The following is a 115,343-nucleotide window of genomic DNA, read 5'->3' as shown; positions in this document are numbered from 1 at the left end:
CAGGCGTTGCTTCGGCGAGGAAAGATTCATCCCCTTCATAAGGCGTATAGTTGTGCTGAATAAAATCACGGACATTAATTTCTTCTTTCCAGTCCGTACCTTTAAAGCCATTCCAGGCTTCGGCATACAGCATATCGCTGGTATCGATATTTACCTTCATGAAAAATAATCTCTCTGCTGAAAATTAATTATGCAAATTCTACTGGTGTATTAATTTTGCCTAAGGTAATGGCATCACGCGCAATCATTTTCTCTTCATTTGTGGGAATTACCGCACAAATAACACGAGCATCTTTATTAGAGATAATTCTTTCGCCATGGGAATTTGGCAGGCTATTCATTTCGCTGTCAATATTCACCCCTAAAACAGCGAGATGTTCAATAACCAGACGACGAATTAATACCGAGTTCTCACCAATTCCGCCGGTGAAAATAATCCCATCAAGACGATGCAGCGATGCGGCATGTCCAGCGATATGGCGTGCAATACGATGTACAAACGTTTTAATCGCCAGCTGCGCACGCTCATGTCCCTCGTGCCAGGCTTTTTCCAACGTACGTAAGTCAGAGGACAAACCGGAAATACCCAGTAAACCGGACTCTTTATTCACTACGCGCTCAAGGTCGCTCAGCGTCTGGTTGGTTTCGCTGGCAATCCACGCCATGGCGCCGAAATCGACGTCGCCGCTGCGTGTGCCCATCATCAGCCCTTCCAGCGGCGTCATGCCCATTGAGGTATCAACGCTCTGTCCATTACGTACCGCACAGATTGACGCGCCGTTGCCCAGGTGCGCCACAACCAGACCGGAGTCATCACTCTGCAGTTCGAGAAGCTCATGTGCTCGCTGAGAAACATAGCGATGCGACGTGCCGTGGAAGCCATAACGACGAACGCCCAACTCCTCAAAATATTTCCACGGTAAACCGTACAGATAGGCCTCAGGAGCCATCGTCTGGTGGAAGCTGGTATCAAATACCGCAACCTGCTGCACACCCGGGAAAAGGTGCTGAGCGGATTCGATCCCACTCAGGTTCGCATAATTATGTAACGGGGCTAATGGCGATACCCGGCGAATATTATCGATAACTTCGTCAGTAATAATTGCTGATTCAGTAAAGATATTTCCGCCGTGGGCAATGCGGTGGCCAATTAAGGCCACGCTGTCCATTAAATTACGTTTCTCTAGTTCAACGGCAATTGCTTTTAATGCATCTTCGTAGCTGTGGTGAGCCAGCTTAGCTGGCTCTCCTCCATTAATTGCTATGAACGCATTTTCAGAGTTAATACCGTCTGCGATCCCCGCCATTAAAACTTCACAGTTTGCTGCATCCAGCACTGAGAATTTAATAGAAGACGAACCACAGTTAATAACCAGTACTACCGGAAACTCATTCATTTCACTACTCCGCTCATCCTGAGCTTAAGGATTAGAACAGTTTGTAGACGATGTTCAGGATGGTCAGCAGACCAATCGCGGTAACAAACACGTTATCCAGACGGCCACGGTATTTCGCCAGTGATGGCGTTTTACGGATGGCATACATCGGCAGCAGGCAGAGCAGAGAGGCAATAATCGGCGCGCCCATTGCTTCAATCAGGTCCAGGATGTTCGGGTTGGCGTAAGCCACAACCCAGGTGGAGCCCATGATGAAGATCATGCTGATGGTATTAAGTTTGCCGGCAGAAACTTTCGTTTTATCGCCTTTGTAACCAAACTTCAGCACCAGACCGTTCAGACCTTCCAGCGTGCCCAGATAGTGGCCGAAGAAAGATTTGAAGATAGCAACCAGTGCGATGATTGAAGCACCGTACTCCAGAACGGTCGCGAAGGTGGACTTCGTACCGGACAGTGAAGCGAAGTGGTTTGCCAGGTAAGACAGTACTGGAATGTTCTGTGCTTTCGCATCCGCCATGTTTGCCGGAGACAGCGTGAACAGGCAGCTAAAGGCGAAGAACATAACCACGGCAACCATCAGCATACTGGCGCGAGAGATGATTTTAGAACACTTCTGCTCGGTGAACTCGCGACCAAAATCTTTCTCATACTCTTCACGTTTGGAGACCACGAAGGAAGAAACAATCGGTGAGAAGTTGAAAGAGAACACCATGATGGAAATACCCAGCCACACGGTAACCAGGATGCCGTCATGACCGGTCAGTGCGATATTGCTGAGATCAACCTGATCGATAACTGCAGAGTTCCAGTATGGGATCAGGGACAGAGAAATAAGCACCAGGCTGGCAATGAACGGCCATACCAGGTAGCTCATCACTTTAACCATCAGATCTTTACCAAACCAGATGACGAATGCCATCAACAGCAGCAGGAAGAGCGCCACGAAACCACGGTTTAACGCTGGCATCTGCAGCTGGTTTTCCCAGAAGGTCATAAAGGTGTTGGTAATGGTGACGCCATAAATCCACAGCAGCGGACAAATCGCAAAGAAGTAGAGGAACGTGATAACCACGCCGCCCGTTTTACCAAAATGCTCTTCAACCGTTTCTGTGATGTTGCCGGAAGGGTTAGAACCGGAAAGACACAGGCGTGCCAGCGCACGGTGGCAATAGAAGGCGATGGGGTATGCTAGCACCAGCATGATCAGAATGGGGATCAGTCCGCCAAAACCTGCGCGGATAGGGAAGAACAGCACCCCAGCGCCGATGGCTGTACCAAATAAACCCAGTGTCCAGGTGGTGTCCGATTTGCGCCAGGACGACTGTTTTGTCTGGCTGGATACAATGCTATCAGTAGTACTCATATCCTATCCTCAACGAAGTATATTAAGCGTCAACTAAACCAGTAATTTGAGATACACGAGAAAGGTCGATATTACCGCCAGAAATAATGCTGACTGTTTTTCTGTTCTGGATATAGCTATCTAATTTCCCGCTTAATAATGCTGCGCATGCCAGCGCGCCGGCACCTTCAGTCACAACTTTATTTCGCTGAATTAATGCCACCATGCTGTTGCGAATTTCATCTTCGCTGACCAGGACAATGTCATCCACCAACTCACGAACAATTTCATACGTTAAAGTACCCGGGCGGGAAACGTCACAACCATCCGCCAGGGTGCCGGTCGTTCGGTGCGTGGTTATTTCTCCAGCGTGGAAAGAAGCCGCCATGCCGTGCACGTTTTCAGACTGCACGCCAATAATTTTAATGGTCGGGTTAATAGATTTAATTGCCACCGCAATACCAGCAATCAGTCCACCACCGCCAATTGGCACAATCACGTTATCGACATCGTACAGATCTTCCAGAATTTCCAGACCAATAGTGCCCTGACCAGCAATAACTTTCGGGTCATCATATGGTGGAATAAAGATACGGCCTTCAGTTTCCACAATCTCGCTAACCTTAGCGATGGTGTCGTTGAAGTTGTCGCCGTGCAGTACAACTTCTGCAGAATAATCGCAGGTTGCCGCTACTTTAGACTTTGGTGCGCCTTTCGGCATCACCACTTTGCCGTCGATTCCGAGCATAGCGCAGGAGAGAGAAACGCCTTGCGCATGGTTACCTGCAGAGCAAGCCACCACGCCCTTACATCTTTCAGCTTCAGTTAATGAACTGAGTTTGTTAAAAGCACCACGGATTTTAAATGAACCGGTACGCTGCATGTTTTCAAATTTGAGGAAAATTTCCCCTTTGCAACGTTCACTAAAATAGTTAGAGCGAGGCATTCCCGTTTTATAAATTTTCCCCGCAAGTCTTTTTTTCGCTTCGAGGATATCTTCAATTGCAACTGGGAGATCGTATGTAATGTGCATTAGAACCTCTTACCTGGGTATTAAAGTAAATAGATAGCCGTGACCATTGTCAGATATAGACAGATGGCGTTGATTTCGTGTTAAAACAAATTCAATCTTTAATCAATTTCAATTAATTGCCTTCGTCTCCGACAATTATATGATGAATACTCTTTGGCTAATTCCACCAAAATAGATGCTGCTTTTTTAATTCGATAATTTTTCGACCACACGGCGGCATAACGCGCGACGGGTAAGGTTTCTTCTACCGGGATAGTAATAAACTGGTTTGAGCCAAACGGTGTGGTCATATCGCAGGGAATTACTGTTAAGAAATCAGCATTGAGAACAAGATTATAAATCGTAACGACAGAGTCTGTTTTAACGATGTTTTCACTGCTGATGCCATTATTCTGTAACGTGGTAAGAAGTTCGCTGTAGTACCCCATATTCGTTTGTGGCAACACCCACTGTTCGTTTTTCAACGCGCTCAGCGAGGTGATGCCGGTGCATGTTCGGGACTTGCTGGCAACCAGGATAAAGTCTGACTCAAAGAGCGGCTCAACATGCAGATCGTGCAGTTTCATCTCATCACTCAGCGTACCGATGGCGAAGTCCAGACGTCCGTCACGAATCGCCGGTAAGAAGGAGGAGAGCTGAGCTTCATACATAGAAACCTGCGCTTTCGGGAACACTTCTTTGAATTTTTTAATCATGCCGGACATGATGGTGAAGGCAATCAGTGAAGGAAAGCCAAACGACACATCAACGACCGCATTGCTCGTCATGCTGTTCATCTCATCAACCATGTTTTTCATTTCACGGGTAATAGATTCAGACCATGAGAGCATCACCTGACCTGCCTGAGTCAATGTCACACCAGTATTTTTACGTACAACTAACTCAATACCAAAATAAGCCTCAACATCATTGATGATTTTACTGACAGCGGGTTGAGTTAAACCTAATTCTTTTGCAGCTGAGCCGATAGAACCGCTTCTAATGACTTCCTGAAAGACCACTAAGTGCTGTGTTTTAGGGAGCGTAATAGTATTCATATCGACCTGCGCTAATTACTTTATTGACGGCAGGAAGTGTACCAAATTAAGCGAACAAGGATATGTGCTACCACTCACAAATCCCCTTGACTTACATTTTGTAAGACTATTATTAAAATTGAAATCTCTTACTAATCAGATAGATACCAAATATCGATCTCACTTTACCCTGACTTTAATCAAAAAAAGATGGGGGGATAACGATTTTTTATGGCTATAACGACATCATTTTGTCTGCTATTTCTTAAAACCGCGAAAGGCTATATTTCAATCAATTACAGAGCGATTATCAGGCAAGATGGCGCTTAAATTTAATAAACAACTTATCAAATTTAATTATATTTTAATGATGGTGGCGATTAAATAACGTCATGCATCACATTTTTTCGCCATATTTGTTTGTAAAGAAACATTGCATTTATTAAAATTCAATCTAAAAAATACAAACGGTTATCATGTGTAACATTATATTAACACTGATTTTGCTCACTTTATTAGCAAGTAATTTTGTGATGGCGATCGATTGCGTTCGATTATTCTCGATAAAAACGTATCGCGCAGCGTTTTGTGTTGGTCATCACAAAATTAGAAATATCCCACAACGTATTCCCTCAAATAAAAGACGTTCAGCGCATAAATAAAGGTCAAATAAAGAGTAGATGAAGAGAAAATAAACGCCAGCATCGTGTTAAGCCAATCATAACGCGACAGGGAAAACGTCTGCCGGATGGAGGTGTAAACACCTTATCCGGCCTACAAAACCCGTTCCTGCCATCCCTGTAGGCCTGATAAGCGCAGCGCCATCAGGCATAACAACCGGCTCAGAAAGCAAAACCCCGCCGAAGCGGGTTTTATAAAGAGTGAAGCTGACCGATAAGCCGCGTTCTTTTGAGCATAGCGTCGTGGACGGTCATTCATCTGGCCACCCAGAAAGCAAAAACCCCGCCGAGGCGGGGTTTTATAAAGAGTGAAGCTGACCGATAAGCCGGGTTCTGTCGTGGACAGTCATTCATCTAGGCCAGCAATCGCTCACTGGCTCAAGCAGCCTACCCGGGTTCAGTACGGGCCGTACCTTGTGAACCCCTATTTGGCCTTGCTCCGGGTGGAGTTTACCGTGCCACGGACTGTTACCAGCCGCGCGGTGCGCTCTTACCGCACCCTTTCACCCTTACCTGATCCCACTTGCGCGGGCCATCGGCGGTTTGCTCTCTGTTGCACTGGTCGTGGGTTTCCCCCCCAGGCGTTACCTGGCACCCTGCCCTATGGAGCCCGGACTTTCCTCCCCTCCGCCCGTCTCCCCCGAAGAGGACGACGACGAAGCGGCGACTGTCTGGTCAGCTTCGGCGCGCAGTATAGAGGGTTTGCGGGGCAATGTCACCCCGCACTGCGCATTCCTATCGCTAACGTGGCAGCGATGTTTCTTGAGGCGCGATAAATATTATCAAATGCCCCACGGAAGGCCTCTTCCAGCGTGCTGATGCTGGTCAATACGCTAAACACCGCATCGATACCATATTGATGTACCACCTCTACATCGCGCGTCAGGCTACCGCCAATACCAATGACCGGCTTGTGGTACTTCTTCGCGACATTCGCCACGCCTACCGGCACTTTGCCGTGAATGCTCTGGCTGTCGATTCGCCCTTCGCCGGTCACCACCAGCGTACAGTCGTGAATATGCTCTTCCAGATTGAGCGCCTGGGTCACAATCTCGATACCGCTGCGCAGCTCGGCGCCTAAAAAAGCCATTAACGCTGCGCCCATTCCACCTGCTGCACCGGAACCAGGCACATCTTTCACATCGACCCGCAGCGATTTTTTAATGATGTCGGCATAGTGTGACAGATTACGGTCCAGTTCGAGAATGCGTTCTTCCGTTGCCCCTTTCTGTGGGCCAAAAATGCGCGAAGCGCCGGAATCACCAATGAGTGGATTGGTCACATCGCAGGCCACACGAATGGAACAGGTTTTTAAGCGCGGATCCAGGCCCGAGATATCGATAGTGTTCAGACTCATCAGGCTTCCACCACCGTAGCCAATCTCTGTCCCGTTGGCGTCGCAAAGTTTTGCCCCCAGCGCCTGCACCATACCCGCACCGCCGTCGTTGGTCGCACTGCCGCCAATGCCAATAATGATGCTCTGCGCACCGCTATCCAGTGCCTGCAAAATCAGCTCTCCGGTGCCACGCGACGTAGTGACTAAAGGGTTGCGCTTTTCAGGAGGCACTAACGCCAGACCGCTGGCTGCCGCCATTTCGATAAACGCGGTTTTACCATCTCCGGACATGCCCCAGCAGGCATTCACTTTTTCGCCCAGCGGCCCCGTTACTTGCGCTGAATGTTCACTCCCTTGCGTCGCGGCAATCATGGCTTCGACCGTTCCTTCGCCACCATCGGCAACCGGAACAGAAACATATTGCGCATCGGGGAAAATTTCCCGAAATCCTTTTTCTATTGCCTGAGCTACCTCGGTGGCAGAAAGGCTTTCTTTATAAGAGTCTGGGGCAATTACGATTTTCATAGTTATGTAGCCTGACTGTGCCGCGCAAGGCAAGAAATACAGGGCGCGCATCCGCGCCCTTCTTGTTAGCGAGTGACTTCCACTTTCGCCAGTTTTTCGTAGTAGCATGCGAGCGCGCTGTGATCGGCAGTACCCAATCCATCTGCGCGTAGCGCCTGCATCATCTCCATGACTGCAGCAGTCAGCGGCAACTGAGCGCCAACGCCATGAGAAGTGTCCAGCGCATTCGCCAGATCTTTGATATGCAGGTCAATACGGAAACCCGGCTTAAAGTTACGGTCCATCACCATCGGCGCTTTCGCGTCCAGAACGGTGCTTCCCGCCAGCCCGCCACGAATCGCCTGATACACCAGATCCGGATTCACACCCGCTTTGGTCGCCAGCGTCAGCGCTTCAGACATCGCGGCAATGTTCAGCGCCACAATCACCTGGTTCGCCAGCTTGGTGACGTTACCCGCGCCAATTTCACCGGTATGTACCACGGATCCGGCCATCGCTTTCAGCAAATCGTAATACTTGTCAAAAATCGCTTTATCACCGCCGACCATCACCGACAACGTGCCGTCAATCGCTTTTGGCTCGCCGCCGCTGACCGGCGCATCCAGCATATCCACGCCTTTCGCTTTCAGCGCTTCGCTGATTTCACGGCTGGCCAACGGTGCAATGGAGCTCATATCGATAAGCACTGTACCCGGTTTTGCCCCTTCAATAATGCCGCCTTCACCCAGTGCCACTTCCTTAACATGCGGAGAGTTCGGCAGCATGGTGATGATCACGTCGCACTGTTCAGCGATATCTTTCGCCGTGGCGGCGGTTTCAGCGCCTGCGGCAATCACTTCCGCAATGGATTCCGGGTTACGGTCAGCAACCACCAGCGAGTAACCTGCCTTGAGGAGGTTTTTACTCATTGGTTTACCCATAATACCGAGGCCAATAAAACCAACTTTCATTGTCATGTCTTTATCTCTCTCTACTGTCGATGGTGGTTATTTCTTAAAAGAATCAGCCAGTTTCTGCGTGGCTGAACGGAACACGCCAAGGTCGCTGCCCACGGCAACAAACGTTGCACCCCACTCCAGATAACGACGCGCATCCGCCTCTACCGGAGCCAGAATGCCGCTTGGTTTGCCGTGTGCTTTCGCGCGGGCAAAAATGTGCTGGATAGCTTTCTGCACATCAGGATGTGACGCATTGCCGAGGTGACCTAGCGCCGCAGCCAGATCGCTTGGGCCGACGAAGATACCGTCAACGCCTTCGGTCGCCGCGATTGCGTCAACGTTATCAACGCCCTGCTGACTTTCGATCTGCACGATGATGGTGATGTTCTTATTCGACTGCGCAAAATAGTCCGGTACGGTGCCAAACATATTGGCGCGATGGGATACGGACACGCCGCGAATACCTTCCGGCGGATAGCGGGTCGACGCCACGGCGTTAACCGCTTCTTCTTCTGTCTCAACGAATGGGATCAGGAAGTTGTAAAACCCGATATCCAGCAGGCGCTTGATAATCACCGGCTCGTTGGTTGGTACACGTACTACCGCCGCGCTGTCGCTGCCTTTCAGCGCCATCAATTGCGGGATAAACGTCGAGATATCATTCGGCGCATGTTCGCCGTCCAGTACCAGCCAGTCAAAGCCCGCCAGGCCTAAAACTTCGGTACTGATTGGGCTGGCTAATGCAGACCAGCAACCAATCTGAATCTGTTGCGCCGCGAGGGCCGCTTTAAACTTATTCGGAAAAATCGTGTTATTCATCGCCTATACCTTTGTTTATTTCTGCAATTCCATACGTTTAATGTCACCGACAATAAACAGGTAGCAAACCATTGCCATCAGCGCCGAGCACCCTACAAACATCAGCGCAGCATTAAATGAGTGCAGCTCACTCACCAGATACCCAATCACCAGCGGGGTGACGATGGAAGCCACGTTGCCAAATACGTTAAATACCCCACCGCACAGACCGACAATCTCTTTCGGCGCGGTATCGGAAATCACCGGCCAACCCAACGCCCCAAAGCCTTTGCCGAAGAACGCCAGCGCCATCAGCGCCACTACCAGGGCGGTGTTATCGGTGTAGTTACACAGAATGATGGTCGATGCGAGCAACATGCCGAGCACTATCGGCAGCTTGCGCGCCAGGGTAATGCTGAAACCACGTTTAATCAGATAATCAGAGAACACGCCGCCAAGAACGCCACCGAAAAATCCACACAGTGCCGGAATCGAAGCCACCAGGCCCACTTTCAGGATCGACATGCCTTTTTCCTGTACCAGGTAAATCGGGAACCAGGTAAGGAAGAACCAGGTAATTGTGTTGATAAAATACTGGCCGAAGAACACGCCAAGCATCATACGGTTAGTGAGCAACTGCTTGATATAATGCAGTTTAGGACCACCTGACTTCACATCGCCCGGCTTTTTATGGTCCATATCCACGACCGCGCCGTTTTCAGAGATAAACTTCAGCTCTTCTTGCGACATACGCGGGTGATCGGTTGGGTTATGAATAAACTTTACCCATAGTCCGGTAAGCACAAAACCAATCACGCCCATCACGGTAAAGACGTGTTCCCAGCCCCAGGCGAAGGTCAGCCAGCCCAGCAACGGCGAAAACAGCGCCAGAGAGAAATACTGCGCGGAGTTAAAAATCGCGGATGCCGTACCGCGCTCTTTCGTTGGGAACCAGGCCGCCACGATACGGGCGTTAGCCGGGAAGGATGGCGCTTCCGAGAAGCCCAGCATAAAGCGCATGATGAACATTGAAATACCCGCCCAGGCCAACGGGAACATGTCCACAAAGCCCTGCAGGAAGGTAAACAGTGACCAGAAGAACAAACTGTAGGTGTAGACTTTCTTCGAGCCAAATTTATCCAGCAGCCAGCCGCCGGGAATTTGCATCAACAGGTAAGCCCAGCCGAAGGCGGAGAAAATGTACCCCATTGAGATAGCACTGAGCTGTAACTCTTTCGCCACTTCCGTGCCGGCAATAGACAGCGTCGCACGGTCCGCATAGTTAACGGCAGTAACGATAAATATTATCAGCAATATTAAATAACGGGTATGCGTACCTTTCTTTTTCTCGACAACTGTATCCAGAATCATTCTAATTACCTCGGGTACATTAAAGTTTTTATTATTATTGGGTAGATATTCCTGGTGATAAATTACTGATAATTAGAACGCATAATAATTTATCAGACGTTATGAAACCGTGATTTAGTATAATCATCAGCACAACGTTAATCATTGTGCAAGCGCTCATTATATGCGCGTTATTAAATTAATGTTTTGGGCATATGCACACATGCATGGGCGCTAATGCACACATTTACGTATTGCTACCCCTGGTGATGCGGCCTTGCCGAGTTTAAGTGATCATCGTCACATTATTCGCGTTAAACTCCTGACATTCTTATTTCACGATACCGAATCTTTATTACTTACAATTAGATTCAAAATATAAATATCCACACTATTATCACCACCTTGTTGGAGAATACTGGACAATGGCCGACATCGAAATCAGACAAGAATCGCCAACGGCGTTTTATATTAAAGTTCACGAAACAGATAATGTGGCGATAATTGTCAATGACAATGGTCTGAAAGCCGGAACGCGTTTTCCGGACGGACTGGAACTCATTGAACATATTCCCCAGGGTCATAAAGTGGCGCTATTGGATATTCCTGTTCATGGCGAAATCGTGCGTTATGGCGAAGTAATTGGTTATGCCGTTCGCGATATCCCACGTGGCAGCTGGATTGATGAATCAATGGTTGAGCTGCCCAAAGCCCCGCCGCTGGAGACGCTGCCGCTGGCAACTAAAGTGCCTGAGCCGCTGCCACCTCTTGAGGGTTATACCTTTGAAGGTTACCGCAATGCTGACGGTAGCATTGGTACCAAAAATCTGCTCGGCATCTCCACCAGCGTACACTGCGTGGCGGGCGTGGTGGACTATGTGGTGAAAATCATTGAGCGCGATCTGCTGCCCAAATACCCGAACGTTGACGGCGTGGTGGGGCTCAATCATCTGTACGGCTGCGGCGTGGCGATCAATGCCCCAGCCGCCATTGTGCCGATTCGCACTATTCACAATATTGCGCTAAACCCGAACTTTGGCGGCGAAGTGATGGTCATCGGCCTCGGTTGTGAAAAACTGCAGCCAGAGCGCCTGCTAGAAGGCACGCACGATGTGAAAAGTATTCCGGTCGACAGCGCCAGTATCGTCAGCCTGCAGGATGAAAAGCACGTCGGCTTTCAATCGATGGTCACCGATATTCTGCAGGTGGCCGAACGTCATCTGGCAAAGCTCAATCAGCGCCAACGTGAAACCTGTCCGGCTTCAGAACTGGTGGTCGGCATGCAGTGCGGCGGTAGCGATGCGTTTTCTGGCGTGACGGCCAACCCGGCGGTAGGTTATGCCTCCGACCTGTTAGTACGCTGCGGCGCGACAGTGATGTTCTCCGAAGTAACCGAAGTGCGCGATGCCATCCATCTTCTGACCCCGCGAGCGATTAACGAAGAAGTCGGTAAACGCCTGCTCGAAGAGATGGCCTGGTACGATAACTACCTTGATATGGGCAAAACGGATCGCAGCGCCAACCCTTCTCCGGGCAACAAGAAAGGCGGTCTGGCAAACGTGGTGGAAAAGGCGCTGGGTTCGATTGCCAAGTCTGGCAAGAGCGCGATTGTCGAAGTATTGTCACCGGGTCAGCGTCCAACCAAACGAGGCCTGATTTACGCCGCGACCCCCGCCAGCGATTTTGTCTGCGGTACACAGCAGGTCGCTTCCGGAATCACCGTGCAGGTGTTCACCACCGGTCGCGGTACGCCGTATGGCCTGATGGCCGTACCGGTGATTAAAATGGCGACACGCACCGAGCTGGCCAACCGTTGGTTTGACCTGATGGACATTAACGCGGGCACCATCGCCACCGGAGAAGAAACCATTGAAGACGTGGGTCTGAAACTGTTCGAATTTATTCTCGACGTTGCCAGCGGGCGTAAGAAAACCTTCTCGGATCAGTGGGGACTGCATAACCAGCTGGCGGTGTTTAACCCGGCGCCAGTGACCTGATTATCAAAACGAAAGCCAACGAAAAAACGGGGATTTATCCCCGTTTTTGATGTCGATGCTTTAACAAATAAAGTGATAACGTTCGCATTTTAAGAGGTTTTTTTAAACATCTGCTTTTTTCGATTCAAACCGGCAAAATTAACCTAACAGCATGAAATCAAAAGAAATAATATCGCCATTGTTTTATGTTATATTTTCGTTTTGATAAAAGAGAAACCTACCGAAAGACGATCTTGTTTTAATGCGATAATCACCTATTTTTTACCGCTTTGACTTTCTCCGATGTAAAACAGATTATTCATAGGCTCCTGTAATTTACCTCATAAGCATTCTGACCTGAATAAAGAGGGAAGTTATGTATACCCTGAATAAAAATAATGTCGCATTGGCCTGTCTTATTTCCTGTTTACTGGCAACTCCTGTCGTCGCGAGTGCTGAAGGCCAGTCGGACACAAAGCCTGTTAAATTACGCTACACGTTATGGGACCGTAATCAACTCCCTGGCGAACAACAACTCGTTAATGAATTTGAAAAAAACAATCCTGGTATTAAAGTTGAAATTGAATTAACGCCTTATGACCAATATTTTATCAAGCTAAGTTCAGCAGTCGGTGGAAATGTAGCACCGGATGTATTCTGGATGAACATGCCTAATTTTCAACAATATGTTAAAAATGGCATGCTGGAACCACTGAGCAATTATCTGAAAGTGAAATCAGCGCCTAAACTGGATAATTTTGTTAAAAGCTCAGTCGATGCCTATCAATACCAGTCGCAGCAATATGCCATCCCAAGGGATATTGATGCAATTGCCGTCTGGTACAACAAAAAAATGTTCGATCAGGCTGGCGTGAGCTATCCCGATAAAAACTGGACATGGGACGATTTAAAACAAAAATCAGAGCAGTTGCGTAAAGGGCTGGATAAACAGTCTTATCCACTGGCAATGGAATTCAGCAGCGGACAGGACAGTTATTTTAACCTGCTATTACAGGCTGGCGATAAGATTGTCCTGCCTGAGGGCAAAACGGATGTTGCCAATGACAAAGCCATCGCCGTCTATCGCGATGTTCAAGGCATGCTGAACGCGGGACTAATCCAACCGCCAGGCGAGATGGAAGCCTCGGATGTCTTTCAGTCCAACCGGGTGGCCATGGTCTACGCGGGTTCATGGTGGGCATTACCCTTCTCTCAAAACGAGCTGATTAAAGATCACATCGGCGTGGTACCAATGCCTAAAATGGCAGAGCAGGCAGGTGTATCCCATAGCCTGGCATTTGCCATGTCAGCAAAAAGTCAGCATAAAGATGCGGCGTGGAAGTTCATTGAGTTCATGAGCTCTGAGCATGCGCAGCAGACGCTGGCTACGGGAAAAGTCGTGATCCCTGCAAACCAAAAAGTGGCCAAAGAGTGGGCTGAAGGCTTTAAGGATATTGATGTTTCAGCCTATATCGATTCATTGGCTTTCTCACATAAATATCCAACCGCAGGCTCCAATACCGCCAAGTGGAATAGCATCCTGAATGATGGCTTGAAAAAAGTCTGGACGGGTACTGACCCAGAGAAGGTCATGCCTGGTGTTGCTAAACGCGTTGAACGTGAAATGCAGAAATAATCCTGAGGGAGCCATGCTCCCTCTCGCTTTCGCCCACGCAATATATTTTGGTTGCACAGTGAGCATCCCGGAGTCTGTATGAGCTATTCAGATGAAGCTGCATCCCCACAATTACCAGCCAGGGAAGTGCAAAAAAAATCCCTGACCAAGCTGGAAAAAGAAGAACGCTTCTGGGGATGGATAATGATTATGCCGCTACTGGCGGGGTTAATTGTTTTTTACTTTACTCCGTTCTTCCAGAACGTTTTTTATAGTTTCACTGACCTGGGCGAGTTTCAGATCTGGACGACGATCAGCTTAAATAACTATATTAATTTATTCAGCGATGATGAGTTTCGTTCAGCAATATATAACACCCTGGCCTATGTTTTTATTTGCGTACCGATAATCACCGTTTTGTCATTACTGCTCGCAATTGGCCTGAATCAGGCGATTCGTGGTCAGTGGTTGTTTCGCACGCTGTTGTTTCTACCCGCTGTCACTATGCCTGCGGCCATTGCTATGGTCTGGCAGTGGCTGATGAACCGAAACTTTGGCTTAATTAATCAGATCCTGGCTTTTTTCGATCTTCCGGCCATCGGTTGGTTATCCGATCCCGATGTCGTCCGCCTCAGCGCCTCGTTGGTTATCATCTGGTCGGCTATTGCACTGAAGATGATCATTCTGCTCGCTGGATTGCAGGGGATCCCCAAACAAATTTATGAAGCAATGTCGCTGGATGGCATCAGCAAATTGCGTGGATTCTGGTCTATTACCTTACCGCTAATGATCCCAACGCTGTTTTTCGTACTGGTGATCTCTTTTATCGAAACACTGCAAATTTTCGATGTGGTTTATCTGCTGTTTGGCAGTTCATCCATGGTGGACGATCAGACGATGACCATCGCCTATCTCTTCTATAAATACGCCTTTATCTACCATGAAAAAGGGTATGCCTCAGCAATCGCCGTAGTGATTTTCGTTATCACGATGGTCCTGACGCTGCTGCAAATATGGATTGGTAAACGACTTAAAGCACAGTGAGGCACCACGATGTTCATGACTAAACGTGAAAAATGGCTAATTTACGGCCTGATGATCCTCGCGACGCTGGTAACGGTGGTTCCCTTCATCTGGATGATCATCACCTCTTTTAAAACCCAGGCAGAAAGCATCGCCTTTCCACCGATCCTGCTACCCGCCAACCCTGGGTTTCAGGCTTACGGTAAAATCTTGCATGAAATGCCTTTTGGCAGCTTTTACTTTAACTCTATCGTCTCCACGCTGGTCATTGTCATTTTGCAGACGCTGATTGCGGCAATGGCAGCGTACGGTTTCTCCCGACTGCGTTTTAAAGGGCGAGATATCCTGTTTATGCTGTGTATTTCAATTCTGATGGTGCCCGGTCAGATCTTTTTAATCCCACAGTTTTTAACCGTTGAAAAAATCGGTTTGCTGAACTCAATTCCTGGACTGGTGCTACCGGGCTTATTCAGCATATATAGCGCTTTTTTATTACGTCAGTTTTTTCTGTCAGTACCTAAAGAACTGGAAGAGGCAGCCATTATGGATGGGTATAACCATCTGACTATTTTCTTCAAAATTATGCTGCCATTAATTAAACCGGGACTGATTGCCTGCGTCATTATTAACGGACTGTGGAGCTGGAATAACTTAATGTGGCCGCTGATCGTCAACACCTCCATGGATAAAATGACATTACCAGTAGGATTAGCCTCACTTTCTGGCCGCTCAGGCGTGGAATATCCGATGTTAATGGCGGGCGCATTGCTGGCGATTATCCCGATGTTGTTACTTTATATTTTCTTCCAGCGCTATTTTATTCGCGGCATCGCTGGTGCCGGAATTAAAGGATAAGGGGCAGTGTTATGTCAGGTATTCAATTACAGGCAGTAAGCAAAGTCTATCCCAATGGCTTTCAGGCGATCCATGGCGTTGATCTTGAAATCCACGATGGCGAATTCATGGTGTTTGTCGGCCCATCAGGCTGCGCCAAATCAACGCTGCTGCGCATGATTGCAGGTCTGGAAGATATCACTCATGGTCACATCGCAATCGGAGAGAAGTGCGTCAACGACCTGCTACCAAAGGAGCGAGGCGTTGCCATGGTCTTCCAGAATTATGCCCTCTATCCCCACATGACGATTTATAAAAACATGGCATTCAGTCTGTTAGGGAAAATGAGCAAAGAAGAGATTGATATCCGCGTGCGGGAAGCTGCACACAAGCTGGAAATCGAAACATTGCTCGACAAAAAGCCCGGCCAGCTTTCGGGTGGTCAATGTCAACGCGTAGCCGTTGGCAGGGCCATCGTGCGTAAGCCAGACGTCTTTTTGTTTGATGAACCGCTGTCCAACCTGGATGCAAAATTGCGTGTTTCAATGCGCGTGCGGCTGACAGAACTGCATCGACAACTGCGTCACGAAGGCGTGAGCGCGACCATGGTGTACGTCACGCACGATCAGATTGAAGCAATGACCATGGGAGACAGGATTTGCGTTCTTAATGGCGGTCGTATTATGCAGGTTGATACCCCGGGAAATATTTACCATCACCCCAGGAATAAATTTGTTGCTGGTTTTATTGGTAATCCGGCAATGAATATTATGCTGCTTGATATTGAACCCGGCGCGCGTGGCCTGCGCCTGGCTGATAATTTAATCCTGCCATTAAATACACGCTTGAGTAACCTACTGGAGCAATATCCGCACTCCAGTGTCTGGTTTGGCATCCGCTCAGAGGCCATTCAATTAGCCTCGCAGCATGATGCCTCTGCGTTCGATGCGCACATTACCAACGTAGAAAGGATGGGCAACGAAGACCTTCTGCATTTTGATATTGGTGAGCAACATATGATCTTACGTATTAACTCCTCACCCGACTGGGCCCCTCTTCCCGGCGAATCTATCAAAGTGAAATTTAATCTGGAAGCCGCCTTTTTGTTTGATAAAAAACATGAAGAAAATTTGGCCTGACCGTTATTCCGGCTAAGTGAAAAATGAGAGGTTTATATGTGTGCGAATAAAGTGACCGTATTAGTGGTAGGGGCCGGTGCGCGCGGAGAAATATATTCTCGCTATGCGCTTGAACATCCAGACAGAATGCAGGTGGTAGGCGTTGCCGAGCCCAGAGAGGCATACCGCCAGCAGTTTGTCGCACAGCATAAGATTGACCCAAAGAACGTATTTTGCGACTGGCAAGAAGCTGCGGCCCAACCCAAAATGGCCGACGTAGTACTTATTTGCACGCAGGATAATATGCACAAAGATCCAGCCGTGGCGTTTGCCAATCTCGGCTATCACATCCTGCTGGAAAAACCGCTCGCCCCTACGCCAGAAGATTGCCGGATCATTATTGATGCGGTCAAACGCAACAACGTATTACTGGCCGTCGCGCACGTCCTGCGTTACACCCGCTATACGCAAAAGCTGAAATCACTGCTTGATGAGGGCGTAATTGGCGATATTGTCAGCATGCAGCATCTCGAACCCGTAGGTTACTGGCATCAGGCACACTCGTTTGTACGTGGTAACTGGCGTAATGAAGCAGAATCGTCATTTATGCTGTTACAGAAATCCTGTCATGATTTGGACTGGATCCGCTACATCATGAGCGACAACTGCCAGGACGTAGGATCATTTGGTAGCCTGAGCCACTTTGTGAGAGAGAACCAGCCTGCTGGCGCCGCCGACCGATGCCTTGATTGTCAGGTTGAAGCAACCTGTCCCTGGTCTGCCTGCAAAATTTATCTGGGTGAAAACCACAAATGTACTCCACACTTCCGCCGGGTGCTGACTGCAGATCCCAGCGAAGAAAATGTTCGTCAGGCGCTCCGCGATGGGCCTTATGGTCGCTGCGTTTATCGTTGTGATAATGATGTGGTGGATCATCAGGTTGTTAACTTACGTTTTGCCCACCAGCAGACAGTGACCTTTACCATGACTGCGTTTACCAAAATGGAAGATCGCAAAACGCGCCTGTTTGGCACCAGAGGTTATCTGGAAGGTGATGGCGAGCAGATACGGGTGTTTGATTTCCTGACAGACAAAGAAACAGTGCATCCGATCGAGGAGATCGCCGCTGGCACACAAACCCAGATGGGGGGGCATGGTGGTGGCGATTACTACCTGATGGATCGCTTTATCCACGCAGTGATGGCCAACGATCAAAATATGATCCTTTCTGGCCCGGATGAGTCACTGGAAAGTCACTTAATGGTCTTTGCCGCAGAGCGCGCTCGCAAGGAAAACTGTCTGGTTACGCTGTGAAGCCGGAGGAGATGAGGCATGTTTTACGGTGTTGATATTGGTGGAACCAAAACTGAAATTGTCGCTTTTGATAAGGAAATGCAGGTTTGCTGGCGTAAGCGCGTCGCCACGCCAGTGCAGGATTATGAACTCTTTCTTTCGACCTTTACTTCACTTATTGATACCGCCGACTGGGCGACTGGAACGCAAGGAAAAATTGGCATCGGCATGCCCGGTCTTATGGACAGACATACCGGAAAATTACTGTCATCTAACGTGCCTTGCCTCACCGGACGCCAGGTGATGAACGATCTGGCCCACCGTCTCAATCGTTCAGTTGAACTGGACAATGACTGCTGCTGCTTTGCACTCTCGGAAGCTCATACCCAGCAGGCTCGCCAGTTCTCCAGAATCTTTGGTGCTATCATTGGCACCGGCATGGGCGGAGGTTTAGTCATTGACGGTCAGCTGTATCGGGGTCGCAACCGAATGGCCAGTGAGTTTGGCCATTTACCGCTTCCGGCAACATTTATGCGTCGTTATCACTTGCCGGAACTGAAGTGCGGCTGTGGCTTACAAGGGTGTCTGGAACGCTATCAATCCGGTCCTGGTTTACTGTGGCTCCACAAACACTTCAGTGGAGAACAACTCAAAATGGAGACCCTGCTGGAGCATTATCGTCATGGCAATGCCAGCGCCGTTACTACCATAGAAGCATGGATTGATATGTTGGGTTGTACGCTGGCGCAATTGCAGTTGATTTTGGATGTCGATGCTTTTGTTCTCGGCGGTGGAGTATCCAACATTGAGGAAATTTATACGTTGCTGCCGCAGGCTATGTCCCGTTATTTGTTCCCGGGATTAGAGCCTGCCCGCGTATTCTCGGCCATCCATGGCGCATCCAGCGGGGTTCGCGGTGCCGCGTTGCTGTTGGTTGAACAGGGTACCCTGACCCACTAAAAAATGGCTGGCGAGGAAATCTCGCCAGCCATTTCAGTTATTCATCCGCAATCACCACATCCACCCCAAGCTGGATTAATGTCCGGTGATAATTTTCTGGGATCCCGCTGTCGGTAATTACCCGGTCAATCCCGCTGATTTCGCTAATCATACAGAAACTTTTGCGGCCAAACTTGCTGGAGTCAGCAACTACCGTGACCTCCTGCGCAACCTCACACATTACCTGATTCAGATGTGCTTCTCCCGGATGTGGTGTGGTAATCCCTGCTTCCAGGCAGAACCCGTCAACGCCTAAGAAAAGCTTATCAAACCTGTATTGTCTAAGCTGGTGTTCTGCTGAAGGGCCATACAATGAATAGACACTTTGCCTGACGTTCCCTCCCAGGATCATGACGTCTACGCGCTCAAAATTCGCCAGTTCCCACGCAATGTTGAGCGCATTGGTCATCACCACCAGATCGCGGCGATTCTTTAACATTGGAGGAATGAGCGTGGTGGTCGAACCGGAATCGAGGATTAACGTGTCACCATCCTTCACAAAGCTGGCCGCTTTTTCGGCAATACGCGTTTTCACATCGCGATTCAGCCGGTCCTTATCCTGCAAAGGCCGGTCAAGGGCAAAGTGCTGATTGAGAACCGCCCCTCCGTAGGAGCGCATGACGCATCCTTTCTGCTCCAGATAACGTAAGTCGTTGCGGATCGTGACCGATGACACACCAAAATGGACGCTCAGTGGCTCGACACGAACGCTACCCTGATCGCACAGCAGATCAATTATTTGCTCGCGACGTCTTAAGTTATCCAGCATTTCTATTGCTCCATCAAATATTCATGTTGTTTTGTTTTAGCGCTTTAGCACTTTCGTTTTCTTTTGAATATATTACATCAGAAGCAATAAGGTGAATTTGTGCGCACAGACTCAGCGTTTAATTTAACAAAAACTGACTTTTTTCTTTCGTTTTAGCAAATCGAAACGAAGAAAACCGAAAAAATGAAAAGACTCAAAACGGGAAAGATGCGAGAAAGGAACGGTAAGCATGCAAAAAAACGAAAGCGAGCTACTAAAAAAGCTCGCTTATGGTTTGTTTTTGTTTAATTGAATGGGATCACATTTTTGAATTTTAGAGCGGGACTACTCAACAATGATCACTTCAACACCGCTGCGGCGTAGTTCCTGCAAGCTCTCCTCTGGGATACCTTCATCAACAATGATGGTATGGATCCTGTGGGTATCAATGATCTTATGCAGGCTGGAGCGGTTAAACTTCGTCGAGTCGGTAACAACAATAATACGTTCAGCCACTTCACACATCCGGCGGTTGAGACGCGCCTCATCTTCGTTGTGCGTGCTAACACCACGCTCTAAATCGATAGCATCAACGCCAAGAAACAGCATGTCGAAGTGATAATTTTGTAGCGACTGCTCAGCCTGATCGCCATAAAACGATTGTGACTGACGACGCAAATGACCGCCGGTCATCAGCAGCTCAACCCCTTCAGCTTCCAGTAGCGCATTGGCGACATTCATACCGTTGGTCATAGCAATAACATTGGTGTGCTGGCGCATCAGGCGGGCAATTTCATAGGTCGTGGTGCCGGAGTCAAGGATCACGCGGTGTCCCGGTTGAATCAACTCTGCGGCGGCTCTGGCAATACTGCGTTTTACTGCCGTATTAAGTGAACTCTTATCTTCAACAGAAGGCTCCACAACAGGCGCATTACTTTCGCAAATCAGCGCACCGCCATAGGCACGTACCGCAATCCCCTGCTTTTCCAGAAAAGCGAGGTCGTTGCGAATAGTGACCGTGGAGACGCCAAAAAATAAGGAAAGATCGTTAACCTGAACGCTTCCCTGCTGGCGTAACCGCTGGATGATCTGCTCACGTCTTTCGCTGGTGCCAATAACGCGCTTGTCTGCAGAGGACTCGGTGTTACTCATAAGAAATCCTTTAGTTGAGTCTTTCGTTTTATTTCGTTTCGTCTATTAACGCCTTTCTTTTGCGCGAATGCAAGCCCCACAAGCAGGGAAGAGCCGGACGAACTTACGCTGAAACCTTTCATTGCGTTTCTTTTGTGAAACAGATCGGAAAACTATTATCTTTCGTTTTATTTTTATAACACCATGATGCAGTATTAAATGAAACAAAACGAAAGATTGATGTCGCAGTAATCTGACCTGGAGAGGAAAGTGAAACATCTAACTAAAATGGTCGAGCAGCATAAACGGGGGAAGGCAAACGGGATTTATGCCGTTTGTTCCGCGCATCCAATCGTACTGGAAGCCGCAATACGCTACGCCCATGCAAACCATACACCGCTGTTGATCGAAGCAACCTCTAATCAGGTTGACCAGTTTGGCGGCTATACGGGGATGACACCAGCCGATTTTCGCAGTTTTGTCTGCCGATTAGCCGACTCGCTTGATTTTTCTCAGGATATGCTGATTCTTGGCGGAGACCATCTCGGGCCAAACCGTTGGCAAAATCTGCCTGCGGAGCAGGCAATGGCCAATGCTGACGATCTGATCAAGAGCTATGTCGCCGCAGGCTTTAAAAAAATCCACCTCGATTGCAGCATGTCTTGTGCTAACGACCCGGTTCCACTGACGGATGAAATCGTCGCCGAGCGTGCTGCACGCCTGGCAAAAGTCGCCGAAGAAACCTGTATGGCACATTTTGGCGAGTCTGATCTGGTCTATGTGATTGGCACAGAAGTTCCGGTTCCTGGTGGCGCACACGAAACGTTAACCGAACTGGCGGTAACAACGCCGGATGCCGCACGTGCAACGCTGCAGGCCCACTATCACGCCTTTGAAAAGCGCGGGCTGGAAGGTATATGGGCACGTATTATCGCCCTGGTCGTGCAACCTGGCGTTGAATTCGACCACACGCACATCATTGATTATCAACCGCAGAAAGCCGTGGCACTCAGCAAAATGGTGGAAGACTACGACACGCTGGTTTTTGAAGCGCATTCTACCGATTACCAAACGCCACAGTCCTTACGCCAACTGGTGATAGACCACTTCGCTATTCTGAAAGTGGGACCAGCACTGACCTTTGCCCTGCGCGAAGCGCTGTTTTCACTGGCCGCTATTGAAGAAGAATTGCTGCCTGCAAAAGCCAGCTCGGGCCTGCGACATGTGCTGGAGAGCGTGATGCTAGATCGCCCAGAGTACTGGCAGAGCCACTATCACGGTGATGGCAACGCACGCCGTCTGGCCCGTGGATACAGCTACTCCGATCGGGTTCGTTACTACTGGCCGGACAGCCAGATTGATGAAGCATTTGAACGTCTGGTACGTAACCTGGCGGACGACCCTATTCCACTGCCGCTGATTAGCCAGTATTTACCCTTGCAGTACGTAAAAGTGCGCGAGGGAGATCTCAGCGCCACGCCGCGAGAACTCATCATTAACCATATTCAGGACATACTGCAGCAATATCACTGCGCCTGCCTGGGTGCTCCAGCTCGTAACGCATAACAAAAAAGAGAAAAATATCATGCCAAACATTGTATTAAGTCGCATTGATGAACGTTTGATTCACGGTCAGGTTGGTGTGCAATGGGTCGGGTTTGCGGGGGCAAACCTGGTGCTGGTCGCTAATGATGAGGTGGCTGAAGATCCAGTGCAGCAAAACCTGATGGAAATGGTACTGGCAGAAGGGATCGCCGTACGTTTCTGGTCACTACAAAAAGTGATCGACAATATTCACCGTGCCGCCGATCGCCAGAAAATTCTACTGGTCTGCAAATCGCCTGCGGATTTCTTCCGTCTGGTCGAAGGCGGTGTACCTGTTAACCGTATCAACGTTGGCAATATGCACTACGCCAACGGCAAGCAACAAATCGCCAAAACGGTTTCTGTAGACGCTGCCGATATTACGGCGTTCAACGGGCTCAAAGCCGCTGGAGTGGAATGCTTCGTTCAGGGCGTTCCAACAGAACCCGCCCAGGACCTCTATAAACTTCTCTGAGGGATTCACAATGGAAATCAGTCTGTTGCAGGCTTTTGCGTTGGGTATTCTCGCCTTTATTGCAGGCCTGGATATGTTCAACGGGTTAACGCACATGCACCGCCCGGTTGTTCTCGGGCCGCTGGTCGGCCTGATTCTGGGCGATCTGCATACCGGTATTTTAACAGGTGGTACGCTGGAACTGGTGTGGATGGGTCTGGCCCCACTGGCGGGAGCTCAGCCACCAAACGTGATTATCGGCACTATCGTGGGAACCACGTTTGCCATAACGACCGGAGTGAAACCTGAAGTTGCCGTAGGTGTGGCGGTACCGTTCGCCGTAGCAGTACAGATGGGGATTACCTTCCTGTTCTCTGTGATGTCCGGGGTGATGGCTCGCTGCGATCGCATGGCAGCGAATGCCGATACCGCCGGGATTGAGCGGGTCAACTATCTGGCGTTGCTCGCGCTGGGGACCTTCTACTTTTTATGCGCGTTCCTGCCGATTTACTTTGGCGCGGAACATGCCAAAACCGCGATAGATGTTCTGCCGACGCGTCTGATTGACGGCCTGGGTGTGGCAGGCGGCATCATGCCAGCTATCGGCTTCGCCGTACTGCTGAAAATCATGATGAAAAACGTCTATATCCCCTATTTCATCCTGGGTTTTGTCGCCGCAGCCTGGCTCAAACTCCCTGTGCTGGCGATCGCCGCCGCAGCACTGGCAATGGCGCTGATCGATTTTCTGCGTAAATCACCTGAACCTACAGCTCCCGCAGCACAAAAAGAGGAATTCGAAGATGGCATCTAATCAAACGGCTCTGCCGAACGTTTCCGAAACCGAAGAAACGCTGCTGTCAGGCACCAATGAAAACGTCTACGAAGACCAGAATATCGGTGCCGAACTGACGAAAAAAGATATCAACCGTGTTGCCTGGCGTTCAATGCTGTTGCAGGCCTCTTTTAACTACGAACGTATGCAGGCATCAGGATGGCTGTACGGCCTGTTACCTGCTCTGAAAAAGATCCATACCAATAAGCGCGATCTGGCGCGTTCGATGAAAGGCCATATGGGCTTCTTCAACACGCACCCGTTCCTGGTCACGTTTGTTATCGGGATTATCCTGGCGATGGAACGCTCCAAGCAGGATGTGAACAGTATTCAAAGTACCAAGATTGCCGTGGGTGCGCCGCTGGGCGGCATCGGTGATGCCATGTTCTGGTTAACGTTACTGCCTATTTGCGGCGGTATCGGTGCCAGCCTGGCGCTGCAAGGCTCTATTCTTGGCGCAGTTGTCTTTATTGTTATGTTCAACGTGGTTCATCTTGGTCTGCGCTTTGGGCTGGCACACTATGCTTATCGAATGGGTGTTGCTGCCATTCCGCTGATTAAAGCTAACACCAAAAAAGTTGGACATGCGGCATCCATCGTAGGGATGACGGTGATCGGTGCGCTGGTAGCGACCTATGTTCGCCTGAGCACTACGCTGGAAATCACAGCTGGCGATGCGGTAGTGAAACTGCAAACAGACGTGATAGACAAGCTGATGCCTGCATTTTTGCCGTTGGTCTACACATTGACCATGTTCTGGCTGGTCCGCCGTGGCTGGAGTCCTCTGCGCCTTATCGCCATTACCGTGGTGCTCGGCGTCGTAGGTAAGTTCTGTCATTTCCTGTAAATATAAGGGGTTGTAGATGTTAGGTATTATTTTGACGGGTCATGGCGGGTTTGCCAGCGGAATGGAAAAAGCGATGAAACAGATTCTGGGTGAACAGACTCAGTTCATTGCCATCGACTTTCCAGAAACCTCTACCACTGCCTTACTCACTTCGCAACTTGAACAGGCGGTGAGTGAACTGGATGCGCAGCAAGATATCGTGTTTCTGACAGACCTGTTGGGCGGGACGCCATTTCGCGTCGCTTCCACGCTGGCGATGCAAAGGCAAGGCACTGAAGTGATCACCGGTACCAATCTGCAACTGCTCCTGGAGATGGTGCTGGAGCGTGACGGCCTGAGCAGCGAAGCGTTTCGTTTGCAAGCGCTGGAGTGCGGGCACCGGGGTTTAACCAGCCTGGTGGACGAACTGGGGCGCTGCCGCGAAGAAAAGCCCGTTGAGGAAGGGATATGACACTGCTACTGCGCGCCAGACGTCTACTGACAGAACAGGGCTGGCTGGGCGATCATCAATTGCATGTTGAAGACGGTATCATTGCGGCAATAGAGCCAATTCCTTCCGGCGTTATGGTCCGCGATGCTGAACTGCTCTGTCCGGCATACATTGATACCCACGTGCACGGGGGCGCGGGTGCCGATGTGATGGATGAAGCACCGGATACGCTCGACAAACTGGCGATGCACAAAGCACGTGAAGGGGTAGCCAACTGGCTACCCACTACCGTCACAGCACCACTACCGGATATTCACAAGGCGCTTGAGCGTATTGCCCATCGCTACCATTCCGGAGGGCCCGGCGCACAGGTGCTGGGCAGTTATCTTGAAGGCCCGTACTTTACGCCGCAGAACAAAGGGGCGCACCCGCCTGAGCTTTTCAGGGAACTGGAACTCAGTGAACTGGATGAACTGATTGCGATTTCCCAGCAAACATTGCGTGTCGTTGCACTGGCACCAGAAAAACCCGGTGCATTGCAGGCCATCGAACATCTGAAGCAGCGCAACGTACGGGTGATGCTGGGCCACAGCGCAGCTACCTGGGAACAAACCCGCGCAGCCTTTGACGCCGGCGCTGACGGACTGGTTCACTGCTATAACGGTATGACCGGCTTACATCATCGGGAGCCAGGAATGGTTGGCGCAGGCTTAACCGACCCTCGCGCTTGGCTGGAACTTATCGCTGACGGACACCATGTCCACCCGGCGGCCATGAAGCTCTGCTGCTGTTGCGCCAAAGACAGACTGGTGCTGATCACCGATGCCATGCAGGCTGCAGGAATGCCAGACGGACGCTATACGCTCTGCGGTGAGGAGGTTGAAATGCACAGTGGTATTGTGCGTACCGCTTCCGGTGGCCTGGCTGGTAGCACGCTCTCGGTTGACGCAGCCGTACGTAATATGGTCGAGCTCACCGGGATAACGGCAGAAGAGGCAATTCATATGGCCTCACTCCACCCCGCACGTTTGTTAGGCATCGATCGCCAACTGGGATCGTTAGCAGTGGGAAAACGAGCCGACGCAATCGCACTTAATAGCGGGCTACATTTACAACAGATTTGGATTCAGGGTCAGGCTCTCCCCCTTTAGACCTTTCATTTTGCATCCTGTTGGCCTGCGGTCTTCGATCGCAAGGCCTTTCTTTTCCTTTCGCTTATGGAAATACCGATCCACATCGCAATCAACCTCTTCTTTATAGATCAATAAGATAACCATAGCCTTCGTTCTCACGATCACAAATTTCGTTTTATTTCCTTTTGGATTATTGCTCTTTCGATTTCTTTCCTATAGATTTTAATCAATCGACAAGATGAACAAGTGAAACGAAACGAAAGATAGCGACATTCTCGCCAGCGTCTTATGTGGAATTTACAAGACTAAGGACTTAAGTTATGCCAGAAACCTATACCCCTGTTACCGCGGTAACGGGCACCTGGACCGAAGAAGAGATCCGTCAACAACCAGCCAGTTGGATCCGTTCCCTTACGAATATCGACAACATTCGATCTGCCATTGACAGCTTTCTCGCACCATTACTGCGCAAAAACGATCTGCGGATCATACTGACCGGGGCCGGAACATCAGCATTCATTGGCGACATCATCGCCCCCTGGCTGGCAAGCTATACCGGTAAAAACATCAGCGCTGTACCGACCACCGATCTGGTCACCAATCCGATGGATTACCTGAATCCCGCACATCCGCTGCTGCTCATTTCTTTCGCTCGCTCAGGTAACAGCCCTGAAAGTGTTGCTGCGGTAGAGCTGGCTAATCAGTTTGTGCCTGAGTGTTATCACCTGCCAATCACCTGTAACGAAGCAGGTAGCCTGTATCAAAACGCAGTTGCAAGCGACAATGCTTTTGCTCTGCTAATGCCCGCAGAGACACATGATCGTGGTTTCGCCATGACCAGCAGCATTACCACCATGATGGCCAGCTGCCTGGCAGTATTCGCCCCGGAGAAAATCAACAGTCAGACCTTCCGCGACGTGGCCGATCGGTGCCAGGCGATCCTGACTTCACTGGGCGATTTCAGCGACGGCGTATTTGGCAATGAGCCCTGGAAACGGATCGTCTATCTCGGTAGCGGTGGATTACAGGGCGTCGCGCGTGAATCGGCCCTGAAAGTCCTGGAGCTGACGGCAGGCAAACTGGCCGCATTCTATGACTCCCCGACAGGTTTTCGTCACGGTCCGAAGTCGCTGGTTGATAACGAAACTCTGGTAGTAGTCTTTGTTTCCAGCCATCCCTATACACGTCAATACGATCTCGATCTGCTGGCAGAGTTACGCCGCGATCGGCAGGCATTGCGGGTTGTCGCGATTGCCGCACAAACCCATGAGGTGATTGAAGCTGGCCCACATATTCTGCTGCCACCAGCACGCACTTTCATCGATATGGAATTGGCGTTCTGCTTCCTGATCTACGCCCAGGTCTTTGCTTTGACGCAATCCATCAATATCGGCAATACACCGGATACGCCTTCTGCCAGCGGCACTGTGAACCGCGTTGTACAGGGCGTTGTTATTCATCCCTGGAACGCCTAAAAGGATCGTTTTATGAGCATTATTTCCACGAAATACCTCCTGCTGGATGCACAAAAAAAGGGCTATGCCGTACCCGCCTTCAACATTCATAACGCCGAGACGATCCAGGCGATCCTTGAAGTGTGCTCTGAAATGCAATCGCCGGTGATCCTTGCCGGGACGCCAGGCACCTTTAAACATATCGCGCTGGAAGAGATCTACGCGCTGTGCAGCGCTTATTCCATCAGCTACGGGATACCGCTTGCGCTGCACCTCGATCACCATGAGTCGCTGGACGATATCCGTCGTAAAGTGAATGCAGGAGTGCGCAGCGCAATGATTGACGGCAGCCACTTTCCGTTTGAAGAAAACGTGAAGCTGGTGAAATCCGTTGTGGATTTTTGCCATGCCAAAGATTGCAGCGTGGAAGCTGAGCTAGGTCGCCTCGGTGGCGTAGAAGATGATATGAGCGTGGATGCAGAAAGCGCCTTCCTAACCGATCCACAAGAAGCTAAACGGTTTGTTGAGCGTACTGGCGTAGATAGCCTTGCTGTTGCCATCGGCACAGCACACGGCTTGTACACCAAAACGCCCAAAATCGATTTCCAGCGGCTGGGTGAAATTCGTGAGGTGGTGGATATTCCGCTGGTGCTGCATGGCGCAAGCGATGTCCCTGACGAATACGTCCGCCGCACGATCGAGCTTGGCGTTTGCAAAGTTAATGTGGCTACCGAACTGAAAATCGCTTTTGCCGATGCGGTCAAAGCGTGGTTTGCGGAGAATCCGCAGGGCAACGATCCCCGCTATTACATGCGGGTCGGTATGGATGCAATGAAAGAGGTGGTACGTAGCAAAATCACTGTATGCGGGTCAGCAAACCGCTTATTAGTCAGTGAAACTGCCGCTCAGTCTTAAGCACTGTGTTAGCTAATGGCCATACCCTTGTCGGTTTGGCCATCAACAATCGGGCTTACTCTCCCTGCTGTTCCAGAGCGTGCTTATACAACGCATTCTTTTTCACGCCATGGATTTCAGCAGCCAGCGCGGCGGCCTTTTTCAGCGGCAGTTCTGCCTGCAATAAGGCCAACGTACGCAGCGCATCGGCAGGAAGATCGTCTTCCTGCGCTTTATGCCCTTCGACAATCAGCACCATTTCACCTTTACGACGATTCTCATCTTCCTTGACCCACGCCAGCAGTTCACCAACCGGTGCACCGTGAATAGTTTCCCAGGTTTTGGTCAGCTCGCGCGCCAGTACCACGTAACGGGATTCGCCCCAGACGGCAACCATGTCTTCCAGGCTATCCAGCAAGCGGTGGGTAGATTCATAAAAAATAAGCGTACGCGGCTCGGCTTCAATGGCTTTCATCGCATCACGACGCCCTTTCGATTTGGCAGGCAGAAATCCTTCATAGCAAAAACGGTCTGAAGGCAGACCTGCAGCGCTCAGGGCAGCAATCGCCGCACAAGGACCAGGCAGGGGAACAACGCGGATCCCCGCTTCGCGACAGGTGCGCACCAGATGGTAGCCCGGATCGTTAATCAGCGGCGTTCCGGCATCGGAAACCAGCGCAATGTTTTGCCCTTCTTTGAGCTTCGCGACCAGCGTTTCGGCCTTTTGCTGCTCGTTATGGTCATGTAGCGCGAACAAACGCGCGTTAATCGCGAAGTGTTGTAACAATAATCCTGTATGACGAGTGTCTTCAGCGGCAATCAAATCAACGGCTTGTAAAACTTCGAGCGCTCGTTGGGTAATATCAGCCAAATTTCCTATAGGAGTAGGTACAATAAAGAGTTGGCCTTGAGAATTATCCGCCGATTCGTGTTGTTTCATTGTGTCGTCCGTATTGCCGATTTAATATTGAGCATTGAGTAAAAAAATATCACTGGATACAGTATGGTACCCTCAACATTTTCTCGTTTGAAAGCCGCACGCGCGCTACCAGTCATTCTGGCAGCACTGATTTTCGCAGGCTGTGGCACCCAGGCGCCAGACCAGAGTGCAGCCCATATGCAGGGCACTGCGCAGGCTGATTCCGGCTTTTATCTGCAACAAATGCAGCAAAGCTCAGATGATAGCAAGACCAACTGGCAATTACTCGCCATTCGTGCACTGCTGAAAGAAGGCAAGAGCCAGCAGGCTATCGAACTGTTCAACCAGCTACCGCAGAAGCTAAGCGATACCCAGCGTCGTGAGCAGTCACTGCTGGCCGTCGAGATTAAGCTTGCGCAGAAAGATGTCGCTGGGGCACAGGCCCTGCTGGATAAGTTAACACCCGCCGATTTCGATCAAAACCAACAGGCACGCTACTGGCAGGCGCAAATCGACGTCAACCAGGGTCGCCCATCTCTGACGCTGCTGCGCGCCCTGATCGCGCAGGAACCGCTGCTGGCCGCGAATGCTAAGCAGAAAAACATGGACGCCACCTGGCAGGCGTTATCGTCCATGACCCAGGAGCAAGCGCAGGCGCTGGTCATCAATGCCGATGAAAACGTGCTGCAAGGTTGGCTGGATCTCCAGCGCGTCTGGTTCGATAACCGTAACGATCCGGACATGATGAAAGCCGGTATTGCAGACTGGCAGAAACGTTATCCGCAAAACCCAGGGGCAAAACTGTTACCAACACAGTTGGTTAACGTGCAGAGCTTTAAGCCCGCCTCCACCAGCAAAATAGCCCTGCTGTTACCACTGAACGGTCAGGCCGCTGTATTTGGCCGGACTATTCAGCAAGGCTTTGAAGCAGCGAAAAACATGGGCACTCAACCCGTAGCAGCCCCAGCGGTTGCCGCGCCTGCTGCAGATACAGCAGCCATAGCGACCACGGAACAGCCGCAAAGCGCTGACGGTGTTGCCAGCCCTTCTCAGGCGTCAGTAAGCGATCTGACCAACGAGACGCCAGCTCAGCCAGAAACACCTGCTGTGCAGCCCGCAGCCCCCGCTCAGCCAACAACGGCCAGCGCACCGGCGAACCCATCCGCTGAGCTGAAAATCTACGACACTTCATCACAGCCGCTGAACCAGATCCTGACTCAGGTTCAGCAGGATGGCGCCAGCATCGTGGTTGGCCCACTGCTGAAGAACAATGTTGAAGAGCTGATGAAAAGCAACACGCCATTAAACGTACTGGCGCTTAACCAGCCGGAGTCGGTGAAAAACCTGCCGAACGTCTGCTACTTCGCCCTGTCGCCAGAAGATGAAGCGCGCGACGCCGCGCACCACATCCGCGATCAAGGCAAACAGACGCCGCTGTTGTTGATCCCACGGAGTTCATTAGGCGATCGCGTTGCTAACGCCTTTGCACAGGAATGGCAAAAACTGGGTGGCGGCGTGGTATTGCAGCAGAAATTCGGCTCCACCGCTGAACTTAAAATGGGCGTTAACGGCGGCTCGGGGATTTCCCTGACGGGCAGCCCGGTGGCCTCCTCTGTGCCAGCACAACCCGGCGTGACGATTGGCGGTCTGACCATCCCAGCAGCACCCACCGATGCGCAAATCACCGGCGGCAGCGGTCGTGTTGATGCCGTGTATATTCTGGCGACGCCTGAAGAAATTGCATTTATTAAGCCGATGATCGCCATGCGCAACGGCAGCCAGAGCGGCGCCACGTTGTACGCCAGTTCTCGTAGTGCGCAGGGCACTGCCGGCCCGGATTTCCGTCTGGAGATGGAAGGCTTGCAGTACAGCGAAATTCCAATGCTGGCAGGCGCTAACGCACCTCTCATGCAGCAGGCGCTTGGCGCAGTTCGTAACGACTACTCGCTGGCGCGTATGTACGCCATGGGTGTCGATGCCTGGTCGCTCGCCAACCACTTCTCGCAAATGCGTCAGGTGCAGGGTTTCGAAATCAACGGCAATACCGGGGCCTTAACCGCAACGCAGGATTGTGTGATTAACAGGAAGTTATCATGGCTCAAATACCAGCAAGGACAAGTCGTCCCCGCCAGTTAACGAGTAAACAGACCGGTGACGCGTGGGAATCTACCGCGCGTGACTGGCTGTTGAGCAAGGGACTGCATTTTATCGCCGCCAACGTGCGTGAACGTGGCGGCGAAATCGACCTGATAATGCGTGAAGGCAACACCACCGTATTTGTTGAGGTTCGCTACCGACGCTCAGCACAGTTCGGCGGTGCGGCGGCGAGTGTGACCCGTAGCAAACAACAGAAATTATTACAGACCGCCCGCTTGTGGCTTGCGCGCCACAATGGGAGTTTTGATACTGTGGATTGCCGGTTCGATGTGTTAGCCTTCACCGGAAATGATGTTGAGTGGTTTAAGGACGCGTTCAACGACCGCTCATAGTTGAAGATTCAGAGCCTGGTTCTTAAGGATTAGCGTGTTAGATAGAATTAAAGTCTGCTTTACAGAAAGCATTCAAACTCAGATAGCTGCGGCTGAAGCACTTCCGGATGCGATCTCCCGTGCCGCCATGACGCTGGTTCAGTCCCTGCTCAATGGCAACAAAATTCTCTGTTGTGGTAATGGGACGTCCGCTGCCAACGCACAGCATTTTGCTGCCAGCATGATCAATCGTTTTGAAACAGAACGCCCAAGTTTACCTGCGATTGCACTAAATACTGATAATGTGGTCTTAACTGCGATTGCCAACGATCGCCTGCACGACGAAGTTTATGCAAAACAAGTCCGTGCGCTGGGACATGCAGGTGATGTTCTGCTGGCAATTTCTACGCGTGGTAATAGCCGCGATATCGTAAAAGCCGTTGAAGCCGCCGTGACACGCGACATGACAATCGTCGCGCTGACCGGGTATGACGGAGGGGAACTGGCCGGGTTACTGGGGCCGCAGGATGTTGAAATCCGTATTCCCTCACACCACAGTGCCCGCGTTCAGGAAATGCACATGCTGACGGTCAACTGCCTTTGCGATCTCATCGATAACACGCTTTTCCCTCACCAGGATGATTAAGGAGTACACATGAAGGCATTTTCGCCGCTTGCTGTGATTATCGCTGCACTGCTGCTGCAAGGCTGTGTCGCTGCTGCCGTTGTCGGAACTGCTGCTGTCGGCACCAAAGCCGCGACGGATCCTCGCAGCGTCGGCACCCAGGTAGATGATGGAACCCTGGAATTACGCGTCAATACGGCGTTGTCGAAAGATGCCCAGATCAAGAAAGAAGCGCGAATCAACGTGAGCGCATATCAGGGTAAAGTGCTGCTGGTTGGTCAGTCGCCGAATAGCGAACTGTCTGCACGAGCAAAACAGATTGCGATGGGCGTAGAAGGTACGACTGAGGTCTTTAATGAGATCCGTCAGGGCCAGCCAATCGGTCTGGGCGATGCCTCCAACGATACCTGGATAACTACTAAAGTGCGTTCCCAGTTGCTGACCAGCGATCAGGTGAAATCCTCTAACGTGAAAGTAACGACTGAGAACGGGGAAGTGTTCCTGTTAGGTCTGGTGACCGAGCGTGAAGCGAAGGCTGCAGCGGATATCGCCAGCCGGGTAAGCGGCGTGAGACGCGTCACGACGGCCTTTACGTTTATTAAGTAATACAGATGCCGGATAGCGACGCCTGAGCGTCTTATCCGGCCTACAGAACGTTATCGTTTGTAGGTCGGATAAGCATCAGCGCCATCCGGCATTTTATTTAGCCCTTTCGCGTAGCTCGGAAGAGCTCAGGATCGAAACCCCTTCATGCCGAGGCGCCAGCGCTTCTGTCAGCATTGCCCGCGCAACATCGCGCGCTTCAATCGACTTCCAGTTACCCGGCAGCAGCCTGAACAACGGCGCTAAAAACATCTCATTCGTCCGCTGTTTGTCCCTATCACCCAGTAGCATTGAAGGCCGGACAATCGTCAGCCGCGGCCAATTCTGCGCGATCAGCGCCTGCTCCATTTCACCTTTCACCCGATTATAAAAAAACGGTGAATTCGCATTGGCGCCCATCGAACTCACCACCAGCATATGCTGGGCGCCTAACCGGCGTCCCGTCAGGGCCGTATCCACCACCAGCGTATAGTCAGCATGGATAAATGCCTCTTTGCTGCCCGCTTCACGCCGGGTAGTCCCCAAACAACAAAAGACAATATCGACCGGGTCGGTAACCTGGGCCAGAGCATCGGTTAGCTGCGGATCATGGGGATTATAAATACCAACCGTATCTGCCAGCGGTCGACGCGTCGGCGCCGTGATGGCATTGACCCGGGGTTCATTGAGCAGCATACGCAGCAAATTTCCGCCCACCAGCCCCGTGGCACCTGTTATTAACACCTGACTCATCGCTTATCTTCCCCTGGGTCTTTAATCACTGTTCTAACTATAGATCACGCAGCCAGTGCATCTTTTTACCGAAGCCCAGCGTGTTGTCCGTGAATTTGACTTCATCCAGTCGAATCTCCCATACGGGTGCTGGCAGCATTCTGGCGACGGGGAAACGACGGTTGTAGGCTTTACGCGCGACCTCACTCTCTTGTCCTTCGAGGCGACGAATTTCTCCCTTAAACTGTACGCCACGAATCAGAGCGACGGTTTTAGGCTGACCATTTACCGTACCGGCAATCGGTGCGCGCGGTCCGGACATCTGCGCATGACGCGTTTTCTCTTCGGTCAGCACATAGAACGCCATCTTCTGCGCATCAAACAGGTAAAACGCATTGGCGCACCACAATTCACCTTCATGGTGTACGCACCAGGTCACGACGTGCTGTTTTGCCAGCCAGCGAGACACCGCAGTCAGTGTTTCCATTTCTGTTCTCTTTTATACTGTAGGCCTGAAAATTATCACGTCGATGGTGACAATGACACCCTGGTATCTGTACCTGATCCGTACCGCTGACAACGCCTTATACACCGGAATAACCACCGATGTGCAGCGCCGCTATAAGCAGCATCAAAGTGGGAAAGGCGCGAAGGCGCTACGCGGAAAGGGGGAACTCACGTTGGCATTTGCGGCGCAGGTCGGCGACCGTTCACTGGCCCTGCGCATAGAGTATCGCGTTAAACAGCTCACCAAGCGGCAGAAAGAACGCCTTGTCGAAGGCGAAGGGTTTGAGGCGCTATTAAGCGACCTGCAAACCCCGGAGCTTAAAAGCGATTGAAGTGGTCGTGGTATTCCACAAGTCCCGTCACGCCATCCAGCGCATCGTCCGCCAGGCGATGAACCTGGAACGCGCTTTCGGTGCCCGGCCAGCGGCAACGCAGGTCATGATGGGCTGCCAGCTCAAAGCCAAAGCGGCTGTACAGGGCCGGATCCCCCAGCGTAACCACCGCGGCGTAGCCAAACTCGTTCAGTGAATCGAGTCCTTCATAGACCAGCTGACGCGCCAGGCCCTGCCCCCGGTAGTTTTCATCCACCGCGAGCGGCGCCATGCCGACCCATTGCAGATCTTCACCCTGAACATCGACTGGGCTGAACGCGACGTAACCCACTACCTGACCTTCGTCATCGGTAGCAACCAGACCCAGCGTTAAGAAACCATCTTCACGCAGGTCGTGCACTAATTTCGCTTCCGCATCGCTCTCAAATGAACGGCGCAGCAGCGCATCAATACCAGGGGCATCAATGGGAATTTCAACTCGAATCAGCATGGCTCACCTACCGAGGTCTGTTTGGTTTCTGGCGACGTTTTCATCCCCGCCTCAACAAAATCCGCCAACTGCATCAGCATGACGCGCAACGCTTTAGGCATCTGCTCCAGTTCGATGGCATCCATCAGATTTTTTACGTATAGCCCTAATTCTGTATCACCTTCAATCACCAGGCGACGCTGGAAGAAAAGCGTATCTGGATCCTGCTTGCGGGCCACGATCATCAGCAGATCGCTGGCATCGGCGCTAAAACTTACATCCGCATCTGCATTCTGGCTGACGATAAGTTTATCGTTCTCAACAGAGGTATACCATTTGAGGTCAATGTCACGCACATGAATGCTCAGCCAGCGACCTTCGAGAAACTCCAGCTCCCCATCGGCCAGCGCCTGACTAAACTGCCAGCTCAGGACCTGTTCCAGAACCTGGCGCTTCAGCGCAAAGGGCGTCAGTTTAACTGGTACACTCATCAGAGAAGGACCAAATTGTACTAAGCGTGAACGCAGTTTATCCAACACGAGCTTTACTCCCTGTTTCAATAGTCCTGCTATTTTGCCATATCAAATAAACGACATAGCGGCATAAATCAACAATTCGCTACGAAATTGTTACCTCTTTATTGGTGTCACCAATACGACTTTAACTGCCTCAAATCAAAAATTGTCTCAGCAAGGTTAACTAAAATCCCTCTTCGTTAACATTTCTGCGCCCGTCACGGCGCAACGTTCAGGATAAATTATGGAGCTGCTCTGCCCTGCCGGAAACCTCCCGGCGCTTAAGGCGGCCATCGAGAACGGCGCTGATGCTGTCTACATCGGGCTGAAAGATGATACCAACGCCCGTCATTTCGCCGGCCTTAATTTTACCGAAAAAAAATTGCAGGAAGCGGTGAGTTTTGTCCATCAGCACCGCCGTAAGCTGCACATTGCGATTAACACCTTTGCGCACCCGGATGGTTACGCGCGCTGGCAGCGTGCCGTTGATATGGCGGCACAGCTGGGCGCGGACGCGCTGATCCTTGCCGACCTCGCCATGCTTGAGTATGCCGCAGAGCGCTACCCGCATATTGAGCGCCATGTCTCTGTTCAGGCATCTGCAACCAATGAAGAGGCAATTAATTTCTATCATCGCAACTTTGACGTCGCCCGTGTGGTGCTGCCGCGCGTGCTGTCTATTCATCAGGTGAAGCAGCTCGCTCGCGTCACGCCAGTTCCCCTGGAAGTGTTCGCCTTCGGTAGCCTGTGCATTATGGCTGAAGGCCGTTGCTATCTTTCGTCCTATCTGACGGGCGAATCGCCTAACACGGTTGGTGCCTGCTCGCCTGCCCGTTTCGTCCGCTGGCAACAGACCCAACAAGGGCTGGAATCCCGTCTTAATGAAGTACTGATCGACCGCTATCAGGACGGAGAAAACGCCGGTTATCCGACGCTATGCAAAGGCCGCTATCTGGTTGACGGCGAGCGTTATCATGCGCTGGAAGAACCCACCAGCCTGAATACGCTGGAGCTGCTGCCGGAACTGCTGGCAGCCAATATTGCCTCGGTGAAAATCGAAGGTCGTCAGCGTAGTCCGGCCTATGTCAGTCAGGTGGCGAAAGTGTGGCGTCAGGCGATCGACCGCTGTATGGCCGACCCGCAAAACTACGTCCCGCAGGCCGCATGGATGGAAACGCTTGGTTCTATGTCCGAAGGCACACAGACCACGCTTGGCGCTTATCACCGTAAATGGCAGTGAGAGAAGCAATGAAATATTCCTTAGGGCCGGTGCTTTGGTACTGGCCGAAAGAAACGCTGGAAGATTTTTATCAGCAGGCTGCCGTAAGCCAGGCCGACGTTATCTATCTTGGCGAAGCGGTATGCAGTAAACGCCGCGCCACCAAAGTGGGCGACTGGCTCGATATGGCGAAATCGCTCGCTGGCAGCGGTAAACAGGTTGTGCTGTCAACACTGGCGCTGGTACAGGCCTCTTCTGAACTGGGAGAGCTGAAGCGCTATGTCGAAAACGGCGACTTCCTTGTTGAAGCCAGCGATCTCGGCGTGGTAAACATGTGCGCCGAGCGTAAGCTGCCGTTTGTCGCCGGACATGCGCTCAACTGCTACAACGCGGTTACCCTGCGTTTGCTGCTCAAACAAGGCATGGTGCGCTGGTGTATGCCGGTAGAGCTTTCCCGCGACTGGCTGGCAAACTTGCTCAACCAGTGTGATGAGCTGGGTATTCGCAATCAGTTTGAAGTTGAGGTGCTGAGCTACGGGCATCTGCCGCTGGCGTACTCTGCCCGCTGCTTTACCGCGCGCTCCGAAGACCGTCCAAAGGACGAGTGTGAAACCTGCTGCATCAAATACCCGAACGGGCGCGATGTGCTGTCGCAGGAGAATCAGCAGGTCTTTGTCCTCAACGGGATCCAGACCATGAGCGGCTATATTTACAACCTCGGAAACGAGCTGAAATCGATGCAGGGGCTGGTTGATATTGTGCGTCTGTCCCCTTCTGGCACTGAAACATTCGCCATGCTCGACGCCTTCCGCGCCAATGAAAATGGCAGTGCTCCATTACCGCTTGCCGCCCACAATGATTGCAACGGCTACTGGAAGCGACTGGCAGGTCTGGAGCTGCAGGCCTAGCCGGATGGAGGCAAAAGTGCCCTATCCGGCCTACAAATAGCGATCCCGTAGGCCCGATAGGCGCAGCGCCATCAGGCATATTAGATTCATCCTGCACGCTATAAAGCTCACTTTGTTAACAACATTCGCTAATCTTTAATGCAGTATTAAAAGATTAACCGGTAACAAAGTGAGCCGTTATGACTGACAAAACTATTCCGTTCTCGGTGCTGGATCTGGCGCCAATCCCTGAAGGTTCTTCGGCAAAAGAGGCCTTCACGCACTCGCTTGATCTCGCACGACTGGCTGAAAAGCGCGGCTACCACCGCTACTGGCTGGCGGAACATCACAACATGACCGGCATCGCCAGCGCCGCAACCTCAGTGCTGATTAGTTATCTGGCTGCCAATACCACCACGCTGCATCTCGGGTCTGGCGGCGTGATGTTGCCCAACCATTCGCCGCTGGTGATCGCCGAGCAGTTCGGTACCCTGAATACGCTGTATCCGGGACGAATCGATCTCGGGCTTGGTCGCGCACCAGGCAGCGATCAGCCAACCATGCGCGCACTGCGCCGCCATATGAGCGGTGATATCGATAACTTCCCACGCGACGTCGCTGAACTGGTGGACTGGTTCGACGCTCGCGATCCTAATCCCCATGTACGTCCGGTTCCCGGCTACGGCGAGCAGATCCCTGTCTGGTTATTAGGCTCCAGCCTGTACAGCGCACAGCTGGCGGCCCAGCTTGGTCTGCCGTTTGCCTTCGCCTCGCACTTTGCCCCGGATATGCTGCATCAGGCGCTGCATCTGTATCGCACCCAGTTCAAACCCTCAGCGCGGCTGGCAAAACCGTATGCGATGGTGTGCATCAACATCATTGCCGCCGACAGCAATCGCGATGCCGAATTTCTTTTCACCTCGATGCAGCAGGCATTCGTGAAACTGCGTCGTGGCGAAACCGGGCAGCTACCGCCGCCGGTAGAGAATATGCATCAGCTATGGTCTGCTTCCGAACAGTACGGCGTGCAACAGGCGCTGAGCATGTCGCTGGTTGGTGATAAGGCAAAAGTGCGTCACGGTCTTGATGCCATTTTGCGTGAAACCCAGGCTGATGAAATTATGGTTAACGGCCAGATTTTTGATCATCAGGCACGTCTACATTCGTTTGATTTGGCGATGGATGTGAAGCAGGAATTGTTGGGGTAGTACGGTTTGTGCCGGATGGCGGCTACGCCTTATCCGGCCTACACGGTGATGTAGGCCCGGTAAGCATAGCGCCACCGGGCAACGGTTTTACTGATAAACCGGTAACAGATTCACACTCGACAGAATATGGATAACCGCGTTGCCGATACCGAATACCAGGATCAGCGCAATCATCGGCTTACCGCCCCAGACGCGGAATTTCGGGCTACCGAAACGCTCGCGAGATTTACGGGCCAGCAGCGCCGGAACAATGGCGGCCCAGATGGTTGCCGCGAGTCCTGCATAGCCAATGGCGTACAGAAAACCGTTCGGCCACAGCAGGCCACCAATAATTGGCGGGACAAACGTCAGCAATGCCGTTTTGAAACGTCCCATTGCCGAGTCATCAAAGCCAAACAGATCCGCCAGATAGTCAAACAGACCGAGCGTAACACCGAGGAATGAACTCGCCACTGCGAAGTTGGAGAACACCACCAGCAGCAGATCCAGACTGCGGCTGTTCAATACGCCGCTCAGCGCCTGTACCAGCACATCAATGTTACCGCCCTGCTGCGCAATACCGATAAATTCCGGACGCGGAATATTACCCATCGTCCCCAGCAACCATACGGTATACAGCACCAGCGCCAGCAGCGTGCCGTACACCAGGCACTTAACGATGGTTTTCGGATCTTTGCCGTAGTACTTCATCAGGCTCGGGACGTTGCCGTGATAGCCGAATGAGGCCAAACAGAACGGCAGCGTCATCAGCAGGTACGGCGTATACGAAGCGTTGCTTTCCGCCACGTTAAACAACGTTGTGGGCTGAACGTGTCCCAGTAAACTGCCGAAGGTCAGGAAAAAAGTAATCACCTTCGCGCCCAGCACAATCGCCGTCATGCGGCTAACCGCTTTGGTACTTAACCACACCACAAACGCCACCAGCAGCGCAAAGCCAAGACCTGCTGCACGCGCCGGAACGTTCAACGACATCTCCGAGAAGGTGTGATGCAGGATCGAACCGCTCGCTGAGATATATGCGTAGGTCAGAATATAGAGAACGAAAGCAATCGAGATGCCGTTCACCACGTTCCAGCCTTTGCCCAGCAGATCTTTCGTGATGGTGTCAAAGCTAGAGCCAATACGGTAATTGAGGTTAGCTTCAAGGATCATCAGCCCGGAGTGCAGCATGCAGAACCAGGTGAAGATCAGCGCCGCCATTGACCAGAAGAACCACGCCCCGGACATGACCACAGGCAGAGAAAACATCCCCGCGCCAATAATGGTGCCGCCGATGATCACCACGCCGCCAAGCAGCGAAGGTGATGTTTGGGTGGTGGTTAGTGTTGCCATTCAGCCATCTCTCCAGTCATTTGTATTGTGACTACATCTCAATGTGCTGCACTGTACCAGTACACGAGTACAAATGAAATAAAAAAAGCCCCAATCATTTCGATCGGGGCTGTATATATTACTTTACGCTGTTAAACCGTGAGGCTTATGCGTCACCGCCGAAACGACGACGACCAGCAGAGTCATCACGACGCGGAGCAGAAGAATCGTCACGGCGCGGACCACGGTTGCCTTCACGACGCTCGCCGCTAAAACGACGACCATCGCCACGACCGCCTTCACGACGTTCGCCGCTAAAGTTACGACCTTCACCGCGACCGCCTTCACGACGCTCACCGCTGAAACGACCACCGCCGCCGCCACGACGCTCACCACCGGTGTGCGGTACTGCATCGCCAACCAGCTGCATGTTCATCGGCTTGTTCAGAATGCGAGTACGGGTAAAGTGCTGCAGCACGTCGCCCGGCATACCTTTCGGCAGTTCGATGGTGGAGTGGGAAGCAAACAGCTTGATGTTACCGATGTAACGGCTGCTGATATCACCTTCGTTAGCAATCGCACCAACGATATGACGAACTTCAACACCGTCATCACGGCCCACTTCAATGCGGTACAGCTGCATGTCACCGACGTCACGACGTTCACGACGCGGACGGTCTTCACCACCACGGTCATTACGGTCACGAGGGCCACGATCGTTACGATCGCGCGGACCACGGTCATCACGGTCGCGGAATTCGCGTTTCGGACGCATCGGCGCATCTGGCGGCAGGATCAGAGGACGTTCGCCCTGAGCCATTTTCAGCAGTGCAGCTGCCAGCGTTTCGATATCCAGTTCTTCTTCCGGCTGCATTTTCGCCAGCAGAGCACGGTACTGATCCAGATCGCTGCTTTCCAGCTGCTGCTGTACTTTAGCGGCGAATTTTTCCAGACGGCGTTTGCCCAGCAGGTCTGCGTTCGGCAGTTCTACTTCCGGAATAGTCAGCTTCATGGTGCGTTCGATGTTACGCAGCAGACGACGCTCGCGGTTCTCAACGAACAGCAGCGCACGACCCGCACGACCCGCACGACCGGTACGGCCGATACGGTGAACGTAAGACTCGGAATCCATCGGGATATCGTAGTTAACAACCAGGCTGATACGCTCAACGTCCAGACCACGGGCCGCAACGTCGGTAGCAATCAGAATATCCAGACGGCCATCTTTCAGACGCTCCAGAGTCTGCTCACGCAGGGACTGGTTCATGTCGCCGTTCAGTGCAGCGCTGCTATAACCGCTACGCTCCAGCGCTTCTGCTACTTCCAGGGTCGCATTTTTGGTACGAACGAAGATAATCGCCGCATCAAAGTCTTCTGCTTCCAGGAAACGCACCAGCGCTTCATTTTTACGCATGCCCCACACAGTCCAGTAGCTCTGGCTGATGTCAGGACGGGTAGTGACGCTGGACTGAATGCGTACTTCCTGCGGCTCTTTCATAAAGCGGCGGGTAATACGACGAATCGCTTCCGGCATGGTTGCAGAGAACAGAGCGGTCTGATGACCTTCCGGGATCTGTGCCATGATGGTTTCAACGTCTTCGATGAAGCCCATACGCAGCATTTCGTCAGCTTCGTCCAGTACCAGACCGCTCAGTTTGGAGAGGTCCAGAGTACCGCGCTTCAGGTGATCCAGCAGACGACCCGGCGTACCGACGACGATCTGTGGCCCCTGACGCAGGGCACGTAATTGCACGTCATAACGCTGGCCGCCGTACAGGGCAACCACGTTCACGCCGCGCATGTGTTTAGAGAAATCCGTCATGGCTTCTGCAACCTGAACCGCCAGTTCGCGGGTCGGTGCCAGCACCAGAATCTGAGGTGCCTTCAGCTCAGGATCAAGATTGTTGAGCAGCGGTAAAGAGAACGCTGCAGTTTTGCCGCTACCTGTCTGGGCCATACCCAGAACATCGCGGCCGCCCAGCAGATGCGGAATGCACTCTGCCTGGATTGGAGATGGTTTTTCGTAACCCAGATCGTTAAGGGCTTCAAGGATAGGAGCCTTCAGGCCCAGATCTGCAAAAGTGGTTTCGAATTCAGCCATGTAGTACGTGTGCCTCAAAATTAATGGCGGCCAGTCTACATAACTCATCATGAAATTGATCTGCAATTTTCATTGAAAAGTGTGAACCGGCTCAAAGTAGGTGTATTAACGAACAACAACGCCCTCACCCGTGAAGGTGATGGCAATCAAAAAAGATTACGGGCTGATGTGTACGTCAGCTATTGCTGGTCCGATTCTGCCAGGTCATCTTGGTCCTGGCCCAGGAGCGATAATTCCAACAATGCGTATCGGTGCTCAACAAAGTTATGAACGTTGTTAGCCACCGCCAGTTTGAACAATGCCGTAGCGTTGTCCAAATCCCCCAGACTTAGGTAGTACTTACCTAAATAGAAGTTGGTTTCACTGAGATGCTCAGCGAGCGAGGTGTTATCCGTTGCGTCCGCCTTCAGGCGTTCCATCAGCGTTGCTTCGCTAATGTTGCCCAGGTAGAACTCGACAATGTTCCATCCCCATTGCTCTTTATCCGATTTCTCAAAGCGTTGTTTCAACGCTTCTTTAGCCTGCTTCTCATCGAGCTTCTGCTCGGCAAGATAAAGCCACAGACTACGGAAAGGATCATTGGGATCGTCTTGATAAAACGCTAGCAGATCATCTTGCGCTAACTTGTCGCGACCGCCGTAATACAATGCGATACCGCGATTTAAGTGCGCGTAGTTGTAAGTTGGATCAAGCTCAAGTACAGAATCAAACGCTTCATAGGCAGCATCAAAATTGCCTGCCTGCGTTAAATATATACCTAAGTAATTGAATACTTCAGGCATATCTGGTCGGATTGCCAGCGCTTGTGAAAAATCATTTCGCGCCAGTGCCCTCAGACCGAGACTATCATACAACACTCCGCGCTCATATAAAAGCTGTGCGCGTTCGTCATCGGTTAAAGCCCGACTGGCAAGAATTTGTTCCATACGTGCCAGAATCACTTCCTGCTGCAAAGTCGGTTGCAATGGTACTGCGAGGACTTCACTCTTTCGCCAGGCGGAATTACTGCATCCAGCCAGCGTGAGTGCTGTCGCAACGAAACACCAGCGCAAAAAAGGCTTCATTTCCCACTCCCGAAGACAACGATTGAATGAACATCCAGGTTCCCCGGTTGCTAACAAGGCATCCTGCCGGGTTAAAGGCCCTCCGCTTTCACGGAGGGCAATGGCAACCTTACTCGCCCTGGCTTGCCGGAGCTTCCGGTTCGCCTGCAGGCTGAGACTGCTCAGTTGCTTCTTTAATGCTCAGACGTACACGGCCCTGGCGATCAACTTCCAGAACTTTGACCGGTACTTCCTGGCCCATCTGCAGGTAGTCGGTCACTTTCTCAACGCGCTTGTCAGCGATCTGAGAGATGTGTACCAGACCTTCTTTACCGCCACCGATGGCAACGAATGCGCCAAAGTCAACGATACGGGTCACTTTACCATTGTAGATACGGCCTACTTCGATCTCTGCGGTGATCTCTTCGATACGACGGATAGCATATTTCGCTTTCTCACCGTCGGTCGCAGCAATCTTAACGGTACCATCATCTTCGATTTCAATGGTGGTGCCGGTTTCTTCGGTCAGAGCACGGATAACAGAACCGCCTTTACCGATAACGTCTTTGATCTTGTCCGGGCTGATCTTGATAGTGTGGATACGCGGAGCGAACTGAGAAATATCGCCACGCGGAGCGTTGATCGCTTGTTCCATCACACCCAGGATGTGCAGACGCGCACCTTTAGCCTGGTTCAGAGCAACCTGCATGATCTCTTTGGTGATACCTTCAATTTTGATATCCATCTGCAGCGCAGAGATACCGTCGCGGGAACCCGCCACTTTGAAGTCCATATCACCCAGGTGGTCTTCGTCGCCCAGGATGTCAGACAGAACAACAAAGTTGTCGCCTTCTTTCACCAGACCCATCGCGATACCCGCAACGGCGGCTTTGATCGGCACGCCTGCGTCCATCAGCGCCAGGGAAGCACCACATACGGAAGCCATGGAAGAAGAACCGTTAGATTCGGTGATTTCAGAAACCACACGCACGGTGTACGGGAATTTATCCAGTTCCGGCATTACTGCCAGTACGCCACGCTTCGCCAGACGGCCGTGACCAATCTCACGACGCTTCGGAGAACCGACCATACCGGTTTCACCTACGCAGTACGGAGGGAAGTTGTAGTGGAACAGGAAGTTGTCAGTACGCTCGCCCATCAGTTCGTCGAGGTTCTGCGCATCACGCGTGGTGCCCAGGGTCGCAGTAACCAGCGCCTGAGTTTCGCCACGGGTGAACAGTGCGGAACCGTGGGTACGCGGCAGAACGCCAGTACGCACGTCCAGGCCACGGATCATGTCTTTTTCACGGCCATCGATGCGCGGCTCGCCTGCCAGTACGCGGCTACGAACAACGTTTTTCTCGATAGCGTGCAGGATTTCACCCAGTTCGTTAGCGTCCAGGGTTTCGTCTTCAGCCACCAGAGTCGCGATGGTTTCAGATTTGATCACGTCAACCTGAGCATAACGCTCTTGTTTGTCAGTGATACGGTAAGCATCGCTCAGACGAGCTTCTGCCAGTGCGGCAACGCGCGCGTTCAGCGCTTCGTTGACGGCTTCTGGCTGCCAGTCCCAACGCGGTTTGCCAGCTTCTTTCGCCAGCTCGTTGATCGCCTGAATCACAACCTGCTGCTGTTCGTGACCGAATACTACTGCGCCCAGCATCTGGTCTTCGCTCAGCAGTTCAGCTTCGGATTCAACCATCAGTACGGCAGCTTCGGTACCGGCAACAACCAGGTCCAGCTTGCTTTCTTTCAGTTCGTCCTGAGTCGGGTTCAGTACGTACTGGTCATTGATGTAACCAACACGCGCAGCACCGATCGGGCCGTTGAATGGGATGCCAGACAAAGTCAGCGCAGCAGATGCACCAATCATTGCCACGATGTCCGGGTTAACCTGCGGGTTAACGGAAACAACGGTCGCGATAACCTGAACTTCGTTAACGAAGCCTTCAGGGAACAGCGGGCGAACCGGGCGGTCAATCAGACGCGCGATCAGGGTTTCGCCTTCGCTCGGACGGCCTTCACGACGGAAGAAGCTACCCGGGATACGGCCAGCAGCGTAGGTACGCTCCTGATAGTTAACGGTCAGCGGGAAAAAGTCCTGGCCTGGCTTCGCTTTTTTCTGGCCAACAACGGTAACGAATACCGCGGTGTCATCCATGCTAACCATAACAGCGGCAGTCGCCTGACGCGCCATCATGCCGGTTTCCAGCGTAACGGTATGCTGACCGTACTGGAATTTACGAACGATCGGATTAAGCAAAATAATATCCTTTCTCTATTTTTTGACGGCACATTTTTGCGCCATCGTTAATACCCGATCTTCTGCGCATCCTCGCGACTAATGACAACCCTAACCCATAAGCATGAGTAAAGCCTCTCATTAGCCGCGCGAACCTCTGCAACGGAAGATCATTCATAGCAACAATACATTAGTTTCCAGCGAATTGCTGCCATCTGCTGGAAAAAAGGGGCCATGAAGGCCCCCTCTTTCTGAAACTCGAAAGAATTAGCGACGCAGGCCCAGACGCTCGATCAGCGCGGTGTAACGTGCAACATCTTTACGTTTCAGGTAGTCGAGCAGTTTACGACGCTGAGAAACCATGCGCAGCAGACCACGACGGCTGTGGTGATCTTTTTTGTGCTCTGCAAAGTGGCCCTGCAGGTGGTTAATCTGTGCAGTCAACAGAGCAACCTGAACATCGGTAGAACCGGTGTCGTTTGCATCACGACCAAACTCAGAAACGATTTTAGCGGTAGCTTCAGTACTTAGAGACATTTTAAAACTCCAAAGTGATAAGAATGAAAGGATGCCGATCTCTAATTCAGCTATCCCAGTGTACGCCACGCAGATTGTTAAACAATTTACGCGACGTTAAGCGGCAGTATTCTACTCGCAGCGCCCTTTTATCGCAAGACAGAGAGCGTTATGCAGGATACTCAACTACCAGGCGGCGGGGGGCGACACGACCTTCATCGTCCATCTCCCCCATGCCAATAAACTTGCCGTCATCGCCTTCCGTCACGCGTACCAGCCCTTCCAGCGGGGCGCCTGTCGTCCGTACCGGATTACCATTTTTAAAATAAACCGACGATGTTAAAGGCAAATTAACAACAGGATAGTCCGATGCCGGACTGTCCATTGGCATCAGCAAAGGATCAAGCAGTTGAGCCGCCGGAATGTTCTGCTGTTCTGCCTGTTCGACCAGCTCACGCAGGTGTTCCAGCGTGACCATACGATCCACCGGATATTTGCTGACCGTCAGACGACGCAGATACGTTACGTGCGCGCCACAGCCCAGCTTCTCACCGAGATCGTCAACGATGGTACGAATATAGGTGCCTTTGGAGCAGTGAACTTCCAGCTCCAGTTCGTTACCCTCGTGACGGATAAACAGCAGCTCATAGACGGTAATCGGGCGCGCTTCACGCGGCACTTCAATGCCCTGACGCGCATATTCGTACAGCTTCTTACCCTGATACTTCAGCGCCGAATACATCGACGGAATCTGCTCGATATCGCCGCGGAAAGTCTCCAGCGCATTCGCCAGTTGTTCTGCGGTGAAGGTTACCGGACGCTCCTGCACGATCTGCCCATCGGCATCGGAAGTATCAGTACGCTGGCCCAAACGGGCAACCACGCGATAGCGTTTGTCAGAATCCAGCAAATACTGTGAAAACTTTGTCGCTTCACCGAGGCAGATAGGCAGCATGCCTGTCGCCAGCGGATCCAACGCGCCGGTATGTCCCGCGCGGTTGGCATTGTAGATGCGCTTTACTTTTTGCAGCACGTCATTGCTGGACATGCCCTGCGGCTTATCCAGCAGCAGGACACCGTGAATATCGCGACCACGACGACGAGGACGACTCATCAGTCCTCCTTGCTGTCGTCCGCTGGGTTCACACGACGCTCATCGTCATGTTTCACCACGCTGGTCACCAGGTTGGACATGCGCATCCCTTCAACCAACGAGTTGTCGTAGAAGAAGGTCAGCTCAGGCACGATACGCAGACGCATTGCTTTACCCAGCAGAGAGCGGATAAAACCAGAGGCTTCCTGCAGTGCCTTAATGCCGTTTTTCACAGCAGCTTCGTCCTGATCGTTGAGGAAAGTCACGAATACTTTGGCATATGCCAGATCACGGGACATCTCAACACCCGATACGGTGGTCATCATGCCAACACGCGGGTCTTTGATTTCGCGTTGCAGGATGAGTGCGATCTCTTTCTGCATCTCCTGCGCGACACGCTGCGGGCGACCAAATTCTTTCGCCATAATAAATTCTCCAGACAAAAAAGGGGCATTCAGCCCCTTTTGAAAATAATTCGGTGATTAGGCTGTAGGCCTGATAAGCGTAGCGCCATCAGGCATTACATTGCCGGATGTCGGCGTAAACGCCTTATCCGGCCTACACCCGAACAACCTTATGCGATGGTACGTTTGATCTCGATGATCTCGAACACTTCGATCATATCGCCAACGCGAACGTCGTTGTAGTTCTTAACGCCGATACCACATTCCATACCGTTACGGACTTCGTTGACGTCATCTTTGAAGCGGCGCAGGGATTCCAGCTCGCCTTCATAGATAACCACGTTGTCGCGCAGTACGCGGATTGGGTTGTGACGTTTAATCGTGCCTTCGGTAACCATACAGCCTGCGATAGCGCCAAATTTCGGTGATTTGAACACATCACGAACTTCAGCCAGACCAATGATCTGCTGTTTCAGTTCCGGAGACAGCATGCCGCTCATCGCTGCTTTCACTTCGTCGATCAGATGATAGATGACGGAGTAGTAACGCAGATCCAGGCTTTCTGATTCGATAACTTTACGTGCAGAGGCATCAGCACGTACGTTGAAGCCAACCAGAATCGCGTTGGATGCCGCAGCCAGGGTTGCGTCGGTTTCGGTGATACCACCTACACCAGAACCGATGATCTTCACTTTTACTTCGTCGGTAGACAGTTTCAGTAAAGAGTCGGAAATCGCTTCTACAGAACCCTGTACGTCAGCCTTCAGCACGATGTTCACTTCGTGAACTTCGCCTTCGGTCATGTTGGCGAACATATTCTCAAGTTTAGATTTCTGCTGACGAGCCAGTTTAACTTCACGGAATTTGCCCTGACGGTACAGTGCAACTTCACGGGCTTTCTTCTCGTCACGAACAACGGTAACTTCGTCACCCGCAGCCGGAACACCGGACAGACCGAGGATTTCCACCGGAATGGACGGACCCGCTTCCAGTACTTCCTGACCCAGTTCGTTACGCATCGCACGAACGCGGCCGTATTCGAAACCACACAGAACGATATCGCCCTTGTTCAGGGTACCTTCGCGAACCAGGACGGTAGCGACTGGGCCACGACCTTTATCCAGGAAGGATTCGATAACCGCACCGCTCGCCATACCTTTACGCACAGCTTTCAGTTCCAGTACTTCGGCTTGCAGCAGGATAGCATCCAGCAGTTCGTCGATACCGGTACCCGCTTTCGCAGAAACGTGAACGAACTGGCTCTCGCCGCCCCACTCTTCTGGCATGATGCCGTACTGGGACAGTTCGTTTTTAACGCGATCTGGATCCGCTTCCGGTTTATCGATTTTGTTGACTGCAACAACTACCGGCACACCTGCCGCTTTCGCGTGCTGGATAGCTTCGATAGTCTGCGGCATCACGCCGTCGTCTGCTGCAACAACCAGAACAACGATATCCGTTGCCTGAGCACCACGAGCACGCATGGAGGTAAACGCGGCGTGACCCGGGGTGTCCAGGAAGGTGATCATACCGTTGTCAGTTTCAACGTGGTACGCACCGATGTGCTGAGTAATGCCGCCCGCTTCACCAGAGGCCACTTTCGTTGAACGAATGTAGTCCAGCAGAGACGTTTTACCGTGGTCAACGTGACCCATGATGGTCACTACCGGTGCGCGCGGTTCAGCCGCAGCGCCGGTATCACGGTCGCTCATTACTGCTTCTTCCAGCTCGTTTTCACGACGCAGGATAACTTTGTGGCCCATCTCTTCGGCAACCAGCTGCGCGGTTTCCTGGTCGATGACCTGGTTGATAGTTGCCATTGCGCCCAGTTTCATCATCGCTTTGATGACCTGAGAGCCTTTGACCGCCATCTTGTTCGCCAGATCGCCAACGGTGATGGTTTCGCCGATCACAACGTCACGGTTAACGGCCTGAGCTGGCTTCTGGAAGCCCTGCTGCAGAGCGGAACCTTTACGCTGCTTACCGCCTTTACCGCCGCGAACCGCTGCACGTGCTTCTTCACGGTCAGCTTTAGATTCAGCGTGTTTGTTGCCTTTCTTCGCCGGACGCGCTGCTTTGGTGCTGCGAGTACGACCACGACCGCCTTCAACTTCACGATCGTTCTCGTCTTCAGCCTGGCGAGCATGCTGAGAAGTGGTGACGTGATAATCACTGGTGTCTTCGACAGGTTCAGCGTTATTCACACCATTTTTCTCGTTTTCTTCCGCCATACGGCGAGCTTCTTCCGCTACGCGGCGCGCTTCTTCTTCAAGCTTGCGACGTGCTTCTTCTTCCGCTTTACGCTTCAGTTCTGCGGCTTCATTTTCACGGCGGGCTTTTTCGGCCTGGGCGGTTTTAGTCATATCGTCGGTCTGTTGATTGCTCACTTTGTCTTTTTCCGCAGCTTCACGTTTCGCTTTATCAGCGGCTTCACGTTTAGCTTGTTCTGCGGCCTCACGTTCGGCTTTTTGTTGCGCCTCGCGTTTGGCAGCTTCTTCTGCCTCACGACGGGCTTGCTCTTCCGCTTCACGCTGCGCCTGCTCTTCCGCGGCAAGGCGTTCAGCCTCTTGCGGATCGCGTTTCACAAAGGTGCGTGTCTTGCGGACTTCGATTTGTACCGATTTGCTTTTTCCACCGGTACCTGGAATATTGAGAGTACTGCGCGTTTTACGCTGCAATGTCAACTTATCCGGCGCTGAGCCGTTCTCACGGTTCAGATGCGCCAGTAAGGTTTGTTTCTCTTGTGCGGACACAGAGTCGTCAGCAGACTTCGGGATACCGGCATCAGCAAATTGCTGTACCAGGCGATCTACGGAAGTCTGTATCTCTGCAGCCAGCGTTTTTACGGTTACATCTGTCATACTGTTCCTTCCTGCTACAGTTTATTACGCTTCGTCGCCGAACCAGCAAATATTACGGGCAGCCATAATCAGCTCACCGGCTTTTTCGTCGGTCAACCCTTCGATATCAGCCAGATCATCAATGCCCTGTTCAGCGAGATCTTCCAGCGTACAAACACCACGGGCCGCCAGTTTGAAGGCCATCTCACGATCCAATCCTTCCAGATTCAGCAGATCGTCAGCCGGTTTGTTATCACCGAGGCTTTCTTCCTGGGCCAGTGCCAGAGTGGTCAGTGCGTTTTTAGCACGCTCGCGCAGCGCTTCAACGGTCTGTTCATCCAGGCCGTCAATTTCCAGCAGTTCTTTCATTGGCACGTAGGCCAGTTCTTCCAGCGTCGCAAAACCTTCTTCCACCAGAACAGTCGCGAAATCTTCATCGATATCGAGATATTTGGTGAAGGTATCAATGGCTGCATGTGCTTCAGCCTGATGCTTCGCTTGCAGGTCATCAACGGTCATCACGTTGAGTTCCCAACCGCTCAGTTGTGAAGCCAGGCGGACGTTCTGACCATTACGTCCAATCGCCTGAGCCAGGTTACCGGCTTCAACCGCGATATCCATGGTGTGTTTGTCTTCATCCACCACGATAGAAGCGACATCTGCTGGCGCCATTGCGTTGATCACGAACTGCGCCGGGTTATCATCCCACAGGACGATATCGATACGCTCGCCGCCCAGTTCGGTAGAAACCGCCTGAACGCGCGCACCACGCATACCAACACAGGCGCCGACCGGATCAATACGCTTGTCGTTGGTCTTAACGGCGATTTTCGCACGCGATCCCGGATCGCGGGCAGCCGCTTTAATTTCGATAACTTCTTCGCCAATTTCCGGCACTTCAATGCGGAACAGCTCAATCAGCATTTCCGGTTTGGAACGGGTTACGAACAGCTGCGCACCGCGCGCTTCCGGGCGAACTGAGTACAAAACGCCACGAATACGGTCACCTGGGCGGAAGTTTTCACGCGGCAGCATGTCTTCACGCAGGATCACAGCTTCAGCATTGCTGCCCAGATCCAGAGAAATGTTGTCGCGGTTTACTTTCTTCACCACACCGGTGACGATTTCGCCTTCGTGTTCGCGGAACTGATCAACAACCATTGCGCGTTCAGCTTCACGTACTTTCTGTACGATAACCTGTTTCGCGGTCTGGGTGGTGATACGGTCAAAGGTGACAGATTCAATCTGATCTTCAACATATTCGCCCACGTTCAGACTTTCGTCTTCGAAGCGTGCCGCTTCCAGCGTAATTTCTTTGGTCGGCTGAGTAACTTCTTCTACGATTACCCAACGACGGAAGGTATCGAAATCACCGCTTTTACGATCGATTTCTACGCGAACGTCGATCTCTTGCTCATATTTTTTCTTTGTTGCTGTAGCCAGCGCACTTTCCAGCGCTTCAAAAATTTTCTCGCGTGGCAGCGCTTTTTCGTTGGATACGGCTTCAACAACAGCCAAAATTTCTTTGTTCATCGCGGGCTTTTCACCTCAATCCAGACTGTTAAAAGTGGGGAACCAGGTTCGCCTTCTGGATATTACTCAGCGCGAACACTTCATCTTTGCCTTCGACTGTGACCGTGATCATCTCACCGTCCACCGCTTTGATAACGCCCTGCCATTTACGACGGTTTTGTACCGCCATACGAAGAACCAGCGTGACTTCTTCACCCAGGAAACGCACGTAGTGTTCAGCTGTGAACAGAGGACGGTCGAGACCCGGAGAGGAGACTTCCAGGTTATAGGCAACGGTGATTGGGTCTTCGACATCCATCACGGCGCTTACCTGATGGCTCACATCAGCACAATCATCAACATTGATGCCATCTTCACTATCAATATAGATGCGCAGTGTGGATGTGCGACCACGAATAAATTCGATGCCGACCAGTTCGTAGCCCAGGGCTTCAACTGGCGCTGTAATCATCTCTGTTAATTTTTGCTCTAATGTGGACAAGCCCACCCCCAAGACATAAAAAAAGGGCCTAAAGCCCAGTTATTCTGTAGTCAGATAACAAAAAACCCCGATAAATCGGGGCTTTAGATAACTGAACCCTATAACCGCACCTGCGGTTCGGAGAACCTTCCGAAAGAATTTTTTTCAAATCCAGCTACGAAGGCCTAAGTCTTCACAGTATATTTGAAAAAGAACTCTAAGGGAAAGTGGTTGCGGGGGCCGGATTTGAACCGACGACCTTCGGGTTATGAGCCCGACGAGCTACCAGGCTGCTCCACCCCGCGCCTGAAACGTGGCAAATTTTACTCGTTTTGGGTAAAAAATGCAAATACTGCTGGGATTTGGTACCGAGGACGGGACGTAAAATCTGCGCACAGTATATTGATTCACTATGCGTTATGTCAACCTTGTTACGACTATGCAAATCAATGAATGCTGCCCAGCGCTAGCCCAGTAAGATAAATATGCCGCCCACGCCGTTATTTAACGAAATTATCACTAAACTCTTCCTGTCATCCAGAAAAGATGATTAAATGAAAACTCATTTATTTTGCATAAAAATGCAATTAGCATACTAAGCCGACCTCTTCACCAGTCTATCAAGCAGGGTTTTATTTTATGACGACGATTCTCAAGCATCTCCCGGTAGGTCAACGTATTGGTATCGCTTTCTCCGGCGGCCTGGACACCAGTGCAGCACTGCTGTGGATGCGACAAAAAGGGGCTGTCCCATATGCATATACTGCGAATTTGGGCCAGCCGGATGAGGATGACTATGACGCCATTCCTCGCCGTGCAATGGAATATGGTGCTGAGAATGCTCGCCTGGTAGATTGCCGTAAGCAGCTGGTTGCCGAAGGGATTGCTGCCATTCAGTGCGGTGCATTCCACAACACCACCGGCGGACTTACCTACTTCAATACCACCCCGCTGGGCCGTGCTGTCACCGGCACCATGCTGGTTGCCGCCATGAAAGAAGATGGCGTAAATATCTGGGGTGACGGTAGCACCTATAAAGGTAACGATATTGAACGTTTCTATCGTTACGGTCTGCTGACCAACGCCGAACTGCAGATTTATAAACCATGGCTGGATACCGATTTTATCGATGAACTCGGCGGTCGCCATGAGATGTCCGAATTTATGATTGCCTGTGGTTTCGACTACAAAATGTCCGTCGAGAAAGCGTACTCCACTGACTCCAACATGCTCGGCGCGACCCACGAAGCAAAAGATCTGGAATTCCTGAACTCCAGCGTCAAAATCGTCAACCCGATTATGGGCGTGAAGTTCTGGGATGAGAGCGTGAAGATCCCGGCAGAAGAAGTGACCGTGCGCTTTGAACAGGGTCATCCGGTTGCGCTGAACGGTAAAACCTTTAGCGACGACGTTGAAATGATGCTGGAAGCCAACCGTATCGGCGGCCGTCACGGTCTGGGTATGAGCGATCAGATTGAAAACCGTATCATTGAAGCGAAGAGCCGTGGCATCTACGAAGCCCCGGGGATGGCATTGCTGCATATCGCCTACGAGCGTCTGCTGACCGGTATTCACAACGAAGATACCATCGAGCAGTATCACGCGCACGGTCGCCAGCTTGGTCGTCTGCTGTATCAGGGACGCTGGTTCGACTCTCAGGCGCTGATGCTGCGTGACGGTCTGCAGCGTTGGGTTGCCAGCCAGATTACCGGCGAAGTCACGCTGGAACTGCGTCGCGGTAATGACTACTCAATCCTCAACACCGTGTCTGACAATCTGACGTACAAACCAGAACGTCTGACGATGGAAAAAGGCGACTCCGTATTCTCTCCGGACGACCGTATCGGTCAGTTGACCATGCGTAATCTGGATATCACCGATACCCGCGAGAAGCTGTTTGGTTATGCACAATCTGGCTTGCTGACCGCCTCTTCCGCAACCGGCCTGCCGCAGGTTGAGAATCTGGAAAATAAGGCGAAGTAAAGATTCACCATCTTAAGGCCGCGCAAGCGGCCTTTTTTATGCGCGGAATAAAGGGTATTTGTAGGTCGGATAAGGCGTTTACGCCGCCATCCAACATTATTACAACGCCTGATGGCGCTACGCTTATCAGGCCTACAGGACAGCCACAAATAACAGACGAAAAAAAAGACGCTTGGCAGCGTCTTTTTTTTGGAATTTGGTACCGAGGATGGGACTCGAACCCACAAGCCCGTTAGGGCACTACCACCTCAAGGTAGCGTGTCTACCAATTCCACCACCTCGGTACAGAATACTTAGCGTGGGATATCGCTGGTCGGCTGAGCCGGAGCAGCTGGCTGAGTTTGCTCGGTTTTCGCCGGTGCGCTCAGATTTTCCCACTCACTTCCTTTATTGGTCTTGTTGCTGTTCATGTTACCCAGCACCAGACTGATGATGAAGAACAAGGTTCCCAATACAGCTGTCATACGGGTCATGAAGTTACCAGAACCACTTGAACCAAACAGAGTACCAGAAGCGCCTGCGCCAAAAGAGGCTCCCATATCAGCGCCTTTGCCTTGCTGCAGCATGATCAAGCCTACCAGGCCAATTGCCACAATAAGGAAAACTACTAAAAGAGCTTCGTGCATAATCAACCTGTTCCTTGCGGAGTTGCCGCGTACAATGCTTCGACCATTAAAGCGGGAATATTTACCGTTTCCCACTGAAGCGGGTGTGAATACTAACCAAAGCGAATAACCTTCGCAAGGGCAATTTGTTAGCATTGTATCAACTGCGGAAAAAATCGCCATATCAATCAAAAACGCAGCAACTTCTCCCAGCATCTCTGCATAACGGCACGTTGATCTTCAAGATTCGCCCAAACCACAACGGGGATTTCACAAATCAGATCTGTATTTTCTGGCCAGCAGTGAATAATTTGCTGATTAACCAACTCTTCCGCCACCATCGATTCAGGTAACCAGGCCATTCCCATATGGCGCAGCACCATTTCTCGTATCGTTTCGCTTAAACCACTCTCAAATACTTTTTTTAGCCGTGGGCGGACGCGTTGTTCTGCCGACTCAATAATACGTCTGACAAAGGTGTAGTCGCTGTAGCATAGCCACGGAATCGGAGCATGCGGATCATTAAGCGCATCAGCCAACTGGGCTGAAATAACCGGTATAAATCGCTCATACCGCCATAGGGAACGTTTTAACCCTCCGGCGATCTCCAGCCCAGGCTGCGCGGACGGTAAATCGTAGGTCACCAGCAAATCAATTTGCCGGTTCATCAGGGCATTGAAGTGGTTGTCTATCCCCTGGATACTGGCGTTTACCGTAAAGTTTAACTGCGGCTCACTCTGTCGTAGGTAGTTGATCATATCCGGCAGAATATTCACCGACAGCGTATGCAGGCTGACCATCACCAGCGTGTTATCTGTTGCTGGCATCATCGCCGACAGCTCATGGCTTGCCTCTCTTAACGTGCTGAGAACGTGTCGGGCATAAGGTTCAAAGCGTTCACCATAGCGCGTCAGCGTGACGGGGGTCGTTGTCCGGTCAAACAAAGGTACGCCCAGCACCTCTTCCAGAGACTTTATACGCCGACTCAACGCAGGTTGAGTAATATGCCGCTGCGCCGCGGCCTGAGAGTAGTTTCCATGCTGGCTCAAGGCCAGAAAATCTTCCAGCCACTTACAATCCACGTTGTGCTCTCCGCCATGCCATAACCGCATCCTCCAATAACAAATCGGTAATAGTCATAGTTATAGTAATGGCTTTATGGTGGGCATCATAACAACAATATTCCGTTTCACCTGCCGACTCTCACCCTCGACGTTTGACAGGACCGCTATGTTTACTTTATTGACCAATGCCCGTGTTTTTTCTCCTGAGGATTTAGGCCTCTGCTCCCTGCTCATTCATGCCGACCGAATTGTGGCGGTAGAAAAAGATATTTCATTGTTTGATGGCATCAACGAGGTCATCGATTGTCGGGGCAAATGGGTTATCCCTGGCATCATCGATCAGCATGTCCATCTTACCGGTGGCGGTGGCGAAGCCGGATTTGCCAGTCGGACGCCCGCCGTCAAGCTGCGCGATCTGATTCAGGCGGGCATTACCACGGTGGTTGGCGTGTTAGGCACCGATGCTATTTCTCGTTCGCCCAAAGACCTCTACGCTAAAATGCAGTCTCTCAACCTTGAGGGATTACGCGCGTTTATGCACACGGGAGCCTACGCCGTTCCCAGCCCAACCATTACGCGATCCATCCGCGATGATATGGCCTTCATTCCGGCAATTCTTGGTGTAAAAATCGCCCTCGCCGATCACCGCGGCTCTTACCCCTCTTTCCAGGAGTTGCTGAGGATAGTGAGCGATATTCGCGTCGCTTCCCTGCTGGCAGGGAAAAAAGGCTTGCTGCATGTGCACCTGGGGAATCTGCCGGAAGGGATGTCGCAACTTATTGAGTTGTGTGATGCGGGTATTCCGATTCACCATATTTCACCGACGCATGTTGCGAGAACTGAGCCCTTGTTCGAACAGGCGATTGCTTTCGCCCATCGCGGCGGCCATATCGATGTTACGTCCGGTGGCAGTCGCTTTATGCCTCAGGAGCAAGCGATTCTGCACGCACTCGAAGCCCAGGTTCCGGCGGAGCGCATCACGATCAGTTCTGACGGTAATGGCAGCGTTCCGCGCTTTAACGCTCAGGGTATCGTTGAAGGTTTAAGTGCGGCACCGGTCGCAGGCAACCTTAACCTGCTTCCTCGCCTGATTGATGTGGGGATCCCAGTGTCACAGGCGGTCGCGATGTTGACGGCAAACGTGGCGCGCTCGCTGGGTATTTCCGGGGGCGTGCTCTGCGCCGGAGAACGTGCCGATATCTGTGTACTCAATGATGACCTCTCGCTGGCCCATCTGTTTGCCGCGGGTAAACCGTTGCTGCGGGATGGCGAGTGCCTGGTTACCGGCAACTTCGAGTAAGGGGGCAAGAATGTCATTACTACTGGCGCTAATCGCCATCATTTTTGCCGGACGTCTGATCCTCAAAAAATATCACCCCCAGTCGGTACTGTTATTGACCGGGATTGTGCTGTTGCTTATCGCGCATTTTAGCGGAATGACCTCACTCAGCGGCCTGGTGAAAAAGAGCACCGGATTTGGCCCCTTTGATGCCTTTGAGTTTATTCGCGATACCCTGAGCGTACGACTCGGCGGCCTCGGTCTGCAAATTATGCTGATTGGTGGTTTTGCCACCTATATGTCGGCCATTGGCGCAAGTCAGGTACTGGTTCGGGTGACATCTCGTCCTTTGCAACGCCTGAACTCGCCTTATCTGCTGCTGGGGCTGGCACTGCTACTGGGTCAATTCCTGTCGCTGTTTATCAGCAGCGCCACCGGATTGGGTCTGCTGTTGATGGCGACACTTTACCCGCTGCTTACCCGTCTTGGCTGTAGCCGCGCCGCAGTTGCCGCCGTTATCGCCAGCACCTGTGCTGTTGAGTTTGGCCCAGGATCCGGCAACTCAGTTCTCGCCGCCAAAACCGCAGGCATTGAGGTGGTGAACTATTTTGTGCAGGATCAGTTGCCGATCGTTGTACCCGTCATTCTTTTTATCGCCCTGCTGCATATTGTTGTGCAACGCTTTTTTGACCGTCGGGAAAGTGGCGACAATGCAGCTCAACAGATGCAGACATTAACGGCGACTGGTGAAGCCGACGCACCCATCGCCTGGCTGTTTCTGCCCATGCTGCCGCTGGTATTGATGTTGGTGTGCAGCGATTTAGTATTCAGCTCACTCAAGATCACGCTGGATACCGCCGTACTGATAAGCCTCGCTATTACGCTGGTTTGTGAGTACTGCCGTCATCGCAAGGCGCGCGAGGTGATGGCTGGCGTACAAAAGGTTTTCGACAGCATGGGCAGCGTTTTTGCCACCGTTGTGACGCTGATTATCGCTGGTGAAGTCTTTTCCGCCGGGCTGAAAGCCATTGGCGCCGTCGACGCACTGTTGTCGCTTTCCGGTGAATTTGGCCTCAGCGCCGCCTCTATTATCCTGCTGATGACCCTGATCACCTTCGCGATTTCAGCACTGATGGGCTCCGGGAATGCGGCATTTTTCTCCTTCGCCCCCATGGTGCCGGACATCAGCCGTCATATCGGTAGCGATATCGCGGTCATGATGTTGCCTATCCAGATCTCTGCGGGTATTGGTCGTACGCTATCGCCCATTGCCGGCGTCATCATTGCTATCGCAGGGATTGCAGGCGTCTCGCCCGTGGATATTGTTAAGCGTACCGCGATTCCGATGCTGGGCGGTTGGTTACTGATGATTGCGCTGACCTTTGCACGGTCAGGGCATTTAATGGCAGTTCTGCCGTGGCTGGCAGTCCTTGTACTACTGATGGTCGGTGGTTACTTCTGGCAGCGCCGACGTAAACAGCCGCTTGCCGTACAGTAAAAAAAAGCCGGAGTCTCAGACTCCGGCTTTCACTTTCTTCGGGATTATGCCGCTTTCACAGCATCGGCAATACGGTGGGCGAATTCAGTCACCTGCGCTTCGTCTTCACCTTCAACCATCACACGAATTAACGGTTCGGTACCAGACTTACGCAGCAGGACGCGTCCACGGTTACCCAGAGCCGCTTCCACTTCCGCCATCACCGCCTTCACGTTTTCATGTTCCAGCGGATCTCCGCTACCAGCGGTGTAACGTACGTTAACCAGCAGCTGTGGGAACATTTTCATGCCGCTGCACAGGTCGTGCAAACTCATATGGTTGCGCACCATCGCCGCCAGCACCTGCAGGCCCGCCACGATGCCGTCACCAGTGGTGGTTTTGTCCAGCAGGATCACATGACCAGAGTTTTCAGCACCGATACGCCAGCCTTTTTCCTGCATTTTTTCCAGCACATAGCGGTCGCCAACTTTTGCACGGGCAAACGGAATACCCAGTTGTTTCAGCGCCAGCTCCAGACCCATGTTGCTCATCAGCGTACCTACCGCGCCACCGCGCAGCTGCCCCTGACGCAGGGCTTCACGGGCAATGATGTACATGATCTGATCGCCATCGACCTTATTGCCTTCGTGGTCAACCATAATGACGCGGTCGCCATCGCCGTCCAGCGCAATACCCAGATCGGCTTTTTCCGCAATCACGCGCGCCTGCAGGGCACGGACGTCAGTGGCGCCGACTTCTTCATTGATGTTCACACCGTTTGGCTCACAGCCAATGGCAATCACGTTTGCACCCAGCTCACGCAGTACATTTGGTGCAATGTGGTACGTTGCACCGTTAGCGCAATCCACCACAATTTTAAGCTCACTCAGACTCAGTTCGTTCGGGAAGGTGCCTTTGCAAAACTCGATATAGCGACCGGCAGCATCAACGATACGGGTAGCTTTACCCAGTTCAGCTGAATCCACGCAGGTGATCGCTTTTTCCATTTCGGCTTCGATAGCTTCTTCCACTGCATCCGGCAGTTTGGTCCCATCGATGGAGAAGAATTTAATCCCATTGTCATAGAATGGGTTGTGCGAAGCGGAGATAACAATCCCGGCCTCAGCACGGAAAGCACGCGTCAGATACGCAACGGCAGGTGTTGGCATTGGCCCTGTGAATGAAGCTGAGAGTCCGGCGGCAGCCAGGCCCGCTTCCAGCGCAGATTCCAGCATATAGCCAGAAATACGCGTATCTTTACCGATAATAATTTTACGTGAACCATGACGAGCCAGCACTTTCCCTGCAGCCCAGCCCAGCTTGAGCACAAAGTCAGGAGTAATTGGGGCATCGCCTACGCGACCGCGGATCCCATCAGTGCCAAAATATTTACGATTACTCATAGCGTTTTTTTTCCTTTGCAGACAATGTGGCTTCCACCACACGCATCGCTTCTACGGTTTCTTTGACGTCATGGACACGAACGATCTGCGCCCCCTGCATTGCGGCAATCACCGCGCACGCAAGGCTACCGCTCAGGCGTTCAGATGGCCCCACATTCAGTAACTGGCCAACCATTGATTTTCGTGACATCCCAACCAGCAATGGCAGATTAAAATGATGAAATTCAGACAAACGTGCCAGTAATGTGTAGTTGTGAGTGAGATTTTTACCGAATCCGAATCCGGGGTCGAGCAACAATTTATCTTTTGTGATTCCAGCCCGCTCGCAACGTGCTATTTGCTCAACAAAGTAGCGGTTTACCTCAGCAAAAACATCCTCATACTTTGGCGCTTCCTGCATGGTTTTCGGCTGCCCCTGCATATGCATCAGGCAAACCGGCAATCCGGTCTCCGCAGCGGCTTCCAACGCTCCAGGCTCAGAGAGAGAGCGAATATCATTGATGATATGCGCGCCAACTCTGGCGCATTCGCGAATCACTTCGGGTTTTGAGGTATCAACCGAAATCCACACTTCAAAACGCTGAGCAATCGCCTCGACCACTGGGATCACTCGCTGCAACTCTTCTTCTACACTCACATCAGCCGCGCCCGGACGTGTGGACTCACCACCCACATCAATGATAGTCGCCCCGGCGTTAATCATCAGGTTTGCGTGTTTTACCGCCTCAACCAGAGAGTTGTGCGCTCCGCCATCGGAAAAAGAATCTGGCGTGACGTTCAAAATCCCCATGACGTGCGGATGGCTGAGATCCAGTGAAGAACCCTGAGCAAAGAGTTTCATAGTTTTATCCCTGGTAAAATCTTGAATATGCAGATAAGAAAAACCCCGGAGCAAGCCCCAGGGTTTTCAATTAAAACACGGTCATCATCAACGATAACTTATTTGTCGCCCAGTTGCTCTGACATAGTGCCAGAGTCCGGCGCACGCGGTTCATCAACCGGACGCGGTGCACTTGGCTTGCCGGTGCTGCCAGAGTTGTTATTAGAAGAACCCGGTTCTTCCCAACCCGCTGGCGGACGCACATCGCGGCGAGCCATCAGATCATCAATCTGCGGCGCATCGATAGTCTCATATTTCATGAGCGCATCTTTCATCGAGTGCAGAATGTCCATGTTTTCGTTCAGCAAACGACGTGCACGGTCATAGTTACGCTCAATCAGCAGTTTAACTTCCTGATCGATAATGCGAGCGGTTTCATCGGACATGTGTTTCGCTTTCGCTACAGAACGTCCCAGGAACACTTCGCCTTCTTCTTCAGCGTACAGCAACGGACCGAGTTTATCGGAGAAGCCCCACTGAGTAACCATGTTACGCGCCAGGTTAGTCGCGACTTTAATGTCGTTCGACGCACCGGTAGAAACATGTTCAGCACCGTAGATGATCTCTTCCGCCAGACGGCCACCGTACAGTGTGGAGATCTGACTTTCCAGTTTCTGACGGCTGGCGCTGATTGCGTCGCCTTCAGGCAGGAAGAAGGTCACACCCAGCGCACGACCGCGCGGGATAATCGTTACTTTGTGCACCGGATCGTGTTCCGGTACCAGGCGACCGATAATCGCGTGGCCAGCTTCGTGATACGCGGTAGATTCTTTCTGCGCTTCCGTCATCACCATGGAGCGACGTTCCGCACCCATCATGATTTTGTCTTTCGCTTTTTCGAACTCAACCATCGACACTACGCGCTTGTTGCCACGAGCAGCAAACAGTGCCGCTTCGTTCACCAGGTTCGCGAGGTCCGCACCGGAGAAGCCAGGCGTACCACGTGCAATGATTGCCGCATCGATATCCGGAGACAGCGGTACGCGACGCATATGCACTTTCAGGATCTGTTCACGACCGCGAACGTCTGGCAGACCAACCACAACCTGACGGTCGAAACGGCCTGGACGCAGCAGCGCAGGGTCAAGAACGTCTGGACGGTTAGTTGCTGCGATAACGATAATACCTTCGTTACCTTCGAAGCCGTCCATCTCAACCAGCATCTGGTTCAGCGTCTGTTCACGTTCATCGTGACCACCGCCCAGACCTGCGCCACGCTGGCGGCCTACGGCGTCGATTTCATCGATGAAGATGATGCACGGTGCCGCTTTCTTGGCTTGTTCGAACATGTCACGCACACGAGATGCACCGACACCCACGAACATTTCCACGAAATCAGAACCGGAAATTGTGAAGAATGGAACCTTCGCTTCACCTGCGATAGCTTTCGCCAGCAGGGTTTTACCCGTACCCGGAGGACCGACCATCAGGACGCCTTTCGGGATTTTACCGCCCAGTTTCTGGAAACGGCTCGGTTCGCGCAGATACTCAACCAGCTCAGCGACTTCTTCTTTTGCTTCGTCACAACCCGCAACGTCAGCAAAAGTCGTTTTGATCTGATCTTCCGTCAGCATGCGCGCTTTGCTCTTGCCGAACGACATGGCACCTTTGCCACCACCGCCCTGCATCTGACGCATGAAGAAGATCCAGACACCAATCAACAGCAGCATTGGGAACCAGGAAATGAAGATAGAAGCCAGCAGGCTTGGCTCTTCAGGCGGTTCGCCAACAACCTTGACGTTTTTGGTCAGCAGGTTATCAAGCAGCTTCGGATCGTTAACCGGGATGTAGGTCGTGTAACGGTTACTATCTTTCTTGGTAACGTTAATCTCACGTCCGTTGATCTTCGCTTCACGAACCTGGTCCTGATTGACCTCTTGCAGGAAGGTAGAGTAATCAACCTTACGGCCATTAGACTCGCTGGGCCCAAAGCTCTGGAATACTGACATCAGCACAACGGCAATGACCAGCCAGAGAATTAGGTTTTTCGCCATGTCACTCAAGGGATTAACCTCATATTACAACTGTGTTAAAAACAGCGTCAGGATACTCTATATCCAGTTTCTTTCAAACTTTCGTTTGAAATCTGCCGGTTATGGTTTACGCCCGGTCGCTACAATATACACTTCACGCGAACGGGCGCGAGAAGAGTCCGGCTTACGAACTTTGACCTTCGTAAACAGGGAGCGAATCTCTCTTAGATACTCATCGAAGCCTTCGCCCTGGAACACCTTCACTACAAAACTACCACCTGGCGCTAATACATCACGAGCCATTCCAAGCGCCAGCTCTACCAGATACATGGCCCGGGGAATATCCACCGCCGGTGTTCCACACATATTTGGCGCCATATCAGACATGACAACTTGTACTTTACTGTCACCTACGCGTTCAAGTAACGCTTTCAGGACTAATTCATCACGAAAGTCGCCTTGAAGGAAGTCCACACCAACGATTGGATCCATAGGTAAAAGATCGCAAGCGATAATGCGGCCAGTGTTGCCGATCTGCGTAACTGCATATTGCGACCAGCCACCGGGTGCAGCACCGAGATCAACTATCGTCATCCCCGGTTTAAAAATTTTGTCACTTTGCTGTATTTCATCAAGTTTAAACCAGGCACGGGAACGTAACCCCTTTTTCTGCGCCTGTTGAACATATTTATCGCTAAAGTGTTCCTGAAGCCAGCGACTCGAGCTGGCAGAACGCTTTTTACCTGTCATTTCACATTCCCAAAGGGCAGTTCATCGTAACCAATGGTGTAAATTTCTACACAGCTATTTGGTGATATATGGGAGATGGCGGTAGAATGACCCGTTTTCAATCCCAACGTAAGCAAAAATATACGATGAATCTGAGTACTAAACAAAAACAGCACCTGAAAGGTCTGGCACATCCGCTCAAGCCTGTAGTTATGCTTGGCAACAATGGTTTGACCGAAGGGGTACTGGCCGAGATTGAACAAGCGTTAGAGCACCATGAACTTATCAAGGTGAAAATCGCCTCGGAAGATCGCGATACTAAAACCTTGATCGTGGAAGCTATCGTACGCGAAACCGGCGCCTGCAATGTACAGGTCATCGGCAAAACGCTGGTACTGTATCGCCCGACTAAAGAACGTAAAATCTCGCTGCCACGCTAAGAATATCCCAAAGTTGCACACGAAGTTTGTGTAAAACGCGGGGTTTTCCGCTAGCAGGAGAGCAAAATGCCACGCTCTCTTCGTTGATAAAAGGCCGCTATGCGGCCTTTTTCCTTTCTTTACAATGTATCAACATCTTAACCAAGATGCGAATTACAGGTATTCTACCTTCGTCACTTCATATTCCACTTCGCCGCCCGGCGTTTTAATAACCACGACGTCATCCTGCTCTTTACCGATAAGGCCACGAGCGATAGGCGAGTTCACTGAAATCAGGTTCTGTTTAAAATCGGCCTCATCATCGCCGACAATACGCCAGGTCTGCTCTTCGTCGTTATCGAGATTCAGAACGGTAACCGTCGCACCGAAAACAACGCGACCATTGTTCGGCATTTTAGTAACGTCGATTACCTGCGCGTTGGACAGTTTAGCTTCGATATCTTTAATGCGTCCTTCGCAGAAACCCTGCTGTTCGCGCGCCGCATGATATTCCGCGTTCTCTTTCAGGTCACCGTGCTCACGCGCTTCAGCGATAGCGGCAATAATTTCAGGACGGCGCACAGATTTCAGAAAATCCAGCTCTTCGCGCAGTTTTTCAGCACCACGTAAGGTCATCGGGATAGCTTGCATTTGTTATACCTCTTGAACATTCCTGTAGGGGGTAGTTGCTCTCACCCCGGCTGCTAAGCCCACCCTGGCGTGTGTCATGCCAGAGTCAGAAGCAAAAAAATACCGACCCGGGGCTCAAGGTCCCAGGTCAGCTACAATTCTCTATTTGATGATCATTTTACCCTGGAGTTCCTTATGGGTCATCGTTTACTTTTTGGGGCGTTGCGCCGTAGTATGACGGCCTGTTTCCAGGTTGTTAGCGCGAGATTATGCGATTTTCCAGATTTACCATCGGATTGACTGCCAGTATAGCGTTCAGCGTTCAGGCTGCGAACGTCGACGAGTATATCAATCAGCTCCCTGCCGGGGCCAACCTCGCCCTTATGGTACAGAAGGTTGGCGCACCTGCACCCGCTATTGATTTTCATAGCCAGCAGATGGCGCTGCCCGCCAGCACCCAGAAAGTAATCACCGCGCTGGCGGCATTGATTCAGCTCGGGCCTGACTTTCGTTTTACCACCACGCTTGAGACTAAAGGCAGCGTGGAAGGTGGCGTATTGAAAGGTGACTTAGTGGCACGATTTGGTGCCGATCCGACGCTAAAACGCCAGGATATTCGCAATATGGTGGCAACCCTGAAAAAATCAGGTGTGACGCAAATTGCCGGAAATGTCCTGATCGACACCTCTATTTTTGCCAGTCATGATAAAGCGCCCGGTTGGCCCTGGAACGACATGACGCAGTGTTTTAGCGCACCGCCCGCAGCGGCTATTGTCGATAGAAACTGTTTCTCGGTTTCACTCTACAGCGCGCAAAAACCCAACGATCTCGCCTTTATTCGCGTGGCATCTTATTACCCGGTCACCATGTTCAGCCAGGTGCGTACTCTCGCCCGAGGTTCTGCGGAAGCGCAATATTGTGAACTGGATGTGGTTCCCGGCGATCTCAACCGCTATACGCTGACCGGATGTCTGCCACAACGTGCCGATCCGCTGCCGCTGGCGTTCGCCATTCAGGACGGTGCCAGCTATGCCGGGGCAATTATCAAAGATGAGCTAAAACAAGCAGGTATAACCTACAGCGGTACGCTGCTGCGCCAGACGCTGGTCAACGAGCCGGGAACAGTGGTTGCCAGTAAGCAGTCGGCGCCGCTGCATGACCTGCTTAAGATTATGCTGAAAAAATCGGACAACATGATTGCCGATACCGTTTTCCGTATGATTGGTCATGCCCGATTTAACGTGCCGGGCACCTGGCGGGCGGGTTCCGATGCCGTGCGCCAGATTTTGCGTCAGCAAGCGGGTGTTGATATCGGCAACACCATTATTGCCGACGGTTCTGGCCTCTCCCGCCATAACCTGATTGCCCCTGCGACCATGATGCAGGTGCTGCAATACATCGCTCAACACGATAACGAGCTGAACTTTATCACTATGCTGCCGCTGGCCGGCCACGACGGCTCCCTGCAATACCGTGCGGGTCTGCATCAGGCTGGTGTGGATGGCAAAGTATCGGCGAAGACAGGCTCGCTGCAGGGGGTCTATAACCTTGCAGGTTTCATTACCACGGCCAGCGGCCAACGCATGGCATTCGTGCAGTATTTATCTGGTTATGCGGTAGAGCCGGCTGACCAGCGTAATCGTCGTATTCCGTTGGTGCGCTTCGAGAGTCGGTTGTACAAGGATATTTATCAGAACAACTAGATGGGTAATTTGATTGCCGGATGGCGGCATTAACGTGCCTTATCCGGCCGACAGAGATACCAGGAAACAAAAACCCCGGCAACATGGCCGGGGTTTTTAATGCGATTAACGCTTGTAGATGAACTCAACGCCTTCTTCGTCGTCTTCGTCCCAATCGTCATCCCAGTCATCTTCCGCTTCGTCTTCGACTTCAGCGAGCTGCTGGCGGTGATAATCATCCCACATGAACTCAACTTTCTCTGGCTGTTTCGCTTCTTCAGCCTGAACAATCGGGTTCTCGATAATAAAGGTCATCACATCCCAGCAGAGATCTTTCACGCCCAGCTGGCTGGCGGCAGAGATCAGGTAATATTTACCTTCCCAACCCAACGCTTCAGCGATCGCTTTCGCTTTCTCTTCCGCTTCAGCCTTGTCCATCAAATCAATTTTGTTGAACACTAACCAACGCGGTTTAGATGCCAGATCCTGACTGTATTTTTCCAGTTCGCCAATAATGATACGGGCGTTTTCAACTGGATCAGAGCCATCAATCGGATCGATATCGATGAGGTGAAGCAGTACACGGCAACGTTCCAGGTGTTTCAGGAAGCGGATACCCAGGCCTGCGCCTTCAGCCGCGCCTTCAATCAGTCCCGGAATGTCGGCAACCACGAAGCTCTTTTCGTTGTCCATACGCACCACGCCCAGGCTCGGCACCAGGGTGGTAAACGGATAATCAGCGACTTTCGGCTTCGCCGCGGACACCGCACGGATAAACGTCGATTTCCCGGCGTTTGGCATGCCCAGCATACCCACGTCCGCCAACAGCATCAGCTCCAGCATCAGATCGCGCTTATCACCCGGCGTACCCATTGTTTTCTGACGCGGAGTACGGTTAACCGAGGATTTGAAACGGGTGTTGCCCAGACCGTGCCAGCCGCCTTTAGCGACCATCAGACGCTGACCGTGTTTGGTCATGTCGCCCATGATTTCGCCAGTGCCCTGATCGATAACACGCGTACCAACAGGTACTTTAATCGTAACGTCTTTACCACGCTTGCCGGTGCAATCACGGCTCGCGCCATTCTGACCACGTTCCGCACGGAATGATTTTTCAAAACGGTAATCGATCAGCGTGTTCAGGTTTTCGTCGGCTTCCAGCCAAACGTCACCACCGTCACCACCATCACCACCGTCCGGACCGCCTTTTGGGATGTACTTTTCGCGGCGGAAGCTGACGCAACCATTACCGCCATCACCTGCAACGACCAGAATCGATGCTTCATCAACAAACTTCATTTTACTCTCCGTAAATCATTCGCCTGAGCGGGGTTGCGAAACCACCGTTTCATGCTTACGTAAACCGCCCCAAATTCGATGACCAATGGCGGAATACATCGCGCCCGCAACCACGATAAACGCACCGAGATAACCTAATAGGTTTAGCATCGGTCTGGCGAAGAAATCGGGCCAGGCCAGTGATAATAAATCTGAAAATAACAACGTAAACAGCGGTGTGAGCGTGATAAGAGCGCTCACCTGCGCCGCCTGCCAACGCGCCATCGCTTCCGCAAGTGCGCCGTATCCTACCAGCGTATTCAGGCCGCAGAATATCAGGCATGCCAGCTGCCAGTCGCTGAGCTGCGTGATGACACCGGGCTTAGCCAGCGGCAACAACGCTATCGTACATAAAGTGTACAGTAAAAACAGGATCTGCGGTGATGCCAGGCGGCGCAATAACACCTTTTGCGCGACCCCATAGCTCACCCAGACCATCGCCGCACCGACACCAAAGATAACGCCCCAGGTGTAATCGGTGAGTCGGGTAAAAATCTCGATCAGACTGGTATTAAAAAACAGAACCAGGCCGCTCAGAAGCATAATGGCGCCAATAACCTGCGTGCCGCGCATCTTTTCTTTCAGGATAAAGACGCTGGCGATCATCATACCAACCGGTGACAGCTGGCCGATAACCTGCGAAGCCGTTGGGCTCAAATACTGCAAGGATGAACTAAACAGAATGAAGTTACCGAACAGTCCACCGGTTGCGATAGCCAGCAACACCAGCCAACGCGCTTTGCGAAAAATACGCAACGGAGGGAGCTTTTTTTTAACCGCAAGAATAGCGCCAAGGCCAACGCTTGCCATTAAAAAACGGTAGAACACCACGGTAGGAGGCTCCATCACCTCCAGCACTTGCTTCATTGCTATTGGCAAAGCGCCCCAACATACTGCCGTTGTGAGTGCTAACAGAATACCAATGCCTGCCTGCTGCTTCATGCCGTATTCCCTGCAAGAGCTCGTTTCCGGGTTGTCACGGCGCGACGAGCGTATTTACCGGCCGTCGAATGTAAAAAGCCCCGCAACGTGTTGCGGGGCTTTTATCCGTTACCGGGACGCGAAAAACTTATTCAGCAACGATGCTGATGAATTTACGGTTTTTCGGGCCTTTCACTTCAAATTTCACTTTACCGTCTGCTTTAGCAAACAGAGTGTGGTCTTTGCCGCAACCAACGTTGGAACCAGCGTGGAATTTAGTACCACGTTGACGAACGATGATGCTACCAGCCAGAACTGTTTCACCGCCGAAGCGTTTTACGCCCAGACGTTTAGCTTCTGAATCGCGACCGTTACGAGTCGAGCCGCCAGCCTTTTTATGTGCCATTTAATCTGCTCCCCTTAACTTAAGCGCTGATGCCAGTGATTTTCACATCAGTGAACCACTGACGATGGCCCTGCTGCTTACGGTAGTGTTTACGACGACGAAACTTAACAATTTTAACTTTCTCGCCACGACCGTGAGCAACGACTTCAGCTTTGATAACGCCGCCATCAACGAAAGGAACGCCGATTTTGACTTCTTCACCGTTTGCGATCATCAGAACTTCTGCGAATTCAACAGATTCGCCAGTTGCGATGTCCAGCTTTTCCAGGCGAACGGTCTGACCTTCGCTTACTCGGTGTTGTTTACCACCACTTTGGAAAACCGCGTACATAAAAAACTCCGCTTCCGCGCACACCTTTTTGATGATTCAGAGTGCGCTATAAATATTCACAATAGGGCGCGAATATTACGCAAAACGCGAGCCTTTGACAAGTGCTACCGTCAATACATGAAGAAAAAAAACACAACACGTACGGTAACGTTTATCTACGGCGTTTTTTCAGTACAATCAGCATATATTTATAACCCTAAACCCGACGTTACCTTCCCACACAGTAAGGTAATCGGGGCGAGAAGCCCGGCTTTTGCGATGAATTTAGAAAAAATCAATGAGTTAACCGCGCAAGATATGGCGGGGGTCAATGCAACAATCCTTGAACAGCTCAATTCCGACGTTCAGTTGATCAATCAACTGGGGTACTACATCGTTAGCGGCGGCGGAAAACGCATTCGCCCAATGATCGCCGTCCTCGCAGCGCGTGCCGTTGGTTACCAGGAAAATGCGCACGTTACGATTGCGGCCCTCATCGAGTTTATCCACACAGCGACCCTGCTGCACGACGATGTTGTGGATGAGTCAGACATGCGCCGAGGGAAAGCTACGGCAAATGCGGCGTTTGGTAATGCGGCCAGCGTGCTGGTTGGCGATTTTATCTATACCCGCGCATTTCAGATGATGACCAGCCTTGGCTCGTTGAAAGTGCTGGAAGTCATGTCGAAAGCAGTCAATGTCATCGCCGAAGGTGAAGTCTTGCAGTTGATGAACGTCAACGACCCAGACATCACCGAAGAAAACTATATGCGCGTCATCTACAGTAAGACCGCGCGTTTGTTTGAAGCGGCAGCCCAATGTTCAGGCATTCTGGCTGGCTGTAGCGAAGAACAAGAAAAAGGGTTGCAGGATTATGGCCGTTATCTCGGTACCGCTTTCCAGTTAATTGACGATTTGCTGGATTACAGCGCTGATGGCGAGCAGCTGGGTAAAAACGTCGGTGATGACCTCAACGAGGGTAAACCAACGCTGCCACTGCTGCATGCCATGCGCCACGGCACCCCAGAACAAGCGCAAATGATCCGCCACGCCATTGAGCAAGGTAATGGTCGTCACCTTCTGGAGCCGGTTCTGGAAGCAATGAACGCCTGTGGCTCCCTGGAGTGGACTCGCCAACGTGCAGAAGAAGAGGCTGATAAGGCTATCGCTGCGCTGCAGGTGCTGCCTGATACGCCGTGGAGAGAAGCGCTGATTGGTCTGGCACATATCGCCGTACAGCGCGACCGTTAATTCCCTACTGCATCCTCTCTCATCCCGTGCCCTGCACGGGATTTTCTTATAAGTTCTAGTAAATATTTCCTCCGCTCCAAAAAAAACTCACACAACCTTGGCATATTCTGAATATGCACACACTTTACATGAACATTTTAGAACATTCGTTTTTCGGGCGTTATAGTGTCGCCACAACCGATCGTGGAACCGTAAGTCGTTAACCAAAGGAGAGATGAATTTATGGAAAGCAAACTGATTGACTGGCATCCGGCCGACATCATCGCCGGACTGCGCAAGAAAGGGACCTCAATGGCCGCTGAATCACGTAAAAATGGATTGAGTTCATCAACGCTGGCAAATGCGTTAACGAGACCATGGCCAAAAGGTGAGCTGATTATAGCACAGGCACTGGGAACTGACCCTTGGGTGATTTGGCCGTCACGCTATCACGATGCCAAAACGCATGAGTTCATCGACAGAACGCGGATGATGAGGAGTCGCAGAGAGAAAAAGAATCCGGAATGAACATTGAACTGTAACCCCCGGCCAACTGAACTGGGGGTTACAAGAGACGTTGACGATTACTCGCCTTTCACACGCTCAATATTTGCGCCCAGCGCACGCAGTTTATCCTCGATGCGCTCATAGCCGCGATCGATGTGATAAATACGGTCGACTACCGTCGTACCTTCAGCAATACACCCTGCCAGCACCAGGCTTGCAGATGCACGCAGATCCGTCGCCATAACCTGTGCACCAGAGAGCGTTTCCACGCCGTGGCAAATCACGGTATTGCTTTCGATTTCTGCGTGAGCGCCCATACGGCTCAGCTCAGGCACGTGCATAAAGCGATTCTCAAACACGGTTTCCGTGATGAAGCCGGTCCCTTCTGCCACCAGGTTCAGCAGCGTGAACTGAGCCTGCATATCGGTAGGGAACGCCGGATGCGGTGCAGTACGCACATTGACCGCTTTCGGACGTTTACCGTGCATATCAAGGCTGATCCAATCATCACCAACTTCAATATCCGCACCCGCATCACGCAGCTTCGCCAGAACAGCATCCAGCGTGTCCGGCTGTGCATTACGGCAGATAATTTTGCCGCGAGAAATTGCCGCCGCCACCAGGAAGGTACCGGTTTCGATACGATCTGGCAGAACGCGATAAACACCACCGCCGAGACGCTCAACGCCTTCGATGGTAATACGGTCGGTGCCCTGACCCGTGATCTTCGCGCCTAGCGCAATCAGGAAGTTCGCGGTATCCACAATCTCCGGCTCACGCGCGGCGTTTTCGATGATGGTGGTGCCTTCGGCAAGCGTTGCTGCGCACATGATGGTGACCGTCGCACCGACGCTCACTTTGTCCATGACGATATGCGCGCCTTTCAGACGGCCATCAACGGACGCCTTCACATAGCCTTCTTCCAGCTTGATAGTCGCGCCTAACTGCTCCAGACCGGTAATGTGCAGGTCAACCGGACGCGCGCCGATGGTGCAGCCGCCCGGCAGTGAAACCTGGCCCTGACCAAAGCGGGCAACCAGCGGCCCGAGCGCCCAGATGGACGCACGCATGGTTTTCACCAGATCGTACGGCGCACAGAAGACGTTCACATCACGCGCATCAATGTGCACGGAACCATTACGCTCAACTTTCGCACCCAGCTGGCTCAGCAGCTTCATCGAGGTGTCAACGTCCTTCAGTTTCGGGACGTTTTGGATCTCTACAGGTTCTTCAGCCAGCAGCGCCGCAAACAGGATCGGCAGTGCGGCATTTTTAGCGCCTGAAATTGTGACTTCGCCCTGGAGCTTAGTTGGCCCCTGAACACGAAATTTATCCATTATTCTGTTCTCTGTTAAGAATTTATCTTCGCTACCGGCACATCACCCGTAGCTCAAAAACCGTTAAGTTTGCGATCGCGCGCCCATTCCGCTGGGGTAAACGCCTTAATCGACACGGCATGAATGCGGTTGTCCGCAATGTACTCCATCAACGGGCCATAGACCGATTGCTGCTTCTTGACCCGGCTCATGCCTTCAAACATCTCACCCACGGCAATAACCTGAAAGTGACTGCCGTCGCCAGAAACGTGGACTTCCTGGAGGGAGAGTGCATTCATCAGCACGCTCTGAATTTCATTATTTTCCATGGGCTCTTCATTCGTCAGATAGTGAAAACAGCCCAACATCTTAGAGCAAAGTGGCGCTGTCATAAATAAGCAAAAAGCCTCGCTGATAAATCAGACAAGGCTTTAGTAGCAGATCCCCCTCAGGGGGTTTGCCGGATAGCGGCACAAGACCTTATCCGGCCTGGAAAAATTAACGCGGAAGGACGTCGTCAGGCAGATTGTAAAGCTGCGCCAGCGTGTACACTTTATCGTTAACGCCAGTGAGCGAAACGCTATTTCCCTGCTGCTTGCCTTGATTAATCAGATGCAACAGTAACGCCAAACCGCCGGTATCTACCCGGGATACCTGGTTCAGGTCGATGCAGGATACCCCTTTCATCGCCTCAATTCGCGCATCCCATAAGGGATTTAACACGTCCTGATCCAGCTCTCCCACCAGCACCAGCTTGTCGCCTTCGCGCGTCCAGGTGAGTGACTGCGTCATTATTTTTTCTCTTCCAGCGTGATTTTCTGCTGAGAAATAGATTTCAGCTGCGCCGTCAGGCCATCAATACCTTTGGTACGCAGCAGGTCGCTCCACTCATTTTGTTTGGTGGTGATCATACTTACGCCTTCGGCGATCATGTCATACGCCTGCCAGTTACCGGTCTGGGAGTTTTTACGCCACTGGAAATCCAGACGTACCGGAGGACGACCGTTTGGATCGATGATGGTTACGCGGATAGGTACGATGGTCGCATCACCCAGCGGCTGCTCAGGGGCAATCTGATAGGTCTGGCCGTGGTACATCGCCAGCGCCTGACCGTAAGCCTGCTTCAGATATTCACGGAATGCGGCAAAATAGGCTTCACGTTGGGCAGGAGTCGCATCTTTGTAGTAACGGCCCAGCACCAGCGCACCGGCATACTTAACCTGCACATAAGGCAGCAGTTCCTGATCGACGACCTGACGCAGGTAATCAGGGTTGGAACGGATTTTTGGTTGCTCGTTTTTCAGACGGTCAAAGGTCTTCTGCGCCGCCTCATCCATCAGTTTGTACGGGTTAGTCTGGTCTGCTGCGGTTGCCGCGCTAAGTGGAGCAATCACCAGCATAGCCACCATCATCAATCGTTTAAACATACGTCGATTCTCCTGAGATTATTTCGTTGCGCCCGCAGGCGTAGTGGCTTCATTATTGCCTTCAGTTGCGGCTGGCGCATCGCCAGAATTCTTATTGTCATCACCTTTACTGTTGCTGTTGTAAAGGAACTGACCAATCATATCTTCCAGCACCATCGCGGATTTCGTGTCCTGAATCGTACCGCCATCTTTGAGGATAGACGTTCCCAGCTCAGGATCTTCAAAACCCACGTTCAATGCCAGATACTGTTCGCCCAGCAGACCGGAAGTACGGATGCTCAGAGAACTGGTGTCAGGAATATGGTTAAAACGCGATTCGATTTCCAGCGTCACGCGCGGCAGGTACGTTTTCGGATCTAATGAGATGTCCGATACGCGTCCAACTACCACCCCGCCAATCCGCACCGGAGAACGCTCTCTCAGGCCGCCGATATTATCAAAGGTCGCATAAATCGTGTAAGTCGGCTCAGTACGCATTGAGGTGACGTTTGCTGCCTTCAGGCACACAAACAGCGCTGCCAGCAGCGCAACCAGCAAGAATAACCCGACCCAAATTTCATTTTTTTTCGTTTGCATGAACTCAATTCCCAAACATCAGTGCGGTCAGCACAAAATCCAGCCCCAGAACGGCAAGAGAGGCGTGCACAACGGTGCGTGTCGTTGCCCGGCTAATCCCGGCAGAGGTCGGGATCGCATCATAACCATTGAACAATGCAATCCAGGTGACCGTAATGGCGAACACCACGCTCTTAATCAGACAGTTGACCAGGTCCAGACGCCAGTCGACGGCATTTTGCATAGCCGACCAGAAAAAGCCCGCATCAATACCCTTCCAGCTTACGCCAACCAGTGAACCACCCCAGATCCCCACGGCGACAAAAATAATCGTCAGCAGCGGCAATGAAATGACGCCAGCCCAAAAACGCGGCGAGATCACCCGGCGCAGTGGATCGACGGCCATCATTTCCAGACTGGAAAGCTGTTCGGTCGCTCGCATCAGGCCAATTTCTGCGGTTAAGGCCGACCCGGCCCGCCCGGCAAACAGCAGCGCCGCAACAACCGGTCCCAGCTCACGTAACAATGACAGCGCCACCAGCATACCGAGGCTGGTTTCCGCACTGTAAGTCGTCAGCACCAGGTATCCCTGCAACCCCAGCACCATACCGATGAACACGCCAGAAACAATAATGATCAGCATCGATAAGACACCGACATTATAGAGCTGGCGTATCAGCAGCGGCGCATGTTTGCGAAACTCCGGCTTGCCGACAACCGCATTGAACAACATTAATCCGGCTCGCCCGAACGTCCTGAGGGTTTTTATTCCCCGATGTCCGAGTGATGCCAGCGCATTTAACAACATGGGTGGCTTAACTCCCTGTTTTGAGTAAATCGATGTGGTAGTCGCCCGCCGGGTAACGGAACGGAACCGGTCCATCGGCAATACCGTCAAGGAACTGGCGTACGCGCGGATCGGCATTTTCTTGTAGTGCCTGAGCACTACCGTAGGCCACTATTTTTTTGTCCGCCATAATATAGGCGTAATCCGCAATACTCAGTACTTCAGGCACATCATGGGAAACGACCACGCAGGTGACGCCCAGCGCGCTGTTCAGTTCTGAAATCAGCTTCACCAGCACGCCCATGGTGATGGGATCCTGACCGACGAACGGCTCATCAAACATGATGAGGTCTGGCTCCAGCGCGATAGCACGTGCTAACGCGGCGCGACGCGCCATCCCACCGGATAATTCAGAAGGCATTAATTTTGCTGCACCCCGCAGGCCGACGGCCTCGAGCTTCATCATCACCGTGCTCTTCAGCAACGGCGCTGGCAACGTCGTATGCTCGCGCAGAGGGTACGCGACGTTGTCAAAAACATTCATGTCGGTAAATAGCGCACCAGACTGAAACAGCATACTCATGCGCTTACGCACGGTAAATAAACGCGAACGGGACATGGCCGGGACGTTCTCACCGTCAAACAGGATCTCGCCCTTATCCGGGGGGATCTGTCCGCCAATCAGACGCAACAGCGTCGTTTTGCCGATGCCTGATGGCCCCATGATCGCCGTCACCTTACCGCGCGGTACCGTCAGGGAAATATTATCAAAGATGCAGCGGTCACCCCGGGAAAAGCTGACATCGCGCATATCGACTAGATTCGCCACAGACTGACCCATTGATTCATCCTTTACTATTGCCTCGTTGATCGAAGAGTTTGGCGCTCAATTTAGCCCTGAACCCAACATATTTACAGATTATTGCCTGTCCTGGTTAGCGAAAGCTGGCATTTGTTTTACTTTTTAGCCGCATAAAGTCAAAATTAAGACTTCGTTACGGCTTCCAGAAGATCCTTCAAGTGGACCGGCGAGTATACCTGAAGAAAGGACTTTAGATGCTTTTAGCGACGGCGCTGTTAATAATTGGTTTACTTCTGGTGGTCTACGGTGCCGACCGTCTGGTATTTGCCGCATCCATTTTATGTCGAAACTTCGGTATTCCACCCATTATCATCGGGATGACCGTGGTCAGCATTGGTACGTCGTTACCCGAGATAATTGTCTCTGTTGCCGCATCGATGAATGGGCAACTCGATCTGGCTGTCGGGACCGCCATAGGTTCTAACATCACCAACATTCTGCTTATTTTAGGCCTGTCGGCGCTGATTCACCCTTTTACCGTGCATTCTGATGTTCTGCGTCGTGAATTGCCGCTAATGTTGCTGGTAAGTATTTTAGCTGCATCCGTCCTGTATGACGGACAGTTAAGCCGCAGCGACGGTTTCTTTCTTCTGCTTCTGGCCGTGCTATGGCTGCTATTCATTGTTAAAATCGCCCGTCTGGCCGAGCGACAAGGCAATGACAGCCTGACACGTGAGCAGATAGCTGAGCTGCCGCGTGAAGGCGGGTTACCTGTCGCATTTTTATGGTTGGGCATTGCGCTGATTATCATGCCAATGGCAACACGTATGGTGGTGGATAACGCTACCGTGCTGGCGAACTATTTCGCCATGAGCGAACTTACTATCGGGCTGACAGTGGTCGCCATTGGTACCAGCCTGCCGGAGCTGGCAACGGCGATTGCGGGTCTGCGTAAAGGTGAAAACGATATTGCCGTCGGTAACATTATCGGCGCGAACATTTTTAATATCGTTATCGTCCTCGGGCTACCGGCGTTGATTACGCCGGGTGAAGTCAATCCGATGGCCTTCACCCGCGACTATAGCGTCATGCTGCTGGTGAGCGTAATTTTTGCACTACTCTGCTGGCGACGTCCGCGCCAGATTGGTCGCGGCGCAGGTGCGCTGCTGACCGGCGGTTTTATCATATGGCTGGCGATGCTGTATTGGTTATCGCCACTTCTCGTTGGATAACTGGAAACGCATTATGTCGCACTTAGAGTTGCAACCGGGTTTTGACTTTCAGCAAGCAGGCAAGGAAGTCCTGGCAATTGAACGTGAAGGCCTGGCGGAGCTTGATCAGTACATCAACCAAAATTTTACCCTCGCATGCGAGAAAATATTCAGCTGCCCGGGCAAAGTGGTGGTGATGGGAATGGGGAAATCTGGTCATATCGGGCGGAAAATGGCAGCCACATTTGCCAGCACCGGTACCCCCTCATTTTTTGTACACCCAGGCGAAGCCGCACATGGCGATCTGGGAATGGTCTCCCCGCAGGATGTGGTCATTGCCATCTCTAACTCCGGTGAATCCAATGAGATAGCGGCGCTGATCCCGGTATTAAAACGTCTTCATGTACCGCTTATCTGCATGACAGGTCGTCCGGAAAGCAGTATGGCGCGTGCGGCAGATGTGCATCTGTGTGTTAAAGTGCCCAAGGAAGCTTGTCCGTTAGGCCTGGCGCCGACCAGCAGCACGACAGCAACACTGGTGATGGGCGATGCCCTTGCGGTGGCATTATTAAAAGCGCGCGGCTTTACCGCGGAAGATTTTGCGTTGTCTCATCCCGGTGGCGCACTGGGCCGTAAGCTTTTACTGCGCGTTAACGATATTATGCATACGGGCGACGAGATCCCGCATGTGACTAAAAACGCCAGCCTGCGTGACGCCTTAATTGAGATCACACGTAAAAATCTCGGTATGACCGTCATTTGCGATGATGCCATGAAGATTGACGGTATTTTCACCGATGGCGATTTACGTCGTGTCTTCGATATGGGCGTTGATGTACGCCAGTTAGGCATTGCTGATGTGATGACCCCCGGAGGCATTCGCGTGCGTCCGGGTATTCTTGCCGTCGATGCCCTGAACTTAATGCAGTCCCGCCATATCACCTCGGTAATGGTTGCTGATGGCGACCAGTTACTCGGTGTGTTACATATGCATGATCTGCTGCGTGCAGGTGTAGTGTAAGAAACTCAAGGATAACGAAAATGAGTAAAGCAGGTGCGTCGCTTGCGACCTGTTATGGACCCGTCAGCGCAGACGTTATCACCCGGGCAGAAAACATCCGTTTGCTGATCCTGGATGTGGATGGCGTACTGTCTGATGGTCTGATTTATATGGGCAACAACGGTGAAGAGCTGAAGGCTTTTAACGTCCGTGATGGTTACGGAATTCGCTGTGCGCTCACTTCCGGTATTGAGGTTGCCATTATTACCGGACGAAAGGCTAAACTTGTAGAAGATCGCTGTGCCACTTTGGGGATCACCCACCTGTATCAGGGGCAGTCAGACAAACTGGTTGCCTTTGGCGATTTACTTAGCAAACTGGCGATCGCGCCGGAGAATGTCGCCTACGTTGGCGATGACCTGATCGACTGGCCGGTGATGGCTAAAGTGGGATTAAGCGTCGCGGTGGCTGATGCCCACCCTTTGCTGATCCCGCGAGCCGATTATGTCACCCGCATTGATGGGGGACGTGGCGCTGTGCGTGAAGTCTGCGATTTATTACTCCTGGCGCAGGGCAAACTGGACGAGGCCAAAGGGCAATCGATATGAGCAAAACCAGACGTTGGGTTATCATTCTACTGTCGCTGGCTGTCCTTGTGATGATTGGTATCAATCTGGCAGACAAAGACGACACCGCTCAGGTCGTCGTCAATAACAACGAGCCAACCTATAAGAGCGAACATACTGATACCCTGGTGTATAGTCCGGAAGGCGCCCTGAGCTATCACTTGATCGCACAACACGTTGAATATTATTCGGAACAAGCGGTTTCGTGGTTTACCCAACCGGTATTAACCACGTTTGATAAGGATAAAGTACCGACCTGGACGATCAAGGCCGATAAAGCCAAATTGACCAACGATCGGATGCTGTATCTGTACGGCCATGTTGAGGTTAACGCCCTGGTGCCTGACTCTCAACTACGCAGAATTACGACCGATAACGCGCAGATTAACCTGGTGACACAAGACGTCACTTCCGATGATCTGGTGACGTTGTATGGCACAACATTTAACTCCAGCGGACTGAAGATGCGCGGCAACTTACGCAGCAAGAACGCCGAGCTGATTGAAAAGGTTAGAACCTCATATGAAATCCAAAACAAACAAACTCAGCCTTAATCTTGTACTTGCCAGCTCACTTCTGGCCGCCAGCATTCCGGCATTTGCCGTCACCGGCGATACCGAGCAGCCGATTCACATTGAATCGGACCAGCAGTCCCTGGATATGCAGGGCAACGTGGTGACGTTTACTGGTAACGTGATTGTGACGCAGGGCACTATCAAAATTAACGCCGATAAAGTCGTCGTGACCCGTCCTGGCGGTGAAGACGGCAAAGAAGTGATTGACGGCTATGGCAATCCTGCAACGTTTTACCAGATGCAGGACAACGGTAAACCGGTTAAAGGCCACGCCTCGCAGATGCACTATGAACTGGCGAAAGACTTCGTCGTTCTCACCGGCAAGGCGTATCTGGAACAGCTCGATAGCAACATCACGGGCGATAAGATCACCTATCTGGTAAAAGAGCAGAAAATGCAGGCCTTCAGCGATAAAGGCAAACGCGTCACCACCGTTCTGGTTCCGTCGCAGTTGCAGGACAAAAACAAGGCTCCGGCAGAGAAAAAAGGTAACTGATTCGTTATGGCAACATTAACTGCAAAGAACCTTGCAAAAGCCTATAAAGGCCGTCGTGTGGTTGAAGATGTCAGTCTCACCGTCAACTCCGGGGAGATCGTCGGTCTGCTCGGTCCTAACGGTGCGGGTAAGACAACAACCTTTTACATGGTGGTCGGCATTGTCCCGCGCGATGCGGGCAACATTATCATTGATGACGAAGACATCAGCCTGCTGCCCCTGCATGCGCGCGCGCGTCGCGGCATCGGCTACTTACCGCAGGAAGCATCGATTTTCCGTCGCCTGAGCGTGTTTGACAACCTGATGGCGGTACTGCAAATTCGTGACGATCTGACCAGCGAGCAGCGCGAAGATCGCGCCAACGAGCTGATGGAAGAATTCCACATCGAACACCTGCGCGACAGCTTAGGCCAGTCGCTCTCCGGTGGTGAACGACGCCGCGTGGAGATCGCCCGCGCACTGGCCGCTAATCCGAAATTTATCCTGCTGGATGAACCGTTTGCCGGTGTTGACCCGATTTCCGTTATTGATATCAAACGGATCATCGAACACCTGCGCGACAGCGGCCTTGGCGTGCTGATTACCGACCATAACGTCCGCGAAACGCTGGCAGTGTGTGAGCGCGCCTATATCGTGAGTCAGGGGCACCTGATCGCGCACGGCACGCCAACAGAAATACTGCAGGATGAGCACGTTAAGCGCGTATACCTTGGGGAAGACTTCAGACTCTGATAGGGTAGAAGACTTCACGTCACTGCAGGAGAGAACAACTCTGAACATGAAGCAAGGTTTGCAACTCAGGCTTAGCCAACAACTGGCGATGACGCCTCAGCTACAACAGGCTATCCGTCTGTTGCAGCTGTCCACGCTGGAACTTCAGCAAGAACTTCAGCAAGCGCTGGAAAGTAACCCACTGCTCGAGCAAACCGATCTTCACGACGAAATTGATACCCAGGAAAAACAGGATAGCGAAACCCTCGACACCGCAGATGCACTCGAACAAAAAGAGATGCCTGAGGAGTTGCCGCTTGACGCCAGTTGGGATGAAATTTACACCGCCGGGACGCCTTCGGGCACCAGCGGAGATTACATCGACGACGAACTGCCTGTGTATCAGGGTGAGACCACGCAATCACTACAGGATTACCTGATGTGGCAAGTGGAACTGACCCCGTTCTCGGATACCGATCGCGCCATTGCGACATCCATTGTGGATGCGGTAGACGAAACCGGTTATCTCACCGTGACCTTGGACGATATTCTCGAAAGCATGGGCGATGATGACGTCGGTATGGACGAAATCGAAGCCGTGCTTAAACGCGTTCAGCGCTTTGATCCCGTTGGCGTGGCCGCCAAAGATCTCCGTGACTGCTTACTGATCCAACTTTCGCAGTTTGATAAAACCACACCGTGGCTGGAAGAAGCGCGCCTGATCATCAGCGATCATCTCGATCTGTTAGCCAACCATGACTTCCGCACGCTGATGCGCGTGACCCGGCTGAAAGAAGATGTGCTGAAAGAAGCCGTCAATCTTATTCAGTCGCTGGACCCAAGACCTGGACAGTCGATCCAGACTGGCGAACCAGAATACGTCATTCCGGATGTGCTGGTGCTTAAGCATAACGATCGCTGGGTGGTCGAACTCAACGGCGACAGCATTCCACGACTGCAGATTAACCAGCACTACGCTGCCATGTGCAATAGCGCGCGCAACGATGCTGACAGCCAGTTTATTCGTAGCAATTTGCAGGATGCGAAGTGGCTGATTAAAAGCCTGGAAAGCCGCAATGATACGTTGCTGCGGGTCAGTCGCTGCATCGTGGAGCAACAGCAAGCCTTCTTTGAGCAAGGCGAAGAGTTTATGAAACCGATGGTGCTGGCGGATATCGCCCAGGCCGTCGAGATGCACGAATCGACCATTTCCCGTGTGACCACGCAAAAGTATCTGCACAGTCCGCGCGGCATTTTTGAATTGAAGTATTTCTTTTCCAGTCACGTTAACACTGAAGGCGGAGGTGAAGCCTCATCCACAGCTATCCGTGCGCTGGTGAAGAAATTAATTGCTGCGGAAAACCCCGCGAAACCACTGAGTGACAGCAAGTTAACCTCTATGCTGTCAGAACAGGGTATCATGGTGGCGCGCCGCACTGTTGCGAAGTACCGAGAGTCTTTATCCATTCCGCCGTCTAACCAGCGCAAACAGCTGGTCTGACCCAACCGATAAGGAAGACACTATGCAGCTCAACATCACTGGAAACAACGTCGAAATCACCGAAGCCCTGCGCGATTTTGTGAATACAAAATTTGCCAAGCTCGAACAATATTTCGACCGGATTAATCAGGTCTATATTGTGTTGAAAGTGGAGAAGGTTACACATATCTCGGATGCAACACTGCATGTGAACGGTGGCGAAATTCATGCCAGCGCGGAAGGTCAGGATATGTACGCCGCCATTGACGGTTTAATTGATAAACTGGCTCGGCAGTTAACAAAACATAAAGATAAACTGAAACAGCACTAACTTGTCCGGGCAGTTAGCGGGTGCAGGACGGCCTGTTGTGTAGCACAACGGGCCATTTGTACAGTTAGCGCTTAGGTGAAATTATGACAAATAACGATACGACTCTACAACTGAGCACTGTTCTTAACCAGGAATGTACACGCGCAGGCGTTCACTGCCAAAGCAAGAAACGCGCACTGGAAATCATCAGTGAACTGGCGGCAAAACAGCTCAGCTTGCCTTCTCAGGTGGTATTTGAAGCCATTCTGACACGTGAAAAAATGGGCAGTACCGGCATCGGTAATGGTATTGCTATCCCGCACGGAAAGCTGGAAGAAGACACGATGCGCGCGGTTGGTGTGTTTGTGCAACTCGAAACGCCTATCGCCTTCGACGCCATTGATAATCAACCTGTCGATCTGCTGTTCGCTCTGCTTGTTCCGGCGGACCAAACCAAGACGCATTTGCATACGTTGTCACTGGTCGCAAAACGTTTGGCGGATAAAACCATCTGTCGTCGTCTGCGCGCCGCGCAAAGTGACCAGGAGTTGTATCAAATCATCACGGACACCGAAGGTGGACAGGATGAGGCATAACAACCCAATGGCATCCTTTTTTGTCGTTGTGAGGAGAAACAGTACATGGTACTGATGATCGTCAGCGGTCGTTCAGGGTCAGGTAAATCTGTCGCCCTGCGTGCGCTGGAGGATATGGGTTTTTACTGCGTGGATAACCTTCCCGTAGTGCTGTTGCCCGATCTGGCTCGTACTCTGGCCAATCGCCAGATTTCTGCGGCCGTCAGCATTGATGTGCGCAACATGCCTGAGTCCCCAGAGATTTTCGAGCAGGCAATGAACAATCTGCCTGAAGGCTTCTCACCACAGCTGCTGTTCCTTGATGCTGACCGTAACACGCTGATTCGTCGCTACAGTGACACGCGTCGTTTACACCCGCTCTCCAGCAAGAACTTGTCTCTGGAAAGCGCTATCGATAAGGAAAGCGATTTGCTGGAGCCTCTGCGCTCTCGCGCTGACCTGATCGTTGATACCTCCGAGATGTCCGTACACGAACTGGCGGAAATGTTACGTACCCGACTGCTGGGTAAACGTGAACGTGAATTGACGATGGTATTCGAATCCTTTGGTTTCAAACACGGTATCCCGATTGATGCGGATTACGTCTTTGACGTGCGCTTCCTGCCTAACCCACACTGGGATCCGAAGCTGCGCCCAATGACCGGTCTTGACCGCCCCGTCGCCGCGTTCCTCGACAGGCACACAGAAGTACACAATTTTATCTACCAGACTCGCAGCTATCTTGAGCTATGGTTACCCATGCTGGAGACCAACAACCGTAGCTACCTAACCGTAGCCATCGGCTGTACCGGCGGGAAACACCGTTCGGTGTATATTGCAGAGCAGCTGGCAGACTACTTCCGCTCACGCGGTAAAAACGTGCAGTCACGCCATCGTACGCTGGAAAAACGTAAATCATGACCGTGAAGCAAACCGTTGAAATCACGAATAAGCTGGGCATGCATGCCCGCCCAGCTATGAAACTGTTTGAATTGATACAGGGTTTCGAAGCAGAAGTTTTGCTGCGTAATGATGAAGGAACGGAAGCCGAGGCCAACAGTGTTATCGCTCTGCTGATGCTGGATTCAGCCAAAGGGCGTCAGATTGAAGTTGAAGCCACGGGTCCACAGGAAGTTGAAGCCCTGGCCGCAGTGATTGCCCTGTTTAATTCAGGGTTTGATGAAGATTAATCGAGTACACAGAACGTAGCCAGTAGGCCGGATAAGACGTTTACGCCGCATCCGGCAATAACTACGCTAATACAACTTCTTTTCCCGCATAAACGACTCACCGCCTAACTGGCGCATTTGGCGCATAATCCACGCCTGGCGGTTACGCACATAACCAGAAGGCGCATTCGCCTTAAAACGCAAAGGATTGGGCAATACTGCCGCCAGCAAGGCCGCTTCAGACAGGCTCAAGCGACTGGCCGGTTTATGAAAATACCGTTGCGCCGCCGCCTCCACGCCAAATATCCCATCGCCAAACTCGGCAATATTCAAATAGACGGTCAGAATACGTTTCTTACTCCAGACGGTTTCCATACCCAGCGTTAGCCCGGCTTCGAGACCTTTACGCACCCAGCTTCGTCCATCCCACAGAAAGAGGTTTTTCGCCGTCTGTTGCGATAACGTCGACGCCCCGCGAATGCGGTTTTCATTACGTTCATTGTGCGCCAGCGCTTTCTCTATGGCGGTGACATCAAACCCCCAGTGGTCGGGAAACTTCTGATCCTCCGCAGCAATCACCGCCAGCCCCATCCACGGTGAGATCTCATCCATGCTCACCCAGTCCGAGTGCGCCACATAGCCGAAATCACCGGACAGCCATGCGCCCAGCTGTCGCTCGACCATTACCGCCGAGAAAGGCACAGGTATCACGCTGAAAAGTGCAATGCCCCCGCCCCAGAATACGGCGAGGACAACCACCGCCCGCAGAAAGATACGTCGCAGAAAGGCGGTAACTCCTTTTCTCATTCAGCCAGCACCAGCACACGCGATACCAGTTTATCGATACCACTCACGGCCTGAGCGATGTCCTGCGCCAGCATATAGGCAGGCGTGGTGACGATTTTGTTGTCTTCATCAACGACAATGTCATCAACCGGACAAGGCACATGCTCAGCGCCCATCTCTTCCAGCACCTCTGCAGTGTCGATATCAGTGCCGATGGTCAGACGCAGCGGGAAGTCAAAAATTTTAGGTAACATGGCAGGCGCAATGCACATAAACCCCAACGGCTTACCCGCCTGATGCATGGCCACCGCCAGCGCGGCTAAATCGCTGTCAACCCGGCATTCGCTGCCCTGACTGGCAAAATTGCTCAGATTTTTGGCCGCACCAAACCCACCCGGCACGATCAACGCATCCAGTTCCGATGAGACTGCCTGCGCAAGTGGGCGAATTTCGCCGCGTGTGATACGTGCGGCTTCAATCAGCACATTGCGAGTTTCCAGCATCGGCTCGCCGGTCAGATGATTAATCACATCCGCTTGTTGTTTATCCGGTGCGAAACAGACGGCTTGAGCGCCGTTGCGGGCAATGGCCAGAAGCGTGAGAACAGTTTCATGGATCTCTGCACCGTCATACACGCCGCATCCGCTGAGCACTACACCCACTTTTTTCATCGTGATACTCCTTTCTCAACTGGCTGAAACATATTAGTTATTATGATTTAAATGCTACGCTTCACACATTTAACTGATTCATGTAACAAATTATTTAAGATTTGCTATCTTAACTGCGTGCGGCCTGAAAATTAGGGCTGCGCCCTTGTAAACAATGATAATAATTTACGGCGCAGCCACGATTTCCCTGGTGTTGGCGCAGTATTCGCGCACCCCGGTCAAGCCGGGGTCATTTTTTTTCCACGCTCGCCACCCAGGCTTTTAATACTGCCACGTCGTGCTGCCACTCCTGCTTCATCTCTTCAATCCATTCAGCAACGTTATCTTCCCAGGCAGGAAGATCCGGCGACTGGATTTGCTGACCTAGCTGTTGCAGGTGACGCAGCCCCACTGAACCTGCTGCGCCTTTAATTTTATGGCCTTCCTCAACAACACCTTTTTTATCCCGTGCCGTCAGGTTGGACTCCAGTACGCTCAAATATCCCGGCATCATCTTCTCAAACACCGCCAGCCCGTCGGTAATTAACTTCGGTCCCACCAGCTCGAGGTATTGTTCCAACATAGGAATATCTAACAGCGCTTGCGATTTACTGCTTTCTTCAGATGTCACAGTGCTCTCCTCTTCGTTTCGGGTATCCCAGTATTTTTTGATCATGGCGGTTAGCGCCGGAACCGACAGCGGCTTACTCAGCACGTCGTCCATGCCTGCGTCCAGATACTCTTTTTTATCTTTCAGTACGTTGGCTGTGAGTGCAACCAGCGGCGGCAGATCTTCACGGGCGTATTTTTGCGTCAGCTCCCGCGAGATATCCAGACCGGTCATATCCGGTAGCTGAATATCCAGCAGCACCAGGTCATATTCACCCGGCGTAAACATTTCCAGCGCGGCTTTCCCGGTCATCGCGACATCCACGCTGTTGCCTAATTTTTCCAGCACGGAGCGCGCAACAATAACGTTAAGCTCAATGTCTTCCACCAGCAGCACATTCAGGGCTGGCAGCGGCATTTCATCGTCTTCAAACGCGTCTTCAATCTCTTCCGCTACCGCAGGGGCATGCACGGTCAGCGTAAAGATGGACCCTTTTCCTGCCTGGCTGGAAACCGTAATATCACCGCCCATGTTTTTCGCCAGACGCTTCGACACGGCCAAACCAATCCCTGTCCCTGTGGCCGGTTTACCGCCGTTGCTGTCCTTCACCTGATAATACATGGCGAAGATTTTATCCTGCTCATCCTGCGGAATGCCGATCCCGGAATCTTCAACTTCGAAATGCAGCATATTCCCCTGGTCATAGCGCGCCCGCACGGTCACCTGCCCCTGCTGGGTAAACTTCACGGCGTTGCTGATCAGATTCCACAGGATCTGACGCAAACGCGTGCCGTCGGTAATGACCTTATGCGGCAGCGGTAGCGTTGGCTCAAGCACAAAACGCAGCCCTTTTTGCTGCGCCTGTAGGCCAGAGAGGTTTTCCAGATCCGCCATAAAGCTGGTGAAATCAACAGGCTGGTTATCGAGCTGGACTTTACGTCGCTCCATCTTATCCATGTCGATAATATCGTTGAAAATATTCCCCAGCGTCACGGCAGAGACGTGGATTGTTTTCAGGTATTTTTCCTGCTCCGCGGTCAGATCCGTATCCAGCAGGATCCGGCTTAAGCCGACAATGCCGTTAAGCGGGGTGCGTAGCTCGTGGCTGATGGTAGAAATGAAGGTGGTCTTATCGCGGCTGGCGCGCTCAAGCGCATCCTGATAACGCTTACGTTCGGTGATATCGCGCCCAAAGCCCATCAGACCATGTCGCTTACCTACGCGGTCATAGTAAGGCACCTTGCGAATTTCAAAGCAGGCTTTGCGCCCGTCCGGGTAGTCCAGCCACTGTTCGTAGGTGAGCGAAACATTATGACGGAACACCTTCTCGTCGGTCTCAATCACCTTTTCAGCCGCTTCAGGAGAGTAAACGTCAGCCGGTTTTAAGTTCACCAGCTGCTTTTCGCTTTTGCCAGTCAGCAGCTCCATGGCACGGTTACAGCCGGAAAACTCTTTATCTTCATTGCGATAAAAAACCAGATCCGGCGAGGCATCCAGGAAAGAGCGTAAAAAGGAAGACTGTTGCTCAAGCTGAATCTGCGCTTCTTCGCGCTCTTTGATTTCAACCTTCAGTTGCTCGAATGTTTCCTGGCGCTCTGCTTCAGCTTTTTCACGCTCAACAATTTCCTGATTGAGCTGGGCAATATTATCTTTCAACTGCACATTGAGCTTGAGATCGCGCTCGCGCATCTCTTCCAGCTTTTGTACCAGTCGTGACAGGCGTTGCCGGGACTCCTCAAGTTGCTCCACCACCACGGACAAGAAATAGACGGCCCAGGGGGTAATTAACAGACCAAAAAAGATAGAGCGGATGACATCAATGCTTTCTACCTGGCCATGCAGCACCATGGTGACAGCCATCTGCACCACAATTGCCAACACGACCAGAGCCAGCGCCAACAGCAGCGAAAAGCGCACCAGACCTAACTTCATCATCAGGTCGACGTAATATTGCGCCAGCATACGGATTTGCTTCATAGAGGGTTCCTTCACGACAACTTGGCACAATAATACTCAATTCTCAGCGTGACGTTGAAGATTGTGCAAGAAATGCGGAGGTTATCGGTGAAATGAACGCGGAGAGGTCATCGTAGGCCTGATAAGCAAAGCGCTATCAGGCAAGCAGGCGCAGATTGCCGGATGTCGGCTTTGCCTTATCAGGCCTACGGAGGGTTAGTTCTCAGGCTGCACCCATGGCGTACCGAGCGCCGAGCCTTGCACTCCGTGCTTGTTAAGGTACTTATCCAGTTCGACCATCCCGGTCCAGCGGTTTTCACACCATAGCGGCGCCAACAGCGTTGGGCGACGCGCGCTGGCGGAAATGCGATGATAAATCACCTCTGGCGGCGTATGGCGGATCATCTCCCCGGCGGTGACCGTATAGTCGTCCAGTTCAATTCCGTTCAGCCGCCCGGCTTCCCAGGCTTTCGCCATCGTACTGCCTTTCACAATATGCAGCGGATGCAGCTTAATGCCGTCAACCCCCGTCTCCACCACACGCTCCATGGTTTGCAGACATTCCGTCTGCCCTTCTCCCGGCAGACCGACAATCAGGTGCGAGCACACTTTCAGCCCGCGCTCGCGTGCCAGTCGCGTAGTGCGTTGGTAACAGGCTAAATCATGGCCGCGGTTAATACGGTGCAAAGTTTTGTCATGCGCGGTTTGCAAACCAAGCTCCAGCCATACCTCATAGCCGAGGTCTTTATACTCGCAAAGCAGATCGAGTACCGCATCCGGCACGCAGTCGGGGCGCGTCCCAACGCATAACCCGACGATACTGGCCTGGCTGACCGCCTGCTGATACATCGAACGCAGCACCTGCACTTCAGCAAAGGTGCTGGTATAGGCCTGGAAATAGGCCAGATAGCGTTTTGCGCGATTGACCAGATGCGCCTGATGCTCAAGCTGCTCGGCAATAGAATGGTGCTGCTGCGCTTCATCAGCAAACGAGGCGACATTGCAGAAAGTACATCCACCACGTCCGATGGTGCCATCACGATTTGGACAGCTAAAGCCGCCGTGAAGCGTGAGTTTATGAACCTTTTGCCCGTAACGGCGAGAAAGATCCCCACCAAACATATTGACTAATTTCTGTAACTGCATAATCTGGTAGACCGCGCCTTGAAAAGAGGCCAAAGCCTGCCATTTTTTGCCCCAGTCGGCGATGACCTGGATCAATCGCCCTGGCGTGCCTTTATTTATTGCATAACAAATCAAAATAATCGAAATTTCATTCATTCAAAATGAAATTACTTTTCCTTATATCCGACTGTTTTTTTTATCTTCTTATACTCTCAGCATAAAAACAGTATCTTTAAGACGCTAAAACTCTAAAAACCAGCATAAAATACCAGGCATAGCGATAAACAAAGGGAGGACGGGGGATATACAGCCTTTCTGACAGTGAGACAGATCACACTTCTCTCTCCATTCCCCTTGCGTTAAATCAATGTAAAAAAGCCTTAAATTTCAACATATTCATAAAGTTAATCGCCCTATAGCACATTTTTGCATAAATAAGATTGCCATTTGACCTGTGTGTGGATTCCCGATAACGTGGAAATCCGCTGGAAGCTTTCTGGATGAGCAGTCTGCTCATCATATTTATGCAGTAATTGAGATTCCCTCTGAAGCAAGTCCTCAAACTTGTTTGACCTATGCGAAAAGGATAAAGAGGGCGAATGCGAGGTAAGCGTATGACACGCAAACCCCGTCGCCATGCTCTTGGTGTGCCCGTGCGCAACGGTCCAGATGGGAATCCCGCAGAGCCTGGGGAGGTTCACTGATATGTTGTACGATAAATCCCTTGAGAGGGATAACTGTGGTTTCGGCCTGATCGCCCACATAGAAGGCGAACCTAGCCACAAGGTAGTGCGTACCGCCATACACGCACTGGCCCGCATGCAGCACCGTGGCGCAATTCTTGCCGATGGTAAAACCGGCGATGGTTGCGGTTTGCTGTTACAAAAACCTGACCGTTTTTTCCGCATCGTGGCGCAAGAGCGCGGCTGGCGTTTAGCCAAAAACTACGCCGTCGGCATGATCTTTTTAAATAAAGACGCTGAGCTGGCTGCGGCTTCTCGTCGCATTGTCGAAGAAGAATTACAGCAGGAGACCCTGTCGATTGTCGGCTGGCGCGACGTGCCGACCAACGAAGGTGTTCTCGGTGAAATCGCCCTCTCCTCCCTGCCTCGTATCGAGCAAATTTTTGTCAACGCCCCTGCGGGCTGGCGTCCGCGTGATATGGAACGTCGCCTGTTCATCGCACGTCGTCGTATCGAAAAACGCCTCCAGGATGATAAAGACTTCTACGTCTGTAGCTTGTCGAACCTGGTCAATATCTATAAAGGTCTGTGTATGCCGGCGGATCTGCCACGCTTTTACCTGGACCTGGCGGATCTGCGTCTGGAATCGGCCATCTGCCTGTTCCACCAGCGCTTCTCCACCAACACCGTACCACGCTGGCCGCTGGCGCAACCGTTCCGCTACCTGGCGCATAACGGTGAAATCAACACCATCACCGGCAACCGCCAGTGGGCACGCGCACGTACCTATAAATTCCAGACGCCGCTGATCCCTGACCTGCACGACGCCGCACCGTTCGTTAACGAAACCGGCTCAGATTCAAGTTCGATGGATAACATGCTGGAACTGCTGCTGGCAGGCGGGATGGACATTATCCGCGCCATGCGTTTACTGGTGCCGCCAGCCTGGCAGAACAACCCGGATATGGACCCGGAGCTGCGCGCGTTCTTTGACTTTAACTCCATGCACATGGAGCCGTGGGATGGCCCGGCGGGCATTGTTATGTCCGACGGTCGATTTGCTGCCTGTAACCTTGACCGTAACGGCCTGCGTCCGGCGCGCTACGTCATTACCAAAGACAAGCTGATTACCTGCGCCTCTGAAGTTGGGATCTGGGATTATCAGCCGGATGAAGTCGTCGAGAAAGGTCGCGTCGGCCCTGGCGAACTGATGGTTATCGATACCCGCAGCGGGCGCATTCTGCACTCCGCCGAAACCGATGACGATCTGAAAAGTCGCCACCCGTACAAAGAGTGGATGGAGAAAAACGTCCGCCGCCTGGTGCCGTTCGAAGACCTGGCTGACGATCAGGTCGGCAGCCGCGAACTGGACGATGACACCCTCGCCAGCTATCAGAAACAGTTTAACTACAGCGCCGAAGAGCTGGATTCCGTGATCCGCGTGCTCGGCGAAAACGGTCAGGAAGCGGTCGGTTCAATGGGTGATGATACCCCGTTTGCGGTGCTCTCAAGCCAGCCACGCATCATTTATGACTACTTCCGCCAGCAGTTCGCGCAGGTGACTAACCCGCCGATCGACCCACTGCGCGAAGCGCACGTCATGTCGCTGGCCACCAGCATCGGTCGTGAGATGAACGTCTTCTGCGAAGCCGAAGGTCAGGCACACCGTCTGAGCTTTAAATCGCCGATCCTGCTGTACTCCGATTTCACCCAGCTCACCACTATGAAAGAGGATCATTATCGCGCTGACCGCCTCGATATCACCTTCGACGTGACTGAAACCACGCTCGAAGAGACCGTCAAAGCATTGTGCGATAAGGCGGAACAGATGGTGCGTAACGGTACGGTGCTGCTGGTGCTCTCTGACCGTAACATCGCGAAAAACCGCCTGCCGGTTCCGGCACCGATGGCCGTGGGCGCAGTGCAAACGCGACTGGTAGAACAAAGCCTGCGTTGCGACGCCAACATCATCGTTGAAACCGCCAGTGCCCGCGACCCGCACCATTTTGCTGTCCTGCTCGGCTTTGGCGCGACGGCCATTTATCCGTATCTCGCGTATGAAACGCTGGGACGGCTGATCGACACTCAGGCGATTGCCAAAGATTACCGGACCGTGATGCTGAACTACCGTAACGGCATCAACAAAGGTCTGTACAAAATCATGTCCAAAATGGGCATCTCGACCATCGCCTCTTACCGCTGTTCGAAGCTGTTTGAAGCGGTTGGTCTGCACGATGATGTCGTGGCACTGTGCTTCCAGGGCGTGGTCAGCCGCATCAGCGGCGCAGGATTTACCGACTTCCAGCAGGATTTGCTGAACCTCTCCAAACATGCCTGGCTCGCGCGTAAACCCATCAGCCAGGGCGGTTTGCTCAAATACGTTCACGGCGGCGAATACCACGCCTACAACCCGGATGTGGTGCGCACGCTGCAACAGGCGGTACAAAGCGGCGAGTACAGCGACTATCAGGAATATGCCAAGTTGGTCAATGAGCGTCCGGCAGCCACGCTGCGCGATCTGCTGGCGATCACGCCTGGCGACGAAGCCGTAAGCATTGATGAAGTAGAACCCGCAACCGAACTGTTTAAACGCTTTGATACCGCGGCGATGTCCATCGGCGCATTAAGCCCCGAAGCACACGAAGCGCTGGCCGAAGCCATGAACAGCATCGGCGGCAACTCGAACTCCGGTGAAGGCGGCGAAGACCCTGCGCGCTACGGCACTAACAAGGTGTCGCGAATTAAGCAGGTTGCCTCCGGTCGCTTTGGCGTAACCCCGGCGTATCTGGTCAATGCCGATGTCATTCAGATTAAAGTCGCTCAGGGCGCGAAGCCTGGCGAAGGCGGTCAGTTACCGGGTGATAAAGTCACCCCGTACATCGCTAAACTGCGCTATTCGGTACCGGGCGTGACGTTGATCTCCCCGCCGCCGCACCACGATATCTACTCTATCGAGGACTTAGCGCAGCTGATTTTCGACCTCAAACAGGTCAACCCGAAAGCGATGATCTCCGTGAAGCTGGTTTCCGAACCGGGTGTCGGCACTATCGCCACGGGCGTGGCGAAAGCCTATGCGGACCTGATCACCATTGCTGGCTACGATGGCGGCACCGGCGCAAGCCCGCTCTCCTCGGTGAAATACGCGGGCTGCCCATGGGAACTCGGCCTGGTGGAAACCCAGCAGGCACTGGTCGCTAACGGCCTGCGTCACAAGATTCGTCTGCAGGTCGATGGCGGTCTGAAAACCGGTGTCGATATCATTAAAGCGGCGATTCTGGGTGCGGAAAGCTTCGGCTTCGGTACCGGCCCAATGGTGGCGCTGGGCTGTAAATACCTGCGTATTTGCCACCTGAACAACTGCGCAACCGGCGTGGCAACTCAGGACGACAAACTGCGTAAGAACCACTATCACGGCCTGCCGTTCAAAGTGACTAACTACTTTGAATTTATCGCCCGCGAAGTCCGTGAGCTGATGGCACAACTGGGCGTGAAGCGTCTGGTGGATCTGATTGGTCGTACCGACCTGCTCAAAGAGCTGGAAGGGTTTACCGCTAAGCAACAGAAACTGGAGCTGTCTCGTCTGCTGGAAACCGCCGAACCGCATCCGGGTAAAGCGCTGCATTGCACCGAGAACAACCCGCCGTTTGATAACGGCGTGCTGAACGCCCAGTTGTTACAGCAGGCGAAACCGTATGTCGACGAGCGCCAGAGCAAAACCTTCTGGTTCGATATCCGCAACACCGACCGTTCCGTTGGTGCGTCGCTGTCGGGCTATATCGCTCAGACACACGGCGATCAGGGGCTGGCGTCTGACCCGATCAAAGCGCACTTCAGCGGTACCGCAGGCCAGAGCTTTGGCGTGTGGAACGCGGGCGGCGTGGAGCTGTATCTGACCGGCGATGCCAACGACTATGTCGGTAAAGGTATGGCGGGCGGCCTGCTGGCAGTGCGTCCTCCGGTTGGCTCTGCTTTCCGTAGCCATGAGGCGAGCATCATTGGTAACACCTGTCTGTATGGCGCTACAGGTGGCCGTCTGTTTGCCGCGGGTCGCGCAGGTGAGCGCTTTGCGGTACGCAACTCCGGCGCAATCACCGTAGTTGAAGGTATTGGTGACAACGGCTGCGAATATATGACCGGCGGCATCGTCTGTATTCTCGGAAAAACGGGCGTCAACTTCGGAGCGGGTATGACGGGCGGATTCGCCTACGTGCTCGACGAAGACGGTGAATTCCGCAAACGCGTGAACCCGGAACTGGTAGAAGTGCTGAGCGTGGACTCGCTGGCGATCCACGAGGAACACCTGCGCGGTTTGATTACCGAGCACGTACAGCATACCGGCTCTTCACACGGCGAAGAGATCCTGGCTAACTGGCCAGCATTCTCGGCGAAATTCGCGCTGGTAAAACCAAAATCCAGTGATGTGAAAGCACTGTTGGGTCACCGTAGTCGTAGCGCAGCAGAGCTGCGTGTGCAGGCGCAGTAAGGGGTAGCAGCAATGAGTCAGAACGTATACCAATTTATCGACCTGCAGCGCGTTGATCCGCCTAAGAAGCCGCTGAAGATCCGCAAGATCGAGTTTATTGAGATCTACGAGCCGTTTTCCGAAGGCCAGGCCAAAGCGCAGGCAGACCGCTGCCTGTCCTGCGGTAACCCGTACTGCGAGTGGAAGTGCCCGGTGCATAACTACATCCCGAACTGGCTGAAGCTGGCGAACGAGGGACGTATTTTTGAAGCGGCAGAACTGTCGCACCAGACCAACACTCTGCCGGAAGTCTGTGGCCGCGTGTGCCCGCAGGATCGTCTGTGTGAAGGATCCTGTACGCTGAACGATGAGTTCGGCGCGGTAACTATCGGCAACATCGAGCGTTATATCAACGATAAAGCATTCGAAATGGGCTGGCGTCCGGATATGACCGGCGTGCGTCAAACCGACAAGCGTGTGGCGATCATCGGTGCGGGTCCGGCAGGCCTGGCCTGTGCTGATGTGCTGACCCGTAATGGCGTGAAGGCGGTGGTCTTTGATCGTCACCCGGAAATTGGCGGTCTGCTGACCTTCGGTATTCCGGCTTTCAAGCTGGAGAAAGAAGTCATGACCCGTCGCCGTGAGATCTTCACCGGTATGGGCATTGAGTTCAAATTGAACGTGGAAGTAGGCCGCGATGTACAGCTTGACGATCTTCTGAAAGATTATGACGCCGTTTTCCTTGGCGTAGGTACCTATCAGTCTATGCGCGGTGGGCTGGAAAACGAAGACGCTTCCGGCGTATTTGATGCCCTGCCGTTCCTGATCGCCAATACCAAACAGTTGATGGGCTTTGGCGAAAGCAGCGACGAGCCGTACATCAGTATGGAAGGCAAACGCGTCGTCGTTCTCGGCGGCGGCGATACCGCGATGGACTGCGTGCGGACCTCGGTTCGCCAGAATGCAGCACACGTCATCTGCGCCTATCGTCGTGACGAAGAGAACATGCCGGGTTCCAAACGCGAAGTGAAAAATGCGCGTGAAGAAGGCGTCGAGTTCCAGTTCAACATCCAGCCCTTAGGCGTGGAAGTGAATGCCAACGGTAAAGTGTGCGGCGTGAAAATGGCGCGTACTGAAATGGGCGAACCGGATGCGAAGGGCCGTCGCCGCGCGGAGATTATCGCCGGTTCCGAGCACGTTGTTCCGGCTGATGCGGTGGTACTGGCGTTTGGCTTCCGTCCGCACAGTATGGAGTGGCTGGCAAAACATAGCGTCGAACTGGATTCTCAGGGTCGCATTATTGCCCCAGAGCGCAGCGACAACGCCTTCCAGACCAGCAACCCGAAAATCTTCGCCGGTGGCGACATCGTGCGCGGTTCGGATCTGGTGGTCACCGCGATTGCCGAAGGTCGTAAAGCGGCGGACGGTATCCTGAACTACCTGGAAGTATAATACTCCTGGCTCCCCTGCCACAGCCTGACGCTGATGGATGGGGAGCCAATATTTCTCCGCAAAATACATGCGGAATCATTCTTCGAAAGCCGCTCGCAAACCATGCTGGAAACTCAACTCGCACACGGTAGTTCACTGACGACGGAGAAAAACCAGCGAACCATTAACCCCACGAATAATTATCAAGAAAATATCACACGGAAACGTTTGCTTTATTCTGAGAACTGTATATTATGCGGCGGATTTTTTGGGCAAAATTCATGGAGGCGTTGTGTCGCAGGACAACAATTATAGCCAGGGCCCCGTCCCTCAGGCGGCGCGGAAAGGCGTGATTCCACTAACATTTGTGATGTTGGGGCTCACATTTTTTTCCGCCAGTATGTGGACCGGTGGCACACTCGGTACCGGTCTTTCCTATAATGATTTCTTCCTGGCAGTTCTCTTCGGTAATCTTCTCCTCGGTATTTACACTGCATTTCTCGGTTTTATCGGCGCAAAAACAGGGCTCTCAACCCACCTTCTGGCGCGTTACTCATTTGGTGTGAAAGGTTCATGGCTTCCCTCCCTGCTATTAGGCGGTACACAGGTAGGCTGGTTTGGCGTCGGTGTGGCCATGTTTGCTATCCCGGTGGGTAAAGCGACAGGGATTGACGTTAATATCCTGATTGCGGTTTCCGGGCTGTTGATGACCCTGACCATCTTTTTTGGCATCTCGGCACTGACCGTTTTGTCTATCATAGCCGTACCTGCCATCGTCATTCTTGGCAGCTACTCTGTTTGGCTGGCGGTAAGCGATGTCGGCGGTTTAGACCATTTAAAAGCGATAGTGCCGCAAACGCCGCTTAATTTCTCAACCGCACTGGCGCTGGTGGTCGGTTCGTTTGTCAGCGCAGGAACGTTAACCGCTGACTTCGTCCGTTTTGGCCGCAACGCCAAAGGCGCGGTGCTGATCGCCATGGTGGCGTTTTTCCTTGGTAACTCCTTGATGTTCATCTTCGGCGCTGCGGGCGCGGCTGCGGTTGGACAGGCGGATATCTCTGACGTGATGATTGCCCAGGGACTGCTACTGCCCGCGATTGTGGTACTCGGCTTGAATATCTGGACCACCAACGATAATGCGTTGTACGCCTCAGGCCTGGGATTTGCCAATATTACCGGCCTTTCCAGCCGTACGCTGTCAGTGGCTAACGGTATTATCGGCACACTGTGCGCGCTGTGGCTTTACAATAACTTTGTCGGCTGGCTGACATTTCTGTCGGCAGCGATCCCCCCAATCGGCGGGGTGATTATCGCTGACTATCTGCTGAACCATCGCCGCTATGCCGACTTCAGCAAAGCGCAATTTATTCCCGTAAACTGGGTAGCGATCCTGTCCGTTGCACTGGGCATTGCCGCAGGTCACTATATTCCCGGTATTGTGCCCGTCAACGCCGTACTCGGCGGCGTATTCAGCTATATCCTGCTGAATCCACTTTTCAATCGCAGCCTTGCTAAATCCCCGGAGGTCAGCCATGCAGAATAATAACATCACCATTCATCAGGCGCGTTTACAGGGACGTGAAGGGTTGTGGCAAATCACGATTGAAAACGGGCGCTTTAGCCGTATCGAGCCTCAAGACACTGCGACGTTACCACAGGGTGAAGTGCTTGATGCTGAAGGCGGTCTGGCTATCCCACCGTTCGTTGAACCACATATCCATCTGGACACTACGCAAACCGCGGGCGAGCCGAGCTGGAATCAGTCTGGCACGTTGTTTGAGGGCATTGAGCGCTGGGCCGAACGTAAGGCAATGCTCACTCACGAAGACGTTAAAGCGCGCGCCATGCAGACCCTTAAGTGGCAGATGGCCAACGGCATTCAGTATGTTCGTACGCACGTTGACGTTTCCGACCCTACGTTGACGGCGCTAAAAGCCATGCTGGAGGTGAAGCAAGAAGTCGCGCCGTGGGTAGAGCTGCAGATCGTCGCGTTCCCGCAAGAAGGCATTCTTTCTTATCCCAACGGTGAGGCGCTCTTAGAGGAAGCCGTGCGTCTGGGCGCCGACGTCATTGGCGCGATCCCACACTTTGAATTCACGCGTGAATATGGCGTGGAGTCGCTGCATAAGATTTTCGCTCTGGCGCAAAAATACGACAGGCTTATCGACGTGCACTGTGACGAAATCGATGATGAGCAATCCCGCTTTGTTGAAACCGTTGCGGCGCTGGCGCATCGCTACAATATGGGCGAGCGTGTGACCGCCAGCCATACTACGGCGATGCATTCCTATAACGGCGCGTATGCTTCCCGTCTTTTCCGTCTGTTGAAAATGTCCGGTATTAACTTTGTCGCAAATCCACTGGTGAATATTCACCTGCAAGGACGCTTTGACACGTATCCTAAACGTCGCGGTGTTACGCGCGTCAAAGAGATGCTGGAGGCGGAAATCAACGTCTGCTTCGGTCATGATGACGTCTTCGATCCGTGGTATCCGCTAGGCACTGCGAATATGCTGCAGGTGTTGCATATGGGATTACACGTGTGCCAGTTGATGGGATACGGACAGATTAACGATGGGCTGAACCTGGTCACAACCCACAGCGCGAAAACCCTGCACCTGCAGGACTACGGTCTGAACGTGGGGAATTCTGCGAATCTGGTGATTTTACCTGCAGAAAATGGGTTTGACGCGGTTCGTCGCCAGACGCCAGCCCGTTATTCCATTCGTCACGGTCGAGTCATTGCCGAGACGGTCCCGAGCCAAACCACACTGCATCTGACGCAGCCAGAAACCGTGACATTTAAGCGCTAGGTCGTTATATACCGTGTCGGATAGCATATCCGACACGGTATCTCTTATCTTCAGGTGTGTAATAAGCTGGCGCGGACCTTGATTACCACCTTTTTGATGTCCATCGGAGCCTGCACCACACAACCCGGTTTATGCGGCTCGCCCGGCATAAAAATCACAAATTTTCCCGGCTTCAGTACCATAGCCTGTTCATCGGCAATCTGGCTGCACAGCTGATAATCATCCTCAATGTGCATCTCTTCGCACTGACGAGCTGAATCGGACATCCCGAACAGAATCCGTTCTTCGCCGGACAACAGCATCTGAATATCAATGTACTGCTGATGCAGCTCCGCTTTCTTTTGCTCTGGACTCTGCGTTGTAAATTGCATGACATTCATAAAAATATTCTCGCCCTGCAACGTGTAGCGCCCAGGCGTCTTCTCCTGCGGATTCGCCGCAATGGCAAGCGTTAACGCCTGCTGCAAGACCGGATGTAATCCGGCAGAAGGCAGTGAATTCAACGCATCTGATATCATCATTATTCTCCCTGGGCCAACAGCGCGGCCCCCAGTAATCCAGCGTCATGGCGGTAATGCGCTGCCAGTAATTCCACGTGATAGGCCAAAGGCTCTTGTGCCAAATAATGTTCCACCAGCGCCAGATACCCTTCAGCCAGCCCAACGCTGCCGCCAATCACCACAATCTGGCAATCGGTCGTGGCCTTCACATCGGCAACAAGCCTTGCCAAAGTGCGCGCCGAGCGATGGATCAACCTGCTTGCCTGCTCATCACCTTGTCCGGCCAGGTTAAAAATGGCTTTGGCGTCGCATCCAGCAAGCGCGCCTTCGGCTGCCGCCGCTATTCCACGACCGGAAGCGATCGCCTCAACGCAGCCCACACGCCCGCAGCCGCACACCGGCCCATGCGGATCAGCCAGCGTATGTCCCAGATGCCCAGCCAGACCGCCAGTCCCGGTCAGCAGTTTCCTACCGCTGACGACTCCCCCGCCCACACCGGTGGAGACGGTAATAAACACCAGATCGCGGTACTCACCGCCAAGCGCATGGTACTCAGCCCACGCCGCAGCCTGTGCGTCATTGACTGCCAGCGTCGGCAGGCCGGTGATTTGTTCCAGCGTTTGTGTCAGCGGAAAATGCATCAACCCGCCGAGGTTATGCGGATTCAGCGCCAGTAAAACCCCCTCACGGATAATCCCCGTTGAGGCGATCGCTACTCGATTAGCACGCCCCTGTAGCGGTGCAACCAGTGTTTGTAACGCGGCGCGCAGCGCTTGCGGCGTTTTGCTGGCAGGCGTCGGCAGTTCACGCCGCTCGCGAATTTGCAGATTGTTGTCTACCAGCGCGGCAGCCAATTTGGTGCCGCCGATATCAATCGCCAGCGTGGTCATGACACAGCCTTTTGCATCGTGGTGGCGCTTTGTAGCTCTAAGAACGACATATTTCTTCCCTTACTGCTATTGCCCGGTTCAGCACCGGGCAATTGGATTAACTTTTGGATTTCACCATAGTGCTTTTGTCACCACCGAACGGCACGGCACCGCTAAACGGTCGACCATCAATGGCATCATGCGTACGCAACGCTTCAGGACGCAGCCAGCGCTGTACACGGGACGGCATATCAAGACCAATCAGCAGGATCACTACAAATGTCAGACCGAAAGAGAGCGATCCCAGCGCGGTACCCAGATCCAGACGTTGGGCAATCAGCGCACCGATGATCGGAGCCAGCGCCCCGCCCAGTGCGCCCACGTTATAGGTGAAGCCCAGCCCCGCCGCACGCTGATCGGTATCGAAATAGCCGCCAATCAGTTTTGGTAAGATCCCGGAGATCCCCTGGCCGAGCATTTGCTGGAAAAACAGCAGTAAACCCAGTACCCAGACGTTTGAACCGCCTATCGCAAATACCGGTATAATCAGCAACTGCGAGGCCAGCAGACTGCAGACATAGGCTTTACGCGTGCCCAGCCAGTCGCCAAGAAAACCGCCGACGCAACAACCGACCGCCGCACCAAAGCCGCTAAAGAAGAGCACCCTGGCCACCGTGGAAGGATCGTACAGCAGTTCGGTTTTCAGATAGGTTGGCAACAGCGCCTGAATCGGCCACGAGTACAGGAAGGCAAACAGCACAACCACCATCAGCATGACGCCCGTCGGCCAGCGTTTCCCGCTGCTTTGCACCATAAAGCTAATGAAGATAAACGCGCATATCAGCCCCAGGACCGCCACAATAGCCGCATTTTGCAGGTCGCCCGCAAAGCAGAACCACAGCGCGGTGGCAGCAGCGAGCGTCATCAGAATATTAATTACCCGATGCTCGCCCCGGTAGAGAATGTCCACCATCGTGCGCACTGGCGCTTTGCCTTCGTGTTTCTCTTTCCAGTCTTCCGCTTCCGGAATATTTTTACGCAGCCAGAGGGCGAAGATTATTGGCAGGATGCCGATGAAGAACAGCGCACGCCACCCCCAGACCGGAACCACCAGGCTGTAGACCTGGGCGGCGATCACGGCACCAACGGAAAAGCCTGAAATCAGGAAACCACTGGCTTTGTTTCTCAGGTGTTTAGGCCAACTTTCAATAACATAGGTTGCACTGGAGCCGTACTCACCCGCCATTCCCATACCGATAACCAGGCGGGCGATAAACATGGTGGTGTAGCCCGGCGCGAAACCGCAGGCCAGCGTTCCCACAGAGAACAGAATGATGCTGGTGACCATTGCCAGGCGGCGTCCGTAGCGGTCGCCCATTGCCCCCAGCATTAACCCGCCAAACCAACGGGAGATAAAGGCGGCCGAGATCAGGCTGGCGGCCTGCACCGTCGTCAATCCGAATTCGCCCTGCACTTCTGTCAGCACCAGGGCGATTAACACAAAATCGAAACCATCAAGCAAATATCCCAGCCAGGCGGCGGAAAATGCCCGCCATTGTGCCCGATTGAGATGGCGATACCACGGGATGCTCTGGGTAGAAGTACTCATTTTACTCTCCCGATGATTTTGTTGTTGTGCCGGGTGGTGGCTTTGCCTTACCCGGCCTACGGTCGAAAAATCCAGGCCGGGCAAGCGAAGCGCCCCCGGCGACCCGTGATTACGCCTTTTCCGCCAGCAGTTGATTTGCCAGCGCTTTCAGTTCCGGCAGAAAGCGTTCATCTACCGGAGCAAAGGGTTTACGGCACAGTGGAACAGAAACCACATCCATATAGTGCAGTACTGTTTTCAGACCGCGGAACACGCCAACCTTAATAAGCAGATCGATAACCTTATTGCACTCGGTTTGCAGCTTTTGCGCCGTCCGGATGTCACCTTCTTTGAGCGCTTTCACAATTCCCTGATAGCGCCATCCCATGATGTTGTAAGTGCTACCAATACCGCCATCTGCGCCCGCGAGCAGCCCAGAAGCGAAGATTTCGTCATAGCCGTTATAAAGCACCAGATCGGGATGAGCGCGGCGGATCTGTTCCATCTGATAGAGATCGCCCGAAGTTTGCTTCAGTGCGCCAACGCCTGGCAGCGTCACCAGCGTGTTGATCTGATCCAGCGTCAGTTTTACGCCGCTCAGCGCCGGAATGTTATAGACCACCATCGGCAAACCATCAGCGGAATCAATAATTGCGCGGTAGTGATCGCAGTGCTCTTCAAAGCTAAACGGATAGTAAAACGGTGTGACGGCCGAAACGGCATCAAAGCCGTAGCGATGCGCGGCGCTCGCCAGCTGTTGGCTCTCTTCGGTACTCACCGTGCCAACGTGGGCGATCAGCGTCACCTTGCCCTTTGCCTCTTCGGCAACAATTTCCAGTACCTGCTCTCTTTCAACGCGGTTTTGGACGAAGGCCTCACCCGTTGAGCCACCGACATAGAGCCCGTCTACACCCTGACCAATGTTGAAACGCACCAGGCGGCGCAAACTCTCGATGTCCAGTCGCTGTTGGTTATCGAATGGGGTTAACAACGCTGGCATTACGCCTTTTAAATCTCTTGCCATAACGACCTCTGATGATGATTAGTGTTATCTGACTGCATACCTTTATACCTGTTATACCAGATCAAATAAGCAGCAATACAATAGAGAACGCTTATAGTGCGATCTACTTCACTAAACGATCGTCAGGATCGCGATCACTTACGCGATTTTTTACTTTTGCTGAAGGCGTGCCAGGTCGCGGAAACGCTGTTGAGGTGTTCTTGCAGTGCGCGGTCAGCTTCTTCAGGATCGCGCTGGCGAATTGCGTCAACAATAGCGATATGCTGCTGATAACTCACGTTATTGTGCTCATACAGCTCTTGATCGGCAACGGTCGGGCGGGCGGCAATCAGCCAGTCTAACAGCGCAACATGGATAGCCATAAAGATGGGATTACCTGGGATTTCCGCCAGTACGCGGTGAAAATCAACGTCCGAGCGGATGAACAACGTATTGTCATCCAGCGACTGGCTGTTGATCTCCAGTGCTTTCGCCAGTCTGTCGATTTGCTCATCCGTCGCATGTTCGGCAGCGTATCGCACCAGGCTGGATTCAAAGAACAGTCGCAACTGTTCGAAGTGGGCAATGCCGCCGGGATGTGCGAGGAAATCTTTCGCCATACCAGACAGCTCGCTGATGATGGTATCAGCTGAAGGACGCGAAACGCGGGCGCGCTCGCCGTTGTTGATTTGTACCAGACCTTTGCGTTTTAACGCGGCCAGCGCCTCTCGTACAGAAGGACGGCCCACGTTAAAGAAGGCCATCAGCTCCCGCTCAGACGGCAACTGTTCGCCCTCGCCAAATTCCCGACGACGAATCATCTGCTCCAGTTCTTCTTCAACCATTTCAGACAGTTTTTTACGCGCCAGCGGGCGATTGCGTAAGCTACGGCCAATGGTAGATGGAGAGTCTTCAGCTTGCGAATCAAATGCGTTCATAGGGTCCATTCAGCTAAGTCGTGGTGACAAACAACAGCGGGTTTATCCTAACACAGGATCGAAAGCAGGGTGAAATGATGGACGATCTGATCCGGCTGGCTTATTGAAAACATACGTAACAGCAATATTATTTTAAGCGAATATTTTCCGCCTATTTTTAATTGAATAGCGTTATATCATCTTCATGAAATTTATGAACGTTAACGTGATAAATTGTCATAACTATCTATTTTAAAACGATAAATAATTTAAACATCGAATTAAAAATAAGATATTCACTCCATAAAAAACGCCCAAAAAAATATAACATCCGTTTTGACAACAGCGTTATTACCGGATTTATCTTCTTCTCTGGCATGGAGTGAAACAATGTTCGGCATCATTATCTCTGTCATCGTTTTATTAACGATGGGTTACCTGATCCTCAAAAACTACAAACCACAGGTCGTGCTGGCCGCCGCCGGGATCTTTCTGATGATCTGCGGCGTCTGGCTGGGCTACGGCGCGTTGGTCGCTGACGACAAAAGCAGTGGCTATCTACTGGTCGATATTTACAATGAAATTTTGCGTATGCTCTCCAACCGCGCGGCCGGATTGGGGTTATCAATCATGGCAGTGGGTGGTTATGCCCGTTATATGGACAGAATGGGAGCCAGCAGAGCGATGGTTAGTCTGTTAAGTCGCCCGCTCAAATTAATCCGCTCACCCTATGTTGTGCTTGCCGCCACCTATGTGATTGGTCAGATCATGGCGCAGTTCATTACCAGCGCGTCCGGGTTAGGCATGCTGCTGATGGTGACGCTGTTCCCGACGCTGGTCAGTCTTGGCGTGAGTCGTTTATCCGCTGTCGCGGTGATTGCCACCTCGATGTCAATTGAGTGGGGCATTCTGGAAACCAACTCTATTTTTGCCGCGCAGGTTGCGGGTATGAAAATCGCCACCTACTTCTTTCAATACCAGTTGCCCGTCGCGTCGTGTGTCATTGTCGCCGTCGCCATTGCGCATTTTTTCGTTCAGCGTCAATTTGACAAAAAAGCCGCACCGGAAAGCAACGGATTTGCTGAACAAAAAACGCTGGAAAACGTACCTCCGCTCTATTACGCCATTCTACCTGTCATGCCGCTGATCCTGATGCTGGGCTCGCTTGCTCTTGCACAAATGGGACTAATGAAAGCAGAGTTGAATCTGGTGGTGGTGATGTTGATGAGCATGACGCTGACTATGTTTGTTGAATTCCTGCATAAACATAATCTGCGCGAAACGATGGATGATGTGCAGGCTTTTTTTGACGGCATGGGGACGCAGTTTGCCAACGTTGTCACACTGGTGGTCGCCGGTGAAATCTTTGCGAAAGGGTTGACGACTATCGGGACTGTCGACGCCGTCATAAAAGGCGCAGAGCATTCCGGTCTTGGCGGCATCGGCGTAATGATCATCATGGCTGTAGTCATTGCCGCCTGTGCGATCGTCATGGGGTCAGGCAACGCGCCGTTTATGTCTTTTGCCAGCCTCATTCCGGATATTGCCGCCGGGCTGCATATTCCTGCCGTAGTAATGATTATGCCGATGCATTTTGCCACTACGCTTGCCCGCGCGGTGTCACCCATAACCGCTGTAATTGTCGTGACATCGGGTATTGCCGGCGTATCGCCCTTTGAAGTGGTAAAACGTACAGCAATCCCGATGGCAGTAGGATTTGTGGTGAATATGGTAGCCACCATCGCGCTGTTTTATTGATGCCAAAGCCAGAAAACAGAACAGGCCCCAAAGGGCCTGTTTTTTATTTCACTATTTATTTCACTACGCGCAGCGCTGGACGCCCACCGCGAGGCGGTGGCGGAGTATCGTCCGGATCGTTGTCATCGCCATTGTCAGGCTTATCGCCATCAATGACCGACATGACCGTTTCACTCTCAAAACCAGACGCGTCGTTGTCGTCATCATTTAAGCTGGCAACATCTTCGTCGTAGGCGGCTTCCGGTTCGAACATCGTACCGGCGCCATTTTCACGTGCATAAATTGCCAGAACGGCAGCCAACGGCACAGACACCTGACGCGGCACACCACCGAAGCGCGCGTTAAAACGCACTTCATCGTTAGCCAGTTCCAGGTTGCCCACCGCACGCGGTGCAATATTCAGAACAATTTGCCCGTCACGCGCATATTCCATTGGAACCTGCACGTCCTGGAGCGTCACATCCACCACCAGATGCGGCGTGAGCTGGTTGTCTAGCAACCATTCATAGAACGCGCGCAGCAGATACGGACGGCGTGGTGTTAGCTGTGGCAAATCCATACAGGTTAACCCCGGCCCAGACGCATTTCACGTTCAGGCTCAGTCAGAGAAGCCAGGAAAGAGTCACGTTCGAAGACGCGAGTCATGTACCCTTTCAGTTCTTTCGAACCTGCACCGTTGAATTCAATGCCCAGCTGCGGTAAACGCCACAGCAGCGGCGCCAGGTAGCAGTCTACCAGGCTGAACTCATCGCTCAGGAAGTAAGGTTTCTGGCCAAATACTGGCGCGATTGCCAGCAGTTCTTCGCGCAGACGTTTACGCGCGACTTCGGCTTCAGATGCAGAACCGTTCACGATGACGTTCATCAGCGTGTACCAGTCTTTTTCAATACGCTGCATGTACAGGCGGCTTTCACCACGCGCAACCGGGTAAACCGGCATCAGCGGCGGATGCGGGAAGCGCTCATCCAGGTATTCCATAATGATGCGAGATTCCCACAGGGTCAGCTCACGATCCACCAGTGTCGGTACGCTCTGATTCGGGTTGAGGTCGATCAGATCCTGAGGTGGATTGTCCTTCTCCACATGCTCAATCTCGAAACTAACACCTTTCTCAGCCAGCACAATGCGGACCTGATGGCTATAGATGTCAGTAGGACCAGAAAACAGCGTCATTACCGAACGTTTGTTGGCAGCGACAGCCATGAAAACCTCCAGGTATATTCAGAATTTTTACTGCTACCAGCCACTCGGTGGCCAGCCAGAAGTGATGTCACCCAGGCTCGGGAAAGTCATTGCTGTTCAAAATACAAACAAAAAATGAACGATACCGGACATTTGGGCAGAAAATTGGATGATAGTTTACCAGATTTTGTGACCTTTGTGGTGAGTCGATTCTTGAAATGGGGAAAAAGAGGTGGCAATCAGCGGATTACCGTGGATCTGAGGCGAGAAATAACGATAAAAAAACCCGCCGAAGCGGGTTTTTTCGCAAATTGTCGTCTGCCGAAGCAGAGTACAATTAACGTTTGGAGAACTGAGGACGACGACGTGCTTTACGCAGACCGACTTTCTTACGTTCAACCTGACGAGCATCACGGGTAACGAAGCCAGCTTTACGCAGTTCGCCACGCAGGGATTCGTCGTACTCCATCAGAGCGCGGGTGATACCGTGACGGATCGCACCAGCCTGACCAGAGATACCACCACCTTTAACAGTGATGTACAGATCCAGTTTCTCAACCATGTCGACCAGTTCCAGCGGCTGACGAACTACCATGCGGGCAGTTTCACGACCGAAGTACTGTTCCAGAGAACGTTGGTTGATTACGATTTTACCACTGCCCGGTTTGATGAAAACGCGAGCTGCGGAACTTTTGCGGCGACCAGTGCCGTAGTATTGATTTTCAGCCATTGCCTATAATCCCGATTAGATGTCAAGAACTTGCGGTTGCTGTGCCGCGTGGTTGTGCTCGTTGCCAGCGTAAACTTTCAGTTTACGGAACATAGCACGACCCAGCGGGCCTTTTGGCAGCATGCCTTTAACCGCGATTTCAAGCACACGCTCAGGACGGCGAGCAATCATCTCTTCAAAGGTCGCTTGTTTGATACCACCGATGTGGCCGGTGTGGTGATAGTACACTTTGTCAGTACGCTTGTTGCCGGTTACAGCAACTTTGTCAGCGTTCAGAACGATGATGTAATCACCGGTATCTACGTGCGGAGTGTATTCCGCTTTGTGCTTACCGCGCAGGCGCAGAGCCAGTTCGGAAGCCAGACGGCCCAGAGTTTTACCGGTCGCGTCAACAACATACCAGTCGCGTTTTACGGTTTCTGGTTTAGCTGTAAAAGTTTTCATTAAAAGCTTACCCAAATAAATAAGTTACACGTTGGTGAACACCCAAACGTTTTGTCAGTTGAGGTTCACACGACATTGTCCAGCAAACCTACCCCTTCGAATAGCCTATGCCGGCACATAGAAAGTTTTGGGAAAAAAACTCTCTCGTAACGTGGGGTCGCAAGATTATAGAGAAGTCAGGGTCAAAGATCGACCCCTTTATGTGATTTGCGGCAGGTTTAACCGGCTAAATGTTCCCGCTTCAGATACTCTTCGCTTTGCATCTCCTGCAAACGCGACAAACAGCGCTGAAATTCAAACTTCAGACGCTCGCCCTGATAAATTTCATAGAGGGGTGATGCCGCACTGACCACCAGCTTGACGTGGCGTTCGTAGAACTCATCCACCAATGCGATAAAGCGTCGCGCTTCACTCTCCATCAGCGGAGTCATGACCGGCACATCAGACAACAGCACCGTGTGAAACAGACGCGACAGCGCAATGTAGTCATGCTGACTCCGGGCATCAACGCAGAGCGTGGTGAACGACACTGCCAGCGTCTGATTTTCTACAGCCAGGGTTTGCATAGGACGATGGTTAATCTCCAGCGTTGGCGCATGTTCACCTTTGGTTCCCGCTAATGCCAGCCAGAGTTTATCCATCTGCTGGCGGGTTTCCTCATTCAATGGTGACAACCACAAATGCGCCTGCGTTAAGGTGCGCAGACGATAATCGACGCCGGCATCGACATTCATGATGTCGCAATGCTGTTTAATGGCATCAATGGCAGGAAGAAACCGTGTGCGTTGCAAACCGTTGCGATACAGCTCATCTGGCGGAATATTGGAGGTCGCCACCAGCGTAATGCCACGGGCAAACAGCGCCTTCATCAGGCCGCCGAGCAGCATGGCGTCGGTGATATCAGAAACAAAAAATTCGTCGAAGCACAGCACGTCCGTTTCGGCCTTAAAGCGGTCGGCGATGATTTCCAGCGGATCGCTCTGCCCCTGTAAGGCAGTAAGCTCTTCATGCACGCGCAGCATAAAACGGTGAAAGTGCAAACGCTGTTTACGTTCGCCCGGCAGGCTATGGTAGAACAGATCCATCAGCCAGGTTTTTCCGCGCCCAACTCCGCCCCACATATACAAGCCACGCACCGGTGCGTTGATCGGCGACTCACGCTTGCCCAGCAATTTTCCAAAACGCGCCATCAGTCCACTCTCCTGCGGCGCAGAACGTGCTGGCGTCGTAAGCGCCTGGAAAATTGTTTCCAGTCGATTCACGGCTTCGAGTTGTACATTGTCGGGCTGATGACTGCCGTCGTTGAGGGCTTGCTGGTAACGCGATGTCGGGGAAAAGCTTTGCATGATGTTATTGTTATTCCTTGAGAATCGATGTGCCGTCGCTCACGGTTGACGAAAAAAAGGCCGTTCTACATTACGTGATATAAACACGGGATTCCACTTCTACGGGATTAGCGGTTATAGTGGCATAATCAGGCGCAGGCATGGAGCCTAAAGCCAACACCCTACGGAAACACAAGACAACGGGAGATGTTCATGACCTGGGAATATGCGCTAATTGGGTTAGTCGTCGGTATCATTATTGGTGCTGTAGCCATGCGTTTTGGTAATCGTAAATTACGCCAACAGCAGGCATTGCAGTACGAACTGGAAAAAAATAAAGCTGAGCTGGAAGAGTACCGCGAAGAGCTGGTGAGCCACTTTGCCCGCAGCGCTGAATTGCTGGATAACATGGCGGACGATTATCGTCAGATTTACCAGCACATGGCGAAAAGCTCCAGCAACCTGCTGCCGGGTATGTCGCCGGAAAACAACCCGTTCCGTAACCGTCTGGCAGAGTCTGAAGCAGGCAACGATCAGGCGCCGGTTCAGATGCCACGTGACTATTCTGAAGGGGCATCTGGCCTGCTGCGTAGCGGCGCAAAGCGCGACTAACCGCACATCATTAAGAAATTTATTGGGCGCAGCAATTGCGCCCTCCGCTTCTCTTCCTGTCCCAGCTATTATTTAGTCGTTAGCCGCATTGTGACCAAACCGAAAATTCAATAACATCAACCTGTTTTGAATCATCTTCCGTTTACTCAAGGTACGAGAGCAGGATCCATGAAAAAACAAACCCAGCTGTTGAGTGCATTAGCGTTAAGTGTCGGGTTAACTCTCTCGGCGCCATTCCCGGCCGCAGCGTCGATTCCCGGCCAGGTTCCCGGTCAGGCTGCGCTCCCCAGCCTCGCCCCGATGCTGGAGAAAGTGTTACCTGCCGTGGTGAGCGTAAGGGTTGAAGGCACCGCCACTCAGGGGCAGAAAGTCCCGGAAGAGTTCAAAAAGTTTTTTGGTGATGAACTTCCCGATCAACCTTCGCAACCTTTTGAAGGGCTGGGTTCAGGGGTCATTATTGATGCCGCCAAAGGCTACGTCCTGACCAATAACCATGTCATTAACCAGGCGCAAAAAATCAGCGTTCAGCTTAATGATGGGCGTGAGTTCGACGCAAAACTTATTGGCAGCGACGATCAGAGCGATATCGCACTGCTACAAATTCAACACCCCAGCAACCTGACACAAATTGCCATTGCTGACTCGGACAAACTCCGCGTGGGTGATTTCGCGGTGGCTGTGGGTAACCCGTTCGGTTTGGGTCAAACAGCCACCTCCGGCATTGTATCGGCTTTGGGTCGCAGTGGGTTGAATCTGGAAGGTCTGGAAAACTTTATTCAGACTGACGCCTCTATCAACCGCGGTAACTCCGGCGGCGCATTGCTCAACCTGAACGGTGAGCTGATCGGTATTAACACCGCGATTCTGGCCCCCGGCGGCGGCAGCATCGGAATTGGTTTTGCAATCCCGAGCAACATGGCGCGCACGCTGGCACAGCAGCTGATGCAGTTTGGTGAAATCAAACGCGGTCTGTTGGGCATTAAAGGCACCGAAATGACTTCCGACATCGCCAAAGCGTTCAAACTGGACGTACAGCGTGGCGCGTTTGTCAGTGAGGTTCTGCCTAACTCCGGCTCCGCAAAAGCAGGGGTGAAATCAGGTGACGTCATTACCAGCCTCAACGGTAAACCGCTTAACAGCTTCGCCGAACTGCGTTCACGCATTGCGACAACTGAACCTGGGACCAAGGTCAAACTGGGTCTGCTGCGTAACGGTAAACCGCTGGAGGTTGAAGTCACCCTCGATACCAGCACATCATCGTCCGCCAGCGCAGAGATGATTGCGCCTGCGTTGCAAGGGGCCACGCTCAGCGACAGCCAGTTAAAAGACGGCACCAAAGGCATCAGAATTGATAACGTAGAAAAAAGCAGCCCTGCCGCACAGGCCGGTCTGCATAAAGATGACGTTATTATTGGCGTTAACCGCGATCGCGTAAACTCGATCGCTGAAATGCGCAAAGTGCTGGAAGCGAAACCGTCGATCATCGCTCTGCAGGTGGTGCGCGGTAACGAGAGTATTTACCTGCTCCTGCGTTAACGCATGCAACCGGACATCAGCCCCTCGTGTGATGTCCGGTAAACTCGTGATATGCTGCTGCCGTTCCCTTTATTAATGACGCCGCCATCATGTTTGTGAAGCTTTTACGTTCGGTCGCGATTGGTTTAATCGTCGGCGCCATCCTGCTGGCCGCGATGCCCTCTCTGCGAAAAATTAATACGCTTACCGCACCGCAGTTCGACAGTGCAGATGAAACGCCCGCTAGTTATAACCCGGCCGTTCGCCGCGCAGCGCCTGCCGTCGTGAATGTTTATAACCGCAGTATGAACAGTACCGCGCACAACCAGCTTGAGATCCGCACGCTCGGCTCAGGCGTTATCATGGATCAGCGCGGCTATATCATTACCAATAAGCACGTCATTAACGATGCCGACCAAATCATCGTCGCATTGCAGGACGGTCGCGTATTTGAAGCGCTGCTTGTGGGGTCTGATACGTTAACCGACCTTGCGGTGCTGAAAATCAACGCCACTGGCGGGCTGCCAACAATCCCAATTAATAACAAACGCGTGCCGCACATTGGTGATGTGGTACTCGCCATCGGTAACCCGTACAACCTTGGGCAAACCATCACTCAGGGGATTATCAGCGCCACCGGTCGAATTGGTCTGAACCCGACAGGGCGGCAAAACTTCCTGCAAACGGATGCCTCCATCAACCACGGAAACTCCGGCGGTGCGCTGGTCAACTCACTGGGTGAATTGATGGGGATTAACACGCTGTCGTTTGATAAGAGTAACGATGGCGAAACCCCGGAAGGGATCGGCTTTGCCATCCCTTTTCAGTTGGCAACGAAAATCATGGATAAGCTGATTCGTGACGGGCGCGTGATTCGTGGCTACATCGGCATCAGCGGTCGCGAAATTGCGCCACTGCATGCTCAGGGCGGCGGGATGGATCAAATTCAGGGCATTGTGGTTAACGAAGTAGCCCCGGATGGTCCGGCAGCGCAGGCAGGCATTCAGGTTAACGATCTGATTATCTCGGTCAATAACAAACCGGCGGTGTCTGCGCTGGAAACGATGGACCAGGTGGCAGAGATTCGACCAGGTTCAGTTATCTCCGTTGTCGTGATGCGTGATGACAAACAGTTGACGCTGCAGGTAACGATCCAGGAATACCCAGCCACCAACTAACGTCACGTCTGGCTGCCCACTTACCATAAAAAAACCGGAGCACAATTAGCTCCGGTTTTTATTAGGCATATCGTAGGGCGTTAACTCGTAATACCTGATGGTACTACGCTTATCAGGCCTACAAATACACGCAGGCCTCTCTTCGCGTTACTTAACGAACTCTTCGCCCAGAGTGATATCTTTCTTCAGCGTATCCAGCATACCTTCCAGCGAGCTTTGTTCAAACGCGCTCAGCTTGCCGATAGACTGACGCTCTTCTACGCCGTTTTTGCCCAGCAGCAGCGGCTGAGAGAAGAAGCGAGCATACTGGCCGTCGCCTTCAACGTAAGCACATTCAACCACACCTTTTTCGCCGCTCAATGCGCGAACCAGGGACAGGCCGAAACGTGCAGCAGCCTGACCCATAGACAGGGTTGCAGAACCGCCACCGGCTTTAGCTTCCACAACTTCAGTACCCGCATTCTGGATACGTTTAGTCAGGTCAGCGGCTTCTTGTTCGGTGAAGCTTACGCCAGGAATTTGTGACAGCAGTGGCAGGATGGTCACGCCAGAGTGGCCGCCAATAACAGGAACTTCAACGTCGCCAGGTTGTTTGCCTTTCAGTTCCGCCACAAAGGTGTTGGAGCGGATGATGTCCAGCGTGGTCACGCCAAACAGTTTGTTCTTATCGTATACGCCTGCTTTTTTCAGCACTTCTGCAGCGATAGCAACGGTAGTATTCACCGGGTTGGTGATGATACCGATACACGCTTTCGGGCAGGTTTTAGCAACTTGCTGCACCAGGTTCTTCACGATACCGGCGTTGACGTTGAACAGGTCGGAACGATCCATACCCGGTTTACGTGCGACGCCCGCAGAGATCAGTACCACATCAGCACCTTCCAGTGCAGGGGTAGCGTCTTCGCCGCTGAAGCCTTTGATTTTCACAGCAGTAGGGATATGGCTCAAATCAACGGCCACACCAGGTGTTACTGGAGCGATGTCGTACAGGGAGAGTTCTGAACCTGAAGGCAGTTGGGTTTTTAACAGTAATGCTAGCGCCTGACCGATACCACCAGCAGCGCCGAGGACTGCAACTTTCATCCTAAACTCCTTATTATATTGATAAGCAAAATGTCTATTGCTCCGCGGCGGCGACCTTAATTCACAAATCCAATGAATACAACAACCACGCGTCAAGAATGCGTAGTCACGCAAATTTGGCTTTTATGCATTTAACTTACGTAAAATAAAACCTAAGTTACGTAATTCAAAACCACCCACACAGTAGAGCAACTTTCCAACAGGTGCTGACAATATACCCTACCCACCTCTCAAAACAACATCAATTTGATAACATTTAATTTACTTTTAACCTTATTTGCGAGCCGTGACACAGGCATGTTTCTTGATAACGAAATTTGATAAAATTCCGCTCTTTCATAACATTATTTCAGCCTTGAACAAGGCAGACTGTTTGCATAAAAATTCATCTGTATGCACAATAATGTTGTTTCTACCGCCATATTACGGGTGACTTATGCGAAGCTCGGCAAAACAAGAAGAATTAGTAAAGGCGTTTAAAGCGCTACTTAAAGAAGAAAAGTTCAGCTCTCAAGGCGAAATCGTCCTCGCGTTGCAGGATCAGGGCTTTGATAATATCAATCAGTCCAAGGTTTCACGCATGCTGACCAAATTTGGCGCCGTGCGTACCCGCAATGCGAAAATGGAAATGGTGTACTGCCTTCCGGCTGAGCTGGGCGTACCCACGACCTCCAGTCCGCTGAAAAATCTGGTGCTGGATATCGACTATAACGATGCGGTCGTGGTTATTCATACCAGCCCTGGCGCTGCTCAGTTGATTGCACGTCTGCTGGACTCATTGGGGAAAGCGGAAGGTATCCTGGGTACGATTGCCGGTGACGATACCATCTTCACCACCCCAGCTAAGGGTTTTACGGTAAAAGATCTGTACGAAGCCATTCTGGAACTGTTCGAACAAGAACTGTAATACCGCCTCCCCGTCGCCTCGCGGCGGGGGAAAACACTCTCTTTCCATCCCCTTCCTTCTATTTTTCACTGCTATTGATTTAACAAATGGTGCGTTTAACCATCAAAATACATTCACGTGGTGAATACGTAGTTTTAAAAACGCACATTTTGCAAAATTTTGTATACTCATGATTTTATTATATTTATCTAACAACTGGTGTTTTTAACTCCATTTTTAATTCCATTTAGTTATAAAAAACATTTTTCTTAACACTTAATACCCAACGAAACAATTAGCGTGGTATTAATTTATCGAGTTATTAGTGTATACTTGATTTTGTGATGAGGGTCACGAAACGCAGACCCCTATAAAAGAATTCGACGAGGTAAATATCATGAAAATCAAAACTACTATTGCAACCTTAAGCCTTCTTTCTGTTCTCTCCTTCGGTGCAAGCGCCGCGGTTACTCAGGTGAACTCACAAGAAGCACAGAATCTGCAATCCATCGGTAGCATCTCCGTCTCTCAGATCGGTAGTTCACCAATGGACATGCGTCAGGCTATCGCCGCTA

Annotated in this window: 111 protein-coding genes, 2 tRNA genes and 1 other RNA gene (2 of these 114 only partly in view); 51 read left to right on the top strand and 63 right to left on the bottom strand. The window is 52.1% G+C overall.

The window, feature by feature from the left end; translation table 11 throughout:
* The 10 genes from pflB to garP form a co-directional block, all read right to left on the bottom strand.
* Positions 1–160, bottom strand: partial view of a formate C-acetyltransferase gene (gene pflB, locus BZK41_RS12165; protein WP_043017750.1) — the 5' end (the start) only. Its footprint begins 2,135 nt before the window's first position; the window shows 160 of its 2,295 coding nt (coding positions 1–160); it begins with the start codon at positions 158–160; its stop codon lies beyond the left edge, outside the window.
* 28 nt (positions 161–188) lie between these two features.
* Complete coding sequence (gene tdcD / locus BZK41_RS12160) at positions 189–1,397, bottom strand: propionate kinase (protein WP_079938297.1); 1,209 nt, start codon at positions 1,395–1,397, stop codon at positions 189–191.
* 31 nt (positions 1,398–1,428) lie between these two features.
* Entirely contained in the window at positions 1,429–2,760 is a 1,332-nt protein-coding gene (gene tdcC / locus BZK41_RS12155; protein WP_079938296.1) for a threonine/serine transporter TdcC, read from the bottom strand.
* A gap of 22 nt (positions 2,761–2,782) precedes the next feature.
* Entirely contained in the window at positions 2,783–3,772 is a 990-nt protein-coding gene (gene tdcB / locus BZK41_RS12150) for a bifunctional threonine ammonia-lyase/L-serine ammonia-lyase TdcB (RefSeq protein WP_003828594.1), read from the bottom strand.
* A 98-nt stretch (positions 3,773–3,870) separates the two neighbouring features.
* Entirely contained in the window at positions 3,871–4,809 is a 939-nt protein-coding gene (gene tdcA, locus BZK41_RS12145) for a transcriptional regulator TdcA (protein WP_003828596.1), read from the bottom strand.
* Positions 4,810–5,774: 965 nt separating this feature from the next.
* Positions 5,775–6,151: RNase P RNA component class A (rnpB, locus tag BZK41_RS12140), an RNA gene on the bottom strand.
* A 32-nt stretch (positions 6,152–6,183) separates the two neighbouring features.
* A complete protein-coding gene (garK, locus tag BZK41_RS12135) occupies positions 6,184–7,329 on the bottom strand; it encodes a glycerate 2-kinase (protein WP_079938295.1) in 1,146 nt (381 codons plus the stop codon).
* Positions 7,330–7,394: 65 nt separating this feature from the next.
* On the bottom strand, positions 7,395–8,285 hold the full coding sequence (gene garR / locus BZK41_RS12130) for a 2-hydroxy-3-oxopropionate reductase (RefSeq protein WP_071696776.1): 891 nt from the start codon (positions 8,283–8,285) through the stop codon (positions 7,395–7,397).
* Between the two features lie 30 nt (positions 8,286–8,315).
* On the bottom strand, positions 8,316–9,086 hold the full coding sequence (gene garL, locus BZK41_RS12125) for a 2-dehydro-3-deoxyglucarate aldolase (RefSeq protein WP_079938294.1): 771 nt from the start codon (positions 9,084–9,086) through the stop codon (positions 8,316–8,318).
* Between the two features lie 15 nt (positions 9,087–9,101).
* Entirely contained in the window at positions 9,102–10,436 is a 1,335-nt protein-coding gene (gene garP / locus BZK41_RS12120) for a galactarate/glucarate/glycerate transporter GarP (protein ID WP_079938293.1), read from the bottom strand.
* Positions 10,437–10,840: 404 nt separating this feature from the next.
* Here garP and garD point away from each other — a divergent pair, with 404 nt between their 5' ends.
* The 7 genes from garD (at position 10,841) to BZK41_RS12080 (ending at position 19,234) form a co-directional block, all read left to right on the top strand.
* Entirely contained in the window at positions 10,841–12,412 is a 1,572-nt protein-coding gene (gene garD, locus BZK41_RS12110; protein ID WP_079938291.1) for a galactarate dehydratase, read from the top strand.
* Positions 12,413–12,767: 355 nt separating this feature from the next.
* The gene (locus BZK41_RS12105) at positions 12,768–14,027 is read left to right on the top strand and encodes a sugar ABC transporter substrate-binding protein (RefSeq protein ID WP_079938290.1); all 1,260 of its coding nucleotides are present in this window, start codon (positions 12,768–12,770) and stop codon (positions 14,025–14,027) included.
* A 78-nt stretch (positions 14,028–14,105) separates the two neighbouring features.
* The gene (locus tag BZK41_RS12100; protein ID WP_079938289.1) at positions 14,106–15,050 is read left to right on the top strand and encodes a sugar ABC transporter permease; all 945 of its coding nucleotides are present in this window, start codon (positions 14,106–14,108) and stop codon (positions 15,048–15,050) included.
* A 9-nt stretch (positions 15,051–15,059) separates the two neighbouring features.
* Complete coding sequence (locus BZK41_RS12095) at positions 15,060–15,884, top strand: carbohydrate ABC transporter permease (protein ID WP_079938288.1); 825 nt, start codon at positions 15,060–15,062, stop codon at positions 15,882–15,884.
* Positions 15,885–15,895: 11 nt separating this feature from the next.
* Positions 15,896–17,002: a sn-glycerol-3-phosphate ABC transporter ATP-binding protein UgpC gene (ugpC, locus tag BZK41_RS12090; protein ID WP_079938287.1), complete on the top strand. Its 1,107-nt coding sequence runs from the start codon at positions 15,896–15,898 to the stop codon at positions 17,000–17,002.
* A 36-nt stretch (positions 17,003–17,038) separates the two neighbouring features.
* Positions 17,039–18,295 carry a Gfo/Idh/MocA family oxidoreductase gene (locus BZK41_RS12085; RefSeq protein WP_079938286.1) on the top strand — a complete coding sequence of 419 codons (1,257 nt, stop codon included), beginning with the start codon at positions 17,039–17,041 and terminating at the stop codon, positions 18,293–18,295.
* Positions 18,296–18,313: 18 nt separating this feature from the next.
* Positions 18,314–19,234: an ROK family protein gene (locus tag BZK41_RS12080; protein ID WP_079938285.1), complete on the top strand. Its 921-nt coding sequence runs from the start codon at positions 18,314–18,316 to the stop codon at positions 19,232–19,234.
* Positions 19,235–19,271: 37 nt separating this feature from the next.
* On the opposite strand, the gene agaR is transcribed toward BZK41_RS12080, so the two are convergent.
* Positions 19,272–20,042, bottom strand: a complete 771-nt coding sequence (agaR, locus tag BZK41_RS12075; RefSeq protein WP_003024920.1) for a transcriptional repressor AgaR — start codon at positions 20,040–20,042, stop codon at positions 19,272–19,274.
* Between the two features lie 324 nt (positions 20,043–20,366).
* Positions 20,367–21,173, bottom strand: coding sequence for a DeoR family transcriptional regulator (locus tag BZK41_RS12070; RefSeq protein ID WP_079938284.1), 807 nt, complete (start codon positions 21,171–21,173; stop codon positions 20,367–20,369).
* 249 nt (positions 21,174–21,422) lie between these two features.
* On the opposite strand from BZK41_RS12070, the gene kbaZ reads away from it, so the two are divergent.
* The 8 genes from kbaZ (at position 21,423) to kbaY (ending at position 28,801) form a co-directional block, all read left to right on the top strand.
* A complete protein-coding gene (gene kbaZ, locus BZK41_RS12060) occupies positions 21,423–22,718 on the top strand; it encodes a tagatose-bisphosphate aldolase subunit KbaZ (protein WP_079938283.1) in 1,296 nt (431 codons plus the stop codon).
* 19 nt (positions 22,719–22,737) lie between these two features.
* On the top strand, positions 22,738–23,211 hold the full coding sequence (agaV, locus tag BZK41_RS12055) for a PTS N-acetylgalactosamine transporter subunit IIB (protein ID WP_003024925.1): 474 nt from the start codon (positions 22,738–22,740) through the stop codon (positions 23,209–23,211).
* A 10-nt stretch (positions 23,212–23,221) separates the two neighbouring features.
* On the top strand, positions 23,222–24,001 hold the full coding sequence (agaW, locus tag BZK41_RS12050; RefSeq protein ID WP_003839998.1) for a PTS N-acetylgalactosamine transporter subunit IIC: 780 nt from the start codon (positions 23,222–23,224) through the stop codon (positions 23,999–24,001).
* Positions 23,991–24,869 carry a PTS N-acetylgalactosamine transporter subunit IID gene (gene agaE, locus BZK41_RS12045; protein ID WP_003024929.1) on the top strand — a complete coding sequence of 293 codons (879 nt, stop codon included), beginning with the start codon at positions 23,991–23,993 and terminating at the stop codon, positions 24,867–24,869. Before agaW ends, agaE begins: the two co-directional genes overlap by 11 nt.
* 16 nt (positions 24,870–24,885) lie before the next feature.
* Entirely contained in the window at positions 24,886–25,320 is a 435-nt protein-coding gene (gene agaF, locus BZK41_RS12040) for a PTS galactosamine/N-acetylgalactosamine transporter subunit IIA (protein WP_038634146.1), read from the top strand.
* A complete protein-coding gene (gene nagA, locus BZK41_RS12035) occupies positions 25,317–26,450 on the top strand; it encodes an N-acetylglucosamine-6-phosphate deacetylase (protein ID WP_079938282.1) in 1,134 nt (377 codons plus the stop codon). The genes agaF and nagA overlap by 4 nt, the downstream gene beginning before the upstream one ends.
* A 302-nt stretch (positions 26,451–26,752) precedes the next feature.
* On the top strand, positions 26,753–27,907 hold the full coding sequence (locus BZK41_RS12030; protein ID WP_079938281.1) for an AgaS family sugar isomerase: 1,155 nt from the start codon (positions 26,753–26,755) through the stop codon (positions 27,905–27,907).
* A 12-nt stretch (positions 27,908–27,919) separates the two neighbouring features.
* On the top strand, positions 27,920–28,801 hold the full coding sequence (gene kbaY / locus BZK41_RS12025; RefSeq protein ID WP_079938280.1) for a tagatose-bisphosphate aldolase subunit KbaY: 882 nt from the start codon (positions 27,920–27,922) through the stop codon (positions 28,799–28,801).
* A 55-nt stretch (positions 28,802–28,856) separates the two neighbouring features.
* Here kbaY and rsmI read toward each other — a convergent pair whose 3' ends face one another.
* Positions 28,857–29,720 (bottom strand): 16S rRNA (cytidine(1402)-2'-O)-methyltransferase, encoded by an 864-nt coding sequence (gene rsmI / locus BZK41_RS12020; protein ID WP_003024942.1) that lies wholly within the window; start codon positions 29,718–29,720, stop codon positions 28,857–28,859.
* 63 nt (positions 29,721–29,783) lie between these two features.
* On the opposite strand from rsmI, the gene BZK41_RS12015 reads away from it, so the two are divergent.
* Genes BZK41_RS12015 through dolP form a run of 4 tightly spaced genes read left to right on the top strand, consistent with a single transcriptional unit; the run spans position 29,784 to position 33,398 of the window.
* A complete protein-coding gene (locus tag BZK41_RS12015; protein ID WP_079938279.1) occupies positions 29,784–31,835 on the top strand; it encodes a penicillin-binding protein activator in 2,052 nt (683 codons plus the stop codon).
* The gene (locus BZK41_RS12010; protein WP_079938278.1) at positions 31,793–32,188 is read left to right on the top strand and encodes a YraN family protein; all 396 of its coding nucleotides are present in this window, start codon (positions 31,793–31,795) and stop codon (positions 32,186–32,188) included. The genes BZK41_RS12015 and BZK41_RS12010 overlap by 43 nt, the downstream gene beginning before the upstream one ends.
* Positions 32,189–32,222: 34 nt before the next feature.
* Entirely contained in the window at positions 32,223–32,813 is a 591-nt protein-coding gene (gene diaA, locus BZK41_RS12005; protein ID WP_003024948.1) for a DnaA initiator-associating protein DiaA, read from the top strand.
* 9 nt (positions 32,814–32,822) lie between these two features.
* Positions 32,823–33,398 (top strand): division/outer membrane stress-associated lipid-binding lipoprotein, encoded by a 576-nt coding sequence (gene dolP / locus BZK41_RS12000; protein ID WP_079938277.1) that lies wholly within the window; start codon positions 32,823–32,825, stop codon positions 33,396–33,398.
* Between the two features lie 93 nt (positions 33,399–33,491).
* Here the strand turns inward: dolP and BZK41_RS11995 are convergent, their stop codons facing one another.
* Together BZK41_RS11995 and BZK41_RS11990 are read right to left on the bottom strand one after the other, a co-directional pair.
* Positions 33,492–34,127: an NAD(P)H-binding protein gene (locus BZK41_RS11995; RefSeq protein ID WP_079938276.1), complete on the bottom strand. Its 636-nt coding sequence runs from the start codon at positions 34,125–34,127 to the stop codon at positions 33,492–33,494.
* A 37-nt stretch (positions 34,128–34,164) separates the two neighbouring features.
* The gene (locus tag BZK41_RS11990; RefSeq protein WP_079938275.1) at positions 34,165–34,593 is read right to left on the bottom strand and encodes a YhbP family protein; all 429 of its coding nucleotides are present in this window, start codon (positions 34,591–34,593) and stop codon (positions 34,165–34,167) included.
* A gap of 52 nt (positions 34,594–34,645) precedes the next feature.
* Here BZK41_RS11990 and BZK41_RS11985 point away from each other — a divergent pair, with 52 nt between their 5' ends.
* Positions 34,646–34,945: a GIY-YIG nuclease family protein gene (locus tag BZK41_RS11985; protein ID WP_079938274.1), complete on the top strand. Its 300-nt coding sequence runs from the start codon at positions 34,646–34,648 to the stop codon at positions 34,943–34,945.
* Here BZK41_RS11985 and BZK41_RS11980 read toward each other — a convergent pair.
* Together BZK41_RS11980 and BZK41_RS11975 are read right to left on the bottom strand one after the other, a co-directional pair.
* Positions 34,932–35,435 (bottom strand): N-acetyltransferase, encoded by a 504-nt coding sequence (locus BZK41_RS11980; protein WP_008785907.1) that lies wholly within the window; start codon positions 35,433–35,435, stop codon positions 34,932–34,934. The genes BZK41_RS11985 and BZK41_RS11980 overlap by 14 nt on opposite strands.
* Positions 35,429–35,953: an SCP2 domain-containing protein gene (locus tag BZK41_RS11975; RefSeq protein WP_003828637.1), complete on the bottom strand. Its 525-nt coding sequence runs from the start codon at positions 35,951–35,953 to the stop codon at positions 35,429–35,431. The genes BZK41_RS11980 and BZK41_RS11975 overlap by 7 nt, the downstream gene beginning before the upstream one ends.
* A gap of 220 nt (positions 35,954–36,173) precedes the next feature.
* Here BZK41_RS11975 and BZK41_RS11970 point away from each other — a divergent pair, with 220 nt between their 5' ends.
* The 3 genes from BZK41_RS11970 (at position 36,174) to BZK41_RS11960 (ending at position 39,243) form a co-directional block, all read left to right on the top strand.
* Positions 36,174–37,169 carry a peptidase U32 family protein gene (locus tag BZK41_RS11970; RefSeq protein ID WP_003024971.1) on the top strand — a complete coding sequence of 332 codons (996 nt, stop codon included), beginning with the start codon at positions 36,174–36,176 and terminating at the stop codon, positions 37,167–37,169.
* Positions 37,160–38,056, top strand: a complete 897-nt coding sequence (locus BZK41_RS11965; RefSeq protein WP_079938273.1) for a U32 family peptidase — start codon at positions 37,160–37,162, stop codon at positions 38,054–38,056. Before BZK41_RS11970 ends, BZK41_RS11965 begins: the two co-directional genes overlap by 10 nt.
* 179 nt (positions 38,057–38,235) lie before the next feature.
* Positions 38,236–39,243 carry a luciferase-like monooxygenase gene (locus BZK41_RS11960; protein WP_079938272.1) on the top strand — a complete coding sequence of 336 codons (1,008 nt, stop codon included), beginning with the start codon at positions 38,236–38,238 and terminating at the stop codon, positions 39,241–39,243.
* Positions 39,244–39,330: 87 nt separating this feature from the next.
* Here the strand turns inward: BZK41_RS11960 and mtr are convergent, their stop codons facing one another.
* The 12 genes from mtr to BZK41_RS11905 all read right to left on the bottom strand — a co-directional run bounded on the left by mtr (position 39,331) and on the right by BZK41_RS11905 (position 53,091).
* Positions 39,331–40,575, bottom strand: coding sequence for a tryptophan permease (gene mtr, locus BZK41_RS11955; RefSeq protein ID WP_003828642.1), 1,245 nt, complete (start codon positions 40,573–40,575; stop codon positions 39,331–39,333).
* Between the two features lie 145 nt (positions 40,576–40,720).
* Positions 40,721–42,655 (bottom strand): DEAD/DEAH family ATP-dependent RNA helicase, encoded by a 1,935-nt coding sequence (locus BZK41_RS11950; protein WP_079938271.1) that lies wholly within the window; start codon positions 42,653–42,655, stop codon positions 40,721–40,723.
* A complete protein-coding gene (gene yrbN, locus BZK41_RS26930; protein WP_010723222.1) occupies positions 42,648–42,728 on the bottom strand; it encodes a protein YrbN in 81 nt (26 codons plus the stop codon). Before yrbN ends, BZK41_RS11950 begins: the two co-directional genes overlap by 8 nt.
* A 106-nt stretch (positions 42,729–42,834) precedes the next feature.
* Positions 42,835–43,719, bottom strand: a complete 885-nt coding sequence (gene nlpI / locus BZK41_RS11945) for a lipoprotein NlpI (RefSeq protein WP_003024982.1) — start codon at positions 43,717–43,719, stop codon at positions 42,835–42,837.
* Between the two features lie 109 nt (positions 43,720–43,828).
* Positions 43,829–45,961 (bottom strand): polyribonucleotide nucleotidyltransferase, encoded by a 2,133-nt coding sequence (gene pnp / locus BZK41_RS11940; protein WP_008785911.1) that lies wholly within the window; start codon positions 45,959–45,961, stop codon positions 43,829–43,831.
* A 246-nt stretch (positions 45,962–46,207) separates the two neighbouring features.
* Positions 46,208–46,477, bottom strand: a complete 270-nt coding sequence (gene rpsO, locus BZK41_RS11935) for a 30S ribosomal protein S15 (RefSeq protein ID WP_000059465.1) — start codon at positions 46,475–46,477, stop codon at positions 46,208–46,210.
* A 148-nt stretch (positions 46,478–46,625) separates the two neighbouring features.
* Positions 46,626–47,570 carry a tRNA pseudouridine(55) synthase TruB gene (truB, locus tag BZK41_RS11930; protein ID WP_079938270.1) on the bottom strand — a complete coding sequence of 315 codons (945 nt, stop codon included), beginning with the start codon at positions 47,568–47,570 and terminating at the stop codon, positions 46,626–46,628.
* Positions 47,570–47,974: a 30S ribosome-binding factor RbfA gene (gene rbfA, locus BZK41_RS11925; protein WP_003024988.1), complete on the bottom strand. Its 405-nt coding sequence runs from the start codon at positions 47,972–47,974 to the stop codon at positions 47,570–47,572. Before rbfA ends, truB begins: the two co-directional genes overlap by 1 nt.
* A gap of 149 nt (positions 47,975–48,123) precedes the next feature.
* Positions 48,124–50,814, bottom strand: coding sequence for a translation initiation factor IF-2 (gene infB / locus BZK41_RS11920; protein WP_003828710.1), 2,691 nt, complete (start codon positions 50,812–50,814; stop codon positions 48,124–48,126).
* Between the two features lie 24 nt (positions 50,815–50,838).
* Complete coding sequence (nusA, locus tag BZK41_RS11915; protein WP_003024992.1) at positions 50,839–52,326, bottom strand: transcription termination factor NusA; 1,488 nt, start codon at positions 52,324–52,326, stop codon at positions 50,839–50,841.
* Positions 52,327–52,354: 28 nt separating this feature from the next.
* On the bottom strand, positions 52,355–52,807 hold the full coding sequence (rimP, locus tag BZK41_RS11910) for a ribosome maturation factor RimP (RefSeq protein ID WP_003024996.1): 453 nt from the start codon (positions 52,805–52,807) through the stop codon (positions 52,355–52,357).
* Positions 52,808–53,014: 207 nt separating this feature from the next.
* Positions 53,015–53,091: transfer RNA gene (locus BZK41_RS11905), tRNA-Met, on the bottom strand.
* A 334-nt stretch (positions 53,092–53,425) separates the two neighbouring features.
* On the opposite strand from BZK41_RS11905, the gene argG reads away from it, so the two are divergent.
* The gene (gene argG, locus BZK41_RS11900; RefSeq protein WP_005131837.1) at positions 53,426–54,769 is read left to right on the top strand and encodes an argininosuccinate synthase; all 1,344 of its coding nucleotides are present in this window, start codon (positions 53,426–53,428) and stop codon (positions 54,767–54,769) included.
* A gap of 197 nt (positions 54,770–54,966) precedes the next feature.
* Here argG and BZK41_RS11895 read toward each other — a convergent pair.
* The 3 genes from BZK41_RS11895 to BZK41_RS11885 form a co-directional block, all read right to left on the bottom strand.
* Positions 54,967–55,053: transfer RNA gene (locus BZK41_RS11895), tRNA-Leu, on the bottom strand.
* 9 nt (positions 55,054–55,062) lie between these two features.
* Positions 55,063–55,395, bottom strand: a complete 333-nt coding sequence (gene secG, locus BZK41_RS11890; RefSeq protein ID WP_003025000.1) for a preprotein translocase subunit SecG — start codon at positions 55,393–55,395, stop codon at positions 55,063–55,065.
* 167 nt (positions 55,396–55,562) lie between these two features.
* The gene (locus BZK41_RS11885) at positions 55,563–56,456 is read right to left on the bottom strand and encodes a LysR family transcriptional regulator (protein WP_079938269.1); all 894 of its coding nucleotides are present in this window, start codon (positions 56,454–56,456) and stop codon (positions 55,563–55,565) included.
* 148 nt (positions 56,457–56,604) lie between these two features.
* On the opposite strand from BZK41_RS11885, the gene iadA reads away from it, so the two are divergent.
* Positions 56,605–57,738 carry a beta-aspartyl-peptidase gene (gene iadA / locus BZK41_RS11880; RefSeq protein WP_048225712.1) on the top strand — a complete coding sequence of 378 codons (1,134 nt, stop codon included), beginning with the start codon at positions 56,605–56,607 and terminating at the stop codon, positions 57,736–57,738.
* A gap of 10 nt (positions 57,739–57,748) precedes the next feature.
* On the top strand, positions 57,749–59,215 hold the full coding sequence (dcuC, locus tag BZK41_RS11875) for a C4-dicarboxylate transporter DcuC (protein WP_079938268.1): 1,467 nt from the start codon (positions 57,749–57,751) through the stop codon (positions 59,213–59,215).
* Between the two features lie 44 nt (positions 59,216–59,259).
* Here the strand turns inward: dcuC (BZK41_RS11875) and glmM are convergent, their stop codons facing one another.
* The 4 genes from glmM to rlmE all read right to left on the bottom strand — a co-directional run bounded on the left by glmM (position 59,260) and on the right by rlmE (position 64,200).
* Positions 59,260–60,597, bottom strand: coding sequence for a phosphoglucosamine mutase (glmM, locus tag BZK41_RS11870; RefSeq protein WP_003025008.1), 1,338 nt, complete (start codon positions 60,595–60,597; stop codon positions 59,260–59,262).
* Positions 60,590–61,438 carry a dihydropteroate synthase gene (gene folP / locus BZK41_RS11865; protein ID WP_048225717.1) on the bottom strand — a complete coding sequence of 283 codons (849 nt, stop codon included), beginning with the start codon at positions 61,436–61,438 and terminating at the stop codon, positions 60,590–60,592. Before folP ends, glmM begins: the two co-directional genes overlap by 8 nt.
* Before the next feature lie 98 nt (positions 61,439–61,536).
* The gene (gene ftsH, locus BZK41_RS11860) at positions 61,537–63,471 is read right to left on the bottom strand and encodes an ATP-dependent zinc metalloprotease FtsH (RefSeq protein ID WP_003025013.1); all 1,935 of its coding nucleotides are present in this window, start codon (positions 63,469–63,471) and stop codon (positions 61,537–61,539) included.
* Positions 63,472–63,570: 99 nt separating this feature from the next.
* A complete protein-coding gene (gene rlmE / locus BZK41_RS11855; RefSeq protein ID WP_003025015.1) occupies positions 63,571–64,200 on the bottom strand; it encodes a 23S rRNA (uridine(2552)-2'-O)-methyltransferase RlmE in 630 nt (209 codons plus the stop codon).
* A gap of 125 nt (positions 64,201–64,325) precedes the next feature.
* Between rlmE and yhbY the strand changes: the two genes are divergently transcribed.
* Positions 64,326–64,619 (top strand): ribosome assembly RNA-binding protein YhbY, encoded by a 294-nt coding sequence (gene yhbY, locus BZK41_RS11850; protein ID WP_003025016.1) that lies wholly within the window; start codon positions 64,326–64,328, stop codon positions 64,617–64,619.
* A 153-nt stretch (positions 64,620–64,772) separates the two neighbouring features.
* Here yhbY and greA read toward each other — a convergent pair whose 3' ends face one another.
* Positions 64,773–65,249, bottom strand: coding sequence for a transcription elongation factor GreA (greA, locus tag BZK41_RS11840; protein WP_003025019.1), 477 nt, complete (start codon positions 65,247–65,249; stop codon positions 64,773–64,775).
* Positions 65,250–65,497: 248 nt separating this feature from the next.
* On the opposite strand from greA, the gene dacB reads away from it, so the two are divergent.
* Positions 65,498–66,931 (top strand): serine-type D-Ala-D-Ala carboxypeptidase, encoded by a 1,434-nt coding sequence (dacB, locus tag BZK41_RS11830; RefSeq protein ID WP_032945109.1) that lies wholly within the window; start codon positions 65,498–65,500, stop codon positions 66,929–66,931.
* A gap of 105 nt (positions 66,932–67,036) precedes the next feature.
* On the opposite strand, the gene cgtA is transcribed toward dacB, so the two are convergent.
* From cgtA to rplU, 4 genes are all read right to left on the bottom strand, one after another.
* Positions 67,037–68,209: an Obg family GTPase CgtA gene (gene cgtA, locus BZK41_RS11825; RefSeq protein WP_079938267.1), complete on the bottom strand. Its 1,173-nt coding sequence runs from the start codon at positions 68,207–68,209 to the stop codon at positions 67,037–67,039.
* A 15-nt stretch (positions 68,210–68,224) separates the two neighbouring features.
* Positions 68,225–69,190: a DMT family transporter gene (locus tag BZK41_RS11820; protein WP_008785922.1), complete on the bottom strand. Its 966-nt coding sequence runs from the start codon at positions 69,188–69,190 to the stop codon at positions 68,225–68,227.
* Positions 69,191–69,317: 127 nt separating this feature from the next.
* Positions 69,318–69,575 (bottom strand): 50S ribosomal protein L27, encoded by a 258-nt coding sequence (rpmA, locus tag BZK41_RS11815; RefSeq protein ID WP_003025030.1) that lies wholly within the window; start codon positions 69,573–69,575, stop codon positions 69,318–69,320.
* A 19-nt stretch (positions 69,576–69,594) separates the two neighbouring features.
* A complete protein-coding gene (gene rplU / locus BZK41_RS11810; RefSeq protein WP_003025032.1) occupies positions 69,595–69,906 on the bottom strand; it encodes a 50S ribosomal protein L21 in 312 nt (103 codons plus the stop codon).
* 258 nt (positions 69,907–70,164) lie between these two features.
* On the opposite strand from rplU, the gene ispB reads away from it, so the two are divergent.
* The gene (gene ispB, locus BZK41_RS11805) at positions 70,165–71,136 is read left to right on the top strand and encodes an octaprenyl diphosphate synthase (protein ID WP_079938266.1); all 972 of its coding nucleotides are present in this window, start codon (positions 70,165–70,167) and stop codon (positions 71,134–71,136) included.
* Positions 71,137–71,358: 222 nt separating this feature from the next.
* Positions 71,359–71,643, top strand: coding sequence for a DNA-binding transcriptional regulator SfsB (gene sfsB / locus BZK41_RS11800; RefSeq protein WP_079938265.1), 285 nt, complete (start codon positions 71,359–71,361; stop codon positions 71,641–71,643).
* A 56-nt stretch (positions 71,644–71,699) separates the two neighbouring features.
* Here sfsB and murA read toward each other — a convergent pair whose 3' ends face one another.
* From murA to mlaF, 7 genes are all read right to left on the bottom strand, one after another.
* Positions 71,700–72,959 carry a UDP-N-acetylglucosamine 1-carboxyvinyltransferase gene (gene murA, locus BZK41_RS11795; protein WP_003839949.1) on the bottom strand — a complete coding sequence of 420 codons (1,260 nt, stop codon included), beginning with the start codon at positions 72,957–72,959 and terminating at the stop codon, positions 71,700–71,702.
* 53 nt (positions 72,960–73,012) lie between these two features.
* Positions 73,013–73,267 carry a BolA family iron metabolism protein IbaG gene (gene ibaG, locus BZK41_RS11790; RefSeq protein ID WP_003025040.1) on the bottom strand — a complete coding sequence of 85 codons (255 nt, stop codon included), beginning with the start codon at positions 73,265–73,267 and terminating at the stop codon, positions 73,013–73,015.
* A 169-nt stretch (positions 73,268–73,436) separates the two neighbouring features.
* Positions 73,437–73,730, bottom strand: coding sequence for a lipid asymmetry maintenance protein MlaB (mlaB, locus tag BZK41_RS11785; protein WP_003025045.1), 294 nt, complete (start codon positions 73,728–73,730; stop codon positions 73,437–73,439).
* Complete coding sequence (gene mlaC, locus BZK41_RS11780) at positions 73,730–74,365, bottom strand: phospholipid-binding protein MlaC (RefSeq protein WP_003025047.1); 636 nt, start codon at positions 74,363–74,365, stop codon at positions 73,730–73,732. Before mlaC ends, mlaB begins: the two co-directional genes overlap by 1 nt.
* 18 nt (positions 74,366–74,383) lie before the next feature.
* Entirely contained in the window at positions 74,384–74,941 is a 558-nt protein-coding gene (gene mlaD, locus BZK41_RS11775; RefSeq protein WP_003025050.1) for an outer membrane lipid asymmetry maintenance protein MlaD, read from the bottom strand.
* A 4-nt stretch (positions 74,942–74,945) separates the two neighbouring features.
* Entirely contained in the window at positions 74,946–75,728 is a 783-nt protein-coding gene (gene mlaE, locus BZK41_RS11770; protein ID WP_003025053.1) for a lipid asymmetry maintenance ABC transporter permease subunit MlaE, read from the bottom strand.
* A gap of 7 nt (positions 75,729–75,735) precedes the next feature.
* Positions 75,736–76,548 (bottom strand): phospholipid ABC transporter ATP-binding protein MlaF, encoded by an 813-nt coding sequence (gene mlaF, locus BZK41_RS11765; protein WP_003828749.1) that lies wholly within the window; start codon positions 76,546–76,548, stop codon positions 75,736–75,738.
* A 215-nt stretch (positions 76,549–76,763) separates the two neighbouring features.
* On the opposite strand from mlaF, the gene BZK41_RS11760 reads away from it, so the two are divergent.
* From BZK41_RS11760 to npr, 11 genes are all read left to right on the top strand, one after another.
* Complete coding sequence (locus BZK41_RS11760; RefSeq protein ID WP_016154684.1) at positions 76,764–77,741, top strand: calcium/sodium antiporter; 978 nt, start codon at positions 76,764–76,766, stop codon at positions 77,739–77,741.
* A 13-nt stretch (positions 77,742–77,754) separates the two neighbouring features.
* A complete protein-coding gene (kdsD, locus tag BZK41_RS11755; RefSeq protein WP_003025063.1) occupies positions 77,755–78,741 on the top strand; it encodes an arabinose-5-phosphate isomerase KdsD in 987 nt (328 codons plus the stop codon).
* 20 nt (positions 78,742–78,761) lie between these two features.
* Positions 78,762–79,328, top strand: a complete 567-nt coding sequence (kdsC, locus tag BZK41_RS11750; RefSeq protein WP_079938264.1) for a 3-deoxy-manno-octulosonate-8-phosphatase KdsC — start codon at positions 78,762–78,764, stop codon at positions 79,326–79,328.
* A complete protein-coding gene (lptC, locus tag BZK41_RS11745; protein WP_079938263.1) occupies positions 79,325–79,900 on the top strand; it encodes an LPS export ABC transporter periplasmic protein LptC in 576 nt (191 codons plus the stop codon). Before kdsC ends, lptC begins: the two co-directional genes overlap by 4 nt.
* Entirely contained in the window at positions 79,869–80,417 is a 549-nt protein-coding gene (lptA, locus tag BZK41_RS11740) for a lipopolysaccharide ABC transporter substrate-binding protein LptA (RefSeq protein ID WP_003828759.1), read from the top strand. Before lptC ends, lptA begins: the two co-directional genes overlap by 32 nt.
* Positions 80,418–80,423: 6 nt before the next feature.
* Positions 80,424–81,149, top strand: a complete 726-nt coding sequence (gene lptB / locus BZK41_RS11735; protein WP_003828761.1) for an LPS export ABC transporter ATP-binding protein — start codon at positions 80,424–80,426, stop codon at positions 81,147–81,149.
* Positions 81,150–81,195: 46 nt separating this feature from the next.
* Entirely contained in the window at positions 81,196–82,629 is a 1,434-nt protein-coding gene (gene rpoN, locus BZK41_RS11730) for an RNA polymerase factor sigma-54 (protein ID WP_079938262.1), read from the top strand.
* Positions 82,630–82,651: 22 nt separating this feature from the next.
* The gene (gene hpf, locus BZK41_RS11725) at positions 82,652–82,939 is read left to right on the top strand and encodes a ribosome hibernation promoting factor (RefSeq protein WP_003025078.1); all 288 of its coding nucleotides are present in this window, start codon (positions 82,652–82,654) and stop codon (positions 82,937–82,939) included.
* 83 nt (positions 82,940–83,022) lie between these two features.
* Positions 83,023–83,514 (top strand): PTS IIA-like nitrogen regulatory protein PtsN, encoded by a 492-nt coding sequence (gene ptsN, locus BZK41_RS11720; protein ID WP_003025083.1) that lies wholly within the window; start codon positions 83,023–83,025, stop codon positions 83,512–83,514.
* A gap of 45 nt (positions 83,515–83,559) precedes the next feature.
* Positions 83,560–84,414, top strand: a complete 855-nt coding sequence (gene rapZ, locus BZK41_RS11715; protein ID WP_079938261.1) for an RNase adapter RapZ — start codon at positions 83,560–83,562, stop codon at positions 84,412–84,414.
* Positions 84,411–84,683, top strand: coding sequence for a PTS phosphocarrier protein NPr (gene npr / locus BZK41_RS11710; protein WP_079938260.1), 273 nt, complete (start codon positions 84,411–84,413; stop codon positions 84,681–84,683). The genes rapZ and npr overlap by 4 nt, the downstream gene beginning before the upstream one ends.
* A 66-nt stretch (positions 84,684–84,749) precedes the next feature.
* On the opposite strand, the gene mtgA is transcribed toward npr, so the two are convergent.
* The 4 genes from mtgA to BZK41_RS11690 all read right to left on the bottom strand — a co-directional run bounded on the left by mtgA (position 84,750) and on the right by BZK41_RS11690 (position 89,810).
* Positions 84,750–85,469 (bottom strand): monofunctional biosynthetic peptidoglycan transglycosylase, encoded by a 720-nt coding sequence (gene mtgA / locus BZK41_RS11705; protein ID WP_079938259.1) that lies wholly within the window; start codon positions 85,467–85,469, stop codon positions 84,750–84,752.
* Positions 85,466–86,119 (bottom strand): isoprenoid biosynthesis glyoxalase ElbB, encoded by a 654-nt coding sequence (elbB, locus tag BZK41_RS11700; RefSeq protein ID WP_079938258.1) that lies wholly within the window; start codon positions 86,117–86,119, stop codon positions 85,466–85,468. The genes mtgA and elbB overlap by 4 nt, the downstream gene beginning before the upstream one ends.
* Positions 86,120–86,348: 229 nt before the next feature.
* Positions 86,349–88,685, bottom strand: coding sequence for an aerobic respiration two-component sensor histidine kinase ArcB (gene arcB, locus BZK41_RS11695; RefSeq protein ID WP_079938257.1), 2,337 nt, complete (start codon positions 88,683–88,685; stop codon positions 86,349–86,351).
* Positions 88,686–88,880: 195 nt separating this feature from the next.
* Positions 88,881–89,810 carry a TIGR01212 family radical SAM protein gene (locus tag BZK41_RS11690; protein ID WP_139762604.1) on the bottom strand — a complete coding sequence of 310 codons (930 nt, stop codon included), beginning with the start codon at positions 89,808–89,810 and terminating at the stop codon, positions 88,881–88,883.
* 684 nt (positions 89,811–90,494) lie between these two features.
* On the opposite strand from BZK41_RS11690, the gene gltB reads away from it, so the two are divergent.
* From gltB to BZK41_RS11665, 4 genes are all read left to right on the top strand, one after another.
* Positions 90,495–94,955 carry a glutamate synthase large subunit gene (gltB, locus tag BZK41_RS11680; RefSeq protein ID WP_139762602.1) on the top strand — a complete coding sequence of 1,487 codons (4,461 nt, stop codon included), beginning with the start codon at positions 90,495–90,497 and terminating at the stop codon, positions 94,953–94,955.
* Positions 94,956–94,967: 12 nt separating this feature from the next.
* Positions 94,968–96,386 (top strand): glutamate synthase small subunit, encoded by a 1,419-nt coding sequence (locus BZK41_RS11675; RefSeq protein WP_079938254.1) that lies wholly within the window; start codon positions 94,968–94,970, stop codon positions 96,384–96,386.
* A gap of 271 nt (positions 96,387–96,657) precedes the next feature.
* On the top strand, positions 96,658–97,908 hold the full coding sequence (gene codB, locus BZK41_RS11670; RefSeq protein WP_079938253.1) for a cytosine permease: 1,251 nt from the start codon (positions 96,658–96,660) through the stop codon (positions 97,906–97,908).
* Entirely contained in the window at positions 97,898–99,178 is a 1,281-nt protein-coding gene (locus tag BZK41_RS11665) for a cytosine deaminase (protein WP_079938252.1), read from the top strand. The genes codB and BZK41_RS11665 overlap by 11 nt, the downstream gene beginning before the upstream one ends.
* A 50-nt stretch (positions 99,179–99,228) precedes the next feature.
* On the opposite strand, the gene nanQ is transcribed toward BZK41_RS11665, so the two are convergent.
* From nanQ to nanR, 5 genes are all read right to left on the bottom strand, one after another.
* On the bottom strand, positions 99,229–99,696 hold the full coding sequence (gene nanQ / locus BZK41_RS11660) for an N-acetylneuraminate anomerase (RefSeq protein WP_079938313.1): 468 nt from the start codon (positions 99,694–99,696) through the stop codon (positions 99,229–99,231).
* Positions 99,697–99,698: 2 nt separating this feature from the next.
* Positions 99,699–100,568 (bottom strand): N-acetylmannosamine kinase, encoded by an 870-nt coding sequence (gene nanK / locus BZK41_RS11655; protein WP_079938251.1) that lies wholly within the window; start codon positions 100,566–100,568, stop codon positions 99,699–99,701.
* Between the two features lie 97 nt (positions 100,569–100,665).
* Positions 100,666–102,156, bottom strand: a complete 1,491-nt coding sequence (locus BZK41_RS11650; protein ID WP_032945135.1) for an MFS transporter — start codon at positions 102,154–102,156, stop codon at positions 100,666–100,668.
* Positions 102,157–102,265: 109 nt separating this feature from the next.
* Positions 102,266–103,159, bottom strand: coding sequence for an N-acetylneuraminate lyase (nanA, locus tag BZK41_RS11645; RefSeq protein ID WP_032945137.1), 894 nt, complete (start codon positions 103,157–103,159; stop codon positions 102,266–102,268).
* 134 nt (positions 103,160–103,293) lie between these two features.
* A complete protein-coding gene (gene nanR / locus BZK41_RS11640) occupies positions 103,294–104,085 on the bottom strand; it encodes a transcriptional regulator NanR (protein ID WP_079938250.1) in 792 nt (263 codons plus the stop codon).
* A 360-nt stretch (positions 104,086–104,445) separates the two neighbouring features.
* On the opposite strand from nanR, the gene dcuC (BZK41_RS11635) reads away from it, so the two are divergent.
* On the top strand, positions 104,446–105,813 hold the full coding sequence (gene dcuC / locus BZK41_RS11635) for an anaerobic C4-dicarboxylate transporter DcuC (protein WP_003828798.1): 1,368 nt from the start codon (positions 104,446–104,448) through the stop codon (positions 105,811–105,813).
* 55 nt (positions 105,814–105,868) lie between these two features.
* Here the strand turns inward: dcuC (BZK41_RS11635) and sspB are convergent, their stop codons facing one another.
* The 5 genes from sspB to zapE form a co-directional block, all read right to left on the bottom strand.
* Entirely contained in the window at positions 105,869–106,372 is a 504-nt protein-coding gene (gene sspB / locus BZK41_RS11630; RefSeq protein ID WP_003025130.1) for a ClpXP protease specificity-enhancing factor, read from the bottom strand.
* 5 nt (positions 106,373–106,377) lie between these two features.
* Positions 106,378–107,016 (bottom strand): stringent starvation protein SspA, encoded by a 639-nt coding sequence (sspA, locus tag BZK41_RS11625; RefSeq protein WP_003025132.1) that lies wholly within the window; start codon positions 107,014–107,016, stop codon positions 106,378–106,380.
* 316 nt (positions 107,017–107,332) lie between these two features.
* Positions 107,333–107,725, bottom strand: coding sequence for a 30S ribosomal protein S9 (rpsI, locus tag BZK41_RS11610; RefSeq protein WP_003025138.1), 393 nt, complete (start codon positions 107,723–107,725; stop codon positions 107,333–107,335).
* Between the two features lie 15 nt (positions 107,726–107,740).
* Positions 107,741–108,169 carry a 50S ribosomal protein L13 gene (gene rplM, locus BZK41_RS11605; protein WP_003025141.1) on the bottom strand — a complete coding sequence of 143 codons (429 nt, stop codon included), beginning with the start codon at positions 108,167–108,169 and terminating at the stop codon, positions 107,741–107,743.
* A gap of 218 nt (positions 108,170–108,387) precedes the next feature.
* Entirely contained in the window at positions 108,388–109,515 is a 1,128-nt protein-coding gene (gene zapE / locus BZK41_RS11600; RefSeq protein ID WP_079938249.1) for a cell division protein ZapE, read from the bottom strand.
* A 192-nt stretch (positions 109,516–109,707) separates the two neighbouring features.
* On the opposite strand from zapE, the gene zapG reads away from it, so the two are divergent.
* The 3 genes from zapG (at position 109,708) to degS (ending at position 112,799) form a co-directional block, all read left to right on the top strand.
* Positions 109,708–110,106: a Z-ring associated protein ZapG gene (gene zapG / locus BZK41_RS11595; RefSeq protein ID WP_003025147.1), complete on the top strand. Its 399-nt coding sequence runs from the start codon at positions 109,708–109,710 to the stop codon at positions 110,104–110,106.
* A 168-nt stretch (positions 110,107–110,274) separates the two neighbouring features.
* Positions 110,275–111,642: a serine endoprotease DegQ gene (degQ, locus tag BZK41_RS11590; protein ID WP_079938248.1), complete on the top strand. Its 1,368-nt coding sequence runs from the start codon at positions 110,275–110,277 to the stop codon at positions 111,640–111,642.
* An 89-nt stretch (positions 111,643–111,731) separates the two neighbouring features.
* The gene (gene degS, locus BZK41_RS11585; protein WP_003025154.1) at positions 111,732–112,799 is read left to right on the top strand and encodes an outer membrane-stress sensor serine endopeptidase DegS; all 1,068 of its coding nucleotides are present in this window, start codon (positions 111,732–111,734) and stop codon (positions 112,797–112,799) included.
* A gap of 147 nt (positions 112,800–112,946) precedes the next feature.
* Here the strand turns inward: degS and mdh are convergent, their stop codons facing one another.
* Complete coding sequence (gene mdh, locus BZK41_RS11580; RefSeq protein WP_008785953.1) at positions 112,947–113,882, bottom strand: malate dehydrogenase; 936 nt, start codon at positions 113,880–113,882, stop codon at positions 112,947–112,949.
* 436 nt (positions 113,883–114,318) lie between these two features.
* On the opposite strand from mdh, the gene argR reads away from it, so the two are divergent.
* Both argR and yhcN read left to right on the top strand, forming a co-directional pair.
* Positions 114,319–114,789 (top strand): transcriptional regulator ArgR, encoded by a 471-nt coding sequence (gene argR / locus BZK41_RS11570; protein WP_003025162.1) that lies wholly within the window; start codon positions 114,319–114,321, stop codon positions 114,787–114,789.
* Positions 114,790–115,165: 376 nt separating this feature from the next.
* A protein-coding gene (gene yhcN / locus BZK41_RS11565) for a peroxide/acid stress response protein YhcN (RefSeq protein ID WP_079938247.1) crosses the window boundary here: on the top strand, positions 115,166–115,343 show its 5' portion. The gene runs 89 nt beyond the window's last position; 178 of the gene's 267 nt are visible here — the first part of the coding sequence; its start codon is at positions 115,166–115,168; its stop codon lies off the right edge, out of view.

The sequence above is a fragment of the Citrobacter sp. A316 genome, assembly GCF_002042945.1.
Lineage (GTDB): Bacteria > Pseudomonadota > Gammaproteobacteria > Enterobacterales > Enterobacteriaceae > Citrobacter > Citrobacter portucalensis.
This window is presented reverse-complemented; position numbering and strand designations above follow the sequence as displayed.

Bases quoted from the DNA above. Each gene is read 5' to 3' on its own strand.
- tdcD (WP_079938297.1), bottom strand. From the start codon at position 1,397: ATGAATGAGTTTCCGGTAGTACTGGTTATTAACTGTGGTTCGTCTTCT.
- tdcC (WP_079938296.1), bottom strand. From the start codon at position 2,760: ATGAGTACTACTGATAGCATTGTATCCAGCCAGACAAAACAGTCGTCC.
- tdcB (WP_003828594.1), bottom strand. From the start codon at position 3,772: ATGCACATTACATACGATCTCCCAGTTGCAATTGAAGATATCCTCGAA.
- tdcA (WP_003828596.1), bottom strand. From the start codon at position 4,809: ATGAATACTATTACGCTCCCTAAAACACAGCACTTAGTGGTCTTTCAG.
- garK (WP_079938295.1), bottom strand. From the start codon at position 7,329: ATGAAAATCGTAATTGCCCCAGACTCTTATAAAGAAAGCCTTTCTGCC.
- garR (WP_071696776.1), bottom strand. From the start codon at position 8,285: ATGACAATGAAAGTTGGTTTTATTGGCCTCGGTATTATGGGTAAACCA.
- garL (WP_079938294.1), bottom strand. From the start codon at position 9,086: ATGAATAACACGATTTTTCCGAATAAGTTTAAAGCGGCCCTCGCGGCG.
- garP (WP_079938293.1), bottom strand. From the start codon at position 10,436: ATGATTCTGGATACAGTTGTCGAGAAAAAGAAAGGTACGCATACCCGT.
- garD (WP_079938291.1), top strand. From the start codon at position 10,841: ATGGCCGACATCGAAATCAGACAAGAATCGCCAACGGCGTTTTATATT.
- BZK41_RS12105 (WP_079938290.1), top strand. From the start codon at position 12,768: ATGTATACCCTGAATAAAAATAATGTCGCATTGGCCTGTCTTATTTCC.
- BZK41_RS12100 (WP_079938289.1), top strand. From the start codon at position 14,106: ATGAGCTATTCAGATGAAGCTGCATCCCCACAATTACCAGCCAGGGAA.
- BZK41_RS12095 (WP_079938288.1), top strand. From the start codon at position 15,060: ATGTTCATGACTAAACGTGAAAAATGGCTAATTTACGGCCTGATGATC.
- ugpC (WP_079938287.1), top strand. From the start codon at position 15,896: ATGTCAGGTATTCAATTACAGGCAGTAAGCAAAGTCTATCCCAATGGC.
- BZK41_RS12085 (WP_079938286.1), top strand. From the start codon at position 17,039: ATGTGTGCGAATAAAGTGACCGTATTAGTGGTAGGGGCCGGTGCGCGC.
- BZK41_RS12080 (WP_079938285.1), top strand. From the start codon at position 18,314: ATGTTTTACGGTGTTGATATTGGTGGAACCAAAACTGAAATTGTCGCT.
- agaR (WP_003024920.1), bottom strand. From the start codon at position 20,042: ATGCTGGATAACTTAAGACGTCGCGAGCAAATAATTGATCTGCTGTGC.
- BZK41_RS12070 (WP_079938284.1), bottom strand. From the start codon at position 21,173: ATGAGTAACACCGAGTCCTCTGCAGACAAGCGCGTTATTGGCACCAGC.
- agaV (WP_003024925.1), top strand. From the start codon at position 22,738: ATGCCAAACATTGTATTAAGTCGCATTGATGAACGTTTGATTCACGGT.
- agaW (WP_003839998.1), top strand. From the start codon at position 23,222: ATGGAAATCAGTCTGTTGCAGGCTTTTGCGTTGGGTATTCTCGCCTTT.
- agaE (WP_003024929.1), top strand. From the start codon at position 23,991: ATGGCATCTAATCAAACGGCTCTGCCGAACGTTTCCGAAACCGAAGAA.
- agaF (WP_038634146.1), top strand. From the start codon at position 24,886: ATGTTAGGTATTATTTTGACGGGTCATGGCGGGTTTGCCAGCGGAATG.
- nagA (WP_079938282.1), top strand. From the start codon at position 25,317: ATGACACTGCTACTGCGCGCCAGACGTCTACTGACAGAACAGGGCTGG.
- BZK41_RS12030 (WP_079938281.1), top strand. From the start codon at position 26,753: ATGCCAGAAACCTATACCCCTGTTACCGCGGTAACGGGCACCTGGACC.
- kbaY (WP_079938280.1), top strand. From the start codon at position 27,920: ATGAGCATTATTTCCACGAAATACCTCCTGCTGGATGCACAAAAAAAG.
- rsmI (WP_003024942.1), bottom strand. From the start codon at position 29,720: ATGAAACAACACGAATCGGCGGATAATTCTCAAGGCCAACTCTTTATT.
- BZK41_RS12015 (WP_079938279.1), top strand. From the start codon at position 29,784: ATGGTACCCTCAACATTTTCTCGTTTGAAAGCCGCACGCGCGCTACCA.
- BZK41_RS12010 (WP_079938278.1), top strand. From the start codon at position 31,793: ATGGCTCAAATACCAGCAAGGACAAGTCGTCCCCGCCAGTTAACGAGT.
- dolP (WP_079938277.1), top strand. From the start codon at position 32,823: ATGAAGGCATTTTCGCCGCTTGCTGTGATTATCGCTGCACTGCTGCTG.
- BZK41_RS11995 (WP_079938276.1), bottom strand. From the start codon at position 34,127: ATGAGTCAGGTGTTAATAACAGGTGCCACGGGGCTGGTGGGCGGAAAT.
- BZK41_RS11990 (WP_079938275.1), bottom strand. From the start codon at position 34,593: ATGGAAACACTGACTGCGGTGTCTCGCTGGCTGGCAAAACAGCACGTC.
- BZK41_RS11985 (WP_079938274.1), top strand. From the start codon at position 34,646: ATGACACCCTGGTATCTGTACCTGATCCGTACCGCTGACAACGCCTTA.
- BZK41_RS11980 (WP_008785907.1), bottom strand. From the start codon at position 35,435: ATGCTGATTCGAGTTGAAATTCCCATTGATGCCCCTGGTATTGATGCG.
- BZK41_RS11970 (WP_003024971.1), top strand. From the start codon at position 36,174: ATGGAGCTGCTCTGCCCTGCCGGAAACCTCCCGGCGCTTAAGGCGGCC.
- BZK41_RS11965 (WP_079938273.1), top strand. From the start codon at position 37,160: ATGGCAGTGAGAGAAGCAATGAAATATTCCTTAGGGCCGGTGCTTTGG.
- BZK41_RS11960 (WP_079938272.1), top strand. From the start codon at position 38,236: ATGACTGACAAAACTATTCCGTTCTCGGTGCTGGATCTGGCGCCAATC.
- mtr (WP_003828642.1), bottom strand. From the start codon at position 40,575: ATGGCAACACTAACCACCACCCAAACATCACCTTCGCTGCTTGGCGGC.
- BZK41_RS11950 (WP_079938271.1), bottom strand. From the start codon at position 42,655: ATGGCTGAATTCGAAACCACTTTTGCAGATCTGGGCCTGAAGGCTCCT.
- yrbN (WP_010723222.1), bottom strand. From the start codon at position 42,728: ATGAAAATTGCAGATCAATTTCATGATGAGTTATGTAGACTGGCCGCC.
- nlpI (WP_003024982.1), bottom strand. From the start codon at position 43,719: ATGAAGCCTTTTTTGCGCTGGTGTTTCGTTGCGACAGCACTCACGCTG.
- rpsO (WP_000059465.1), bottom strand. From the start codon at position 46,477: ATGTCTCTAAGTACTGAAGCTACCGCTAAAATCGTTTCTGAGTTTGGT.
- truB (WP_079938270.1), bottom strand. From the start codon at position 47,570: ATGAGTCGTCCTCGTCGTCGTGGTCGCGATATTCACGGTGTCCTGCTG.
- rbfA (WP_003024988.1), bottom strand. From the start codon at position 47,974: ATGGCGAAAGAATTTGGTCGCCCGCAGCGTGTCGCGCAGGAGATGCAG.
- infB (WP_003828710.1), bottom strand. From the start codon at position 50,814: ATGACAGATGTAACCGTAAAAACGCTGGCTGCAGAGATACAGACTTCC.
- nusA (WP_003024992.1), bottom strand. From the start codon at position 52,326: ATGAACAAAGAAATTTTGGCTGTTGTTGAAGCCGTATCCAACGAAAAA.
- argG (WP_005131837.1), top strand. From the start codon at position 53,426: ATGACGACGATTCTCAAGCATCTCCCGGTAGGTCAACGTATTGGTATC.
- secG (WP_003025000.1), bottom strand. From the start codon at position 55,395: ATGCACGAAGCTCTTTTAGTAGTTTTCCTTATTGTGGCAATTGGCCTG.
- iadA (WP_048225712.1), top strand. From the start codon at position 56,605: ATGTTTACTTTATTGACCAATGCCCGTGTTTTTTCTCCTGAGGATTTA.
- dcuC (WP_079938268.1), top strand. From the start codon at position 57,749: ATGTCATTACTACTGGCGCTAATCGCCATCATTTTTGCCGGACGTCTG.
- glmM (WP_003025008.1), bottom strand. From the start codon at position 60,597: ATGAGTAATCGTAAATATTTTGGCACTGATGGGATCCGCGGTCGCGTA.
- folP (WP_048225717.1), bottom strand. From the start codon at position 61,438: ATGAAACTCTTTGCTCAGGGTTCTTCACTGGATCTCAGCCATCCGCAC.
- ftsH (WP_003025013.1), bottom strand. From the start codon at position 63,471: ATGGCGAAAAACCTAATTCTCTGGCTGGTCATTGCCGTTGTGCTGATG.
- rlmE (WP_003025015.1), bottom strand. From the start codon at position 64,200: ATGACAGGTAAAAAGCGTTCTGCCAGCTCGAGTCGCTGGCTTCAGGAA.
- yhbY (WP_003025016.1), top strand. From the start codon at position 64,326: ATGAATCTGAGTACTAAACAAAAACAGCACCTGAAAGGTCTGGCACAT.
- greA (WP_003025019.1), bottom strand. From the start codon at position 65,249: ATGCAAGCTATCCCGATGACCTTACGTGGTGCTGAAAAACTGCGCGAA.
- dacB (WP_032945109.1), top strand. From the start codon at position 65,498: ATGCGATTTTCCAGATTTACCATCGGATTGACTGCCAGTATAGCGTTC.
- cgtA (WP_079938267.1), bottom strand. From the start codon at position 68,209: ATGAAGTTTGTTGATGAAGCATCGATTCTGGTCGTTGCAGGTGATGGC.
- BZK41_RS11820 (WP_008785922.1), bottom strand. From the start codon at position 69,190: ATGAAGCAGCAGGCAGGCATTGGTATTCTGTTAGCACTCACAACGGCA.
- rpmA (WP_003025030.1), bottom strand. From the start codon at position 69,575: ATGGCACATAAAAAGGCTGGCGGCTCGACTCGTAACGGTCGCGATTCA.
- rplU (WP_003025032.1), bottom strand. From the start codon at position 69,906: ATGTACGCGGTTTTCCAAAGTGGTGGTAAACAACACCGAGTAAGCGAA.
- ispB (WP_079938266.1), top strand. From the start codon at position 70,165: ATGAATTTAGAAAAAATCAATGAGTTAACCGCGCAAGATATGGCGGGG.
- sfsB (WP_079938265.1), top strand. From the start codon at position 71,359: ATGGAAAGCAAACTGATTGACTGGCATCCGGCCGACATCATCGCCGGA.
- murA (WP_003839949.1), bottom strand. From the start codon at position 72,959: ATGGATAAATTTCGTGTTCAGGGGCCAACTAAGCTCCAGGGCGAAGTC.
- ibaG (WP_003025040.1), bottom strand. From the start codon at position 73,267: ATGGAAAATAATGAAATTCAGAGCGTGCTGATGAATGCACTCTCCCTC.
- mlaB (WP_003025045.1), bottom strand. From the start codon at position 73,730: ATGACGCAGTCACTCACCTGGACGCGCGAAGGCGACAAGCTGGTGCTG.
- mlaC (WP_003025047.1), bottom strand. From the start codon at position 74,365: ATGTTTAAACGATTGATGATGGTGGCTATGCTGGTGATTGCTCCACTT.
- mlaD (WP_003025050.1), bottom strand. From the start codon at position 74,941: ATGCAAACGAAAAAAAATGAAATTTGGGTCGGGTTATTCTTGCTGGTT.
- mlaE (WP_003025053.1), bottom strand. From the start codon at position 75,728: ATGTTGTTAAATGCGCTGGCATCACTCGGACATCGGGGAATAAAAACC.
- mlaF (WP_003828749.1), bottom strand. From the start codon at position 76,548: ATGGGTCAGTCTGTGGCGAATCTAGTCGATATGCGCGATGTCAGCTTT.
- BZK41_RS11760 (WP_016154684.1), top strand. From the start codon at position 76,764: ATGCTTTTAGCGACGGCGCTGTTAATAATTGGTTTACTTCTGGTGGTC.
- kdsD (WP_003025063.1), top strand. From the start codon at position 77,755: ATGTCGCACTTAGAGTTGCAACCGGGTTTTGACTTTCAGCAAGCAGGC.
- kdsC (WP_079938264.1), top strand. From the start codon at position 78,762: ATGAGTAAAGCAGGTGCGTCGCTTGCGACCTGTTATGGACCCGTCAGC.
- lptC (WP_079938263.1), top strand. From the start codon at position 79,325: ATGAGCAAAACCAGACGTTGGGTTATCATTCTACTGTCGCTGGCTGTC.
- lptA (WP_003828759.1), top strand. From the start codon at position 79,869: ATGAAATCCAAAACAAACAAACTCAGCCTTAATCTTGTACTTGCCAGC.
- lptB (WP_003828761.1), top strand. From the start codon at position 80,424: ATGGCAACATTAACTGCAAAGAACCTTGCAAAAGCCTATAAAGGCCGT.
- rpoN (WP_079938262.1), top strand. From the start codon at position 81,196: ATGAAGCAAGGTTTGCAACTCAGGCTTAGCCAACAACTGGCGATGACG.
- hpf (WP_003025078.1), top strand. From the start codon at position 82,652: ATGCAGCTCAACATCACTGGAAACAACGTCGAAATCACCGAAGCCCTG.
- ptsN (WP_003025083.1), top strand. From the start codon at position 83,023: ATGACAAATAACGATACGACTCTACAACTGAGCACTGTTCTTAACCAG.
- rapZ (WP_079938261.1), top strand. From the start codon at position 83,560: ATGGTACTGATGATCGTCAGCGGTCGTTCAGGGTCAGGTAAATCTGTC.
- npr (WP_079938260.1), top strand. From the start codon at position 84,411: ATGACCGTGAAGCAAACCGTTGAAATCACGAATAAGCTGGGCATGCAT.
- mtgA (WP_079938259.1), bottom strand. From the start codon at position 85,469: ATGAGAAAAGGAGTTACCGCCTTTCTGCGACGTATCTTTCTGCGGGCG.
- elbB (WP_079938258.1), bottom strand. From the start codon at position 86,119: ATGAAAAAAGTGGGTGTAGTGCTCAGCGGATGCGGCGTGTATGACGGT.
- arcB (WP_079938257.1), bottom strand. From the start codon at position 88,685: ATGAAGCAAATCCGTATGCTGGCGCAATATTACGTCGACCTGATGATG.
- BZK41_RS11690 (WP_139762604.1), bottom strand. From the start codon at position 89,810: ATGCAGTTACAGAAATTAGTCAATATGTTTGGTGGGGATCTTTCTCGC.
- gltB (WP_139762602.1), top strand. From the start codon at position 90,495: ATGTTGTACGATAAATCCCTTGAGAGGGATAACTGTGGTTTCGGCCTG.
- BZK41_RS11675 (WP_079938254.1), top strand. From the start codon at position 94,968: ATGAGTCAGAACGTATACCAATTTATCGACCTGCAGCGCGTTGATCCG.
- BZK41_RS11665 (WP_079938252.1), top strand. From the start codon at position 97,898: ATGCAGAATAATAACATCACCATTCATCAGGCGCGTTTACAGGGACGT.
- nanQ (WP_079938313.1), bottom strand. From the start codon at position 99,696: ATGATATCAGATGCGTTGAATTCACTGCCTTCTGCCGGATTACATCCG.
- nanK (WP_079938251.1), bottom strand. From the start codon at position 100,568: ATGACCACGCTGGCGATTGATATCGGCGGCACCAAATTGGCTGCCGCG.
- BZK41_RS11650 (WP_032945135.1), bottom strand. From the start codon at position 102,156: ATGAGTACTTCTACCCAGAGCATCCCGTGGTATCGCCATCTCAATCGG.
- nanA (WP_032945137.1), bottom strand. From the start codon at position 103,159: ATGGCAAGAGATTTAAAAGGCGTAATGCCAGCGTTGTTAACCCCATTC.
- nanR (WP_079938250.1), bottom strand. From the start codon at position 104,085: ATGGACCCTATGAACGCATTTGATTCGCAAGCTGAAGACTCTCCATCT.
- dcuC (WP_003828798.1), top strand. From the start codon at position 104,446: ATGTTCGGCATCATTATCTCTGTCATCGTTTTATTAACGATGGGTTAC.
- sspB (WP_003025130.1), bottom strand. From the start codon at position 106,372: ATGGATTTGCCACAGCTAACACCACGCCGTCCGTATCTGCTGCGCGCG.
- sspA (WP_003025132.1), bottom strand. From the start codon at position 107,016: ATGGCTGTCGCTGCCAACAAACGTTCGGTAATGACGCTGTTTTCTGGT.
- rpsI (WP_003025138.1), bottom strand. From the start codon at position 107,725: ATGGCTGAAAATCAATACTACGGCACTGGTCGCCGCAAAAGTTCCGCA.
- rplM (WP_003025141.1), bottom strand. From the start codon at position 108,169: ATGAAAACTTTTACAGCTAAACCAGAAACCGTAAAACGCGACTGGTAT.
- zapE (WP_079938249.1), bottom strand. From the start codon at position 109,515: ATGCAAAGCTTTTCCCCGACATCGCGTTACCAGCAAGCCCTCAACGAC.
- zapG (WP_003025147.1), top strand. From the start codon at position 109,708: ATGACCTGGGAATATGCGCTAATTGGGTTAGTCGTCGGTATCATTATT.
- degQ (WP_079938248.1), top strand. From the start codon at position 110,275: ATGAAAAAACAAACCCAGCTGTTGAGTGCATTAGCGTTAAGTGTCGGG.
- degS (WP_003025154.1), top strand. From the start codon at position 111,732: ATGTTTGTGAAGCTTTTACGTTCGGTCGCGATTGGTTTAATCGTCGGC.
- mdh (WP_008785953.1), bottom strand. From the start codon at position 113,882: ATGAAAGTTGCAGTCCTCGGCGCTGCTGGTGGTATCGGTCAGGCGCTA.
- argR (WP_003025162.1), top strand. From the start codon at position 114,319: ATGCGAAGCTCGGCAAAACAAGAAGAATTAGTAAAGGCGTTTAAAGCG.